General features: G+C 50.8%; 109 protein-coding genes, 2 pseudogenes and 1 riboswitch (1 of these 112 running past the window's edge). Of the genes and pseudogenes, 56 read left to right on the top strand and 55 right to left on the bottom strand.

What is annotated here, in order from left to right:
• A protein-coding gene (locus C1752_RS18900) for a pyridoxal phosphate-dependent decarboxylase family protein (RefSeq protein WP_110987618.1) crosses the window boundary here: on the bottom strand, positions 1-768 show its 5' portion. It extends 447 nt beyond the left edge of the window; the window shows 768 of its 1,215 coding nt (coding positions 1-768); the start codon lies at positions 766-768; the stop codon falls past the left edge of the window.
• Between the two features lie 171 nt (positions 769-939).
• On the opposite strand from C1752_RS18900, the gene ndk reads away from it, so the two are divergent.
• A complete protein-coding gene (gene ndk / locus C1752_RS18895; RefSeq protein WP_110987617.1) occupies positions 940-1,389 on the top strand; it encodes a nucleoside-diphosphate kinase in 450 nt (149 codons plus the stop codon).
• A gap of 11 nt (positions 1,390-1,400) precedes the next feature.
• On the opposite strand, the gene C1752_RS18890 is transcribed toward ndk, so the two are convergent.
• Positions 1,401-2,195, bottom strand: a complete 795-nt coding sequence (locus C1752_RS18890) for a MeeY/MeeF family manganese export membrane protein (RefSeq protein WP_110987616.1) — start codon at positions 2,193-2,195, stop codon at positions 1,401-1,403.
• 281 nt (positions 2,196-2,476) lie between these two features.
• Here C1752_RS18890 and psaM point away from each other — a divergent pair, with 281 nt between their 5' ends.
• The 4 genes from psaM to C1752_RS18870 all read left to right on the top strand — a co-directional run bounded on the left by psaM (position 2,477) and on the right by C1752_RS18870 (position 6,672).
• Positions 2,477-2,572 (top strand): photosystem I reaction center subunit XII, encoded by a 96-nt coding sequence (psaM, locus tag C1752_RS18885; RefSeq protein WP_110987615.1) that lies wholly within the window; start codon positions 2,477-2,479, stop codon positions 2,570-2,572.
• Between the two features lie 420 nt (positions 2,573-2,992).
• Positions 2,993-3,358 carry a slr1601 family putative cell division protein gene (locus C1752_RS18880; protein ID WP_110987614.1) on the top strand — a complete coding sequence of 122 codons (366 nt, stop codon included), beginning with the start codon at positions 2,993-2,995 and terminating at the stop codon, positions 3,356-3,358.
• Between the two features lie 203 nt (positions 3,359-3,561).
• On the top strand, positions 3,562-5,013 hold the full coding sequence (locus C1752_RS18875) for a sensor domain-containing diguanylate cyclase (RefSeq protein ID WP_110987613.1): 1,452 nt from the start codon (positions 3,562-3,564) through the stop codon (positions 5,011-5,013).
• A gap of 141 nt (positions 5,014-5,154) precedes the next feature.
• Positions 5,155-6,672 carry a TolC family protein gene (locus tag C1752_RS18870; RefSeq protein WP_233501720.1) on the top strand — a complete coding sequence of 506 codons (1,518 nt, stop codon included), beginning with the start codon at positions 5,155-5,157 and terminating at the stop codon, positions 6,670-6,672.
• On the opposite strand, the gene C1752_RS18865 is transcribed toward C1752_RS18870, so the two are convergent.
• The 4 genes from C1752_RS18865 to C1752_RS18850 form a co-directional block, all read right to left on the bottom strand.
• Positions 6,669-7,115 (bottom strand): hypothetical protein, encoded by a 447-nt coding sequence (locus C1752_RS18865; RefSeq protein ID WP_110987611.1) that lies wholly within the window; start codon positions 7,113-7,115, stop codon positions 6,669-6,671. The genes C1752_RS18870 and C1752_RS18865 overlap by 4 nt on opposite strands.
• 84 nt (positions 7,116-7,199) lie before the next feature.
• Positions 7,200-8,342 (bottom strand): anhydro-N-acetylmuramic acid kinase, encoded by a 1,143-nt coding sequence (locus tag C1752_RS18860; RefSeq protein ID WP_110987610.1) that lies wholly within the window; start codon positions 8,340-8,342, stop codon positions 7,200-7,202.
• Between the two features lie 4 nt (positions 8,343-8,346).
• Complete coding sequence (locus C1752_RS18855) at positions 8,347-8,823, bottom strand: pentapeptide repeat-containing protein (RefSeq protein ID WP_233501719.1); 477 nt, start codon at positions 8,821-8,823, stop codon at positions 8,347-8,349.
• 38 nt (positions 8,824-8,861) lie between these two features.
• The gene (locus C1752_RS18850; RefSeq protein WP_110987609.1) at positions 8,862-9,188 is read right to left on the bottom strand and encodes a YbjQ family protein; all 327 of its coding nucleotides are present in this window, start codon (positions 9,186-9,188) and stop codon (positions 8,862-8,864) included.
• 240 nt (positions 9,189-9,428) lie between these two features.
• Between C1752_RS18850 and C1752_RS18845 the strand changes: the two genes are divergently transcribed.
• The 7 genes from C1752_RS18845 to C1752_RS18815 all read left to right on the top strand — a co-directional run bounded on the left by C1752_RS18845 (position 9,429) and on the right by C1752_RS18815 (position 17,860).
• Positions 9,429-10,655 carry a response regulator gene (locus tag C1752_RS18845; protein WP_110987608.1) on the top strand — a complete coding sequence of 409 codons (1,227 nt, stop codon included), beginning with the start codon at positions 9,429-9,431 and terminating at the stop codon, positions 10,653-10,655.
• 103 nt (positions 10,656-10,758) lie between these two features.
• Positions 10,759-11,121, top strand: coding sequence for a response regulator transcription factor (locus C1752_RS18840; protein WP_110987607.1), 363 nt, complete (start codon positions 10,759-10,761; stop codon positions 11,119-11,121).
• A gap of 4 nt (positions 11,122-11,125) precedes the next feature.
• The gene (locus tag C1752_RS18835; protein WP_110987606.1) at positions 11,126-11,626 is read left to right on the top strand and encodes a chemotaxis protein CheW; all 501 of its coding nucleotides are present in this window, start codon (positions 11,126-11,128) and stop codon (positions 11,624-11,626) included.
• 47 nt (positions 11,627-11,673) lie between these two features.
• Positions 11,674-13,812 carry a methyl-accepting chemotaxis protein gene (locus tag C1752_RS18830; protein WP_110987605.1) on the top strand — a complete coding sequence of 713 codons (2,139 nt, stop codon included), beginning with the start codon at positions 11,674-11,676 and terminating at the stop codon, positions 13,810-13,812.
• Between the two features lie 48 nt (positions 13,813-13,860).
• Positions 13,861-14,178: a 2Fe-2S iron-sulfur cluster-binding protein gene (locus tag C1752_RS18825; protein WP_110987604.1), complete on the top strand. Its 318-nt coding sequence runs from the start codon at positions 13,861-13,863 to the stop codon at positions 14,176-14,178.
• A 71-nt stretch (positions 14,179-14,249) separates the two neighbouring features.
• The gene (locus tag C1752_RS18820) at positions 14,250-17,321 is read left to right on the top strand and encodes a hybrid sensor histidine kinase/response regulator (protein ID WP_110987603.1); all 3,072 of its coding nucleotides are present in this window, start codon (positions 14,250-14,252) and stop codon (positions 17,319-17,321) included.
• 41 nt (positions 17,322-17,362) lie between these two features.
• Positions 17,363-17,860 (top strand): chemotaxis protein CheW, encoded by a 498-nt coding sequence (locus C1752_RS18815; protein ID WP_110987602.1) that lies wholly within the window; start codon positions 17,363-17,365, stop codon positions 17,858-17,860.
• 12 nt (positions 17,861-17,872) lie between these two features.
• On the opposite strand, the gene C1752_RS18810 is transcribed toward C1752_RS18815, so the two are convergent.
• The 4 genes from C1752_RS18810 to murD all read right to left on the bottom strand — a co-directional run bounded on the left by C1752_RS18810 (position 17,873) and on the right by murD (position 21,693).
• Positions 17,873-18,328, bottom strand: a complete 456-nt coding sequence (locus C1752_RS18810; RefSeq protein ID WP_110987601.1) for a DUF2996 domain-containing protein — start codon at positions 18,326-18,328, stop codon at positions 17,873-17,875.
• A gap of 17 nt (positions 18,329-18,345) precedes the next feature.
• The gene (locus C1752_RS18805) at positions 18,346-18,621 is read right to left on the bottom strand and encodes a MoaD/ThiS family protein (RefSeq protein ID WP_110987600.1); all 276 of its coding nucleotides are present in this window, start codon (positions 18,619-18,621) and stop codon (positions 18,346-18,348) included.
• 161 nt (positions 18,622-18,782) lie between these two features.
• Positions 18,783-20,081, bottom strand: a complete 1,299-nt coding sequence (thrC, locus tag C1752_RS18800; RefSeq protein WP_110987599.1) for a threonine synthase — start codon at positions 20,079-20,081, stop codon at positions 18,783-18,785.
• Between the two features lie 226 nt (positions 20,082-20,307).
• The gene (murD, locus tag C1752_RS18795) at positions 20,308-21,693 is read right to left on the bottom strand and encodes a UDP-N-acetylmuramoyl-L-alanine--D-glutamate ligase (protein ID WP_110987598.1); all 1,386 of its coding nucleotides are present in this window, start codon (positions 21,691-21,693) and stop codon (positions 20,308-20,310) included.
• 464 nt (positions 21,694-22,157) lie between these two features.
• Here murD and C1752_RS18790 point away from each other — a divergent pair, with 464 nt between their 5' ends.
• From C1752_RS18790 to C1752_RS18780, 3 genes are all read left to right on the top strand, one after another.
• A complete protein-coding gene (locus C1752_RS18790; RefSeq protein WP_110987597.1) occupies positions 22,158-22,943 on the top strand; it encodes a PspA/IM30 family protein in 786 nt (261 codons plus the stop codon).
• Between the two features lie 75 nt (positions 22,944-23,018).
• Complete coding sequence (locus C1752_RS18785) at positions 23,019-24,188, top strand: LL-diaminopimelate aminotransferase (RefSeq protein ID WP_110987596.1); 1,170 nt, start codon at positions 23,019-23,021, stop codon at positions 24,186-24,188.
• 63 nt (positions 24,189-24,251) lie between these two features.
• Positions 24,252-24,797 carry an alpha/beta hydrolase gene (locus C1752_RS18780; protein ID WP_110987595.1) on the top strand — a complete coding sequence of 182 codons (546 nt, stop codon included), beginning with the start codon at positions 24,252-24,254 and terminating at the stop codon, positions 24,795-24,797.
• A 63-nt stretch (positions 24,798-24,860) separates the two neighbouring features.
• On the opposite strand, the gene C1752_RS18775 is transcribed toward C1752_RS18780, so the two are convergent.
• Positions 24,861-25,658, bottom strand: coding sequence for a class I SAM-dependent methyltransferase (locus C1752_RS18775; RefSeq protein ID WP_110987594.1), 798 nt, complete (start codon positions 25,656-25,658; stop codon positions 24,861-24,863).
• Positions 25,659-25,804: 146 nt separating this feature from the next.
• On the opposite strand from C1752_RS18775, the gene C1752_RS18770 reads away from it, so the two are divergent.
• From C1752_RS18770 to C1752_RS18750, 5 genes are all read left to right on the top strand, one after another.
• A complete protein-coding gene (locus C1752_RS18770; protein ID WP_110987593.1) occupies positions 25,805-26,533 on the top strand; it encodes a TrmH family RNA methyltransferase in 729 nt (242 codons plus the stop codon).
• Positions 26,534-26,757: 224 nt separating this feature from the next.
• A riboswitch (cobalamin riboswitch) is annotated at positions 26,758-26,900 on the top strand.
• A gap of 239 nt (positions 26,901-27,139) precedes the next feature.
• Positions 27,140-27,490, top strand: a complete 351-nt coding sequence (locus C1752_RS29030) for a hypothetical protein (protein WP_199464448.1) — start codon at positions 27,140-27,142, stop codon at positions 27,488-27,490.
• Positions 27,491-27,718: 228 nt separating this feature from the next.
• Entirely contained in the window at positions 27,719-28,186 is a 468-nt protein-coding gene (locus C1752_RS18760; RefSeq protein ID WP_110987592.1) for a hypothetical protein, read from the top strand.
• Between the two features lie 58 nt (positions 28,187-28,244).
• On the top strand, positions 28,245-29,078 hold the full coding sequence (locus C1752_RS18755; RefSeq protein WP_110987591.1) for an acyl-CoA desaturase: 834 nt from the start codon (positions 28,245-28,247) through the stop codon (positions 29,076-29,078).
• Positions 29,079-29,192: 114 nt separating this feature from the next.
• Positions 29,193-29,702, top strand: a complete 510-nt coding sequence (locus C1752_RS18750; RefSeq protein ID WP_110987590.1) for a hypothetical protein — start codon at positions 29,193-29,195, stop codon at positions 29,700-29,702.
• 39 nt (positions 29,703-29,741) lie between these two features.
• Here C1752_RS18750 and C1752_RS18745 read toward each other — a convergent pair whose 3' ends face one another.
• Positions 29,742-32,930: a sll1366 family intein-prone helicase gene (locus C1752_RS18745; protein ID WP_110987589.1), complete on the bottom strand. Its 3,189-nt coding sequence runs from the start codon at positions 32,928-32,930 to the stop codon at positions 29,742-29,744.
• Positions 32,931-33,396: 466 nt separating this feature from the next.
• Here C1752_RS18745 and C1752_RS18740 point away from each other — a divergent pair, with 466 nt between their 5' ends.
• Positions 33,397-35,541, top strand: coding sequence for a polyribonucleotide nucleotidyltransferase (locus C1752_RS18740; RefSeq protein ID WP_110987588.1), 2,145 nt, complete (start codon positions 33,397-33,399; stop codon positions 35,539-35,541).
• 114 nt (positions 35,542-35,655) lie between these two features.
• Here C1752_RS18740 and C1752_RS18735 read toward each other — a convergent pair whose 3' ends face one another.
• Entirely contained in the window at positions 35,656-36,030 is a 375-nt protein-coding gene (locus tag C1752_RS18735; RefSeq protein ID WP_110987587.1) for a hypothetical protein, read from the bottom strand.
• A 498-nt stretch (positions 36,031-36,528) separates the two neighbouring features.
• Here C1752_RS18735 and C1752_RS18730 point away from each other — a divergent pair, with 498 nt between their 5' ends.
• From C1752_RS18730 to C1752_RS18720, 3 genes are all read left to right on the top strand, one after another.
• On the top strand, positions 36,529-36,894 hold the full coding sequence (locus C1752_RS18730; protein WP_110987586.1) for a hypothetical protein: 366 nt from the start codon (positions 36,529-36,531) through the stop codon (positions 36,892-36,894).
• A gap of 56 nt (positions 36,895-36,950) precedes the next feature.
• Positions 36,951-39,071 carry a caspase family protein gene (locus tag C1752_RS18725; protein ID WP_110987585.1) on the top strand — a complete coding sequence of 707 codons (2,121 nt, stop codon included), beginning with the start codon at positions 36,951-36,953 and terminating at the stop codon, positions 39,069-39,071.
• Between the two features lie 266 nt (positions 39,072-39,337).
• The gene (locus C1752_RS18720; protein ID WP_110987584.1) at positions 39,338-39,673 is read left to right on the top strand and encodes a hypothetical protein; all 336 of its coding nucleotides are present in this window, start codon (positions 39,338-39,340) and stop codon (positions 39,671-39,673) included.
• A 198-nt stretch (positions 39,674-39,871) separates the two neighbouring features.
• On the opposite strand, the gene C1752_RS18715 is transcribed toward C1752_RS18720, so the two are convergent.
• The gene (locus C1752_RS18715; RefSeq protein ID WP_110987583.1) at positions 39,872-41,365 is read right to left on the bottom strand and encodes a PrsW family glutamic-type intramembrane protease; all 1,494 of its coding nucleotides are present in this window, start codon (positions 41,363-41,365) and stop codon (positions 39,872-39,874) included.
• Positions 41,366-41,510: 145 nt separating this feature from the next.
• On the bottom strand, positions 41,511-42,143 hold the full coding sequence (locus C1752_RS18710; protein WP_110987582.1) for a DUF938 domain-containing protein: 633 nt from the start codon (positions 42,141-42,143) through the stop codon (positions 41,511-41,513).
• Positions 42,144-42,250: 107 nt separating this feature from the next.
• Here C1752_RS18710 and C1752_RS18705 point away from each other — a divergent pair, with 107 nt between their 5' ends.
• Complete coding sequence (locus C1752_RS18705) at positions 42,251-42,817, top strand: Uma2 family endonuclease (protein WP_110987581.1); 567 nt, start codon at positions 42,251-42,253, stop codon at positions 42,815-42,817.
• 32 nt (positions 42,818-42,849) lie between these two features.
• On the opposite strand, the gene C1752_RS18700 is transcribed toward C1752_RS18705, so the two are convergent.
• A complete protein-coding gene (locus C1752_RS18700; protein WP_110987580.1) occupies positions 42,850-43,401 on the bottom strand; it encodes a Uma2 family endonuclease in 552 nt (183 codons plus the stop codon).
• Between the two features lie 231 nt (positions 43,402-43,632).
• Here C1752_RS18700 and C1752_RS18695 point away from each other — a divergent pair, with 231 nt between their 5' ends.
• The 9 genes from C1752_RS18695 to C1752_RS18655 all read left to right on the top strand — a co-directional run bounded on the left by C1752_RS18695 (position 43,633) and on the right by C1752_RS18655 (position 53,908).
• Entirely contained in the window at positions 43,633-44,760 is a 1,128-nt protein-coding gene (locus C1752_RS18695; protein WP_110987579.1) for an aminotransferase class V-fold PLP-dependent enzyme, read from the top strand.
• A gap of 112 nt (positions 44,761-44,872) precedes the next feature.
• Entirely contained in the window at positions 44,873-45,784 is a 912-nt protein-coding gene (locus C1752_RS18690) for a hypothetical protein (protein ID WP_110987578.1), read from the top strand.
• Positions 45,785-45,830: 46 nt separating this feature from the next.
• A complete protein-coding gene (locus C1752_RS18685) occupies positions 45,831-46,400 on the top strand; it encodes a Uma2 family endonuclease (protein ID WP_110987651.1) in 570 nt (189 codons plus the stop codon).
• A 9-nt stretch (positions 46,401-46,409) separates the two neighbouring features.
• On the top strand, positions 46,410-46,913 hold the full coding sequence (locus C1752_RS18680; RefSeq protein ID WP_110987577.1) for a DUF4112 domain-containing protein: 504 nt from the start codon (positions 46,410-46,412) through the stop codon (positions 46,911-46,913).
• 237 nt (positions 46,914-47,150) lie between these two features.
• Entirely contained in the window at positions 47,151-49,706 is a 2,556-nt protein-coding gene (locus tag C1752_RS18675; RefSeq protein WP_110987576.1) for a glycogen/starch/alpha-glucan phosphorylase, read from the top strand.
• Positions 49,693-50,796, top strand: a complete 1,104-nt coding sequence (locus C1752_RS18670) for an ATP-grasp domain-containing protein (protein ID WP_110987575.1) — start codon at positions 49,693-49,695, stop codon at positions 50,794-50,796. The genes C1752_RS18675 and C1752_RS18670 overlap by 14 nt, the downstream gene beginning before the upstream one ends.
• A 202-nt stretch (positions 50,797-50,998) precedes the next feature.
• A complete protein-coding gene (locus tag C1752_RS18665; protein WP_199464447.1) occupies positions 50,999-51,523 on the top strand; it encodes an FHA domain-containing protein in 525 nt (174 codons plus the stop codon).
• Positions 51,524-51,534: 11 nt separating this feature from the next.
• Positions 51,535-53,466 carry an FHA domain-containing protein gene (locus tag C1752_RS18660; protein WP_110987573.1) on the top strand — a complete coding sequence of 644 codons (1,932 nt, stop codon included), beginning with the start codon at positions 51,535-51,537 and terminating at the stop codon, positions 53,464-53,466.
• A gap of 10 nt (positions 53,467-53,476) precedes the next feature.
• Entirely contained in the window at positions 53,477-53,908 is a 432-nt protein-coding gene (locus C1752_RS18655; protein WP_110987572.1) for a hypothetical protein, read from the top strand.
• 17 nt (positions 53,909-53,925) lie between these two features.
• Here the strand turns inward: C1752_RS18655 and C1752_RS29370 are convergent, their stop codons facing one another.
• A complete protein-coding gene (locus tag C1752_RS29370) occupies positions 53,926-54,225 on the bottom strand; it encodes a glutaredoxin family protein (protein WP_274704528.1) in 300 nt (99 codons plus the stop codon).
• 153 nt (positions 54,226-54,378) lie between these two features.
• On the opposite strand from C1752_RS29370, the pseudogene C1752_RS18645 reads away from it, so the two are divergent.
• A pseudogene (locus tag C1752_RS18645) lies at positions 54,379-55,152 on the top strand (ISAs1 family transposase).
• 17 nt (positions 55,153-55,169) lie between these two features.
• Here C1752_RS18645 and C1752_RS18640 read toward each other — a convergent pair.
• The 5 genes from C1752_RS18640 to pdxH form a co-directional block, all read right to left on the bottom strand.
• Positions 55,170-56,225, bottom strand: coding sequence for a radical SAM protein (locus C1752_RS18640; RefSeq protein ID WP_110987571.1), 1,056 nt, complete (start codon positions 56,223-56,225; stop codon positions 55,170-55,172).
• A 372-nt stretch (positions 56,226-56,597) separates the two neighbouring features.
• Positions 56,598-59,213: an FHA domain-containing protein gene (locus tag C1752_RS18635; protein ID WP_110987570.1), complete on the bottom strand. Its 2,616-nt coding sequence runs from the start codon at positions 59,211-59,213 to the stop codon at positions 56,598-56,600.
• A gap of 71 nt (positions 59,214-59,284) precedes the next feature.
• On the bottom strand, positions 59,285-60,472 hold the full coding sequence (locus tag C1752_RS18630; RefSeq protein WP_110987569.1) for a serine/threonine-protein kinase: 1,188 nt from the start codon (positions 60,470-60,472) through the stop codon (positions 59,285-59,287).
• A gap of 289 nt (positions 60,473-60,761) precedes the next feature.
• The gene (tsaA, locus tag C1752_RS18625; protein ID WP_274704527.1) at positions 60,762-61,469 is read right to left on the bottom strand and encodes a tRNA (N6-threonylcarbamoyladenosine(37)-N6)-methyltransferase TrmO; all 708 of its coding nucleotides are present in this window, start codon (positions 61,467-61,469) and stop codon (positions 60,762-60,764) included.
• Between the two features lie 301 nt (positions 61,470-61,770).
• Positions 61,771-62,412, bottom strand: coding sequence for a pyridoxamine 5'-phosphate oxidase (gene pdxH / locus C1752_RS18620; RefSeq protein WP_110987567.1), 642 nt, complete (start codon positions 62,410-62,412; stop codon positions 61,771-61,773).
• A gap of 19 nt (positions 62,413-62,431) precedes the next feature.
• Here pdxH and C1752_RS18615 point away from each other — a divergent pair, with 19 nt between their 5' ends.
• The 5 genes from C1752_RS18615 to C1752_RS18595 are packed head-to-tail and all read left to right on the top strand — an operon-like array spanning position 62,432 to position 65,339.
• A complete protein-coding gene (locus C1752_RS18615; RefSeq protein ID WP_146242377.1) occupies positions 62,432-62,680 on the top strand; it encodes a hypothetical protein in 249 nt (82 codons plus the stop codon).
• Between the two features lie 55 nt (positions 62,681-62,735).
• The gene (gene hisH, locus C1752_RS18610) at positions 62,736-63,374 is read left to right on the top strand and encodes an imidazole glycerol phosphate synthase subunit HisH (protein ID WP_110987565.1); all 639 of its coding nucleotides are present in this window, start codon (positions 62,736-62,738) and stop codon (positions 63,372-63,374) included.
• A gap of 45 nt (positions 63,375-63,419) precedes the next feature.
• Positions 63,420-63,938, top strand: coding sequence for a hypothetical protein (locus tag C1752_RS18605; protein WP_110987564.1), 519 nt, complete (start codon positions 63,420-63,422; stop codon positions 63,936-63,938).
• 12 nt (positions 63,939-63,950) lie between these two features.
• Entirely contained in the window at positions 63,951-64,484 is a 534-nt protein-coding gene (gene rsmD, locus C1752_RS18600) for a 16S rRNA (guanine(966)-N(2))-methyltransferase RsmD (RefSeq protein ID WP_110987563.1), read from the top strand.
• A 42-nt stretch (positions 64,485-64,526) separates the two neighbouring features.
• Positions 64,527-65,339, top strand: a complete 813-nt coding sequence (locus tag C1752_RS18595) for a DUF4344 domain-containing metallopeptidase (protein ID WP_110987562.1) — start codon at positions 64,527-64,529, stop codon at positions 65,337-65,339.
• A gap of 6 nt (positions 65,340-65,345) precedes the next feature.
• On the opposite strand, the gene petG is transcribed toward C1752_RS18595, so the two are convergent.
• A complete protein-coding gene (petG, locus tag C1752_RS18590; RefSeq protein ID WP_110987561.1) occupies positions 65,346-65,459 on the bottom strand; it encodes a cytochrome b6-f complex subunit V in 114 nt (37 codons plus the stop codon).
• A 69-nt stretch (positions 65,460-65,528) separates the two neighbouring features.
• Between petG and C1752_RS18585 the strand changes: the two genes are divergently transcribed.
• Positions 65,529-65,975, top strand: a complete 447-nt coding sequence (locus C1752_RS18585; protein ID WP_110987560.1) for a hypothetical protein — start codon at positions 65,529-65,531, stop codon at positions 65,973-65,975.
• Between the two features lie 85 nt (positions 65,976-66,060).
• Positions 66,061-67,293, top strand: a complete 1,233-nt coding sequence (locus tag C1752_RS18580; protein WP_110987559.1) for a molybdopterin molybdotransferase MoeA — start codon at positions 66,061-66,063, stop codon at positions 67,291-67,293.
• Positions 67,294-67,328: 35 nt separating this feature from the next.
• Here the strand turns inward: C1752_RS18580 and C1752_RS18575 are convergent, their stop codons facing one another.
• The 5 genes from C1752_RS18575 to C1752_RS18555 form a co-directional block, all read right to left on the bottom strand.
• Positions 67,329-68,372, bottom strand: a complete 1,044-nt coding sequence (locus tag C1752_RS18575) for a prepilin-type N-terminal cleavage/methylation domain-containing protein (protein ID WP_110987558.1) — start codon at positions 68,370-68,372, stop codon at positions 67,329-67,331.
• Positions 68,369-69,289, bottom strand: a complete 921-nt coding sequence (locus C1752_RS18570) for a pilus assembly FimT family protein (RefSeq protein ID WP_110987557.1) — start codon at positions 69,287-69,289, stop codon at positions 68,369-68,371. The genes C1752_RS18575 and C1752_RS18570 overlap by 4 nt, the downstream gene beginning before the upstream one ends.
• A gap of 34 nt (positions 69,290-69,323) precedes the next feature.
• Complete coding sequence (locus tag C1752_RS18565; RefSeq protein WP_110987556.1) at positions 69,324-69,878, bottom strand: PulJ/GspJ family protein; 555 nt, start codon at positions 69,876-69,878, stop codon at positions 69,324-69,326.
• 572 nt (positions 69,879-70,450) lie between these two features.
• Positions 70,451-71,656, bottom strand: coding sequence for a cyclic di-GMP-binding domain-containing protein, MshE-related (locus C1752_RS18560; RefSeq protein WP_146242376.1), 1,206 nt, complete (start codon positions 71,654-71,656; stop codon positions 70,451-70,453).
• A 47-nt stretch (positions 71,657-71,703) separates the two neighbouring features.
• On the bottom strand, positions 71,704-73,596 hold the full coding sequence (locus C1752_RS18555; protein WP_110987554.1) for an ABC transporter ATP-binding protein: 1,893 nt from the start codon (positions 73,594-73,596) through the stop codon (positions 71,704-71,706).
• A gap of 254 nt (positions 73,597-73,850) precedes the next feature.
• Here C1752_RS18555 and C1752_RS18550 point away from each other — a divergent pair, with 254 nt between their 5' ends.
• Positions 73,851-74,168: a thioredoxin domain-containing protein gene (locus tag C1752_RS18550; protein WP_233501713.1), complete on the top strand. Its 318-nt coding sequence runs from the start codon at positions 73,851-73,853 to the stop codon at positions 74,166-74,168.
• 100 nt (positions 74,169-74,268) lie between these two features.
• On the opposite strand, the gene gap is transcribed toward C1752_RS18550, so the two are convergent.
• The 12 genes from gap to C1752_RS18490 form a co-directional block, all read right to left on the bottom strand.
• A complete protein-coding gene (gene gap / locus C1752_RS18545; protein WP_110987552.1) occupies positions 74,269-75,273 on the bottom strand; it encodes a type I glyceraldehyde-3-phosphate dehydrogenase in 1,005 nt (334 codons plus the stop codon).
• A 124-nt stretch (positions 75,274-75,397) separates the two neighbouring features.
• Positions 75,398-76,129, bottom strand: a complete 732-nt coding sequence (gene radC / locus C1752_RS18540; protein WP_110987551.1) for a RadC family protein — start codon at positions 76,127-76,129, stop codon at positions 75,398-75,400.
• A gap of 71 nt (positions 76,130-76,200) precedes the next feature.
• Complete coding sequence (locus C1752_RS18535; protein WP_110987550.1) at positions 76,201-76,767, bottom strand: hypothetical protein; 567 nt, start codon at positions 76,765-76,767, stop codon at positions 76,201-76,203.
• Positions 76,767-77,504, bottom strand: coding sequence for an orotidine-5'-phosphate decarboxylase (gene pyrF / locus C1752_RS18530; protein ID WP_110987650.1), 738 nt, complete (start codon positions 77,502-77,504; stop codon positions 76,767-76,769). Before pyrF ends, C1752_RS18535 begins: the two co-directional genes overlap by 1 nt.
• Positions 77,505-77,737: 233 nt before the next feature.
• Positions 77,738-78,505 (bottom strand): cysteine hydrolase family protein, encoded by a 768-nt coding sequence (locus C1752_RS18525; protein WP_110987549.1) that lies wholly within the window; start codon positions 78,503-78,505, stop codon positions 77,738-77,740.
• A gap of 15 nt (positions 78,506-78,520) precedes the next feature.
• Positions 78,521-79,135: a transcriptional repressor LexA gene (gene lexA / locus C1752_RS18520; RefSeq protein WP_110987548.1), complete on the bottom strand. Its 615-nt coding sequence runs from the start codon at positions 79,133-79,135 to the stop codon at positions 78,521-78,523.
• A 394-nt stretch (positions 79,136-79,529) separates the two neighbouring features.
• Entirely contained in the window at positions 79,530-79,889 is a 360-nt protein-coding gene (locus tag C1752_RS18515; protein WP_110987547.1) for a late competence development ComFB family protein, read from the bottom strand.
• 121 nt (positions 79,890-80,010) lie between these two features.
• Positions 80,011-80,511, bottom strand: coding sequence for a hypothetical protein (locus C1752_RS18510; protein ID WP_110987546.1), 501 nt, complete (start codon positions 80,509-80,511; stop codon positions 80,011-80,013).
• 15 nt (positions 80,512-80,526) lie between these two features.
• Positions 80,527-80,691: a CAB/ELIP/HLIP family chlorophyll-binding protein gene (locus tag C1752_RS18505; RefSeq protein ID WP_110987545.1), complete on the bottom strand. Its 165-nt coding sequence runs from the start codon at positions 80,689-80,691 to the stop codon at positions 80,527-80,529.
• A gap of 36 nt (positions 80,692-80,727) precedes the next feature.
• Entirely contained in the window at positions 80,728-81,597 is an 870-nt protein-coding gene (folP, locus tag C1752_RS18500; protein WP_110987544.1) for a dihydropteroate synthase, read from the bottom strand.
• Between the two features lie 14 nt (positions 81,598-81,611).
• Complete coding sequence (locus C1752_RS18495; RefSeq protein WP_110987543.1) at positions 81,612-82,079, bottom strand: tetratricopeptide repeat protein; 468 nt, start codon at positions 82,077-82,079, stop codon at positions 81,612-81,614.
• Positions 82,080-82,129: 50 nt separating this feature from the next.
• Positions 82,130-82,837, bottom strand: a complete 708-nt coding sequence (locus C1752_RS18490; protein WP_110987542.1) for a rhomboid family intramembrane serine protease — start codon at positions 82,835-82,837, stop codon at positions 82,130-82,132.
• 99 nt (positions 82,838-82,936) lie between these two features.
• On the opposite strand from C1752_RS18490, the gene C1752_RS18485 reads away from it, so the two are divergent.
• A complete protein-coding gene (locus tag C1752_RS18485; protein ID WP_110987541.1) occupies positions 82,937-84,724 on the top strand; it encodes a DUF3685 domain-containing protein in 1,788 nt (595 codons plus the stop codon).
• A gap of 16 nt (positions 84,725-84,740) precedes the next feature.
• On the opposite strand, the gene ybiA is transcribed toward C1752_RS18485, so the two are convergent.
• From ybiA to C1752_RS18470, 3 genes are all read right to left on the bottom strand, one after another.
• On the bottom strand, positions 84,741-85,193 hold the full coding sequence (gene ybiA, locus C1752_RS18480; protein ID WP_110987649.1) for a riboflavin biosynthesis intermediates N-glycosidase: 453 nt from the start codon (positions 85,191-85,193) through the stop codon (positions 84,741-84,743).
• 281 nt (positions 85,194-85,474) lie between these two features.
• Complete coding sequence (locus C1752_RS18475; protein WP_110987540.1) at positions 85,475-87,058, bottom strand: diguanylate cyclase; 1,584 nt, start codon at positions 87,056-87,058, stop codon at positions 85,475-85,477.
• A 178-nt stretch (positions 87,059-87,236) separates the two neighbouring features.
• Positions 87,237-89,729, bottom strand: a complete 2,493-nt coding sequence (locus C1752_RS18470; RefSeq protein WP_110987539.1) for a tetratricopeptide repeat protein — start codon at positions 89,727-89,729, stop codon at positions 87,237-87,239.
• Between the two features lie 239 nt (positions 89,730-89,968).
• Here C1752_RS18470 and C1752_RS18465 point away from each other — a divergent pair, with 239 nt between their 5' ends.
• Positions 89,969-91,714, top strand: coding sequence for a fatty acyl-AMP ligase (locus tag C1752_RS18465; protein ID WP_110987538.1), 1,746 nt, complete (start codon positions 89,969-89,971; stop codon positions 91,712-91,714).
• A 94-nt stretch (positions 91,715-91,808) separates the two neighbouring features.
• On the opposite strand, the gene C1752_RS18460 is transcribed toward C1752_RS18465, so the two are convergent.
• Positions 91,809-92,771, bottom strand: coding sequence for a hypothetical protein (locus C1752_RS18460; protein ID WP_110987537.1), 963 nt, complete (start codon positions 92,769-92,771; stop codon positions 91,809-91,811).
• 320 nt (positions 92,772-93,091) lie between these two features.
• Here C1752_RS18460 and C1752_RS18455 point away from each other — a divergent pair, with 320 nt between their 5' ends.
• Entirely contained in the window at positions 93,092-95,620 is a 2,529-nt protein-coding gene (locus C1752_RS18455) for an HWE histidine kinase domain-containing protein (protein ID WP_110987536.1), read from the top strand.
• Positions 95,621-95,727: 107 nt separating this feature from the next.
• On the opposite strand, the gene C1752_RS18450 is transcribed toward C1752_RS18455, so the two are convergent.
• Positions 95,728-96,579: a 2OG-Fe(II) oxygenase family protein gene (locus C1752_RS18450; RefSeq protein WP_110987535.1), complete on the bottom strand. Its 852-nt coding sequence runs from the start codon at positions 96,577-96,579 to the stop codon at positions 95,728-95,730.
• Positions 96,563-97,813 carry a glycosyltransferase gene (locus C1752_RS18445; protein WP_110987534.1) on the bottom strand — a complete coding sequence of 417 codons (1,251 nt, stop codon included), beginning with the start codon at positions 97,811-97,813 and terminating at the stop codon, positions 96,563-96,565. Before C1752_RS18445 ends, C1752_RS18450 begins: the two co-directional genes overlap by 17 nt.
• Before the next feature lie 106 nt (positions 97,814-97,919).
• On the opposite strand from C1752_RS18445, the gene C1752_RS18440 reads away from it, so the two are divergent.
• Entirely contained in the window at positions 97,920-98,498 is a 579-nt protein-coding gene (locus C1752_RS18440) for a Uma2 family endonuclease (RefSeq protein WP_110987533.1), read from the top strand.
• On the opposite strand, the gene C1752_RS18435 is transcribed toward C1752_RS18440, so the two are convergent.
• The 4 genes from C1752_RS18435 to glnT (C1752_RS18420) are packed head-to-tail and all read right to left on the bottom strand — an operon-like array spanning position 98,489 to position 103,075.
• Positions 98,489-99,097, bottom strand: coding sequence for a Uma2 family endonuclease (locus C1752_RS18435; RefSeq protein ID WP_110987532.1), 609 nt, complete (start codon positions 99,095-99,097; stop codon positions 98,489-98,491). The genes C1752_RS18440 and C1752_RS18435 overlap by 10 nt on opposite strands.
• A gap of 52 nt (positions 99,098-99,149) precedes the next feature.
• Positions 99,150-100,550: an aldehyde dehydrogenase family protein gene (locus tag C1752_RS18430; protein ID WP_110987531.1), complete on the bottom strand. Its 1,401-nt coding sequence runs from the start codon at positions 100,548-100,550 to the stop codon at positions 99,150-99,152.
• An 8-nt stretch (positions 100,551-100,558) separates the two neighbouring features.
• Positions 100,559-101,740, bottom strand: a complete 1,182-nt coding sequence (locus C1752_RS18425; RefSeq protein WP_110987530.1) for an iron-containing alcohol dehydrogenase — start codon at positions 101,738-101,740, stop codon at positions 100,559-100,561.
• 9 nt (positions 101,741-101,749) lie between these two features.
• The gene (glnT, locus tag C1752_RS18420) at positions 101,750-103,075 is read right to left on the bottom strand and encodes a type III glutamate--ammonia ligase (RefSeq protein ID WP_110987529.1); all 1,326 of its coding nucleotides are present in this window, start codon (positions 103,073-103,075) and stop codon (positions 101,750-101,752) included.
• Between the two features lie 164 nt (positions 103,076-103,239).
• Between glnT (C1752_RS18420) and C1752_RS18415 the strand changes: the two genes are divergently transcribed.
• Positions 103,240-104,109 carry a sugar phosphate isomerase/epimerase family protein gene (locus C1752_RS18415; RefSeq protein WP_110987528.1) on the top strand — a complete coding sequence of 290 codons (870 nt, stop codon included), beginning with the start codon at positions 103,240-103,242 and terminating at the stop codon, positions 104,107-104,109.
• A 26-nt stretch (positions 104,110-104,135) separates the two neighbouring features.
• On the opposite strand, the gene C1752_RS18410 is transcribed toward C1752_RS18415, so the two are convergent.
• The gene (locus tag C1752_RS18410) at positions 104,136-104,504 is read right to left on the bottom strand and encodes a DUF2834 domain-containing protein (RefSeq protein ID WP_158535137.1); all 369 of its coding nucleotides are present in this window, start codon (positions 104,502-104,504) and stop codon (positions 104,136-104,138) included.
• 127 nt (positions 104,505-104,631) lie between these two features.
• On the opposite strand from C1752_RS18410, the gene C1752_RS18405 reads away from it, so the two are divergent.
• The 7 genes from C1752_RS18405 to glnT (C1752_RS18375) all read left to right on the top strand — a co-directional run bounded on the left by C1752_RS18405 (position 104,632) and on the right by glnT (C1752_RS18375) (position 111,549).
• Entirely contained in the window at positions 104,632-105,438 is an 807-nt protein-coding gene (locus C1752_RS18405) for a helix-turn-helix domain-containing protein (protein ID WP_110987526.1), read from the top strand.
• A gap of 267 nt (positions 105,439-105,705) precedes the next feature.
• Complete coding sequence (locus tag C1752_RS18400) at positions 105,706-106,563, top strand: ABC transporter ATP-binding protein (RefSeq protein WP_233501711.1); 858 nt, start codon at positions 105,706-105,708, stop codon at positions 106,561-106,563.
• Entirely contained in the window at positions 106,547-107,365 is an 819-nt protein-coding gene (locus C1752_RS18395) for an ABC transporter permease (RefSeq protein WP_110987525.1), read from the top strand. Before C1752_RS18400 ends, C1752_RS18395 begins: the two co-directional genes overlap by 17 nt.
• A 52-nt stretch (positions 107,366-107,417) precedes the next feature.
• Positions 107,418-108,461 (top strand): ABC transporter substrate-binding protein, encoded by a 1,044-nt coding sequence (locus tag C1752_RS18390; RefSeq protein ID WP_110987524.1) that lies wholly within the window; start codon positions 107,418-107,420, stop codon positions 108,459-108,461.
• Between the two features lie 78 nt (positions 108,462-108,539).
• Positions 108,540-109,394, top strand: coding sequence for a phycobilisome rod-core linker polypeptide (locus C1752_RS18385; protein WP_110987523.1), 855 nt, complete (start codon positions 108,540-108,542; stop codon positions 109,392-109,394).
• A gap of 52 nt (positions 109,395-109,446) precedes the next feature.
• A complete protein-coding gene (locus tag C1752_RS18380; RefSeq protein WP_110987522.1) occupies positions 109,447-110,157 on the top strand; it encodes a type 1 glutamine amidotransferase in 711 nt (236 codons plus the stop codon).
• 27 nt (positions 110,158-110,184) lie between these two features.
• Positions 110,185-111,549 (top strand): type III glutamate--ammonia ligase, encoded by a 1,365-nt coding sequence (gene glnT / locus C1752_RS18375; RefSeq protein ID WP_110987521.1) that lies wholly within the window; start codon positions 110,185-110,187, stop codon positions 111,547-111,549.
• Positions 111,550-111,602: 53 nt separating this feature from the next.
• Here glnT (C1752_RS18375) and C1752_RS28525 read toward each other — a convergent pair whose 3' ends face one another.
• The 3 genes from C1752_RS28525 to hppD all read right to left on the bottom strand — a co-directional run bounded on the left by C1752_RS28525 (position 111,603) and on the right by hppD (position 113,948).
• A complete protein-coding gene (locus C1752_RS28525; protein WP_158535136.1) occupies positions 111,603-111,752 on the bottom strand; it encodes a hypothetical protein in 150 nt (49 codons plus the stop codon).
• A 599-nt stretch (positions 111,753-112,351) separates the two neighbouring features.
• A complete protein-coding gene (locus C1752_RS18370; protein WP_110987520.1) occupies positions 112,352-112,690 on the bottom strand; it encodes a hypothetical protein in 339 nt (112 codons plus the stop codon).
• A 229-nt stretch (positions 112,691-112,919) separates the two neighbouring features.
• Positions 112,920-113,948 (bottom strand): 4-hydroxyphenylpyruvate dioxygenase, encoded by a 1,029-nt coding sequence (gene hppD, locus C1752_RS18365; protein ID WP_110987519.1) that lies wholly within the window; start codon positions 113,946-113,948, stop codon positions 112,920-112,922.
• Positions 113,949-114,075: 127 nt separating this feature from the next.
• Between hppD and C1752_RS18360 the strand changes: the two genes are divergently transcribed.
• Complete coding sequence (locus C1752_RS18360; RefSeq protein WP_110987518.1) at positions 114,076-115,122, top strand: zinc-dependent alcohol dehydrogenase; 1,047 nt, start codon at positions 114,076-114,078, stop codon at positions 115,120-115,122.
• A 103-nt stretch (positions 115,123-115,225) separates the two neighbouring features.
• Here C1752_RS18360 and C1752_RS18355 read toward each other — a convergent pair.
• A pseudogene (locus C1752_RS18355) lies at positions 115,226-115,343 on the bottom strand (IS1 family transposase); the annotation flags it as partial.

Below are 115,343 nucleotides of genomic sequence, written 5' to 3'. Positions count from 1 at the left end.
TTTCGGTTGAAAAAGCCACTTATGAGCAGAGATTGTCACTGAGTCGGCTGCTTCGATTCCATTAAGTAAGTGGGAATACGTTGGACTCAAACGAAGTGGTCCGCCCCAAGCTGCATCAATATGGGTCCAAGCGGCACGACCCGCAAGCTCTAATGGATCAATCATCCCGGTGGTGGTTGTCCCGGCTGTGAGAACTAAGCAAGCATCTGTCAGATTGCCTAGGTGCTTGGGGTCAAGTTGCTGATGCTTATTGGTTGCAATTTCTTCATAGGGTAAGCCCAAGATTAAGGCCGCTTTGCGAATGCTCAAGTGTGCAGATTTAGAGGCAATGACTCGACGAACCCTTCCTGCATCTCTTGCTGCCCACAGTGCCGTCAAGTTGGAAATTGTAGATCCAGAGCACATGTGACCCCCACCCATTCCAAAAAACGGAGTCAGCCAACGGATCACTCGCTGCTCAGCTTCAGTCGCAAATGGTGCTGTTTCTTGATGGAGAAGATTCTGATTGAGCCGGGCATTCCAGAGGGCCATTGCCCAGGTAATCCAAGGCGTTGGTGGATCCATATGGGCAAATGCATCTGATGCATCTAGTTTTGCTGCACCGCCCAAGACGTGAGGAGCGAGCAAATCAAGCGTCCTGTTCTCGCCTACCCCCATCTCTGGAAGAGTCTCTGGCAGATCATCTGGGTCTGGTGGGATCTGACGTAGTAAAGCAACGGCTCGGTCTAAGTCCGTACTGGATCTAAAGCTGTGATCATACCCATTCATATGTAAACCCTTGATGTTGTAATTCTAGCGATTTGGCTTAGTTTAGTCGGGACTTCCGGGGCCTGCTTTGAGCCTTAGTTGCCAGGGTGACTACCCAAAATCATTCTTTACAAAAGGGCCATCTTTCCAGAGCATAGGAAAGGACACAAACCCCTGTTGGAGAAGCAATCCGTGGAAAGAACATTTTTAGCTGTCAAACCTGATGGCGTACAGCGAAGCTTGGTAGGCGAAATTATCAGCCGCTACGAAGCGAAGGGGTTTACCCTAGTGGGGCTGAAACTGATGCAGGTGAGCCGAGAACTGGCAGAACAGCATTACGGAGAGCATAAGGAAAGGCCCTTTTTCCCTGGACTGGTAGACTTCATTACCTCTGGTCCAGTGGTGGCAATGGTTTGGGAAGGTAAAGGGGTCGTCGCTGCTGCTCGTAAGGTGATTGGATCTACGAATCCTCTTGAGTCGGATCCAGGAACTATTCGCGGCGATTTTGGTGTGGATATTGGCCGCAATATTATCCACGGATCTGATGCGGTGGAAACGGCCCAGCGTGAGATTGACCTATGGTTCAAGTCTGAGGAGTTGGCAGCTTGGGAACCTACTTTGACCCAGTGGATTTACGAGTAGATTTCTAAGCTTTACTCGTTGACGGCCTGAGGTTCTTCTCGCGTTCGCTCACTTAGTTCAGAGATTAGGGTGGGTAGCTCGGAAGCCTCAGGTTCTTCGTCTGGTGCTGATGTAGATAAAGGATCGGAGTCATCGGGTTCACGTTTGGAAAATCCCCAGGCGAAGATGGTTGCGATCGCAACGACCATGACCCACTGCGGCGGCACCAAACTATCATTGAAGACCTTTACTAATAATCTGAGGCCCACTAGGGCGACCGTGACATAACCCGCATCCTGTAGGCGAGGATAAATTTCGAGCCAGCGAATGAACAGCTCTGCCATGAAACGCAGCGTGATAATGCCAATTACGCCCCCAGCGACCACTAACCAGCGATTGTCAGAAAGCGCAATTGCTGTCGTAACGCTATCTAAAGAAAAAGCAAGGTCCGTAACTGCAATCATTGGAATGGCCTGCCACAGGGACTCAAACCGAGGACCATGATGTGAATCATCTTCGCCATCATTTGAGCGGAAGTAGTCAATCGCAAGCCAGAGAAGATAGCCTGCCCCTAACAGCTCAAACTGCCAGAACTTAATGACCCAGGTGGCTGTGAAAATGAGCGCCATCCGCATACCGAAGGCTGCGATCAGACCCAAGTTGAGCGCGCGACGCTGCAGATCGGGTCCCTCCAGTCCCTTCACAAGTGCAGCCAGTGCAATTGCATTGTCCGCCGATAGCACCGCCTCAAGAGCAATCAGGATTACGATGACTAAAATCGCGTCAAACCCAGCCTGAGGGGAAATTTCTATAACCTGATCAACCATGGAGACCTGATAAGCGCAGCAAAAAAATAAAAATATAGACAGCAAGCGTCTACTCTTATCTTCAACCTAACCTTAAATGCTAGTTCTCTGCATAGCAGATTTTTACGGCTTAACTAAAGAATGCGGCTTGAGAGTCGTTCACTTAGATCTCCTGATGGCGTTGAAGCCCGTGCCAGCAGACCGCCTTGAGAATGTTTCATCATGTAACAAACCATTCCCCTTTGCCCCGATTTGACCGACATTATGAACTAGTTAGACTCAGAAAAAAGGAGTTTTTTAGTATGCCTTTATCAGATGTGCAAATCATTGCGGCTTTATTGGTTGCTCTAGTGCCTGCTGTTTTAGCAATTAATCTTGGCTCTGCACTTTCAAAATAGTCTATTCACAATATTTGAGTCTATCTAGACATTCCTTGTCGCTGAGGTGCTCCTGGCCTCCGTTTTTTAGTAGGTAGGCTCAATCTTGACGCTAAGCGGCTCAGTTCCTTGATTCAGCAAGAGCAAGAATCATAAATCGATATGAGCCAGCTTTGTCTCATCAATTGCTTGCGTTTAGAGAATGAGTTCGCTAGACTGGCGGCACGTTAGGGGGCTCGCTTAAAGGACGTCGCTAACCGCTCTTAGCCGTTTTTTAGTTGTTCAAAGCCTATAGCTGACGGGCTGCTTTTTGATATGCATTCAAAGCTTATTCTAGCGTGAGTCAAGGCTCATTACGCCCTTGATCCTTTCTCTCAAGCTTTAATCTACGTCTAATATCCGTAATGTTTTGATAGTCACCTAGCCCGTGACTCAGTAATTATGAGTGCCCTCCCCAAATCTATTGCGCAAGCTCCTCCTGCAGCTTCTCTCAGGCAGATTCATTCGTCCAAAGGCCGTCCTCAGCAGAAGACGCAGGCCCTAGAGGCTGTTTTCATATTGGGGCTAAATAGTCTGTTGGCTGGCGTTGGGATTTATACACTCTGGAATTTGGTACCGCACCAGCTGGCGCAACATCAAAAGCTACAGGCGCTGCAGTCTGAAACTGCGCAAACCACCCGTCGTGTTGAGCAACTCAAGGGCGATTATCAGAGAAGCTTTTCTGTCCATGAGCAGAAACGAATTGCTCGGGATCAAGGATATTTAACGGGCGAGAAGAAGCTTAAGGTTAATTGGCAGAAGCCATAGGAAAAGCTTATTTCTATGGGATGCAGCTTGCGTGGAAGCTCTGATGGTGCCAGTAAGAAGGGCGCAGGCTAATGTGCTCGCTAGGCTCTTTGTATGGGCCATTGCTGGGTGCGTTCTGGCGTTTGAAAAACGACCCCACACGGTGGGCATTATGCTCCGGTGAGAGATAAGATGGTGGCTCTCTTATTTCTAAATCATTACCCGTGAGCAGCGCTCAGAATAATGAGGTCAGTTCTCCTTATCCTCAGGCAGACTTTTTGAAACAACCAGAACCGGTTGTTTTTTTCTGTTGTCAAGGCCAGGGGGACTATGGATTGATCTCAATTAGCCCCAACGTTGAATGTCAGTGGGGCTATACAGCGCAGGAGTGCTTAAATAATGCCAGTCTTTGGCTAGAGCAAATTCATCCTGAAGATCTAACCATCTTTAGGAAAAAATTATGCTGCTTAAAACTGGAGGAGCCACAGGCTTTTGAATATCGACTTCAGCATCAAGATGGTTCTTATTGCTGGCTCCACACCCACCTGATCTTGACTGCAGAATCTGACGGGAGTGCCTTAGCTATTCGGGGGTATAGCCAAGATGTTACGAGCCAAAGGCAGCTTCAGCTAGAGAATCAGCTCCTGAAGAGTGTGGTGAAGTCGAGTTCGCATGTGCTGGTTCAGTCCCACTATCGGACCGGCATGACCAAGGCTCTGGCCGTTGTGGGGGCTGTGATGGGGGTTGACCGAGCCTATATCTGCGAGTGCCATCCTTCTCCAGATGTAGATCAAGAGTCGGTGACGATGAGCTTCGCTTGGTTCCGTGAGGGATGGTCTATCTCTTTGGAACAGATGCCCTGGCGGCATCAATCATTTACTGAACTTCAGCAGATGTCGGGTTATCAAGACTTGGTGACGAAAGGATACTTCGTCGGCATCACCCGATCTTTACCGGACTGCGAACAGCCTTTGTTCTCACGAGCTAGTATTTGCTCAACCCTATGGTTGCCGATCGAGTTAGATCACCATTTTTGGGGATTTATTGGGTTAGATCACTGCCAAGCCGAGCGTCAATGGATTCCGGAGTCTATTAGCCTGCTGCGGACTTGGGCCGCGATTATCGGCGGTGCGCTTCGGCATCATCAGAGTGAGGAACAGCTTGTTCATGATGTCTTCCATGATTCACTCACGGGGTTGCCAAACCGAGCCTTGTTCCTCAACCGGTTAGAGCAGTCTCTGCGACGATCACAGCGTCATCCCCACCGCATATTCGCGGTGCTGTTTCTTGATCTCGATGGGTTTAAGGCGATTAATGACACCTTGGGACATCAGGTAGGAGATCAGCTTTTAGTTGCGATCGCAAAACGTTTAGCAAGCTGTTTGCGTCCTGGCGACACCGTTTCAAGGCTCGGCGGCGACGAATTTGTGGTTTTACTGAACGACCTCCAGGGTATGGGGGACGCCACTATTACTGCCCAGCGTCTTCGCTATCAAGTCTCCCGTGCATTTCAGCTTGGAGAACACGAGGTCTTTACCGATATCAGCGTCGGCATTACGCTGAGCAGCTATGGCTACACCACAGCAGCGAAGATCTTAGAAGATGCCGACCGCGCCATGTATGAGGCGAAAACAGCAGGCAAAGGACGCTATCGTCTCTTCAGTCAAGAGTCCTGAATATTTTGAAGCTGGCTCTATCCATTCTTGAACTTAAATTTGCACTCTGAAAAAATCTGCCTGATGTATCTGTAGAGAGCCTCACAGCGCGACGGAGATTTGATAGAGTACTAATCGAAGGTTATAGCCAGAGGCAGGAACGTGCGCGCAAAATATCAGAAGCGGATGGCCGGACTCGTCGCCAGCGGACTCAGCGCAGTGGCCTTGTTGCACAGCCCTGCAAGCTGGGGACAAGATCCCTTCCCAGAGATTGAAACGCCATCAGAGACCGAATCGCAGCTGCCGACAGCGCCCGCATCTGCCGCCGATCTGATCCCCCTTAATCCTGACCCAAAGCTCCTGGATGTTCCAACAACGGAAGAGCAGGTCACTATCGACTTAGATCAGCCCATCACCTTAGAGCAGGCTTTAGAACTTGCTCAACGCAACAATCGAGATGTGCAGGTTGCTGAACTGCAGCTGCAGCAGAGCCAATCCGAACTCCGAGAGGCTGAGGCGGCTCTGCTGCCAACCGCTTCAGCACAGGCTGGGTTTACGCGTAATGAGATACTTATCAGTCCTGATACTCCTGATATTCCTTCCCCTATTCCTGGTGGTCCTGTCACTCCTGGGGTCTCTACCACAGGCGTCACTGACACCCTCAGTACGAGCGTACAGCTTAGTTATGATGTATTTACCTCAGGGCAGCGATCGGCCAGTATCCGCGCTGCTGAAGCGGCTATCCGTGCTGCCGAAGATACGCTAGACACTGAACTACAGGATCTGCGACTGGATGTCTCCAATGACTACTACGACATGCAGCAGACCAACGAACTAGTGCGGATTGCCCAAGCCTCCGTTGACAACGCCCAAAGGAGTCTACAGGATACCCAAGCCCTAGAGCGGGCCGGGCTGGGAACGAAGTTTGACGTTTTGCAGGCTGAAGTTCAGCTTTCAGACCTGCAGCAACAGCTTACAGAGGCCATCGGTCAGGAGGAAATTACCCGCCGCCAACTGAGCGAGACCCTCAGCATCAGGGAAACTGCTACCCTCTCAGCCGCTGATCCTGTTGAGACCGCAGGGACTTGGCCGCTCTCGCTAGAAAAGAGCATTGCCCTTGCCCTCCAAAATCGCTCAGAGCTTGCAGAAATTTTGGAGCAGCGCCAGATTGCTCAGCAGAACCGGCGATTGATTCGGGGCAGCTTTGGGCCTCAGGCCAGCGTCTCCGCTAGCGCTTCCTTTGCAGAAGACATTGGTGATGATCTCTCAGGCCAGTTGGGCTACACTGCGGGTGGACAGGTGACCAAGCTGATCTTTGATGGCGGTGCGACCAGGGCCAATGCTAAACAGCAGGAATTGAGCGTTGCCATTGCCGAGACCCAGTTTGCCAACTTTAAGAATCTAGTCCGCTTTCAGGTTGAGCAAAACTACTTTACCCTCAAGTCCAGTTTTGACAATATCCAAACCAATGAGCGGGCTGTTGAGCAGGCAGAAGAAAGTCTCCGGTTGGCCCGTCTGAGATTCCAGGCCGGAATCGGTACCCAGCTTGAGGTCAGTAACTCTGAAACGGACCTAACGCGAGCACAGAGTAACCTGCTTTCAGCCACAATTGACTATAACCGGGCGCTCATCTCCCTCCAGCGCTTTGTGGGCCGCCGAAACATTGCTGATGCATCCTAAGTTTGACGGTTGAGCGTGGCCTCTAACGTACTGAGTAGGGAATGTCCGGCCATAATGCTGCTGGACAGCAGGTAGTGATTGTCATTGACATAATGAATCGTTTCAAAGCCGCCCCGCCGCTGGCGATCTTCTAATGACCAAAATCTCTGAACGATAGAGGTTGGCGCAATCCATCCTTCTCCTTCCACAGGGCCTAGCTGGCTGTGCTGCAGCACAAAGGTATAGTGGCGGGCTTCGCTATCTAGCCGCCCTTTATATTTCATAATCAGGTCTGAACCCGGCGATGGCCCTAGAAACAAGAGCTTGCTGATCATGGTAAACCAGTTGTCTTGGCTCCAAGCTACTAATATTTTCCCTTCAATGGGCTGTGGAGCCTGATCGCGTTCAAGCCAGTGCCCTTTGAAAGTCCAGCGACCTGCATCCATCAAAAACGTATGTTTCATAATGGCAGTCCTCTTGCAGTACCTGAGGAGGCGAAGGATCGCGTCGTTCTTCGTGCCCGATTGAGTTGGCTATCTTCTATAGGGTTAAGGTTCATGGCATGTTCCCAACAGTGTCGATCGTTTGGCTCCAGTTACAGCCGGGAGGTTGCCAGGAATCTGGTGGTGATGCCAATAGGCTAAAACCGCAAATGCGATCGCTTCCTTCGCATCAGCATTTAGCCCCACTTCATCGGTGGTTAGTACTGGAATGCCTCCCAGCCTCAGCGTTAGGCGCTGCCGCAGGTAGTGATTGAGGCTGCCGCCCCCCGCCAACAAAACTTGGTCGGGCAGCTGCGGCAAAAACTGGGTGTAGTTTAGAGCAATGGAGGCGGCTGTCAACTCCGTTAGCGTGGCTATAATATCGGCTTCACTGAGCTGATGGGCCTGTGCTTCCTGTAGGCGGCTCTGCAAATACTGGGGGCTAAACAACTCGCGCCCGGTGGATTTAGGGGGTGGCTCGGCAAAGAAAGGATGGGTCAACCACTGATCGACTAAGGCTTGACAGGGGGTTCCGCTAGCGGCCCAGGCTCCGTCCCGGTCATAGGTCTGCTGGCCATCAGAAAACTGCTGTACGGCTAAGTCGATCAATACGTTACCGGGGCCAGTATCCCATCCCTGTACGCCAACGCCCAACTGTTCTGGGGTTTTCAAGGGGGGTAAAAAGGTGACGTTTCCCATGCCGCCAATATTTTGAACACAGCGAGACTGTTGAGCATCGCTGAGCAGGCATAGGTCAACTTTAGGAACCAAGGGTGCTCCCTGGCCGCCAATGGCTAAGTCAGCAGCCCGAAAGTTGCTGATAGTGGCAATGTTTGTTCGTTGGGCGATCAGCTCTCCTCGACCGAGCTGCAGGCTATATCCCAGGATATCCGGCATCGGGGGGCGATGGAAAACGGTTTGTCCATGGGAGCCGATTAAGGTTGCCGGTGAATGGCCCTGCTGAATGTTGAGAGCCGCTTGGGTAAATGCAGTTGCGATCGCATCATCTAATTTAGCCAACTGCTCAACCGTCAACCTCTCCCCGGCGCAGACCGCCAAGATTTGCTCCCGCAGATCTGCAGGATAGGAATAGGTCTCGAAGGCCAGCAGATTTACCTCTAAATCAATCTCTTGACCACAAATGTTAACCAAAGCCGCATCAATCCCATCGACTGAGGTACCACTCATCAACCCCACAACGCGAGTCATAGAACTATTCGACCGCATTCTCAGCCCGCAGGCGCTCTAGACAAGCCTCATCGGGATCAACCTCCAGTTCAGCATCCCGGAAGTCAGCCCCAGAGAAGTCAGCCTCACACAGCGTTGCCCCCTGTAGTTGTGTATCCCTGAGCGTTGCCTGGGTTAGATTAGCGCCCTTGAGAGCCGCACCCTGCAAATCAGCGCCGTAGAGATAAGCAGCCGTTAGATTGGTATCCTCCAAATTGGCATCAGCCAAATCACTCAGCATCAGATAGGTATTTTGCAAATTGGCACCCTGCAAATTGGCACCCTGCAAATTTGCATTGATTAGCACCAGACCGCTCAGGTCAGCACCGCTCAGATCGCAACCTTGGCAAGCATTAACCTCTAAAAGCTGAGCAACATGGTCAATATCTTCAGCCATCGTTGACGGCATCCATACTGCCATTCCAGAAACACAGGCAAAAGTGAACAGAATAGATTTAATCATTGGAGTCATGGGAATTTTGCACAAACGATTAGGTGATCTTAGCCAAGTTTCACAGCAGTTCCGGTCCCGGTAATCAACAACAGCACTCCCGTATCGTCCAGGTTAATTGTATCCGTGTCGATACTCACGCCGATCACCGCATCCGCCCCCAGCTTCTGAGCACGCTTTTCCAGCTCGGCAATGGCATCCTTCTGCCCTCGTTCGAATACCCGTTCGTAGCTACCAGTCCGCCCTCCCACAATATCTCGAATCCCTGCGAAGAAATCTCGAATAGCGTTACTGCCATACACCACTTCAGCCGTCACAATCCCCAGATAGCTCGTCACATTAGCGCCCTGCAGAATATCCGTTGTTGTCACAATCATCTCAATACTCCCCAATAAACTTTCTTCATCATGCAGGACAGGGATAAATAAACCTCATCATGCAGAGAAATGTAACAGGTCCAGATCCGTAGAAAAACGGAGATTTCTCCTGCATGATCACTGGACATAAGCCTTGGGAATACTCAATAACAGCAGCATTGATTTGATTTAAGGATTCCAGACCTGTAACAGCAGCATCTAGGAATCATATTGTGTGATTAGTCTTTGAAGGACCTCCCGATGAAACGAGCAGTGAGTGGCGAAATTTCAACAAGAAATGACGCAGTTAATATCCTCAAACAGCTATCAGAGCAGAAGAAAGACGGTTGTTTAGAAGTTTCATTTAACTCCGTCACCTGGTACCTTTACTTTGAACAAGGCCAGCTTATTTATGCCACCTATTCCATCGAACCTATTGACTTGCTAGATAATCATCTTCGCAAGTTGAGCCGTGACGTTCAAGGAATTACTAGTGACATCCGCACCCAAGTTCGCATTAACTTTGCAGCGGAGACCGCTTCAGAGACAAAACTTCGCCCCGACTACCAAGCTATTTCCTGGCTCGTCCTCACCAAGAATCTTTCTGCATCAGATGCTGCAACCTTAATTTCTACCGTTGCTGTAGAGGTTCTGGAATCGTACCTACGCCTTAACAAAGCACGTTATACTCTCAAACCAAAAACGAGCGAACTGCCCATTTACTGTCGTCTTGACCTCTCGGCAGTACTCACGAAAGCCAATGAGCGTAATCAAGCATGGCAAGCGTTGTCTCCAGCCATCACCTCTCCCTATCAATGCCCTAAGTTAGCCCCTCAAAGTGGCGCTCATCAAAAGTATGCGGCAGCCCAAATTCAAAAGCTCCAGAAAATTCTTAGGGGCTTTAGCTTTCGACATCTGGGCGTTCTTCTCAACCTTGATGAGCTGAAATTGGCTCAAAACCTACATCCACTGATTCAGGACAAGGTTGTTGTCTTGAGCGACCCGGCAGCCCCCTTCAATCAGCTCCCTAAGTTTGATGGGCAGGCCACTAACCCAGCCGCAGTGAGACAGCCTCAGCCAAACTCACAGCTCAATAATTTAGAAAAAATTTCCGTCGCTCAGAAGCAACATACGATTGCCTGTATCGACGATAGCCCCTCTATCTTGAATACGATTAATCGTTACCTACAGGGACAAGACGTATCTGTGGTCATGATTGATGATCCCGTAAAAGCCCTTGTTCAAATCATTCGGGCCAAGCCCGACTTGATCTTGCTGGACGTTGGTATGCCTTGGGTTGATGGCTATGAATTGTGCCGTTTAATTCGCAAGAACTCTCGATTCAAGAACACACCAGTGGTGATGGTAACCGGCAATACAGGTTTAATCGATCGGGCAAAAGCAAAAGTTTCAGGTGCCACTGACTATATGACAAAACCCTTTACCCAGCCCGATCTTTTAAACATGGTTTTTAGACACTTGACTTAATTGGATTTCAAGATTTATTACACCGATGAATGGGTACCCTAAATTAGTAGGAAATGTATCTGAATTCATCACTTTTTCTAAGTGAACCTTAAGGACTCTAGCTATGCGAACCGTATTAGTGGTAGACGACGATCTATCCATCCTAGAATTAATCATGGGCTACCTTCGAGCTGAAGGTTACTCTGTGATCAGTGCAACAGATGCAAAAGAAGCGCTCAATAAGGCAATTTCTCAAAAGCCTGATGTGGTTGTTACCGATGTTGTAATGCCAGGAATGAGTGGCTTTGAACTATGCCGAAGCATCAAGAAGAACGAAGAAACTCGATCGTTGCCCGTCGTTATTTGTACTTCAAAAAATCAAGAGTTAGATCGACTTTGGGGCATGAAGCAGGGCGCTGATGTCTTTATTACTAAGCCCTTCGGCCGCGAAGACTTACTAAAAGCTGTTCGGTCTGTGGTGGCTTAAGACAATGAACAGCATCGACATTTCCCCTCAGCCAACTTCTCTCAAAGAGGCACTGGGTGAACCGTATCTGCAGCTGCAGCTAACGCAGAATGTTTTGGCAACTCTGCCCATGGAGCACGCCCAAGAAGCATTGGTGGTTGCAGCGGATACCTTGACCCCTATCCCTAATATGCCTGCTGCTGTTCTGGGTTTGCTCAATCGTCGCAGCCGTGTTTTTTGGGTTGTTGATTTATCACAGGTTCTGGGATTGTCGGCCTATCGTACCAATGTGCAGCAGTACAACATCATATTGGTTCGTGTTGGTAATCGCCCTCTAGGGCTTGTCGTCCCTGAAGTGGAAGGCGTTAGACGTTTTTCAGCCGCAGCAGTGCGGTCACCTGTCGGTGCTGTTGCTCCGGCAATGGTTCCTTTCCTGCGGGGATGTATTCCTCAGCAGCAAGACATCTTATTAGTTCTCGATCCTGAGGCCATTATCAAGGCGGCAGTGTCTACTCCCAATTTTTAATATTCTTTCGAATTTTGTCCGCATTGCATTTTTTGAGGTAGTTTCCCATGCATGACCAGCTCAATCCCCCTTCTGTCTCTGAAGAGACAAATCAGCAAGATACTCTGCTCGAATCAAGCCAGTCTCCTGATAGTTTCTCCACTGATGTTGATGGCCAAGAGACGTTGATTTCGGTTTCAGAGCTTGAAGCCTTCTCTGACAAAAATGAGGCAGAGGAAGTAGAAATCTCTGATACAAGTGCAGAACGGGAAATTAACTCAGACAAGCAGAAATCTGCTGCGATAACCAGCGGCCTAACCTATCGTGGCGGTTCATCTGGCGACTCTGCAACCTCTTACAGTCAAAGATTTTTTCAGCTACCTATTAAGCGTAAGCAACTGTTCGCGACGGGTGCTTCGATCGTCTCTCTCGGTATCTTAATCGTAGCGGGCGGAAGTGTTTTCAACAGTACACTGCAAACGAAGCAAATCGAGCAGACTGAAACTGAATCAAGCACCATCCTTTCTCTTGTTGAAGGAGACAACGCCAAAAATGATCTACCTGCGATTGCTACAACCCTTAACGCATTTCCCGACGGTTTCAGCGCAATCTTGAAGCAACAGGGTGATGGTAGTTTTAGAGTTATATCCGCAGCACTCGAAGGACAACCCCTAGAGCCTGAAATGAAGAAACAGCTTGAAAAGTCCAGCATTTCTTTAATTCAAAAAGCTGTAGCCGTTTCAGGAGAAGTTGCAACAGCTAAGATTTCGCTAGATGGTCAATCCTACAACGTTGGCGCGGTTAGAATGGCTGGGCAAGGCGTGGTTAGAGTGCCTGGGCAAAATACTGTGGTTCTTAGAGGATTATCCCAGGCCAGCATTAGCAATGTATTGCAGCGAAGCTTAACTCTTCAGCTACCTCTGGGACTTTTATTAATGGCCCTCAACGTTGGCCTTGCCCTTTTGATTGCTCGCTCTCTGCTAGAACCAATTACTGATCTACAGCAGGTTACGCGAAAGTTTTCAGAAGGAGATCGTAATGCTCGAGCCAAGATTTTCTCTACTGATGAAGTGGGCGAGCTCGCTAGCAGCTTTAACCTTTTAGTCGAGGATATTTCAAGGTCAGAAAAAGCATTAGCCGAAGAAGCCAAGAAATTTGCTCTCGCTAGTCAACAAGCTGAAGCAGTAGTCGAAGAACAAAAACAACAAAATACAACACTTCAGTACGACTTATTCCAGCTTCTGTCAGAAGTAGAAGAAGCCTCTGATGGCAACTTAACGGTTCGTGCTGACACCACTGAAGGACAAGTTGGGGTTGTTGCTGACTTCTTCAACTCTATTGTGGAGAGCATGCGCGACGTTGTAACCCAGGTGAAAGACTCAACTACCCAGGTTAACTCAGCTTTGGTCGAAGATGAGGAAGCGATGGGTGAACTGGCTGAACAATCCCGCAAACAGGCGCAAAAAATTCAGCGAATGCTCACCTTTGTTGAGCAAATGGCCCAATCTATTCAAGAAGTATCCGTTAACGCTCAACAAACAGCTGACGTTGTTCGCTCTGCCTCTTCTAACGCAGAAGCGGGTGGAGAAGCGATGGACCTCACCGTACAAACCATTGTGGAACTGCGAGAAACCGTTGCCGGAACAGCCAAGAAGGTGAAGCGCTTGGGTGAATCCTCACAGCAGATTTCTAAAGCAGTCTCGCTCATTAACCAAATTGCACTACAGACCAACTTGCTCGCCATCAACGCTAGTATTGAGGCCGCTCGTGCCGGTGAAGAAGGTCGGGGCTTCGCAGTGGTTGCGGAAGAAGTCGGTGCTTTGGCGGCCCAGTCTGCTGCTGCGACCAAAGAGATTGAGCAAATTGTAGACACGATTCAAATGGAAACCAGTGAAGTGGTCAATGCCATGGAAGTGGGTACAGCCCAGGTGGTCGCCGGTACAGGTCAAGTTGAAGCTGCGAAGCAAAGTCTAGGGCAGATTATTGAAGTGTCTCGACAGATTGATCACTTGGTACAGGCCATCTCAGACTCCACAGCATCCCAGACTCAAACCTCTGAGATGGTGACGAATTTGATGAAAGAGGTGGCTAAAGTCTCTGCAAATACCTCAACTGCATCTACCAAAGTTGCAAGTTCTCTAGAGGGAACAGTGAGCGTTGCAAAACAGCTTAAGGCTTCTGTAGACAGCTTTAAAGTTGAAGCCTAAGATTCAATCCACTGAAAATCACACATTAAGGAAGAAAAGGAAGCATCCATGTCAGGCAACGGCGAGATTTATAGCATCACTTTAGTGAACGAAACGGAGGGTTTAAATACCACCATTCAAGTTCGCGAGGATGAATATATCTATGATGCAGCCGTGGCTCAGAACGTCGATATCCCTGTCTCTTGCTGCGCAGGTGTATGTGTCACCTGCGCAGGCAAGATCCTTGAGGGCGATGTTGATCAAGAGCATAACTTCCTGAAGCCGGATGAACTAGAAGCAGGCTTCGTTTTGACTTGTCGCGCTTACCCACAGTCTAACTGTGTTATTCAAACGCACCAGGAAGACAGTCTGCTGGCGCTCTACTGAGTCACTGGCAAGATGCCGCTGCGGAACACCCGTATATATCAAAGATCAAGATTGGGACCCAGAGATTAACCATGCCCCAGGATAGCGAACAAGAAGTACGCCTCCAGTTTTTAGAGGAAGCGCGAGAACATCTAAACACCATTGAGACCGGCATTATGGGTCTCGGAACCGATGGTGTCAACCGTCAAACCTTCGACGGCATTCTCCGTGCAGCTCACTCCATCAAAGGTGGAGCAGCGATGATGGGGTTTACCACCCTCAGCCACATTGCTCACCGCATGGAAGACTTTTTCAAAGTCTTAAAGGTGGGTAAAGCTGAACTCACGGATGGCGAGCTGGAACAGTTACTCCTGAAGAGTATTGACTTGCTCAACCAGATTATTGCCATTAATCGTCAAGGGCAATCCATTGAAGAAGAATGGCTAACGGCCCATGTTTCACCGACCTTTGATCAGCTGCATGAGCGACTCGGCGACCCGCAACCTGAAGATGAAGCTAGCTTGCTAGCTGAAGATGAAGGTGGGCAAGATATGGCTGTCATGCTGTTTGAAAGTGAGGTCGGGGCAACACTTGAGCGGCTGGAAGAGCTGTTGAATCAAGAAAATCCCGCCTGTCTGGCAGAAGAATTTGATATCGCAGCTCAGGAACTCGGTGGCCTGGGAGAGATGCTGGACATGCAGGCTTTTGTTGATCTCTGCCAATCGGTTGTTGATCATCTAGAAGCCGCTGAGGGTAACGCTCAAGTCGAGGTTGCTCACGCCGCTCTTCAGGAATGGAAGCGATCGCAAGCCATGGTCCTGATTGGGCAAAAATCAGCTATCCCTTCTGCTCTTGATCTCGGCTTATCCCCCACCGTCGTCCCAGCTGATCAGCAAGAAGCCGATGCGCCTATCCCTGCTCCAGCTCATGATCTTGACACTGCCGACCTGGGCTTATTCTCTTCAGAGAGCTTGTTCCCAGATGCAGCAGATCTAGAATCGTTTATTCCTGAAGCCACAGAACCAGTACAGCTCAATGCTGAGACTGAATGGGACAACTTACTTCCTGAGCCATCGGAAGATGAAGCCGTAGAAGCATTCTCTGAACTTGAGGACTTTGTCCTCACAACTTCAGAAGCAGAAGAAGATATCAGTATACCCACGGCTGAGCCAGCTGTAGAGCCAATTGCAGCAGTCCAACAACAGAAAAAGCGCGATTCTGCAAAAGCCTTTGAGCCAGCTCAAGAACAGGCGGCCCCTGAGCGAACCATCCGAGTTCCTGTTAGCCAATTGAGCCAGTTGAGTGAACTCTTTGGTGAACTGATTATCGAACGTAATGGTCTGAAACTACAGCTGCATAAGATCCGTGAGCTGATGGGGCTGATGGGGCAGAGAGTTCAGGCTTTAGATCAGGCTAATTTCCGACTTAGATCAACCTACGACCACGCTTCAACTCAAAGTGCACCCAAACTGGTAGCCGCAGCTTCTGGAGCCAGTAGCCCAAACTCTGACCTTGCTCTCACCAGCTTGGCGGATTTCGACCTCTTAGAAATGGATCGATATAGCGGCCTCCACCTGCTCTCTCAAGAGTTGATGGAAACTGCGGTTCAGATTCGAGAGGTCACAAATGATATCAACACCAACCTCAACGAAGCGGATCAGACCGCAAGAGCTCTGACCGTCACATCCAAAGAACTGCAGACCAGCGTGACTCAGGTTCGCATGCGTCCACTGTCTGATATCTTGGGTCGCTTTCCTCGCATGTTGCGGGATCTTTCTCTTCAGCATGGCAAGGATGTCACCTTAGAGGTGATCGGTGGTTCAACACTGGTTGATCGCTCCATTCTAGAAGCTCTAAACGATCCGTTAATGCACCTGATTCGCAACTCCTTTGACCATGGGATCGAAGATTCAGAAACCCGCATTGCCCAAGGTAAAGATCCTCAGGGTGTGATCAAGGTTCAGGCGACCTATCGAGGCAACCAAACCCTAATCACAATTAGCGACAATGGCGCAGGCATTAACCTCGATAAGGTTCAGGCACGAGCCATGCAGCTTGGTATTGACCAAGAGACCCTCGATGCTGCCTCTAAAAGTGATCTGTTAGATCTCATTTTCGAGCCAGGCTTCAGCACCGCAGGACAGGTCACAGACCTTTCTGGTCGAGGCGTGGGTATGGATGTGGTGCGAACCAATCTGCAAAATGTTAGAGGTGCGATTTCGGTGAACACAGAGGCTGGTATTGGCACCACCTTTACTCTCTCTGTGCCCTACACATTATCCGTTGTCCGGGTTTTGCTAGTGGAAAGTGCCAATATGTTGCTGGCTTTCCCCACTGATTCCGTTGAAGAAATTACCCTCCTCGACCCCAAGCAAGTTCTTGCCCACATCGACCAGGGCGCAATTCGGTGGAATGACACGGTCATCCCGATGATGAAACTAGAACAGTGGCTTAGCTTTCCTACCCCGCCCAGACAGCCGGATACGGAAGAGGCTCCTCTCATCAATGCGCCGATGGTGCTGATGCTCAATAAAGGAGACGACCTCGTCGCTATGACAGTTGACCGGTATTGGGGTGAGCAGGAAGTGACGGTCCGACAGGTGGAGGGTGAAATTCCATTGCCTACTGGATTTGCTGGCTGTACGATTTTAGGTGATGGCCGCATCGTCCCGCTCATGGATGCTGTGGGACTGCTCACTTGGATTGAGGACCAGCAGGCCAGTGGCTCTGCCATGCCTACCATTTCTAGAGATAACCTTTCTCCTGAAGCACCTGAGTTCAGCAACACTCAGCCCCAGATTATGATCGTGGATGATTCCATCAACGTTCGGCGGTTCTTGGCACTCACCCTTGAGAAGGCCGGCTTCCGCGTCGAACAAGCGAAGGATGGTCAGCATGCCCTGGAAAAACTGCAGGCAGGTCTCCGAGTTCAAGCCGTCGTCTCTGATGTTGAAATGCCTCGGCTAGACGGCTTTGGTTTTCTGGCCCATGTCAAGTCACAGCCGGATCTCAAGCAGATTCCGGTAGTGATGCTCACGTCTCGTAGTGGCGATAAGCACCGGAACTTGGCAATGACCCTCGGTGCAACGGACTATTTCTCCAAGCCGTTCCGGGAGCAAGAACTGCTGGAAACGCTTCATCGCCTGGTTCAGACGGGTGCGTAATTTCTCTTTCTCTTCATTACAGTTTCATGGATAGGTGACCTATGGCTATTTTGTCTTCTGCGCGGTCGCGGCGAGGCCGCAAGGCCGAAGTAACTGAACAGTTCATTGCTTTTCGACTGCGCCAAGAATGGTTTGGGCTACCCATTGAGTCGGTTTATCGTGTGGTCACGATGGGCAAAGTGTTTGGCGATCCAGACGAAACAGGCGTTGGACTAACTCGCTATCAAGATCAAGATCTCTTGGTCATTGATGTGAGTCACCGAATCTTTTCGGAGGCCTCAACTCTTCCAGCAACGGTTCCAAAGCAGAATAATGATCAGAGATCTCTGATCATTATTAAAAACTCTAAGGGTGAGTTGGTCGGACTCCCGATTGATTCCCAACCCGAAGTAAAACGGTTCTCTCGCTCCCAGTTTGTACCGTTACCGGCCACCTATGCAGCTCGCAGCAAGATCCGCTGTCTCAGCTCAATGATGGCAAAAACAGCAGAAGATACGGCTCTTTTTCTACTCGATCCTGATCAGGTCGGCGCTATTTAAGCCACGGCTGCTCTAATTGTTGCCCAACCACTTTTGAGCGTTGAGCCTCTGCATCACCCCAAAGACCAATAGGTCAAGGGTAATCTTGCGCTCGTCAATCAAGAAAGGTTCAATAATGCCAGATTTTCCCGCACGGGTGGACCAGGAGAAGGCACGCTGCTTCTTAATGTTCTCCTGTGGAAAGTAAACCGTAAACTGGCGCTGGCCCTCTTGCCAGCTTCCAGTCACCTGGTTGTCGATGAAGTCTAGCTTTATGTCGTCAACAGACTGCTCAGCAAAAGCGCTCTCTAAGGCCGGTAAATAATCTTGCTGGATAAAATCAGCAAAGGGTTTATCTTCAACGGCTGGAGGTTTCTCTTTCTTTGCTTTGGCCGTACTTTTCGGTGCGGCTTCTGCTGCAGCCTTTGTGGGCGAGCCAGATTTCTCAGCAGGTGCTTCAGATTTAGGAGTTTTTTCGTCGTCTGCCATACCAGTTCAGAGTAAGTTCAACCACCTGCGATCGCTGGGATAATACTAACCTCATCGCCATCGGCAAGGGAAGTACTTTGCCCGTCTAGAAAGCGGATATCTTCATTATTGACATAGAAGTTGACGAAGCGGCGGAGTTTGCCTTCGTCATCACAGATCCGCGCTTTGATCCCAGGACAGTTTTGCTCTAAAGATTCAAGGAGTTCAGCGATATTGGCGGCGTCACATTCGACAGTGGCCTGATTTTGGGTCAGCTTCTGTAAAGGGGTGGGAATTAAGACTTTGACGGTCATGGATTATGAGAAATGGAATATTAATTGAAGACAAAGAGACATTGAACAGTCTGCATGAATAGCTGCTGTCACGATGCTGGCCCTCAAATCCCCCATTCTGAAGGACTCTAAGATGTTGCTCTCCAAAACTAGAGGATTGCTTGAGGCAGGGCCGCGATAGTCTATACCAAGACGGGCTGCCAGTCTAAGCGCTCAAGGGTCCGGGATCGCTCTAACGCTCGCTCAAAGCTATCGAGCTTCGGCTCAATGGTTAGGGGTTCGCCAACGTATCCCTGAACGGCTTCTTGGGTTTTGAGGCCGTTGCCGGTGATGTAGACGACGGTTTTCTCGTCTGGGTCAATCTTGCCTGCTTCCACAAGCTTTTTCAAGACCGCGACTGTTGTGCCACCTGCCGTTTCAGTGAAGATACCTTCGGTCTCGGCCAACAGCTTGATGCCGTCGATGATTTCAGCATCTGTGACCGACTCAATATTGCCGTTGGTTTTGCGGGCGATATCTAGGGCATAGACGCCGTCAGCCGGATTACCAATGGCGATAGATTTGGCGATAGTGTTGGGCTTGATCGGATCAATAAAGTCACGTCCTTCGCGGAAGGCCTGGGCAATAGGAGAGCAGCCCTCGGCTTGAGCGCCACTGAAGCGAACGTCTTTTTGATCCACAAGGCCGACCTGAACGAATTCTTGAAAGCCTTTATAAATCTTGGTAAACAGGGAGCCTGAGGCCAGGGGGGCAACGATGTGATCGGGCAGTTCCCAGCCTAGCTGCTCAGCAACTTCGTACCCAAGGGTTTTAGACCCTTCAGAATAGTAGGGGCGCAGGTTGATATTGACGAATCCCCAGCCTTGAGTGTTGGCGACTTCGCTGCAGAGGCGGTTGACCTGGTCGTAGTTGCCTTCAACTGACATAACGGTGGGGCCATAGATCAAGGTGCCCATGACTTTGCCCGCTTCTAAATCAGAAGGGATAAAGACGCAGCAGTCAAGTCCAGCACGGGTTGCGATCGCAGCTGTAGAGTTCGCCAAATTCCCGGTGCTGGCGCAGGATACGGTCGTAAACCCTAGTTCTCTAGCTCGCGTAAGAGCGACAGAAACCACCCGATCTTTGAAGCTGAGCGTGGGCATATTCACCGCATCATTCTTAATGTAGAGATGCTTGAGACCTAGGCGACGGGCCAACCGATTGGATTTGACGAGGGGCGTCATCCCCGTGCCGACGTCGATGGGATCGTCTGAGGTAACGGGTAAGAAGGATCGATATCGCCAAATTGAGTTGGGGCCTGATTCGATCTGCTCTCGAGTAATGGTGCGACTGAGCTCAGAAAAATCGTAGCTAACCTCTAGAGGGCCAAAGCAAAATTCACAGACGTGCAGTGCTTGGGGTTCATATTCGGCACCGCACTCTTTACACTTGAGCCCTTTAAAGGAAGCAGTGGCGGTCCGGGAAGCAGTGGCTTGGGTCATAGGGTTTTAAATCCTAACGAGTCTGAAAATAAGGCTTGAACTCAGTCAAGTGAACTGATGGTAGCACGGGCGATCATGGGCGTCAATTATACCCGACTTTTTTGGTCGGGAATCTGTTTTTCGTAGCTAAGATAAGGCTTTGAGCGTTTTGGTAGGGCCCAAGGCTGTAATGATGATCGAAAAAATATGCTCCAGAATGGTAATTCGTTAAAGTCGAGCGAGCGAATTAGGCATTGGTGGGACAGAGCTGGCGAAAGTGATCGCCGCGACGTTCAAAGTTTTGATATTGGTCGAAGCTGGCGCAGGCAGGAGAAAGTAATACCGTTCGTGCCTGCAGTTCTCGGGCAAGCTTGATGGCTCGCGGGAGGGCGTTCTCCATTGTGTCTACGATCTCGTAGTCGATGTAGCCAAGGGTTTCTAAACGTTGAGCAAAGTTGGGGGCTGCGCGACCGATGAGCAGGACGGTGGCTGCTTTGGACTGAATGGTTCTGAGCCAGTCGGTGTCGTCTCCATCTTTGGCCTCGCCGCCTGCGATTAAAATTGCGGGACCCTCGACGGCAGCCAAACCTGTTTGGGCCGCCTCATAGTTTGTCGCTTTGCTGTCGTTTATGAAGTCGATGCCCTGCCAGGTGCAGATATGCTCCAGTCGGTGAGGAACGCCAGGGAAGTTTTGGATGGCAGTTGCGATCGCATCCCTCTCAATCCCTGCCAAATGGGCCACCGCCACCGCCATCAACAGATTCTGCTGATTGTGTGTTCCCCGCATCCGCAGCGCCTTAGTGGGCAACATCTGCTGCCCCTCCACCATTACCCATCCTGACTCTAGGTAAGCCATTGGTATGGGGGACTGCTGTGGCTTCCCCTGCGCGACCACAGCCTGGCTGCCTTGAGTACTGGTCCAAGAAGCATTCGGCCACCGAGCCATCAAACCATTGCGGAGATAATCGTCATCTCCATTCAAGACTCGCTGCTGGGAGCGATGTAATAAGAGCGCTTTAATTTCTCCGTAACGTTCAAGCGTGCCGTGCCGTTCTAAATGATCTGGGGACAACGTTGTCCAGACCCCAATGTTAGGAGCCAGGGTCGAAGAAGACTCAGACTGATAGCTACTCACCTCTGCAATCACCCAATCCGGCGTTTTGCCACTGAGAGCCAATTCACTCGCGCTGTTGCCAATATTGCCGCAGGCCGGAGCCTGTAAACCCGCCGCCTGGAAGATAGCTGCCGTAATTGCCGTCGTTGTTGTCTTGCCGTTGGTCCCTGTAATGCCCACCCAGGGACGATGCTTCAGATACCGCCAAGCCAGCTCCATCTCTCCCATCGCCTCAATTCCTTGCTCGCGAGCCGCTACCAGACTGGGCAACTGCCACGATACGCCAGGGCTTACAACGATGCGATCGGGGCGACTCATGCCTGCCGCTGCCAGCACTTCAAGGTCAAACCTAGCGCCTAAAGCAACGGTGATTCCCTCAGACTCCAGCTTTTGTTTCAGATCAGATAGCTTCTCAGACTGCCCCGCATCGCTCACTGAAACCTGCCACTTATCTTTATTCAACAATCGCGCAGCCGTGATGCCAGAGCGTCCAAGGCCAATGATATGAGCAGTGGGCATGGGTCAAGATTCAATAGGTCAATGAGCATTTCGCACCCCCTATCGTACCGTCTTGAGTTCCAGTCTCAGCGGCGACTGAAAAGCACTAACACAGATAGAAACCCGTATCCTGCTTGAGGATTGCATAAATCTCACCCAAAATCGATCTGCAATCACCTCGAAAACATTGATGGGGAAAGGCTTTCTGCCCAGCGATCGCGTAGCCCTCTGGGTTCGGCAACATGTCTTAAATTTGTATTGCAGCTTTCAACTTTCAGCGTTCGCTATGTTCAGATGGCTGAAGGTGCCTAACTATGCTGGACGAGGTGGGGATACCGTCCCTTTCGCCTTATTGAGAAGCCAAGTAACATAGAAGATATAGGGTTGTAAAACTTACTTGAGCTGAGCAGTCAGCCTCTGGTTTTGCTCACCCAGCAATATAAGGGTATTTCAGAAGTCTATTTTGTTAAGGGAAGAACGGAGTCATGGGATTATTTGACCGCGTTAGCCGAGTTGTCAGATCAAACCTCAATGCAATGGTCAGCTCTGCCGAAGATCCAGAGAAGATTCTGGAGCAAACCGTTGAGGATATGAAAGAAGATTTGGTGCAGCTGCGTCAGGCTGTTGCCCAGTCAATCGCGTCTCAAAAGCGGTTAGAGCAGCAGTACAATCAGGCTGAAACTCAGTCATCGAAGTGGTACAACAACGCTCAGCTTGCGCTTAAGAAAGGAGACGAGGGTCTAGCGCGCGAAGCCCTTTCCCGGAAAAAGACTTTCTCGGATACAGCCGCCAGCCTTAAGACTCAATTGGATCAGTCCTCGACGCAGGTTGCGAAACTGAAGCAGGGCATGACGGCCTTAGAGGGCAAGATTGCTGAAGCGAAGACCAAGAAAGATATGCTCAAGGCCCGCGCTAGAGCAGCCAAAGCCACTGAACAGATCAATCAAGCCATGGGTGGCATGGACCCAGCTAGCGCCATCAGTGCCTTTGAACGTATGGAAGATAAGGTGCTGAGTATGGAGGCTCAGTCTGAAGCGGTCGCGGAACTGGCCGGCGACACACTAGACTCTAAGTTTGCTGCGCTAGAGGCTGGAGGCGATGTTGATTTCGAGCTGCAGGCCATGATTGAAGAAATGAATGGGGGTGCTCTCCCTCCTGGTGAAGAAAGTAAAGGGGCATTACCTCCCGGAGAAGAGGCAACTCCGAATCTGGAGCAGACTGCAACGGATGCTGAACTCGCAGAGTTGCGTTCCAAACTGGACGAGGCATAAGCAGGGTTAATGATAAAGTGAGGCGATCATCTGCAGGGCCAGCAGATTCCTTTACCGAAACTAACCTGTTAGACCATGCACTTTGCCCATCGCTTACAGTCCCTTCAGGTCAATGTCTTCGCTGACATGGATCAGGCTAAGAGCTTAGCCGTTGCGGCCGGTCAGTCTCTTATCGATCTGTCTTTGGGGTCTTCTGATTTACCCGTAGAAGATGCTGTTCTAGAGGTGATTGCTCAGTCTCTTCAAGATTCTAGTACCCACGGTTATTTGCTCTTTCACGGTACCCGCAGGTTTCGGGAAGCGGCAGCTCAATGGTATGAGCAGCGTTTTGGCTTGGCAGTGGATCTAGAAACGGAGGTGCTGCCTCTAATTGGCTCTCAGGAAGGGACGGCTCATTTACCCCTAGCAATCCTCAATCCAGGGGATATCGCGCTCCTGCAGGATCCGGGCTACCCCTCTCATGTCGGTGGGGTGGCTTTGGCAGGGGGCGAAATGTACCGGATGCCGCTGTTGGCTGAGCATGAGTTTCTGCCAATTTTTGAGAATATTCCGGCAGAGGTTTGTGCCCGCGCTCGGATGATGGTGTTGAGCTATCCCCACAATCCGACAACTGCGATCGCAACTCTCCCTTTCTTCAAATCCGCCTTAGAATTCTGTGATCAGCACGATCTGGCCCTCGTCCACGACTTTCCCTACGTCGATATTGCCTTTTGCGGACATACACCACCGTCGGTTTTGCAAGCCGATCGAGAGCGTAAACGGTCCATCGAATTTTTCACGATGTCAAAGTCTTACAGTATGGGTGGCTTTCGGGTCGGTTACGCCATCGGCAATGCCCAACTGATCAAAGCCCTACGGCAAATCAAAGCCGTAGTAGACTTCAACCAATACCTCGGTATCCTCAACGGTGCCAGCAAAGCCCTTACCAGTTCTCAAGAAAGCGTTGCCCGGCTCGTCGGCATTTTCAAAGAACGCCGAGATGTTTTCATAGAAGCGCTCAAGGACATCGGATGGTCCGTCACAACACCTGCAGCTACCATGTACGTCTGGGCACCCCTACCGGAACCTTGGCAGCAAAATTCAGTCGAATTCTGTAAGCAGTTGGTGGCCCAAACCGGAGTCGCAGCTTCTCCGGGAGCGGGCTTTGGTCAATCGGGAGAAGGCTATGTTCGCTTTGCCCTAGTTCACGACCCCGACACCCTTAAAATCGCCGTTGATCGAATGGCAACCTTCCTGCATACTTGAGCAACGATTAGCCCCATTTAGCGTTCAATTTACCGTTTCCTCAATCAACAAGGATAAGACTTCATGCTGCACTCTTTCCGTCATACTGTCTCGGGACTGGCTGGTTTTCTGACGATTGTAGGCTGCAGTTTAATGAGCGCCCCAAGTCAGGCGGCTGAGCAGGTCACCATCAAATTTGGTCCCTTTGGCCGCACGGTTTCTGTGGCCGATTTACGAGCATATGCAGAAACTGCAAAGGCTTCTCCTCAGTTAGCTTCTGTCTTAAGCGTTGTCAAATCTGAGCAGCGAGAGTCACTGCAAAAAGGTCTCAACGTCAAGCTTCCCTTTGAAGCGGTTCAGGTGGATAGGCTTTTGCGCTCTGGGCCAGGTGCCCAGCTACTGCCTCAGGTGGCTCAAGTCACAGTCTTGCCCGGAGATGCGGAAGAGTTAGCCATGCGCAGTGGGTTGGTTCTAGCCGCTGGGTCTGAAGAGGGATTGGGCGTTTTAAGCTTTTTAGAGGCCTATCCGGTCCCGACACTGACGCTGGATGCTCGAGCGATGCAAAAACTGCTGAAGTCAAATTCCGAGCTCGGTTCTCTGCTCGGCGGATTTGGTGGTGCAGGTCAGTAACGCTCCATTCATATAGCTTGTCAACGACCCGGAATTGATACAACCAGCTTTGTAGGACAATTCTTATGAGGCTTTAGTCTTTTGTGCCTCTACTTCTAGACGCATCATGGCAACATGCGTCAACCCACCAGTTCTGATCGGATGCTCTTGTAAATATTGCTCCACAACCTCTGTCACGAAGACCTCTGCTCTTTCCTTCGGAACGCATTGAATGTAGGGGAACCAAGTGGTGCGAATCCATCCGGCTAACGCTTCGGAATTAGAGTGCGTCATATCTTTAGGAATCAACTCCACTCGCAGAGGAGCAAAGCCTGTGGTCGGGAGCCAGTTTTGATAATCGACAGGACTGTTAAAAAAGTAAGGGAACGTAAAATCTTCGAAATATTTGTGCCATTGAGACTGTCGCATTACGGTCTCGAAAGCCTGAATAATGCCTAAGGCATTCCCTTGCCCGCCCATCTGTAACAAGATCCGGCCCTGAGAGCGTAGTCCTGCAGCAAGCCCATTCAGGACAGAAACGTGATGATCAACCCAGTGCAAAGTGGCATTAGAGAACGCAACATCAAATTCATTCTGAAAAGTGAGCTGACGGGCATCCATTTGCTGAAAGCTCAGGTTCGCAGACTGAGCTTTTGGATAACGGGCTTGGGCCAAATTAATCATGGCTTCTGACTGATCAACACCGAGCACTAAACCGCCCGGTACGCAACGGGCCAACTCCGCCGTAACTTTGCCGTCTCCGCAGCCCAGATCAAGGATATGTTCATGGCCTTTCAAGTTCAGCTTGGCAATCAGTTCCTGTGCCCATTTTTGCTGGGCAGATGAATTTTTTTCGTAGTCCTGGGCATTCCAATCTGACATTTTTGTCGCGATCGAGCGTGTATTCACGACCCATCATAGATGGCATAATGTCTCCACAGGAGCTGTTGCCGTCATTCTTCAGACTAGAGGGTTACGCCGCAAGTCTCAGAGATAATGGCAAGGAAAGACCTTTTGAATATCTTGGAATGGTTGACCTGCAAAAAATTTCGTTCGTTCTCGTTGACCCCGAAAACGATAGCAACATCGGAGCTGCAGCCCGAGCGATGAACACAATGGGGTATTCTGATTTACGGTTGGTGCGCCCCAAGGCCGATCCGCTAAGCGGTAAAGCAAAAGCCCTCGCCCATGGATCCGAGCAGATCCTAGAAACAGCCAAAATCTATGATGATTTAGCTTCAGCTCTGGAGGGGACTGATTTTTCCTGCGCCACCACCACCCGGCATCGGCTGCAAAAGTACACCTATCTCTCTGTTCGAGAACTACCTCAGCACCTCAATGGGAAAGCTGATAGCGTAAAGAGCGTTGCCTTGGTCTTCGGCGGGGAAACATCTGGTCTCAGTCGTGGTGATCTTGAGCATTGTGATCTACTCACTACAATTCCTCAATACAGGCCGCAGCCATCGCTCAATCTTGCCCAAGCTGTGATGGTTTACTGCTTCGCGCTTTCGGAAGTACAGACTCTTATTCAGACTGAAGACTACCGAATCAACAGCCAAGAGATGCCGCTCTTAGAGTATGCCAATCTCAAATCTTCCTCCTTGCGATTGATGGAGCGAATCGGCTTGTCAAAGCGCAATCAAGACTACGTGATTAAGGGGCTAGCCCGCCTCGGATATGAAGATCTCTATTTGCTTCATAATATCCGTTCTAGTATCGATCGGCTGCTGGATAAGCTTGAAGTGAAATCAGGTTAGATTGGGTTCGATTAGTAGTGGTTGTAATCTAGAGAGTCTGCCTGATAATCAGGTACCCTACGGAACTATTTAAGTGGCATCACTTCTAAGCCAAGATCATTTTTTTCGATATGCAATGTTATTGCCGCTATTTGTTAAGCTATCGGAACTTAGAAGGAGTTGCCCCAGAGATATTCGGCTTTCTGCTCAAATGCTCTGTCGGTCAATATTGTGATACTATTCAGTAACAATTTCATAGATTTGGTTCTAACGGGGTCCAGCCGTTAGAGGAAACGGGGAAAGTTCGGTGCAAGTCCGTCACTGTCCCGCAACTGTAATGAGGCTTTGGCCTCTAAGTCAGAATGCCCGCCGATCATTTCATACTCACTTTTATCTGCGAGGTACAGATAATGTCTAATCGCTTTTTTCGCGTTCAATTGGGAAACGAGGTACCAAGCCGTCACCACAAGCAGACTGTGGCAATATGGCTTACTTGCTGCCGGTAGCGCCAGCAGCCTTGCCTACCCTCATGCCCCTTTTGTCAGTTTTGCCACGCTGGCGGGAGTCACCCTCGACCGCAGGCAAGCCATTGTCTCTGTTGGACTGATTTGGTTCATCAACCAATTTTTGGGTTTCACCCTTCGGCAATATCCTCTCAGTGCGATCTCACTTCTGTGGGGTGTGTCTATGGGGCTGGGAACGATTGCAGTTGCTTTGATTGCTTCCATACAGCCGCAATTTAGCCGCCGTAGCTGGATAGGGCAAAGTCTGTGGCTAGGCATTTCATTGTTGCTCGGTTTTTGTCTTTATCAAAGCGGCACTCTGCTGGTCAATCAATGGGTGGGGATGCACGGTCTTACGGCTGATGTGTTACTGCGAATGCTGTGGCGAGAGGTGCTTTGGGCGATCGCACTGTTTGCTGCTCACACAGCCTTTGTCTTGAGCTATCAACGCACTCTGCAGCGGACTTTGCGCTAAATCATTCTGTTTGATTGAAGACTAATTTCATTCTGTCTCTGTTCAACTGGGGTTGCCTTTGCGATCTCGTTGAATTACTTGTCGCTAAAACATCTGAATTACGCTTTATCTTCATGAATTTACTTTTTGTCTGGGGACTGTTTTGTGCAGTCCTGACGACTGGGAGCATTACGCTCTGTTTCCTAATGAACCATCGCTATCAATTCTTCGCGTTGCGGAAGGCGGTCTATGCGAATACAAAATAGCGCTTGGCAGGGCACCTTTGGTTACTGGCAGAGCCTGTTTATTCATCAGCATCTTTTGATGATCGGCCACACGGCCTGGAATGGTTATCTCAAGGCAGGGCGGGGGCTAGTCGTTTGCGAGATTGCCGACGTCATTTCACCTTCTATTGATTGGAGCGTGGAGACGGTGGCTTTCGATCAGGCCTTTATTCCCCAAGCAGAGATCAAACAATATCTACAGGCATTTGAACTAGAGACAGAGGCCGTCACCGCGCTGCTGGCTGCGGTCTCAACTTATAACCCGGCTGAGACTGTTGCGATCTCAATTCTCGGTAATGGCGCTGTCCACATCAACCTGCTGCAACGGCTAAAAATTTCCCCGAGAGACTGTCACAGCCAGGTGCAGCGACGTTGGGCAGAATTTCACCCTCCCGCAGCACCACTCAATTATGAAAAAGCACGCAAAAACTAATGCAACTTAAAAAAAAGGGATGCACTCATGCAGTTCTGTCTCGCGTGGAGAAATCTGCATGATTAATCGTTCTTTAACCCCACCCCGTCCCCGCTGGAACGTGATTATCTCCACACTGATGCTTCATCTCGGCTTACTATTGGCATTTCTTCCCGCTAATTTCAGCTGGCAAGCCGTTGGCGTGGCGCTCTTCCTGCACTGCCTCACGGTGGGTCTAGGTATTTCTTTAGGGTTTCATCGGTTAGCAACCCATCGCAGCTTCAAAGTCCCTAAATGGTTAGAGTATTTCTTCATCTTGTGTGGCACTTTAGCTTTTCAGGGCGGTGTCAAAGGCTGGGTGGGCTACCACCGAATGCACCATCTCTACGCCGATTGCCTTGGTGATCCCCATGATTCAACTCAGGGGTTTTGGTGGAGCCATGTGAGCTGGCTGATGCATGAGGTGCCGACTCAAACAGAACTCTCTCGGTTTACCCAAGATATTACAGGCGACCCATTCTATGAATTTTGCCATCGGCACTATATTGCGCTCCAGGCTGCGCTGGCGGTCCTTCTCTATGGGCTGGGGGGAATGCCTTTTATCGTATGGGGTCTCTTCGTTCGTTTACTAATTGGTTTTCACGGCACTTGCTTTGTCAACAGCGCCTGTCATAAGTTTGGCTACCGGCACTATGAGGTGGGTGATCGCTCTACAAACTGTTGGTGGGTTGCGCTGTTAACCTTTGGTGAAGGGTGGCACAACAATCATCATGCGGATCAGTCCTCGGCACAGTTCGGGTGCCGATGGTGGGAAGTGGATCTTGTTTGGCTGACTATTCGGCTACTAAAAAAATTGGGGCTGGCTACAAAAGTTAAGGGTACAAGGCTGGCAGAATCAAGTTGGGAAAGTTGAATCAACGGCAAGAAATGAGATGGGTTTCAGTTTTAGTAACAGGGGAGTAGCCCCTAGCAGATGACTCTACGATAGCGATCAAATTAAAGGCTATCGTCAGGAAATAACTTGATTATGAATCGCTCGATTATCTCAGCATCTCTAACGGTGATATTCGCTCTGATGGCAACAACACCGGTTGCGATCGCTCAAACAGTTTCCGAAAAAGGCGATCCGCGTGTCAAGCAAGCTCTCGATGAAGCTGGAATGCCCTATGTAATTCTTGGTGATAGCGGTCAATTCAAGGTTTCGGTGACGCTGCAAAATAAGCGCAAACAGCATGTCTTTATCAACTCCGAAACCCAGAAGTTTGGTGACCTAGAAATTCGTAGAATCCACTCTGCCGCCTATCGCTCACCGGGTGCTTTCCCCGAGGCGATTGCCAATCGATTATTAATGGACAGCAACAAGAAAAAGATCGGGAATTGGCAAACGGTCCTGGATAGCAAGAAAACCCACTACGGCGTTTTTACGATGAAGGTCGATGCCGATTTGCCAGCGTCTCAGCTTTTAAAACTAATGATGGCGACGCTGGCGATCGCTGACAAAATGGAAGCAGAACTGACGGGCAAAGATATCTTCTAGATGCGGAATATTGGCTAGTTGGCGACAGCTACCCGTTGCCTAAGCTTCTTCATCAATCACGGCGCTGCGATCAAGCAATAGTAAGTTCCTAAGCTGATCGGTATCGAGTTCTGTTAGCCAATTTTCGCCAGCGCCAACAACCTGCTCGGCAAGAGCTTTCTTGCTCTCAATCTGCTCATGAATGCGCTCCTCTAGTGTGCCATTGCAGACAAACTTATGGACCTGAACATTCCGGGTTTGCCCGATCCGAAAAACGCGGTCGGTCGCCTGATTTTCCACGGCAGGATTCCACCAGCGATCAAAGTGAAAAACGTGGTTGGCCCGCGTCAGATTGAGACCGACGCCTCCTGCTTTGAGGGACAGAATAAATAGCCGTGGCCCCTGTGGATCATGCTGGAAACGGTCAATCATTTCCTCTCGTTTTTTCTTGCTGGTGCCGCCATACAGCAGTAATGTCTCTTTCCCGGTTTTGCGCTGTAGGTGCTGCTGCAGGAGTTTACCCCACTCGGCAAACTGCGTGAAGATCAGGGCGCGATCGCCTTCATCTAATACCTCTTCTAGCATCTCGTCTAACCGATGGAGTTTGCCAGAGCGATGGTCTTCAAGGCTGTCGTCCTTCAAAAACTGGGCCGGATGGTTGCAGATCTGCTTCAGCTTTACCAACGTACTCAAAATGAGGCCGTGCCGCTGAATGCCTTCGGCAGCTTCCACTGCATCTAAAGAATCCTGAACGACTTTTTCATAAAGGTCCGCTTGTCCAGGAGAGAGACTGCAGAAGACGATCATTTCCTGCTTGTCTGGCAGGTCTTGAATGATGTCGCGATCGCTCTTGGTCCGCCGCAAAATAAAGGGCTGCACTAGGGAACGCAACGTTTGGAGCGAAGCCGTGTCACCGTACTTTTCAATTGGGGTGGCAAACCGACGTTTAAAGAAGGGTTTGGGGCCAAGATAACCAGGATTAAGAAAGTCGAGAATAGACCACAGTTCCGTCAGGCGATTTTCCACCGGAGTCCCGGTCAGCGCAATCCGGCAGTGGGCCTGCAGCTCTCGCACTGCTTTGGACTGTCGGGCTTCGGAGTTTTTGATGTTTTGTGCTTCATCTAGCACAATGCCCCACCAGTCCACTTTCTTGAGACTTTTCTCATCGCGGTACACCAGCGGATAGCTGGTAACCACGAGGTCGTGTTTTTTCACGGTTCGGGCAAAGGTAGTTCCTTGATCGCGATCGGTCCCGTGGTGAACCATCACCTTTATAGAAGGGCCAAATTTTTTCACTTCCCGTTCCCAGTTGCCCAGTACGGAAGTGGGGCAAATTAAGAGAGCTGGACCGTTGAGGCGATCTTTTTCTTTGAGAGCCAGCATGAAGGCAATGAACTGGATGGTTTTCCCCAGTCCCATGTCGTCTGCGAGGCAGGCACCTAAACCCCACTGCTCTAGAAACTCTAGCCAGCCGACGCCTCGGGCCTGGTAGGGACGCAGTTCGCCTTTAAATTTCTCAGGAGTTTCGGCTGCTTCTAGGGTTTGATTGCCGCTCAGGGTGTTGAGCAGTGCCTGCAGCGGTCCTGATGATTCAAAATTAACGACGGGTAGCTTATCTAGGGTGAGGGTGTCTCCAGTGCTGATGCGGAGGGCATCCTGGAGCGAGAGGCCGGTTTGGTCTTGGCGAGATTCAAAGAAGGCTTGGGCAGCTCGGATATCTTGCGATCGCAACTCCACCCATTCCCCGTTGATCTCTACTAGGGGGGAGTCCTGAGCCACCAGCCGATCAAACTCAGCTTTCGAGAGGGTCTGCCCCCCAATCGCCAGCTCCCAGCCAAACTTCAACAGACTTTCCAGACCAATGGGACCACCCCGACTCGGATCTTGTGCCTGTGCCTTCACCTGCAGTCCGAGGCGGTTTGCTAGCCCTTCACGATTGGCGAGACTGGGGGGCAAAATGACGCCGAAGCCGCTATCTTCTAGCCGCCAAACCGCAGCCTTAATAAATTCATAGGCCTGTGCCGGGGTTAAAGACGTTCCAGTGGGTCGAGCACTCTCAAGACTCTCTTCCAAAATCGGGTAAACCCGCGAGGCGAGACCCAGCCCAACTAAGAGCGTTTCTTGAGGGCGGTCGATAGTTCGTCCCAGATAGTCGAGCTGCTCGGTGGGGGTACTCCAGACAACCTCGGCACTAATTAAGAACGAGGCGTCATCAATGGCCTGTAGCCAGTACTCTAGTTTCCAGTCATTGCGGCCTGAGCTAGGGGTCTGCAAATGAAAGCAGGGACGGAAATCCTGCTGCAGGCTTTGCTGCAGCGGAGCGGTCCATTCCCGAAGAGCAACCTCTAAACGATCGCCGCCTTTATTCAGAGGCGTCACCTCGGGGCCCAGCGACTTGATCCACTCCTGCAGAAGCGGATCTAATCCAGCTTTATCTAGGGTTTTTTCCAATTCAGGGTCAATGGTGCCGCGCACCTGATACCCCACCACCTGCTGCAGAAAATGAGTCAGAATTTGGTCTGGCTCTGGTGGCAGATCGATTTGAGCGTCCGACGATGGCTCCTGATAGAACCGGCAGGCCGACGGCATCCGGGCGGCAAACTGACGATGCCTTGCTTGGTCGGCAGCGCTATCAAACAGGGGCCGCCAGTGAGCGACATAGGTTTTCCCTTTAACCGGAGAAAGGGCGGGTAAGAATTTACCCCGTGCCAGTAAATCAAGTCCCCATCGGAGCGTATGGGTCCAGTAGATCAGGTCATCGCCCAGGGACTGTTCCGTGACGCGCCCGGGATTCAACGGCAGGGCATTGAGAAAGGCAATCGCCTCGGGCAGGCTGAGATGGAGGCCCGTGATTTGGACCGGCTGTAGGGCTAGATCGACACTCTCTGTGATCGGTACCGTGGAGTGGCAGACGGTGGGATTGTTTTCCTCCCACTGTGCTAGTAGAGATACGGTCTGATTGCCCCAGTAAACCGGCCCAGGCTTTTTGGTTTTGCGGGGTTTCTTCGGAGGATTTGCGATCGCATCTTTCACCGCCTGCGCTAGTTTCCATTCCTCTAACTGTTCAACCAGATGGGCAGCCAATTCCACCGCCGTCATTGCTAGGGCATGGGGTGTCACCTGCGACGGTTTCTCTATAGGCGTTGCCCTACGCCAGGTTTCGCCCCATAAAAAAAGCGATCCGGTCTCAGCAACCGAGTCGTACCCCTGCTGCGCAGCAGGAAGCCAATTGCCATGCAAAATTGCCATGTTTAACTCAGTGCTAGATCGGATAAAAACACGATTCGAACAACTTGTTGACCATCAGCTTAGAGCCAAGATCACCAGTTGCCCAGCAACACCCGCGCTAAGAAATCTCTTAGGACGAGGTTGTTCCTGTTCCCATGCTACAGGGTGGACTCTCAACAATCTACGCTTGTCTCTGTTTAGTCAGTGAACGGTCTCACGGTTCAAAAGTATTTCGCAATCAGCAAAAACTAGCGACATAAATGACGAAGATGGCCAACGCGCTCGGCCAACCCAACCAAACTCTGCTTTTATAGACGTCAATATTCTGCACTGACAGGCATCAATGTCTAAACGCCAGTGTCCTAACTTCATTGCTATCTGTGACGCTACAGTTAAGGATTGAAACCCAGTCAGACAGTATCAGTGCTAGGATCGCCTAAGTACAAAAAAGAAGTGAAAAAGTACACCGAGAAGGACAGAAAACTGAATGTCAGAAATTGTTAAGTCAATATCCGTAGACGGACGGGATATTCGACTCACGATAGGCCGTTTCGCGCCACAGGCCGGTGGGGCAGTCTTAGTAGAATCAGGGGATACATCGGTTCTGGTCACCGCCACGCGCTCCAGCGGTCGAGAAGGTATCGACTTTTTACCCCTGCTGATTGATTATGAAGAGCGTCTCTATGCCGCCGGTCGTATTCCCGGTGGTTTTCTACGCCGAGAAGGACGCCCCCCCGAGAAAGCAACGCTCACCTGCCGCCTGATTGACCGCCCTATGCGTCCTCTGTTTCCTAACTGGTTACGAGACGATATCCAGATTGTGGCCTCCACGCTTTCCATGGATGAGCAGGTGCCGCCGGATATGCTGGCGATTACAGGTGCCTCTGTGGCCACGCTGTTGGCAAAAATTCCATTTAAAGGCCCCCTCGGTGCGGTTCGTGTCGGCTTGCTCGGGGATGACTTTGTTATCAATCCCACCTATGCCGAGATTGCAGAAGGCGATCTAGATCTTGTGGTCGCGGGTTCACCCGATGGCGTGATCATGATCGAAGCTGGTGCCAGTGAAGTCCCTGAAGAAGACATCATTGAAGCCATTGATTTTGGCTATGAGGCCGTGGGCGATCTAATCAAGGCCCAGCAGGAACTGATGGCTGAGTTGGGCATTGAACTGGTGGAAGAAAATCCCCCAGAGACTGACTCCACGCTGGAGAATTTTATTCGGGAGCAGTCCTCTGAACCGATCAAGAAGGTTCTAGCGCGGTTTGATAAAGATAAGAACGTTCGAGATGCGTCTTTAGATGAAGTCAAGGACGCGGTTAAAGTTGCGATCGCAGACAAGCCCGAGGACGATCCCGTTCAGGTTGCCGCCGCAGCAAACCCCAAATCAGTGGGCAAAGTCTTCAAGAGCATCACCAAAGAACTGATGCGGAACCAGGTGATCAATGACAACGTGCGCGTCGATGGTCGTAAGCTCGACGAAGTGCGTCCGATTTCCTGCAAAGTCGGTGTGTTGCCCCAGCGCGTCCATGGCAGCGGACTGTTTAACAGAGGCCTCACTCAGGTGATGTCAGTGGTCACTCTCGGCAGCCCCGGCGACGCTCAGAAGATGGACGATCTCCATCCAGACGAGGACAAGCGCTACATGCACCACTACAATTTTCCTCCTTACTCTGTGGGTGAGACGCGGCCCATGCGCTCCCCCGGTCGTCGGGAAATTGGTCACGGTGCCCTAGCCGAACGCGCTTTACTTCCCGTACTGCCAGATCAAGAGTCATTCCCCTACGTATTGCGCGTGGTTTCAGAAGTGCTGTCCTCCAACGGCTCCACCTCAATGGGTTCAGTTTGTGGATCGACCCTATCGCTCATGGATGCTGGAGTACCGCTAGCTAAGCCCGTCAGCGGAGCCGCAATGGGCCTAATCAAGGAAGGGGACGAAGTCCGAGTCTTGACAGATATTCAAGGTCTTGAAGACTTCTTGGGCGACATGGACTTCAAAGTTGCTGGGACCGATCACGGGATTACGGCGCTTCAAATGGACATGAAGATCACCGGCCTACCGATGGAGGTCATTTCTAAGGCCATTCATCAGGCTAAACCGGCCCGTCTTCACATCCTGGAGAAAATGCTAGAGGTGATCGACAAGCCTCGCGATAACACCTCCCCATTCGCCCCTCGGATGCTGACGATCAAGATTGATCCTGACCAGATCGGCATGATCATTGGGCCGGGCGGTAAAACCATCAAAGGGATTACCGAGCAGACTGGGGCCAAAATCGACATTGAAGATGACGGTCGCGTCACCATCTCTGCCATTGCCGAAGACGGTGCCGAGAAGGCGCGCCAAATCATTGCTGGCATGACCCGGAAGCTGGCTGCCGGTGACGTGTTCTTGGGCAAAGTCACTCGCATCATTCCCATCGGTGCTTTTGTGTCCCTTGTCCCTGGCAAGGAAGGCATGATTCATATCTCACAGCTTGCCGATTATCGGGTAGGTAAAGTCGAAGATGAAGTCTCCATGGGCGACGAAGTGGTCGTTAAGATTCGGGAAGTGGATAATCGCGGTCGCATTAATCTGACGCGGCTGGGTATTCATCCTGACGAAGCAGCAGCAGCTAGGGCTGCAAGCTCTTAGAGATAGGCTGAAGATAGCCCGCCTCTGAAGATCAAATAAGGTCCAACACATCCCGGTCGTACCATTGCTCGATCGGGATGTGTTTTTGGCATCTAGCTTGTGGATAATGCCTCGCTACCAAGGGCGACTGGGTGTTGCCTGTAGCTGCGTGGGCAAACAGCCTAGCTGTGGATTGAGCGGGTGGGTTGCCTGCTTCCAACCGGGAGCACAGCCCTGCGGTGGCTGCTGCTGCGGGCGCTTCTGGGTAAGGGTCGGCTGAAAAACTGAAGTTTTTTGACGCTTCAGAATTTGTTGAGTGGGTTCAGAACTAGGCTTAGCCTGAATTTGTCCTGGCAAGCAGCCCAGCTGAGGGTTTACAGGATGAACCGCAGGCACCCATCCGGGTGGGCACTGCCCAGGGTTTTGTGGGATAGATTGTGCGTGGGCCGGTAGGCCCGCGGCCGTCGTCAGTAGCGTTCCTAAAGCAAGGGCGTGAATAAGATGTTTCATGATTGACTCCAAATCTCCATGTGGTTGATGTGCTTATCATCCTCAATCAGGCCAGGAGCAGCAGTGATAATCGTGGGCACAATGCGGTGATTTTGGCGTCACTCTACCTGTGATCCAGCGTAGATGCTCACTGCGACTCTAGATGCGCCCGAAGCCAGCCCCGACAAGGGCTTCAAGGACAGTGCGAGGGCTGTCTGTCGATGCTTCTGGAGTTTGGTTTCTACTTAGTTCTATCTTTTTCTACTTCCTTGAAAAGACAATCACAAAGATTTCTACTTGCTTAGCGCAGGTATGGGACTGACAGGTAACGGATAGACCTCTAGGCTATGACTATCGGTCTATGCAGCTATTAGCTGTCGTTAACTTTGGCCTTGATAGGCTAAACAAACCCACTATTCTCCGCATCTTAGTTAGTGGCGTTTAGAGCCTTGCGTTGTGGGCAAGGCATTTGTTCTAAAGTCCGTGCGTTGCCTATGCCGCGCCCCCTGGAGAATTACTATGACTTCCTCTCAAGGACAGCACCTCACCAGACGTTTAAGCTCAAGAGCTGCCTCTTGCCTAAGACTCAGCGGTACTAGCGCTTTATTTTTTGCACTGGGCTTCAGCCTATTCTCTGGTCAGGGAAACGCATTCAAGCAGCAGGTTGCGACCCAGAATTTGCGTATTGCTTTTCAGCAGCGGAGCGACGTCCACCCCATTGAGCAGCTTGCTCAGCTCCAGTCTAGACATTTTGTGACCTGTGGTTTGGTTCACCAACGGAGCAAACCCATGATGACTCTCCTTGACGATGAAGGAACATGTGCAGCCCCGAACCGCCCCCAGCAGATGCCAGAACACCGAGTCCGAATTGTCCGAATTGCCTAGGCAAGCTTACGACTGTTCCGTTAGCATACTTAGAGTTCTATTGCTGAGAGATTGCGATGGCATTACAGGTTGAACAGCTTGTCTACACCAGCTTTTTGGAGACGGGATTTAAAGGGTTAGCAGGTCCGCAAATTCCAGCCCATGTTCAGCAAAGCTTTGTCGAGGCCGTTGTTCATCAACATTGGAATGCTTACACTCCCCCCTCTGTGGGCTATCGTGCTGCTTATCTTCATCAGCTCTCTTTGCAGGAATGTTTATTTGGCTGGCTCTATAATGATGGGCTAGATGAGATAGGGCGAGATGGTGTGCCCTACTTCCTTTGCTATTACCTAGTTCAAGAACTTGAAGACTGGCACTTAAATCTTATTTTTGACTGTCTAGAGCGGGGGCCCCTCACGATTATTGATCGACAGCAAATCCCGTCTGCTTTGGATGCTGTAACTATTCCTGACCCCTGTGACTATGTGCCGACTCGGTCGGGAGTGGTGGTGCCATCTGCTACCCGAGGACGCTGCCGTCTGCAGCTAGACAAACAACAGTGTTTAGACTTCTGTCTTCCACTGGAGCCACAGGCTGGAGCGGTTGCCGCACAGCTTGAGGTCTCTGAGCCGTTGACGGTCGAAGAGGCGGAGCTATTGTCACCGCTTCCGGCCATCCCGATGGCCCTGCACGATCCCATGCCGCGCCAGACAATGCACAAGGCTGCTCTACTGATTGGGGTGAGTGAGTATGGTGAAGGGTTGCAGGCACTGCCCGGAACGCTTGAGAATGTGGAAGCCATGCGTGGGGTGCTGGAGCATCAGGAGCAAGGAGGGTTTGATGACGTTAAGACCCTTGTTGACCCTGACCCACAGGCGATGGCGGAAGCCATTGAGGCCCTCTTTTTAGATCGGCAGCCAGAGGATTTGGTCCTCCTTTATTTCTCGGGCTACGTCAGTGTGTTAGAGCCTCACGAAAAGATTGGGTTAACCACTTGCCTCAGCCGCCGAGGTGCCAACGATAATGTCGTCCGGTCGACGGTGGTTACGGCTGATTTCATTAATGATGTGATGGGTGATAGCCAGTCAGAACATCAGACCTTGGTTCTAGATTGGTGTATAGACGAGGGCCGCCCCCCACTAGATACAGCGCAACGAGCCGTGAAGTTTGCCCCTCAGCTTCAGGGCAAAAGACGCACGGTGCTGATGTCGGCAGCTTCGACTCAAACGGCAGTGGTTCCCCCACCGTCAGAGGGGTCTGCCTACACGTTCTTTTTAGTGGAGGGTCTCAAGACTGGCGCGGCGGATCTTAACTGTGATGGCAGTATTTCTTTAGGGGAGTGGCATACCTATGCTCAGCAGAGGCTGAGGCAGGTCTCACCGGCGATCGATCCACAAATATCGGGTGTGCAGACTGTGGCTAAAACTACGGTTGCCGTCTCTCCTACTCATGAACCTAGATTTAAGTACCGGAAGCAGGTCGAAGAATGTAGCCAACAGGGGCGAATTTCGGTTGAAAATCGCGTGGTGCTTGATACGTTGTATAAAATTTTGGAATTAAGTCTGGATGAGGCGACCACTATTGAAGCAGAGGTTCTAAAGCCTCGCCAAGAGTACTATCAGAAGCGACAGGATTATGCGATCGCATTTACTGAAGCCATTCAGAAAGGTTACCCTCTGACACCTGATCTGCAGGCCCAATTCAAGCAGTTTCAGCGGCAGCTTGGCCTAACCGATGCAGATATTGTGCCGGTTGAGTCAGAGTTAATCCGTCGCCTTGATGTCCTTAAGAACCCTGGGTTGATTGGAGCGTCATCCTTAAGCAGTCAGCCTGAAGGTCGGCCAACTGCACGGCAACGGATGGTTCGAGCCTTTGATTATGGGCGCCAGGCTATCAAGCCATTCTCTGAGCGGATGGTAACGGCTTACGGTTTACCTTTAGTGATCTCCGCTCGTCATTTGTTCGCTCGCTGTCGTCAAGGCTTGGCTCAACGTCCCTCTGTGGGAAGACTCTCGTCCGTAAAGCTGCGCCGTCTTAACCCTCTGCATTTGACCTACTTATGTATCGGTGTTGGGGTCAGTACCGTACTCTTGGTGGTTGTTATTAATCAACAACAGATGGCCAACCGTAAGCAGCGTGTGAACTCTGGTGTACCTGATCTAGAGCGTTCTTCTGCAATCGCAGAATCGCGTGATTAGTAAGCCTATACCGCTTTCTTTCTGCCAGCTCTGCGCGAGTTGTCTTGGTCCTCAGAGTCTGATGGTACAGGCCAAACGGAATAAGAAACTTTCGTCAGCGTCTGTTAGAAGTATTCTGTTGCCAGGAGATTGGGGAACTCTGCAGGTCGTAATGGAACTCACCGTTACGCTCTCAATCAATCACCTGGATTGCGTGAGGCTACTCACTGCCCAGCTTGGATAAAACCGCAATAGTGAACGTATTCACTACTCAAAGGTCTTTATTCATGAAACTGCAGCAAATGGTATTGATTAGTCTCTTGGGTCTATCGGCACTGCCCACTTTAGCCAGCGCACCGGCCCATGCCTGTACGCCAGCACCCGACAACCCCAACGGCTGTGATGGCCTCAACGGCAACCCGCGATTCGACCCGCGCGTTTTTGAACTGCGGCAGAAGATCAAATTTCCGGTGGGTCCTGTTTGCCTGAGCTGTCCACCCTATTCTGCGAAGTTGAAGGAACAGACTTTGCCGGTGCAGCCGGTGCTCCGCCAAGAGAACGTCTTGCTCAACCAAGATCGGTTTGGACAAAAGCTTCAGCAGCCTCAATCGTTCGGCCAATGATTATAGCGGTACGCGTATTGATTAGGACATCAAAATGGTTGAACACTATGTCCGTTAAAGAAGAGCTGTCCTAACTCAGTCGCGTATTGCTATATCTGCTGAGGGTTTATGAGGTATCGGGAAAGATCGTGAACTTAGGGCTGCATTTTGCAGCCCTTTTTCATGTGTCTTCGTTGTATTTAAGCGGCAATCCTATTGCTAGAGGGGCGGTGCCATCTGGGTCGCAAAGTTTTTTGCTCGATTGGGTGAGAGCTGTCGGGCCTTGAGAATTGCCCCTGTTAAAAACACGTAGGCTGCAATTCCCACCAACATCTGCAGTACATTTCCCACAAGTCCTCCAAAGGCGATCGCAAGGCTGGGGGTTGCATTCCAGACTGCGTGGAGGAGAGAGGCAGTCAAGTATCCAGTGGCCAGAATTTGCGGGCGTTTATTCGATTTCAAAATGCTCAGGCCAATAAAGTAGCCAAAATATCCGCTGTAGGCCATGTGACCGGCAACCGACCCCAGGATGCGCGGAATCAGAAGCTGGATCGCGTAGATATAACCGGCGTCAGTCCCGAATTCTTGAGCGGCCTGCTGCATGATTGTCGGTACGTATTGTCCTACGGTTTCTACCAGGGTAAATCCAAGGGCGGATGCAGCGCCTAAAACAATGCCGTCAAGTGGTTCCCAGACACCAATGCGCTCACGATTAGGAGGGCGCAGCAATCGGCCTATTGCAAATAAAGCAAAAACAGGGAGGGCTTTGAGCAGCTCCTCCATGAGGCCCGCGCCGAAGAAGTGGCTGATCAATTGATTCAAAAATCCTGTGGTTGGATCTTTGAGGTTTTGGGCAACGTAGTCCCCAGAGGCGAGAACCCAAAGACCTATAACTACGAGGCTGCCACCGGAAAGCCCCCAGCCAGCGGCGTGGCTAATCTTTCCTTTAAAGAGCTTGATGAACGCGATAGTAAGCAGAGCAAAACCGAGTGGAATCAAAAGAAGTCCGATATACCCTTCTCGGAAAAAGAAGGCAAAGATGTCCAGAATTGGGGTTATAAGGACAATCATCGTGAACAATGTTGAGAACACAATCACGAATAGTGGCTTGCGCTGGCCACAGAGTCGATAGATAAAGAAGAAGGCACCACAGCCCAAATATAGGGCCAGGAGATAGTTGAAAATGTTGGGGTTGCCCACCGTGGCGAATAGCGAGACGACCATCAGCACGGTAAATATGCCTGGAATCAAGAAGCCCTTTTTGAGTAAGTCCCGACGAACGGACATAGCGGGTAGCAGTTGACTGACGGATAGATCTTCTAGATTGTCACGGCCGGAGGAGGCCGACGGGGGTGTCGGTGCAGGAACTGCGCGTCGCTGTTCAAATGTGAATTGCGGTCCATTTTGGCCTAAGGCGATCCGGTCTCCCGGCGTGAGAGTGTACCATCCCTGAAGGGGCTGACCGTTGACGAAAGTGCCGTTGGCGCTGCCAAGGTCACAGATCTGCCAGAGGGTTTCGCCTTGTGCTGTTGAGTGACTGCTGGACCGGAGACTCGCGTGGCGTCGGGAAACGCCGCCGTACTCTTTAGAGTCCAGCAGGATCTGGCAGTCGGGGGACCGCCCAATCACGGTTTCTTGGAGGCTTGAGAGAGAATAGCAGGGTTGATCTGCAGATGAAATGAGTCTTAGTAAGCTACTGGGATGAGGCTCCATTACCCTTTTGTGATGTGAATGGCAGACGGGAGAAGAAAGAGGTTGAGCAAAGGCATCAAGCTGCAGTCCTTTTATAGAGGATTACACGGAATAGACCCTGACTCATCGTCGAGATAAAGAAATGTCTGGGTCGCTAGAGCGTATCTCAATTTCGCTGGAGAATAACGGAGAGGTTGTTGGCAGGCATCGAGACTGTTTTGAGTAGTTTGAGCTGCTGAATTTGAGCGGCTTCAATCACGTCTTCTAGATTGCGGATGCCCCAGGCCGGGTTTTGCGATCGCAACCCCTGATCAAACACGGCATTACTCTCTGCCGTATGCGCTCCATTTTGTTTATAGGGGCCATAGATGTATAAAATTCCCCCCGGAGGCAGGATTCGACCCGCCCCCGCCAGTAAGCCGAGACAGGCTGACCACGGTGAGATGTGAATCATGTTTATATTTGCGATCGCAACAATCGGCTCAACCAATCTGTATACTCCTTCCTGCTCCACTAACCAGCTCGAATCTTCAGCATTGAGATGAATCGGTGCCAGCAAATATTCTGTAGGGTGGTGGTCCCTCCACGCCGCAATACTGGCCTGCGCTACCGGATTAAGATCAGAGGGGAGCCAATATCGGGGCTGCAGTCGCGGAGCAAAATAGACGGCGTGCTCACCGGTCCCGCTTGAGACTTCTAAGACTGTTCCTTGAGTGGGTAAGACCTGATGCAGAATACTTAAAATTACATCTCGGTTCCGCTGGGTCGCAGGGGCATATTGGCGAGCATCAATAGCCATCGTCGTTAATGTCCTAGCAATTTCGGCTACCCCATTGTCCCCCATGATCGAAAGAACAGCGGCCTACAGCTAAAATATAGACACAAGCGCGATCGCGGATCCTTGCCATGACTGCCATTACCCTCAACTTAGAGCCATTGACTCAACTGACTCATGAACAGTTTTATGAGCTATGCATGGCGAATAAAGATGTGGCAATGGAGCGCAGTCCTGCAGGAGAGTTGATTATCATGCCTCCAGTCGGTGGTGGAAGTGGTTACCGTGAAGCCAGATTGATATCAAAACTATTTAACTGGCATGAACAGACAGGTTTAGGAATTGTTTTCAGCTCCTCCACCGTCTTTAAGCTTCCGGGCGGAGGCGATCGTTCCCCTGATGCGGCCTGGGTCAAGCAAGAGCGCTGGGATGCTCTTACCCCTGAAGAACAAGAAAGCTTCCCGCCCATCTGTCCTGATTTTGTGATTGAGTTGCGATCTAAGAGCGACAGATTGAGGCCATTACGGGCAAAAATGCAGGAATATCTAGAAAGTGGTCTGAGGCTAGGGTGGCTGATTAATCCCCAAGACCAAACCGTAGAAATCTACCGCCCTGAGAAAGAGATTGAAGTACAGCAAATGCCGGTTACTTTGCTAGGGGAAGATGTGTTGCCCGGATTTATCCTAGACGTGAGGTAGGGGATTGCGTGTTGAAATTCGACTGATTAAAATTATGGATTCATCAGGCGATACACCTGAATTTTTACGTCTTGAAACGCCATCGGCGAGATCGTACCGTCTTCCAGCACCTCCTCGGTGGTGTACTGCCCATTGTGCAAGTTTTTGAAGGTGTAAAGTTGCTTATCTCTTAAGTTAACGACCCAATACTCCTGAATGCCGGATTCAGCGTAGGTTATCTTTTTGGTTGTTAGGTCTTTGGTTAAGGTCGCGTTAGAAAATTCGATCAGCCAATGAATCTCGCTAGGGTAAGGGTGATGCTCTAGGTACACCGCGCCCAGGGGACGCACGATTGCCAGATCAGAGATTGGCTCTGAATCGTTGGTGAGGGTAATGGGATGGGCTTCGCGAATCTTGGCTTGGCTACCGAGCAGACTCCGCAGATAGTCACCCACTTCGCTGTTGTAGTAGGCGTGGGGTTCACCTTCGGGCGATATAACAACTAGCTCTCCGCGCAGTAGTTCGAGGGGCTGATCGTCAAAGATACCCGCTTTGATGGCTTGATGGTAGTGGTCAACAGTCCATTTATAAGTGGTGAGGGTCATGGCAACCTAGCCTCAACAATGCCTAGATAGCTTATTTCTTAATGGTTCGAGTATAGCGAACGGGCAATGCTCTTCGGATGTCCTGCCTCTAGGGGAGAAGCGATGCTAACGGCTTTCAATACTCGTGCCAGAATTGTAGGCTTATTCTCCTTCTCTAGCTGCCTTTCTCAACTAGAGTGAAGTATTGAAAATGCTATTCTGAGCTGAAGGCGTCTTTTGCAGAGCTTAAATATGTCCGGCTTACTTCCCACGATTGATCCAGATGGACTGCTTGAATACTCGGTTGTCTATACCGACCGTGCACTCAATCATATGTCGCAATCTTTCCAGGGGGTGATGAAGGATATTTCAGCCTCGCTCAAGCAGGTCTACAACGCTCAATCAGTCGTGATTGTGCCGGGAAGCGGCACCTTCGCAATGGAAGCGGTGGCTCGCCAATTTGCTGCTGATCAAAACTGTTTAGTGATTCGCAATGGCTGGTTTAGTTTCCGCTGGACCCAAATTTTCGAGATGGGTAAAATTCCGGCGAAATCTACGGTAATGAAGGCCCGACCTGTTACGAACGGTCCTCAAGCGGCCTTTGCGCCAGCCCCCATTGCAGAAGTTGTTGCAACGATCCAGGCCGAAAAACCAGCGGTGGTGTTTGCGCCCCATGTTGAGACCTCTGCAGGTATGGTCTTGCCCAATGACTATCTCAAAGCCGTGGCAGATGCCGTGCATAGCGTCGGTGGCCTGTTTGTTCTAGACTGCATTGCCTCGGGCACCATCTGGGTTGATATGAAAGCCTGCGGCGTGGATGTACTGATCAGTGCGCCGCAAAAAGGATGGAGCAGTTCCCCCTGTAGTGGTTTGGTGATGCTCAGCGCCCTGGGCCGCGAACGGATTGAAGGCACCCGCAGCAGCAGCTTTGCCTGTGATTTGCTCAAGTGGCTGCAAATCATGGAGACTTACGAAAAAGGTGGACATGCCTATCATGCGACGATGCCAACGGATGCTTTGACGGTGTTCCGTGATGTGATCAATGAAACCGAAGTTTATGGCTTGGAGCGCGTTTGTCAGCAGCAGCAGGAATTGGGCGATCGCATCCGAGCATTGCTGGTAAATAAAGGTATTAAGAGCGTGGCGGCAGAGGGGTTTCAGGCCCCTAGCGTGATTGTTAGCTATACCAGCGATCCAGAGATGCAGTCTGGGAAAAAGTTCAAGGAGTTGGGAATGCAGATTGCGGCTGGGGTGCCCCTGCGATGCGATGAGCCAGAGGATTTCCAGACCTTTCGGATTGGTTTGTTTGGATTAGATAAATTGCAGAGTTGCGATCGCACTGTGGCTAAATTTGAAGCCGTTTTAAATCAGATTGTGTAAGAGCAGTGATGTCGTTGATGGCTGTCTGTACAACAACAAATCGGCTATAGTATACATAGTACAAACGTACTTTGCGTTTCTATTGTCCTCCCTGCCGAATGGGTGATGTATTATGCACAACCAAGAACGACCGACTGCCTTTGAGCAAACGCCTCAGCTCGAAGCCCTGATTACCGAACAACGATCGCTTCTTCAGGCTCTTGGTCAAGAGTTGCGATCGCTCCAGCAGCAGGTCTGCACGCTGCAAACGGAAGTTCGGCAGCAGCCTACTCTGGGCTTCAGTAACGGGAGGGATTACATCATTATCGAGCGGGATAAAAACATCCTCTGGCATCGATTCGATAATGACGAGCCATTGCCCATTAAATCTAAAATTCTTAAGGGTTATATTAGGCGAGTTGCCTTTGTTGATAAGGAATACCCTAAACTCCATGTGTTTATTGAAGGCGATCGCGAGTATGTCCTCGTCACTGGTTTTGAAACCTACTTTGCACGGGAGCTACTGGCGGCGATTGGCACCCTGAAGTCTGAAGATTTGGCCCATCCGGTGATCATTAAGCCCGATACCGGCAGTGACGACAGCAAGAGTAAGCACAAGCCCGTGTTTTGCAACGTGATTCATCGTGGGCGAACCATCAAGCCAGGAACCCTGCGAGACCAGGATATCCATCAGTTGCTGAAGCGAGCGGAAGCTGTTCTCAAAGGGGACATAGCGACTGTTAAACAGGGGCACCCTGCTACTTCTCAAGGAAATGTGACTCAGTTTCCAGCATCGCAGCCATCCGCAGTCTTGCCCAAGCTACCGCAGATGCCCTCTAAAGCTGTGAAGCCTGCACAGCCTGCGGCAACGCAAGCCCAAAATCCGGTGGATTGGATCAAGGTCTGTCGAGATTTGAATATCAGTAAGCAGCAATTAATGGCGGTGGCGCGCAGCCTCAAACTTCCGCACGGGAAACTTGATCGTGCTCAATCGGCTCGACTCTATCAAGCCGTTTATGAGCAGTATGGAGAAGCAGCGGGGTGAGTCGTCTGCGCCTAGAATATGGATGGGAATTCAATCTGAAAAAGCGATGACTGCCATCTGCCTGAATATGCAGCCTTTAATTGAGCTAACCCATGAGCAGTTCTATGAGCTGTGCATGGCGAATAAAGACGTGGCAATGGAGCGCAGCCCAGTAGGAGAGCTGATTATTATGCCCCCAGTCGGTGGTGAGAGTGGAGAAAGAGAAGCGAACTATATCACCGATCTCAATAATTGGAATCGACAAGAAAAGCTAGGTAAAGTTTTCAGCTCCTCTACCGTTTTTAAGCTGGCCAGCGGAGGAGATCGCTCTCCTGATGCAGCCTGGGTTGCCTTAGAACGCTGGAATGCACTAACGCCCGACCAGCGTAAGCGATTCCCGCCCCTATGCCCTGATTTTGTGATTGAGCTGCGATCCGAGAGCGACAGATTGAGACCCCTGCAGGCAAAAATGCAGGAATATCTAGAGAGTGGCTTGCGGCTAGGGTGGCTAATTAATCCCCAAGATCAAGCGGTAGAGATTTATCGAGCTGAGAAAGCGGTGGAGGTGTTGTCAATGCCAGTTACTTTGCTAGGAGAAGAAGTGCTGCCTGGGCTTGTTCTGGGCGTGGAAGGATGAAGTTGTTTAATGTCTCAGCTTAAGCCAGTAGAAACAATCTCTTCGTCAGCATCTGATAGAGTTCAAAACTTGCGGCGTCTCGCATTCTTACTAGATAACTCCATTCCTGTCCCCGGCACTAAATTCAGGTTTGGCCTTGATCCGATTCTGGGGCTGCTCGGAATTGCCGCTGGCAGTGGTGATGTCGTGGGCGGTGCAGTGGGCGCTTATATCGTCTCCCAGGCTGCACGAATGGGGGTACCCAGTGACGTGATCTGGCAAATGGTAGGGAATATCCTTTTGGACTCTCTCGCAGGTCTTGTCCCTGGCCTAGGGGATCTGCTGGACTTCGCGTGGAAGGCAAATACGAGAAATATGGCTCTGCTTGATCAGCATTTGCCAACCGCTTCAACCCTTGAGAAGGGCAATCCTTTCTTTGTCTTTGGCATCACCTTGCTCACCGTTCTAATTGTGGTTGGGTGTGCATTCTTGACCTTATTTTTTATTAAAGCTGTGCTGCAGCTTTTGGCTTGATCATAAGCCCTATACGTATTTGCTTCGATCCTAAAAAGGTTGAATATTCGCTTAAGAAAATATAAGACCGTGACGGTTGTTACCATATTGCCTGACATGTCTTGAGAGAATCGCAAAGAACTCTGCCCTGGTTTTATCTCACACCTCTGTCGTGCCTTGTATGAATCAACGCGACCAACGATCTGAGGGGTTGAGGGATGCTGTAAAGCGCAGATGATGCATATCTCAGGATCTAATATGGACCGTTCAGTACAACTGCCTCAAGCACTACAGCCGACTGATGCCGGTGTTTCTAAGAGCAGTCATCGTACCGGAATGACGGTGGAGGACCTCAAGCAGGCATTCCTCGATAACTTGTTTTATGACCAAGGAAAGTTCCCGGCCCTGGCAACGCAGCACGACTACTATATGGCGCTGGCCTATGCGGTGCGTGATCGCCTCCTGCAGCGCTGGAACCAAACCGCAGCGACCTACACGGCTGAGGGGTCTAGAACCGTTGCCTATTTCTCAGCTGAGTTTTTGATGGGGCCGCAGTTGGGCAAAAACCTGACGAGTCTGGGGATTTATGACCGCGTGAGAGATGCGATCGCATCTCTCGATCTCGACCTTGATGCCCTTCTCGACGAAGAACCAGAGCCGGGTTTGGGCAACGGTGGCTTAGGTCGCTTAGCTGCCTGCTATCTTGACTCCCTGGCTACCTTAGAGATTCCCGCCTTGGGCTACGGCATCCGCTACGAATTCGGTATCTTTCAGCAAGACCTGCAGGATGGTTGGCAGGTCGAGAAAACTGACAAGTGGCTGCGCCTTGGTAATCCCTGGGAAATCAAGCGGCCTGAGTGGGGCGTAGAAGTTAAGTTTGGCGGCCACACCGACAGCTATCTCGATCAAGACGGTTGCTACCGCGTCCGCTGGGTGCCGGAACAAACCGTGATGGGCATCCCCTACGACACGCCCTTGCTGGGCTATCAAACTGCCACCGCCAATACCCTGCGACTGTGGACTGCAGAAGCACCAGAGTCCTTTAACTTTGAGTCCTTTAACTCAGGAGACTACCTGGGAGCCGTCTACGAAAAGATGATTTCCGAGAACATCTCCAAGGTTCTTTATCCCAATGATGACTCTGCTCAAGGGAAGCGGCTGCGCCTTACCCAGCAGTACTTCTTCGTTTCTTGCTCCCTCCGTGACATGCTGCGGATTTTGATTGGACAAGAGCTACCGCTAGAGAAATTCCATGAGAAATTTGCGGTGCAGCTCAACGACACCCATCCGGCCATTGCCGTTGCGGAACTGATGCGGCTGCTTCTTGATGAACATCATCTCAACTGGGAATCTGCCTGGTCGATTACCCAGCGCACCTTTGCTTACACCAACCATACGCTCTTACCCGAAGCCCTAGAGCGTTGGCCCATTGACCTGTTCGGACAGCTTTTACCTCGACACCTAGACGTTATTTACGAAATTAATCACCGTTTTATTGATGAGGTTCGCATCAAGTTCCCCGGTGATGAGGCACGGTTGGCGCGTTTATCTCTGATTGATGAAAGTGGCGAACGATATATTCGCATGGCCCATCTCGCCTGCGTCGGTAGCCACACGATCAACGGCGTCGCGGCCCTCCATACTGAACTGCTGAAGCAAGATGTCCTCCAGGATTTCTATGCCATGTACCCCCATAAGTTTCAGAATAAGACCAATGGGGTGACGCCGCGTCGGTTTATGGTGTTGAGCAATGCCAAGCTCACCAACCTAATCACTGAAAAGATTGGCGATCAGTGGGTGAAACACCTCGATCAGCTGCAGCAGCTCGAAGCCTTTGCCGACGATCCTGACTTTCAGAACACCTGGCGCGAAATCAAGCTGAGCTGCAAGCGCGACTTAGCCGTCTTCATCCAGCAGCAAACCGGAATTGTCGTCGATCCTCACTCGATGTTCGACATCCTGATCAAGCGCTTTCATGAATACAAGCGTCAGCATCTAGACGTGCTGCACATCATTACGCTCTACAATCGGATCAAGGCCAATCCTGATATTGATATTACGCCTCGCACCTTCATCTTCGGGGGTAAAGCGGCCCCCGGCTACTGGATGGCGAAGCTGATTATCAAGCTAATTAACTCAGTGGCTGACGTGGTCAATCGTGACCCTGACGTCCGAGGGCGGCTGAAGGTGGTGTTCATGAAAAACTTCAACGTCAAGCTGGCCCAGCGCCTATACCCCGCCGCCGATTTATCGGAACAGATTTCCACGGCGGGCAAGGAAGCTTCCGGTACCGGAAACATGAAGTTTGCCCTCAACGGTGCCCTTACCATCGGGACTTTAGACGGAGCCAACGTCGAGATTCGAGAACAGGTCGGCGCTGAAAACTTCTTTCTGTTTGGCCTAACAACGGAGCAGGTCTATAAGATGCGGGCCGAAGGCTACTGCCCGCAAGACTATTACCAAGCCAACCCAGAATTGAGGCTAGCCCTAGATCGCATTGCCTCCGGCTTTTTCTCCCACGGTGACACAGAGGTTTTCAAGCCCCTCCTTGACGGACTCATGAACCACGACCCCTATTTTCTGCTGGCGGACTATCAGTCCTATATTGACTGCCAGAAAGAGGTGGGTCTGGCCTTTAAAGATACGGCTCGCTGGACGCGGATGTCGATTTTGAATACGGCCCGCACCGGTACTTTCTCTTCGGATCGCGCCATTCAGGAATACTGCGACGACATTTGGAATATTCAGCCGGTCAAGGTGGCCCAGCCTGACGACGTTCCTACTGCTGTGGAGTTACTACATGAAAATCTATAACCACGACATCATGACCTGTACCCACGAGGCGGTGGATGGTAATCATCTTTACTCGGGTCGAGTGTTGGGCATGACCGCTCCTGAGGATCTGATTCAGCTTCACCCTGATCTACAGCCTGAGTGGTCTGCGATTATCGAGCACTACCGTCGGGTGGGGCTTAGCCCTAGCGCCAACGTCATCTGGGATGTGTCTCTCAAGCGGATGGAAGAGTACCCTGATCATGTTCCGTCTGTCTTTTATTTTGGGGACGCGCTGCATCAAGAGAGTTGCGATCGCAACTACTTCCACCAGCTCGACCAGGACTGGCACAGCGTCGTGGAGTTCATCAACTCCAAAAATAACTTCATGCAGCTAGCCGAAGAGCTAGGGGTGACCGTTCCCCAGACCCAGTGCTACCAAGAGACGGCGGAGGTAACGGGCGAGATTCCCTACCCCTGTTACCTAAAGCCTGCGGTCTCCGTCGACGGCGTCGGCATTGTTCGATGTCAAACTGAAGCGGAGCTGGATCAAGCGCTTAAGGAGATGCCCGCACACAATTCCTTTCAAATTCAGGAAGAGATCGTGGCCTCGGCGTTCTTGAACCTGCAGTACCAAGCCACCGAGGAATCTGTTAAACCTCTGGCAGCCTCCGAGCAGATTCTGGACGGGTGTGCCCACGGCGGCAATCGCTATCCGACCGCCCATCAACCCTGGGATCTGGTCACCCCCATGGCTCAGTGGATGGCCCAGAAAGGCATGAAGGATGTCTTTGCCTTCGACGTGGCGGTCGATGAGCGGGGGACCAAACCTCGGTATTTAGCCATTGAATGCAATCCAAGGTTCAATGGTGCCTCCTACCCGACGGGCGTTGCCCATAAGTTAGGGATCGAAAGCTGGTCCTGTGAAACTTTTAGAACAGATTACCGCTCTCTAGAACAGATTGATATAAAGGATATTGAATTCAATCCTGAGACCGGCACAGGGATTATCATCGTCAACTGGGGGCCAATTCAGGTGGGCAAGCTGGTGATTTTGTTGGCAGGCTCTCAGGAGGAGCAGCAGACCTTAAAAATGGCTTTGCGTGCAAAGCTGGGTTCACCGCAGAAATAGAAAGTCCAGATCGCGGACGGCACTTGTCGCTATATTTGTGCGCTTATTTATGGCCATTGAGGCTCACGACTGAGGGCGAGCTTGTTTGTCTCGTGCCATTAAATAGGTCTCTAAAAGCTGATGTTCTTGTGACTTCTCTTAGGGGAACCCTACGGCTAAGATAGGGAATGGTTAACCCTAATTTGCGTCAGGGCGCACAACCATGCAACTGAGGGGGAATGACAAGTCGTTGATGAATGAATTGACGCTGCAGTGGCGAGAACAAGATCGGTTCAAAACTCAAGCTATCGGTGATCAGCATCCGAGTCGAGAACCGGGAGTGGTGCGATTGGGACGTGACCCGGCCCGCTGCGATATTGTTCTCCATGATCGGTCTGTGTCGGGTCTCCATGTTGAGCTGTTTTGGCAGCAGAGTCAGTTTTATCTTCGCAATTTGCGAGCTAGTAATCCTCCCGTCATTGATCAAACGCCTCTACCTGATGGAGAGTGCTCTCTACGCCAGGGCAGCAAAATCTGTTTGGGCCGGATGGAGCTGACGGTGACGGCAATCTCTGTCCCGGCCGTGCCGTCTCGTCCGGAGCGAGCATTAGAGTCCTACGGCATCAAATGTCCTAACGCTGACTGTGGTCAGGTGCTGCCCTATACCTCTGCTTCTCTCCAGCAGGGATGTCCGCATTGTGGCTCTTCGCTGGCGGCAGGGGTCACGGTTGTGGGCAATCCGAGCTAAGGTCAGTCATCATGACGCTGCACGTTCAGCTAGCTTGGCAAGACCCGCAGACCGGTGAGCACCAATCGGTCTCTGCAGCGCAATCGATTGCGTTCGGACGCGACTGGAATCAGCTGCCTGAACAGCATCAAGGTCAGAACGTTACCCGCATTTTATTGACGGGCAGCAAGGTCTCTCGATTTCATGCTCTCATTGAGGTGGTTCAGGATCAGGCTCAGATCTTGGATCAAAACAGCAGCAATGGTGTTCAGGTCAACACGGTCCCCCAGTCTGTCTGTCTGCTCAAGACGGGCGATCGCATCCAGATCGGCTCTTATCAGATTACGGTTACGCTGACATCTGCTCGCCCCTCGCGGCAAGATTCCGTCATTCAGATCCCGGATCCTGTTGTGTCGGATCTCGTCGGCTCAGGAGAGAGCGTCAATTCTTTCCCACCCCCTTGCTTTCAAGCCCGTCAGGTCGATATCCAGGCTCTCTATGCAACGCGCCTGCCGATTGAAGAGATAGAGTATGTGGCGGTGGGGGCCGGACTGGGTAGCTTTGTCTGGGTTGACTGTTTGCGGCTCAGTGGCGCTCAGACCCATCAGATTCGGGCTTTGGGCCTAGAACCTCAGCCCTATGCGCGCTATCAGCGGCTGTGTCTTAACTCGCAGATCCCTCCCCATGAGCGCCTCCGATCTAATTCAGATTCTTGCCCGGATAATATTTGGGGCTGGCCTAGCTATGCGCTTAGAGAAGCTTGGAGGAGTCTAAAAAAGGGACATTTTGGAGAAGGGAGTAAACGGCTGTGGCAGGTGTTTGCGGAGCCTGCATTTGCCGAAACCTATACGCCTAAGGCAGGCAACGTATTTGCCTCCATCGATCGAGAAGCAGCTCGGATCGGCTGGCCGGAGATCTATCGCTTTGGACGGGTGCGGTCGATTCGGCAGACGCAAGATGGACGATATGCGATCGCATATTCCCAAGGCCGGGGCCAGCATGCGTTTCTGGTGGCGCGGTACGTTCATCTCGCTACGGGATACCCGGTGATTCAGTTCTTGCCGGATCTCAAGCAGTACCGTAGCCAGCACGGCGACTTTAAATCGGTGGTCAATGCCTACGAAGAACATCGCCACGTCTATCAATTTTTAGAGGAACAGGGCGGTACCGTTGTCCTGCGGGGGCGGGGAATCGTGGCCTCACGAATTATTCAGCGCCTGTTTGAGGCCCGCCAGCGGAATCCGAATATTTCTATATTGCACCTGATGCGGACGCCCAAGCCGAAGGGCAATTCCTATGGGAAGTCGCAGCGAGGTGTGAAAAACCACTTTGAGTTTCAGCCCTTTAATTGGCCCAAGGCCTGTTGGGGTGGCACGCTAAGGACGCTGCTGGAAAAAATGGAGCCAGAGATGCGATCGCAACTCTTAGACCAGTGGGGCGGAACCACCACCGCCGATCGTGCCGATTGGCAGCAAATTGTTCAGCAGGGCATCGACGAAGGCTGGTATCAAATTACCTTTGGAAAAGTGACCCGTGTTGAACCGAACGATCAGGGAAAACCGGTCACCTACATCCAGGGCAGTCAGCTTCAGGGTGAAATGAAGCTAGAGGCCAACTTCATCATTGACGCCACCGGCCTAGACGGCACCGTTAAATCTGATCCACTCCTGGCAGACTTGGTTGATCACTACAGTTTGCCCCTCAATCCGAAGCGGCGGCTCACGGTTGCCAATGACTTTGAGCTGCTAGAGCTGCGAAATCATCAGGGACGGATCCATGCCGCCGGTGCAATTACCTTTGGTGGTCCCTACGCCGCAGTAGACAGCTTTTTGGGGCTACAGTACTCCGCCTTAAGAGCCGTGGATGGCCTCGTCACCGCGCGGGCACCCGGTGTAAAACGGCTGGATGGCCTCCATTCCCTCAGCCAATGGCTCCGCTGGATCAACAACCAAACACCCTCGTGAATCAAAGACCATGACCCCCACTCTTTTTGGACGTTGGCAAACCCGAATCTTGCTACTAGAAACCGTAGGACTGACGGTTACGCTATTTTTTTGTGTCGGCATCCTTGGACCCGGCTTTGGTCTCGCGCCCTTCTTTTATCTGCAATATATTTTACTGTTTGGGATTGCCTGGGATGCCCTCTACCACGCGCTGCAGCAGTGGCGCTGGGACCATGACTGGCCTGCCGCTCTGCAGTGGTTTGCTGCGCTATGGGAGTGGTTTTTCTTCGTTCTTCTTTTTGAAATTTTTCAAGCTAGGCTACCGGGAATCGAAGACTTTAACCTGGGGTGGTTTAGCCTCCATTATGGCTTGGTTTGGCTGAGCGTTTTTATGGTCTCCCAGAGCTTGATGCGCCTGATCTTTCCTCGCTGGCGGTTTCGAGGCGGGCAGTGGCTACCCTAGTCAACGACCTGGCAGGTCTAAGCCAGAGCGCAAGAGAATAGCCGCACAAGAGACCCTAGCGAGCATGTACCCGAGTAGATCTGGGCACCCAGATGATCGGCGCCGCCAACATACTGACCGTTCAGCCAAATTTGCGGCACCGTGATCGGTGTTTTATGACCCAGTATTGGCATTACTCTGGCGAGCATTTCGTAGAGGCTGCGTAGTTCTCGAATGACATCGTGATGAGTGTACTGAATGCCTGCCTCAGCCATGTATTGCTTCGCACGCTGACAGTGGGGACAGCTTTCTTTTCCAAATAAATGATTGCCCTTGATCTCTGATCGGCGGGCATAGGCATCGACAACAGCTTGCGTTAGCAGACCGCGATTGAGGGCGCTACCTTAACTGATAACCTTGTCTTCTACCAGGGTTCTTGAAGTGACAGTAGAAAAACATGAATCACTCCAACCTTGATTGTGGAATGATTCATGTCGAGCCTGATTGCAGAACTCAAGCAAATTCTAGACTTTCGCAAAGCTCGTGGTAAGTCCTATCCCTTATGGGTTCTGTTGCTATTGATCATTATGGGGATACTCGCTGGGTATCATGGCTACCGTCCCCTCCAGACCTTTGTCGAAGAGCATCATCGGTCATTGTGCCAACTATTGGGCTTTAAGGAACTCGCAGCTCCTTCCTACTCAACCTTTTGGCGTGTGATGCTGGGCCTTGACTTTCTCGCTCTGAGCCACCAATTTGAGCATTGGATGGGGTCTCAAGGCGCAATTGATAGCCCTGACAATCGTGTTGCTTCCATTGACGACAAGCGCATTCGGCAACGTCTCACGAATGCCGCTGGCAAAGAGCGGTTTGTGGGACTAGTGAGTCTGTTTGCCGTCGAAGTGGGCGTCACCTTGAAGCTAGAGGCACTGACCCAATAAGGCAGTAGCGAGATTAAAGTGCTGCAGACACCGCTCGAAACGCTACAGATAGATGGCTTGCTCATTTCAGCATTAGCTTGTGCCCACCAGTGGCTATCGCCGGTGAGGGGGCATTGGGGCATTAAAAATCGGCTCCATTGGCTCAAGGATGTTGTCTTTGGAGAAGATGATTATCGCCTTGAAGATGAACAGGTCTTGCTCAATTGGTTACTTTTTAGAACCCTTGCTATTAACATTCTGAGATTGAAGGGCTACCAGTCGCTCAAAACCGCGCTCACTAAGCTCGCTAACCGAGTAGACTCTATTTTTTCGCTGCTAACTTAAAACAGCCCTGCATCTTCTCAAGAAACGTCTGTATAACAATGCTGACAATAGCTTGGTAAATCGTGCTTGATGTGACGGACTCGAAAATCTTGGTACTTTTCTGAATTCCAAATATCTTTAAAGTCTTCTTCAAACACATTTCCCATTTTTACTGTATCAGAGTCGGCAAGCATGCAGCAGGGAACAACATCTCCGTTGGAGCATATATACGAGGATTTCCACGGCCATGAGCAGATATTTGACTCTGTATAAAAGTCTCCATCAAAGACCCTTAAATCAACATCTTCTTTTGCGGCAGTTTCTTTCACTTGAGAAAGGACTTGATTGAGCTGCTTTGAGAAACTTTCATCAGAAACAAGACTTATACTGTCAGCATATTCAGACAGATCGTCTTTACCCCAGTCATTTATAAATATTTGAAGCGTTAACGACTTAAGACCTAGCTCTTTGACAAGCTTTACCACATCATCTGCTTCATGAAAGTTCCGTTTAGTCAAGACCATCCAAGCATTGATATTCGACTTGTTTTTATGATCGACTAAATTCATGAATTCTTTTATGTTTTTGCAAACAACATCGAATTTGCCCCCCACCCTTATCTGCTCAAATGTTTGAGCAGATGCTCCATCAATACTGACGTTAATGGAAGTGTTTGTTAGATCCGCCAGCGAATGAGCTGCTTTGCCACTCAACAGAGAGCCATTTGTCGTAAGGCTCATTTTGATGTTTTTAGACTCCCCCAACTCAAGCATGGGAATTAGCTCTCTATTGAGCAAAGGTTCTCCCATGCCTTGAAGCTTGACCCAAATTAGCTTCGGCAATTGCTTGAGAATTGCCTCAAATCTATCAATCTTGAGTTTGAGAGCTTCCTTGTCCCAATGGGTAACCTGGCAGTGAGGACAACGAAAATTACAGCTATTTATGGGTTCAACTTCTAAGCTTGATGGCAAAAAAGGTAAATGTTTGAGTTTTAGTAAATATCCAACACGCATCCCAAGATCATTAATTATTTTGTCGGGATGACGGACTTGCTTTAGTAATGTATTAAACTTCTCGCCTGAGATTCTAAACATACTTAGCTCTCTTTAATGGCTTAGTCTATTTTTACGGAGGAATAAAAATATCCTACCGTTCTAGCTTCGAGCTTGTCAATAATTGAGCCAGACCGCAGAAGTGGCAAGGTAAATATTATAGAAGAGAGTGATAGATCGCTTGGGGATCGTGTCAGGATAAGCGTAAGAAAAAAGTGTCGATTGTGTACATTTCTTAAATCAAGTTCAGCCTCAGTCCGAAACCACGGATTCCAGCACGCCACTATTCTTGACGAGTTCATATTATTGAAAAAATAGCGCACCTACTCTCAACAAGAGATGCCTTATTGCTTCTTGTGCCTACCCTGGGGAGCATGTCACTTCTTTGATAAGAATTAGAAGTTGTTCTGCAATCTATAGGACATCTTTGATTTTCTGTACCGCTAAAATGAGTCCCAGAATGCTCATCAGAAAACTGCTAAAGATAATCAGGTGTTGACGGACATTAACGTCAAAAGTCTGACTAAACTTCTTGGCAATGCCGTCTACCTTACCTTCTGCCGTGCTAATGGCTCCCTCACGCTCCAGCGTCCATTCCGTGAAGTCTTCTTGGTACTGATCGAGATCTGCCTCATACTGGTCCTGGACAGAAGCCGAGCGGGCATCTGTGCCCGTTGGTTTCGTTGGCTCAGTGGGTTCGGGGTCATCGACAACCGGCTTATAGGAGGTACGAATGCCGGGGAACTCACAGTCCTTGAAAATACTCTCGCCCATGCAGGGACAGTCTTGCTTGGCCTGATCGTCAAAATCAGCAAGTTTTTTTTCTTCGTTGATGACCTGAATCCAGCAGGGGTCTTTGGCAATATCTTGCCCCATATCAGAGAGAGTCACCAAGACTTCAAAGGGCCATTTTGTTAATGCGAATTGATTGAACACTTGCCCTGAGGGACCAAAGGTATCTAAAGGAAAAACGCCACCGCCAAAGATAATCTGCGGCAGCAAAAAGATGAGAACTAGCAGTGGTGCAACCCCCGGATTAGGAGCTATTGCTGAGCCGAATAGCCCCATGAGCATTCCACCAATGAAGGCCAGCACTAGCGTCACGTACATCCCAAGCAAAATATTGGGAGCTGTCGGAAAGTCAGAGACGGCAATTACCTTGAATAGCAAAAAGACACCGGCCTGGTAAAGCGCCAAAACAACGCTCAGCCAAACTTTAGAAAGGACGTAGGGGATAATCTGCAGCCCAATAATGCGCTCTCGTTTATAGATATCAATTTCTTTGACAATTTCGCGCATAGCAGGCAAGCTCCCGACCATGACGGCGAACAACACGGTGGTAAACAGCATCGTTACCGTCAGGCTGGGGGTACCGTCTGCGGTACTGAATAAGGGCTTGCGCCAGGTCATCAAATCTAAGAGACCGATCAGTGGGGCCACCGCCAGCATCAGCATCAGATTGATGCGATCGCGTCCTAAAATCGCTAGATTCCGCTGAGACAAGATTAGGAACTGTCTCCAAGCCGAAACCCGCTTAACATTTGCGCCAGGTGCCTGCTGTCGTAGTCGCCTGCCCTGGGGTTTGCTCCTCTGTTCTAGGTTCTGCTGGCGCTCGACCACATATCGCTGGTGCTGCGGTGAGTTTTGAAAGGTCTGATGCCAGTCTTCTGGAGAGCGCTCATGTTCAACCCGCCGATAAATTTGGTTAAACCGCTCCACTTCAAAGTGCTGGGTGGCTTCCTGGGGGGGGCCAAAGTAAGCAAGATTACCCCCTCGCGCCATAAAAACAACCTGATCACAAAGCGTGACGTTTTCAGTAGCGTGGGTAATCAGCAAAATAGTGCGGCCCTGATCGGCCAGCTTACGCAAAAGCTGCATCAGCTCTGTTTCAGTGCCTGGGTCTAAACCCGACGTTGCCTCGTCTAAGAAGAATAAACTGGGCTTGGTCAGCAGCTCTACGCCGATGGAGACGCGCTTTAGCTGTCCGCCACTCAGAGATTTAATCGGTACCGATCGGCGCGCGCTCAAGTTTAGGTCAACGAGCACTTCATCAACGCGCTGCTTGCGTTCGGCCCGGGTGGTGTCGGCAGGCATCCTTAGTTTGCCTGCGAAATCAAGGGCCTGCTCCACTGTCAACTCCATATGAACAATGTCCCGCTGGGGCACGTAGCCGATTTCGTTTCGGTAGGCGTTGAAGTTTTTATAGAGGTCAGTCCCGTTGACGAGTACATAGCCACTGGTGGCGGGGCGAAATCCGTTGAGGGCGTCGAGCAGCGTTGATTTACCGCCGCCGCTCACCCCTGCGATCGCAACAAATTCGCGGGCCTGAATCGAAAGGGAAATATTGTTTAGTAAATTGAGTCCTTTGCTGATTTTTTTATTGAGGTCGATGGCGTCTAAGCGCAGATTTCCAGCCTCATTTACCTTGAAGAGAGTCTCATCAACATTGAATGTTAGATGAGTCGGACCGATGCGGATCACATCTCCCACCTTTAAAACGCGCCGCTCTGAGAGGGGTTTGCCGTTTACGAAAGTTCCGTTCGTAGAGCTCAGATCTTCGAGTAGATAGTCTCCCTTCGCTTTTTGAATCTGGGCATGGAAGCGAGAGGAAGCGGGATGATCAATGATCATGTCGTTGAGCGGGTCGCGCCCCAGACTTAGAGTCTGACGACCTTTGAGGTTGAGGGTTTGGTTGGGGGCTGCTTGCTTTGGCCCGACGGCGGATTCTTGAAAGACCAGCTCAAAGGTGCCGATGGAGATGCGATCGCAATTCACCAACGCTTGAGGTTGATGGGGGACAAGCTTGACATCGTTAACAGAGGTGCCGACCGAACTCGACAGATCGGTCAGAACATAGTGATCGGTAGACCAAACAACTTGAGCGTGACGGCGGGAAACCGTGAGATCATCATTGAGTGGCACCGTGTTGTCCGGCGCTCGCCCCAGCGTTACAGATCCCTGACTGAGGTGAATCGTTTGAACTAAAACGCTCCCCTGATAGACTTCCAGTCTTGCAGCTATGTTCGACATTGTCCCGGTGCGATCGCAATCATCAATGTTTTAGGCTACAGCGATTGCATCCGTTCCGGCGACCTTCAGCCTTATTTAACGGTCCGTTTAAAGTTGTCAGCGTCTTGGTGCTTATTGATGTGGCGAGAGAGAACCTCGATAAAATCTCTTTCAGAGGCGGTAGGATCGGTCGCCAGCGCTTGCTGACATACGATTGCCGCAATCGGCCCTATAAACTCAGCGAGTTCTTTCTGGCATCGCTCTACAAATTGTTCATCTAGCTTTCTAGGAGTCTGGATCTGCCGCGAAGGTGGGATTGCAGCATCTTCATCAACCTTCTCCTCAGCAAAAGCCGCCGGGGCATCTGCCAGAGGAACCGTCGGTATAGAAGAGGAGCTCGTTTGTAATTGTTGAAGCTGCTGCAGGATTTCCGCCGTCGTTGTCGGGCGCTGATTCACCGCTGGCATCATCAAATAGTCAAGAAAGTCTGTAAACTCTGGTGTTAGGTCAGTTGCAGCTTGGTGCCATTTGAGAGTATCGGTCGTGCTGTCATACAGCTTGCCCAGCTCCGTCGCCGTCACCAGATAAACAAAGGTACGCCCGAGGGCGAAAAAATCTGACTGAGCAACAGCCTGACCATACATCTGCTCCGACGGAGTATAAAACGATGACACGACGCGGGTACCCGCCTGACCACTGGGATCACCGCTGATATTGGTGACGGAACGAGCCGTGCCAAAATCAACCAGCGCCAAGCTCCCTTCTGCCTTGAGCATAATGTTAGAAGGCTTGATATCGCGGTGCAGAACATGCTTCTGATGCAAAACTTGCAAGATTTCTACAACCTGTATCAGCCACTGCAGTGCTAATCTCTGCTCAATCGGTTGTCCACGTTGCCTAAGATAGTCCTGTAGATCCAAGCCCACAACATGCTCCATGATGATGCAGTGCAGGGGTTCGGAGCGGTTTTTAGCGTAATAGGTAAAATAAGCCCCATCTTCAACGGCTGGAATGCCGGGATGATGAAGCTGACTTAACAGGAACGCTTCGCGTTGGAATAATTCCACATGCTTGGGCAAATTATCCGTCAGCACCTTTAGAATCTTAGTCTCGGCCTGACGCAAGCGCACTTCATAGGTAGAACCAAAGCCGCCTTTGCCGCGCTGCTTGGTCACCCGATAGCGTCCCTCCAGCAGCAGTTCAGAGCCACAGCCCTGACAGAACAGATGAGCATCGATGTTATGAGGATTGGGACAGTTAGGATTGATACAAAGAGTCATCTGCTCTCGCAGTGGAAAACTACTTTCAGTATGAGGCTACTTGCCTGTACCTGCTGTTTAAATATCTGCGAATCTTAAGATCATTATGACAACCCGCATCATTTCGAACAGGATGCCGGAGTTGCACTGCTCTGATTCCTTTTGAAGTCAAGCCTTCAGAGATATCAAAGCTGCATATTGCCAGCCAGCGACACAATTGCCGATAGCATAGCCCGCACTCAAACGGAAGTCGCCGGAGGTCTCGTATTTCGACCCAGGCTTTCGACCCAGCATTCCTTATTCACTTAATTCATGATAATTGGGTGAGGTGAGTGACCGTGGCAACGCCCGCTTCAACTTGCCAGAACACATCGAACCCTTTAACGCGCATATTCCACTGCTGGCCGGGGCGACCGTCCTTGCCACGCTCATGGGCTGGGCGTGGATCTTGAGCGATAGTTTCAGCAATGAGAGTTCGAACCTGTTCGACATGAACCCCTTGACTGGCTTCTAATGCGGACTGTGCCGCTGCACTCCAAAGCACCAAGAGCGGCGGTGGCTCTGCGATTGCCCAGGCGCTGTCTGCTTCGGGTATCGCATCAGCATAGGGAATGTAAGGTTTAATATCCAACACCGGTGTGCCATCGAGAAAATCGCCCCCACGGATATGAATCAGAATTTTGTCCGATTGATAGTCCACTCGGTCGAGGGAGACCGCACTCAATCCTATCGGGTTCGGTCGATTGGGACTACGTGTGGCATAGACCCCCATTGTTTTCTTGCCGCCTAGCCGAGGCGGCTGTACCAGCGGTTTAGTCTTGGCATATCCCTGATGAAAAAGAAACACTACCCAAATATGGGAGAAACGCTCAAGCCCCCGTAACGAGAGCTTGTGATTTTCTGACTTAGAAAAGACAATAGCGGCTGTTGCAGAGGGCACCAGGCCAGCCTGTCTTGGGATGCCAAACCGCTCAGGGTAGCACGATTGCACGTGGGCAATGGGAGTTAGCGTGATCAAGTTTGAAGATATGGAAGTTAACGAATCGAGAGGGCAATACCTGGATTTCTCACCAGTCCTAGCTTAGGGAGCCTGCAACTTAGTATCCACAAAGATTACAGGTAATTCGGTCAAATAACACTCTGTATTTTGATTGAGCTTCGGTCTTTCTGGAATCCAACACACCTCGCATTTCTCATAAGTTGGGGTCTGGTTCGCGGGAAACACTACTCAACAGAGATTCTAGAAAATCAAGAAAATTACAGTCTGTTGTTTCCGCCAATCTGCGGGAATCCCGTAGGAGGATAGTTCACAGTGACAGCTAGGGCTGTAATAGAAATTTTGACCATTTCCCACGGCTAAATATATACAACGTTCGGATGTGTAAACGATTTTTTTGAAACTCGAGGAATTCTATTTTTTCAGGCTTCACACAGTAACCTCCCCAAGTATGAGGGCGTGGGATTTGATGTCCCTCATAGCGTTTCTTGATGACGCGCAGGCTCTCCTCAAGTTCAGCTTGTGATGATAGTGGAGTGCTTTGTTGTGAGGCTAAGGTTGTCAGTTGGGCATCTCGGCGTCTTTCATGAAAGTAGTACTCGGCATCTGCATCAGAAATCTGTGATGCCTGACCTCTGATGCGAACTTGACGCTCGATATGATCCCACCAAAATGTAAGGGCGACATTGGAATGGGTGGCAATCGAAAGAGCTTTGGGTGATTCGAGTGATGAACAAAAAACGAATCCTTCATCAGACACCTTCTTGAGCGCAACAAAGCGGGCTTCAGGAATAGCATCTTCATTTACAGTGGACAAGCACATAGCTTTTGGATGTTGTAATGGACTATCTTTCAAGGCGAGTGCAAACCAATCACGGAATACGTCTATAGCATTTGGTTTCATAACGACCCTTGAAGTAGAAGGTGTATAACTATGGTCATACGGTAGACAGTCGCAGAACATATCTTCTTGATGATATTAGATGCCACCTATCGCACAACACACTAATTTCTACCCCCATTGCGACAAATCACTGATCCAAGAGATGCCGATGGCTTGGCTGCAGGCCGTGTATCGCGCGGCAACAATGCTGGATAGTGGTTGCATTGATAGGCTTTTAGCGCAGGTTCCTGCAGAACAAAAGCTGCAGCAGGCGCAGCTTCAACAGATTGCTGATAGCTCTGATTTTGATCGGCTGGCAACCATCGTGGGCGAAGCGACAGCAGAATAATATCGATCCTTTAAGCTAAGGTTCTATAGTGAGATAGGCACTGCAGGAGGACGGTATGACAACCATTGCTGTGATTGATTACGATATGGGCAATCTCCATTCTGCCTGTAAGGGATTGGAGAAAGCGGGTGCTGAAACCGTTATTAGCGATCGCTACCAGGATCTTGAGCAGGCAGACGCCCTGGTTCTGCCCGGCGTCGGTGCATTTGATCCGGCTATGCAGCATTTGAGATCGCGCGATCTCATCTCACCTATCAAGGACATCATCGCCAGTGGCAAGCCCTTCTTTGGCATTTGTCTGGGCCTCCAGATTCTCTTTGATGGGAGTGATGAGGGAGAGGAGCCTGGCTTAGGCGTCATTCCGGGCACTGTGAAGCAGTTTCAGCCAGAACCCGACATTACCATTCCCCACATGGGCTGGAATCAACTGGATTATACGCAGCAGCTACCGGTTTGGGAGCGACTGCCATCACAGCCCTGGGTCTATTTCGATCATTCCTACTACGTCGATCCGGTGGATGCTAAGGTCTGTGCCGCTACCGTGACCCACGGTAGTCAAACCGTCACAGCTGCAATTGCCCGAAACAACATAGTCGCTGTTCAATTCCACCCTGAAAAGTCCTCTACTCATGGTCTCCAGCTCTTAGCGAACTTCATTCATCAGGTTCATGCGACTGTCCAGGTTCCGGCCTAGTAGCAAAGCGATGAGAATTCCAGCGCCCACCATCATTCAGTTTCTATGAGTTCAAACTATCTGATTGCCGTCCTTCCCGATCGCATGGAAGCGGAGGCCGCTTACACTGCTCTAGAATCAGCTCATGTGCCGTTAGAACAGGTGTCGCTCCTAGGGCGAGGGTATAAAAGCGCTGATGAGTTTGGCTTCATCAACCCCAGTGAACCGGCCCAAAAGCAGGCTTTGGGGATGATTTATGTGCTGGTGCCCTTTGGATGTATTTTAGGGTCTACCTTCCATTTGATGACCGGAGCTGAGATGTTCCCTTGGGCCTACCCCACCGTCAGCCATATTCTGGGGGGGCTTGTTGGAGCCTTATTTGGAGCCTCAGGCGGCTTTTTTGTCGGCGGCGGTGTCGGCTTGCTGGTGGGCGGCGGAGACGCTTTGCGCTACCGAAATCGTCTGGATGCGGGCAAATATCTGATCGTGGTCAAGGGTGCAGAAACATTGACGTATAAAGCCACCGATATTTTGCGACAGTTTGAGTTAGAAAATATACAAGGTTACGTGGAGCCTGAGAGTTAGGGGTAACCAGCGGTGCGAATCTACGGCAATCGTCAGATCAAAACCCTGTCGGGACGGCTCACTCGCCCAACGACATCGAGGGTGAGAGAGGCGGTGTTTGAGATCTGGCGTGGGCAGATTGCAGGCTGTTGCTGGCTTGATCTCTGCTGCGGTAGTGGTTCGATGGGAGCTGAGGCACTCTGTCGGGGGGCAGGTCTGGCGATCGGGATTGAACAATCGGGTCGAGCCTGCTCTGTGATTCGGGAGAATTGGCAGCTCGTGGCCAAGCCAGAACAAAGCTGGCAGGTGATTCGGGGCGATGTGGCGCGACGGCTTCCGAAACTGAAGCAAACGTTTGATCGGATTTATTTTGACCCGCCCTATGATTCTGGGATTTATGAAGTAGTTTTAGATGCGATCGCAACTCAAACCCTCCTAGCCCCCAACGGAGAACTCTGCGTAGAACACACCCCAGCCTACGCACTTCCGCTCGAATTGAAAGGCATCATCGCCCAACGCACCAAAACCTACGGCAACAGCGCCGTCACGTTTTATGTTCGACGATAGGATCGAGGTTTCAAAACCGTCGCGTTCTCAAGGGAGAGAGTAATGCGAAATCAACAGCTGCTTAAATATATTGCGGGTCTAGCCCTGATAGGGGTGACAGCCTGTAGCCCTTCCCCTCCTCCATTCACGCTGGAAGCGAAACCTGTGGGTGATGAGAGCAAAATTGTGATTGAGCATGTCCCTCCCCAGAGTCAGGTTTATCAACCCATTCATCATGCAATTCAGCAGTCTGGAGAATGGGATGCGATCGCATCCGATCTCAATAATAAATTTTCTCTGCCCCAAACCCTGACCGTTTATTTTCAAGAATGCGGAGAAAACGCCTCCAACGGTTCAGCACAAAACAAAATTGAGCTTTGCTATGAGTTCCTGCAGCAGCATGTCAATATCCTCGGTGCAGATGCGCAGACGGCTGCTGCCGCAAACTCTGCTGCTGTTGACGTGGCTCTGTTAACGCTCTTCCATGAACTCGGCCACACATTTATCCAGCAATATCAGCTTCCTATTACCGGTAGCGAAGAAAATGCCGCCGATGCGTTTGCGGCCCTAATGCTATCAGACCTCAAAGAAGAAGAGGCCGTGCTCACCAGCATGGAGCTGTTCGACGTGGATGGAGCTGAACAAGCAGCACTAGAACAACTATCCTTCTGGAATGCCCATGGCTTCAATGCTCAGCGCTACGCAAACATTGGCTGCATGATTGACAGCAATTTAGAAGAATCTGCGAGTGGCTCCAATCAACAAGCACCGTCGCTGGATCAACAGCAACGGTGCCAAAAAGACTTTCAAGATCATCGCAAAAACTGGGATGCGATGCTGTCTCCCTATCGCAGGCAAACCTCAGGGCAAGGTTAGAAACGCCTACAGTCCTAACTCATCTCCGCGCTTATATTGCTGCCAAGCTGCAACAAACAACCCCGCGAGGGTGATCGGAATTAGACCCAGTACAATACCGGACAGTAGAGGCTCAACCACAGAGATACTCCTTAGGCGCGTTAGTAACGTTCGTTCGTATTCCACTATAAATCTTTTTGGGTAGACAGTATGGGGCTATCAAGCGGTCGTCTATTAAAAGTCATCCGCCTTCTGATCTGTCTTACGCTGACGCTAAGCCTATTTGTGCCTTGGAGCTACAATTCCGGCTTTTACGGCTTTGGCGGAGAGATGATTGGTTACGTAACGCTGGGATTCATGGTGTTTATTGATCCAAAAATACTTTGTCTTCCGGTGTACTTCTTTATCAACCTCTGGTTTGGACGAGACTATCTATGGCTGGTGAACTGCCGACTTTTATCGGCTGGAGTTAGTTTTTACTTACTCATGCATCACATAAATCATATCTGGGCCTCTGGACTATTCTCTTACTATGTGAGATGGGGGTACAGGCTAGTGCTGCTAACAATGGGTATAGCCGTCGCTGTAGAGCTGTATCAACTTTCACTTTTCATAAAAGATGAGTTGAGCCAGCGCAAACGCAAGAACTACTTTTGACCCATTGAAAATCCGCGCTCTATCTTTTGCCATTGAAAACCGTCGTATTATCTTGAGTTAGCTTAGTCTGTTGTCTGGTCACTCTATGTTGTCTGTTGCTGAAGCTGAATCACTCATTCTCAATCTGACGCATCCTCTCTCAGATCGAGAGACCGTTGACTTGCTGACGGCTTCGCGGCGAGTATTGGCGACCGAAGTGAGATGCGATCGCAACTTCCCCTACTGGGACAACTCCGCGATGGATGGCTATGCCGTGCGCTTTGCGGATCTGCAAAACTGCAGCCCTGAGACACCGACCGTACTAGAAGTCGTCACCGAAATCCCTGCCGGAACCGCACCGCAGCAGACCATCCAGGCGGGGCAGGCCGCCCGTTTATTTACCGGCTCCATGATGCCCCCCGGTGCCGACACCGTCGTCATGCAGGAGCATACCCAGCGTCAGGGCCATCAGGTACAAATCCTGCAGCAGCCCAAGCCCCAAGCCTTTGTACGTCACCAAGGCGATTACTATCAAGCCGGTAGCCCTCTCTTAACTCAAGGAACGATTCTCAACGCCCCTGAAATTGCCGTATTAGCCACCGCCCAGTGCACTCAGATTCCTGTCTATCGACGCCCCATCGTGGCGATTCTCTCCACCGGTAGTGAACTGATTGCTCCTGACCAGCCGCTCCAGCCTGGACAGATTATTGATTCCAACCGCTATGCGCTGGCGGCACTGGTGCAGCAAACGGGGGCGGAGGTGCGGCTGATTGACACCGTTGGCGATCGGCCTGCAGACGTGCGAGCCGCCATTCAAGACGCTCTTCACGCCGATTTAGTGATTTCTTCAGGGGGCGTATCGGTGGGGGACTACGATTTTGTCGATCAAACCCTAGCCGAACTAGGAGCAGAGATTCACATTCGAGCGGTGGCGGTAAAGCCCGGTAAACCCTTGACCGTTGCCACAGTCCCAACCTCTGACGGTGCTACTGCTCTCTACTTTGGCCTGCCAGGGAATCCGGTCTCAGCACTCGTGAGCTTCTGGCGGTTCGTCCAACCCGCCATCCGTAAGCTATCTGGACAGTCTCAGGGATGGGCTCCTACCTTTGTACAGGCGAAATCACTGCAGGAACTCCAGATCAGCGGTCAGCGAGAGACCTATCTGTGGGGGCAGCTTCGCTTGGTCAACGGTGTCTATGAGTTTTCCCTCGCGGGCGGTAGCCACAGCTCCGGGAATCTGATGAACTTGATCCACACCAGTGGCTTGGCTATGCTAACGACCCAGTCCCCCACTGTTCAGCCTGGAGAGCGAGTGCGGGTTTTGCAGGTTCGTCGTTGATGGCAAAGGGATCACTGCGGCATGAAGAGAACAACCTACTTGATTTCACACAGTGGGTCGCTCTCTAAACTGGCTAGGCTCCCGAAGGTCGCAATTACTGTGTAACAATGATTCTCCCCAATATTGCCTGTTAGAGGCACTGAAGCAGCCTGATTTGTCTCACTGGCAACTTCAGTTTGGGTCTCGTTGACGGCTTGAAAGACTCGGTAGGTGACGCCTGCGCTAGCCCCGGTCCAGGTCCAGGAGAGGTCCAGAGTATCGCCTGTTCGCCCGTCGCGCTTCAACACTGGAATCGCAATATTATTGCTCACCCGAGAGGCCGCTTTGCTGCTAAGACGGTGAACCTCTAAATTCGTCACGTCACTTTTGAAATTGAGATCGACTTCAGCCCCATTGACGCAGGCATAGAAACCCGAAGCTCCCGATAGCTGACCGGGGCGCGCTGATGTACCGCACTCAGGGGGAGTGGCTTGATTTGCGATCGCATCCACCAACGTATCGCTAGAGACAGGTCTGCTACAGGGGTCGATACTGCCATCCAGCCTAGGAATCCGGCCATGTCGATGAACTGCACGCGGCGGTAGCCAGCCGTTAGTGCTGGGTCGAACATCATAGACAATCCGATCAACTTGCGCACGAGCAGCACCTGCATTGGGGCTACCCGCTGGACAAATTGCTGGCCCCGGCTCACTGATCGGAATCTCTAGATAAAGAACAATGGCGTCGGGATTTCCCAGCTCTGCCATCGTTAAACCAGAACTAGTCACCACATCTTCTAAGGTTACTGAGCCCCCCAGAGCCGTTGTCGCTGTTTGATTAATGCGGTTCGCCATCCGAATCTCATTACTGATAAAATCAAAAGCCCGGCTGAGATCAATGCGCCGCCTAGTTCTAGCTTCAGCAAGGCGATTGCCGTTAATGGCCGTGAGCACACCAATAAAAACAACTGTTAAAACAATGGTCGTGATGGCTGAGGCAACCAGCAATTCTATTAACGTGAATCCCTGCTGCTCAGACCGGCTGAGCTGAGCGGCAACTCTCCGGAGCAGAAGCCATCTGAAGCGGGCGTTCTGGCTCATTGTGTTGTCCAGCTTGTGGCAGTACAAGCCCCCTCATCTGTAATCTTAGAAGGCTCTAGATCACCACGGTAGGAACCAATTCGCGTGAGACCTAAGGTATTAGAAATAGCGATACACTTCCTTTCCGCACTCTCATTGTTGGCCAAAGAGAAAACAATTTTACCGGTCGGATCTGCCGGTATCGATAGCTCGCTAACCACCGCAAAATTAGGCGTTCCCAAAGCCCCATACTGAATGGGAATGGGTGTAACAGATACCCCTGGCGGGGGACTGCTAGGTGAAGGCGACGGTGAAGGGTTAGATTGCCCTTGTTGGGCCTTATTTGACTTATTCCCGCAGTTGTTGCTGCTTTGTTGCCCAGCGGTCTGAGAACAGGCAGGAGCTTGACTAATGATTTGAATGGTCATGGATGCTTTTGGTGCAACCGGTCCTGTCGCAACAGCCACTTTTGTGGGGCGATCGCGATACAGGCCCAGTCCAGTGTCAACATCAGTCACCGTGGATGCAATCTCAGTTGCGGGAGGGAGCGTTTCAGCCGTGCCGCTGGGTAGGCCGACATCTAGGTTACTGACCATATTCGTGGCTAGACTAATTCTCTCTGGAAGATCACGATTTCCAGCCTGTAAACAGTTTCCTGTCACCTTAGATTCAACTAAATTAAGCGTAACCATGCAGCTTTTATTGCCTCGAATGGCCTCTCGCTGGGTCTCGTCAAGGGCACTTCTCACCTCTTTGGTCGCCTGATCAAGCTTGACCCGATCCAGCATCTTTGAAAGGTTAGGAGCCGTCACTGCCCCTAAGATTCCTACCACTGCGACAACGATCATTTTCTCAATCAGCGTGAATCCTGAGTGTTGAGTCGACCACCGCCCTCTGAAGTATTGAAGAAATCGAAATAGACCCATTTTCTTAGCCATAGCTTAAGTATTGACAACCCCTACCAACATTCAATCAAGGACACCGCAAAACAGCATAGGGAATCACCTCAGTACGGACGTTGGCAACGGGCACCCCTCCAGCCGTTGGTGTCACGGTGTACAGTAGTTCAATTAGCCTGAACGGGTCTGAAGTGCTTGCAAACTCAGCGACCCGATTAAGGGTATAGGACTTCCCTCCTAAATCTCTCGGTCCCAGCGTTGCTGTTTGCCCCCCCAAACCATTATTAATAAAGCTGGCTGCCATCCCATTGGCTGCCGTAGTGGCATTACAGGTACTCGAAAAAGGGAGAACGCTGTTTTCATACTGACTGGCTTGACTGACGACAGCTTCAAGATCTTCCTGAATCCAGCTCACGGCTTCATCGTACTGAGACGCCTTACTTCGAAAAGCGGCTGCCGTGACCAGAGCCTGCATCGTCAACGATGTAAAAACGGCTGATATCATCAGGGCCACAAGGACCTCAACTAAGGTAAAGCCAGCCGTCCACCGGCCCGAGTCAGTGGCTATCTTTCTATCAATGTGAAAAGCAGTCCCTTTTGCTATGGCTCTTAGCAGAAAATTTGGCATCCTGTTACAGTCTCAACCTCTGCCAGTTTAGAATTCCTCCAAATTGATACTGCAGTGGTATATTGATATCCTTCATTGCAAATCGCTCAGAAACTAATGCCTTTCAGCGTTTATCTTTCAAGCCCAGTATCTATAAAAAATGCCCAATGATCGCAGCATTAAAACGGGCCTAATTGGCCGCCTTTCAGAGTATGCCTTACATCGCTGGGGCACTGCTTTTGCTTGAGTCGCACTATTCCTTCTATTTTGACCGGCGAAATGTCTTTATTCATCGTGAAATTTACGGAACTCAACGTTCTGATTCAAGATAAGTAGCGAGGCAGAATCAAGTTAAAGATCAGATATTAGCAAATGCTCTACATGGCCCTCACCCCCAGCCCCCCTCTCCCAACATTGGGAGAGGGGGGCTGGGGGTGAGGGCCAATGCAACGATATTGAATTTAATCAGGAATCTTCAAGTCAATTAAGCCTATCTACTTAGTTCTCGAGAGAGGAACAGTGATGGATTGATCAGAATATCAACGGGTTGCCCCACCGTGAAGGAGATGCTGAAAGTCGCTTGTATCAGGCATCTAAACAAGCTCAGAATCATCCCAAGAATTTGAATCTTCTAGATCAAGGTCATAGGTCACTAAAGTCTCACGGTTGTGTAAGGCGACTGCAGCTTGAGCCGGTAAATCGATAAAGTCAGGAATCTGACGGGTAATAAGTGTCTCTCGATTGTGGAGAGCATCCGCAGTAGGGGGTGGCTTTGGGTGTGAAGAAAGAGGCTCTTCTGATTTCGTGACAACTGGTTTTGAACGGCTATGAACGCTGACTCGCGTAGACTGCGACGGTGTGGATATCGGGATCTTGCGGGCGACACGTCTCCGAATTTTCTGAGTTGCTAGCCCTGCTTCTCGCCTAGCCGCGGCTCGCTGGGGAAGAATCACATTTTTCATTAGAAACTCAATGGTTTCTTCTTTTAGCCAACCTCTCTTGACTAAAATCTCGCCAAATCGCATTCCCGTCGCTTGCTGATCGCAGAGAACAACTTCGGTTTGAGCCGTCGTCAGCAATGCAGCTTCTACAAGGTAGCTGCCAATTTTTTTGCTATGGGATATGGGAAGCGGCTCGAGCTGTTCTGGGGGATTTGATGCAGAGACCGCCGTCGAGCGGGCCGATGAGGTCTTTTGCGCCTTGGCAGGCACGGGCTGAGAAGCACCTTTCTGTAGCCAGATAATTCGATCAAGGGGGTAGAGCTTCAGAGTGTCTTTGAGAGTATGGATTAACAAAGTTCCCTGCTGACAGGTGAGATCTTGTATGGCATACCAGTGACCTCTATGGAGAATCAACATTGCCATGATCGGCCGCATTTTGACTGGATTTTTGTAGCTCCACCAGGCTTGTAAGATATCTAAGGCATCGGTGAATCGGACCTGATATCCAGCCGGGACTGCAATACTTTGATAATCGTAGAATCCAGCCATGCGTGACTTACCGGTGGGTAAGAAACCGGCTTCGGCCATGGCCGTATGCACCGTATTCCAGTGAGAAGATTGGTGTCTGACAGCAACTTGAGCGACTCCATTCAACGCTTGTGAAGCGGCAACCAACCCTCCTGAGGCGGCGACTAATTGCAGAGCATCGCTAACTGGCTCAATCCTCAGCTCTGAATTGTATAAAAAGGCAGGCTGTTGATTAACAATTTGTTGAATAAAGGTACAAATTAGGGTGACGTTGTCCATGAATAGGCGGACAGCACAGAGTAGCTGCGGTGGCGGGGCACCCACTATCATAGTGGCTGTGACTAGCTAGTCGCAAAGTGGAGCCCCCCAAAATAGCTTTAAGCAGAGAGGGCTTCTGGCGGAATTCCAGTGGGGATAGAGGCAATCAGCTGCTTGGTATATTCCTTCTCAGGAGCCTGATAGACCGCTTCGGCAGGGCCAATTTCTTCGATCTTTCCGCGATTCATAACCATGATGCGATCGCTCATAAATTTAACAACGCTCAGATCATGGGAAATAAAAATATACGTTAACGAAAATTCTTTCTGCAGCTCTTTGAGTAGATTGAGCACCTGGGCCTGGACTGAAACATCTAGGGCCGAGACCGATTCATCGCAGATGATAAATCTGGGGTTGAGGGCTAGGGCACGGGCGATACAGACGCGCTGCCGCTGGCCCCCAGAGAATTCGTGGGGATAGCGATTCATGGCGTCTGGGTTGAGATCAACCCGTTCGAGTAAGTAGGCGATGCGATCGCGCATTTCTTTACGATTTTTTGACCAGCCGTTATCAGTAGGTACCCCACCGGCAATTTTCATCGGTTCCATAATTGCGGCCCCAATACTCATGCGGGGGTCGAGGGAGCTGTTGGGGTCTTGAAAAATGATCTGCAGATTTTGCCGCAGGGTTCGCAGCGGTTTCCCGCGCAGCGCGGTGATGTTGTTCCCCTCAAAATTGATGTAGCCGCTGGTGGGTTCGATCAAGCGCACCAATGTGCGACCTAGCGTTGTTTTGCCGCAGCCAGACTCTCCAACTAAGCCCAGTGTTTCACCCGGATAGACGTTGAAGGTGACGCCGTTGACAGCGGTAACGTAGCGGGCGGTCTGCCCAAACATTCCCCTGACCGGGAAAAAAACCTGGAGGTCTCGGACCATCATTAAAGGTTCGTGCTTTTTCAAGTCCGTGAGCCGCTGCTGGATGGCTGACTCAGGAATTTCTGCGATGGTCAGAGGGGACGCGGCGGAGCGATTGAAATCTTTCTCTGCTGTTTCTGCCTGTTCGGCGGCAGCCATGAAGGCACTGATAGTCGGCAGATACTCAAGACGTTTGTGGGGCTGGGGGCGACAGGCCAGAAGACCTTGGGTGTAAGGGTGCTGAGGTTCAGAAAAAATTTGCTGAACAGAGCCAACTTCGACAATTTTGCCCCGGAACATGACGGCGACACTATCGGCGATTTCAGCAATGATGCCCAAGTCGTGGGTGACGAAGATAATTGACATGCCTCTGCTGTCTCGCAGTTCGCGCAGCAGGTCTAAAATTGTGGCCTGTACCGTCACGTCCAGTGCCGTCGTGGGTTCATCGGCGATCAAAATTGCGGGGTCACAGGAGATGGCCATCGCAATCATCACCCGTTGAATCTGTCCGCCAGACAGTTCATGGGGATAGCGGTCTAAAAACGAGCGTTTCTGCTGATTAATTTGCTGCTGAATCTCGGCTTCATTGATGTCTGTGCTGCTTGACTGTATTGCTAGCTGCTTCAGTTCTGCATCGCTGGGGATCAGCTTTACTTCTTGCAGGAGGGCAACGGCACTGCGACGGGCTTCTACTTTAGAAATATCTTTATGAAGAAGGATGGCTTCAATGAGCTGAAATCCACAGGTATAGACGGGATTGAGGGAACTCATGGGTTCCTGAAAGATCATTGAGATCTGGGAGCCGCGATATTTTTGCATATCCCGAAGTGGGAGCTGCAGCAGGTTGATGGGAGCCTCGTCATTCTTTGTGCGACCGTGAAACCAGATGTCACCGTTGACAATTTCACCGGGTGGGCTGGGCACCAAACGCATGAGCGATAAAGACGTTACTGATTTGCCTGAGCCAGATTCCCCCACAATTCCTAGGGTTTGGCCCCGATGAAGCACAAAGGAGACATCGTCTACTGCTTTGACAGTCTGGGTCTCAGCTTTGAACTGTACTTGTAGGTTGCTAACCTCCAGAATGGGGTCGGGCATAGCAAAAGGTTTAACGGCTTTTCTATCTTACTATCGCTGATTGTAAAGCAACGGTTGGGTGCTGGCGGTGATTCTTGACCGGAATATCCGTCCTATTGAAAGTGGTTTTGTTACAATTCTCTCTGGGCTTCTGGAGAAAATTGATGCATAAGTTGTTGAAAAGTATTCTGTTGCTTGGGATATTGATAACCTGTTGCTGGACTGCTCAACCAGCGAGTGCAACAAGTCTATCGGGGCTCAAGGTGATGAAGGAGATGGCTCAAGATGCTGTGCCCTATGAGGTTGCGATCGCATCTCAAAAACCCACCATTCTAGAATTCTATGCTGACTGGTGTTCCGTCTGTCAGTCTATGGCTCCCACAATGCAAACCCTAGAGCAGCAATATGGTGAAGATATCAACTTCGTCATGCTCAACGTGGACGAAGCGCAGTGGCTCCCCCAGATGGATCAATACGACGTGACGGGCGTCCCACAATTTACACTACTCAATGAACAACAATCTTTAGTAAAAAGCCTCGTAGGTCGGATTCCTCAGATCATTTTGGCCGATGAATTTGAGCAGCTATCGTAAACTCACCCCAAATTTCAAATAAAAGAAACCCTCGCCTGACTCAGGCGAGGGTTTCTTGCTAATTTCTGATCAAGCGAGCAGAGCGCTCAAATAGCAGAAACTACCACTTAGCAGCAACGTACTCAGCAAGGTCAAGAACGCGCTGGCTGTAGCCCCACTCATTGTCATACCAGCAGATCACCTTAATCATGCTGCCGCCCATGGTCATGGTCAACGCCGCATCAACAATTGAAGATGAATCATGTCCTTTGAAGTCACCTGAGACTAAAGGCTCGTCACAGACTGTGATGATCCCCTTCATGCCGTTATTCGAGGCATTTTTGAGCACTTCATTGACTTCTTCTGCAATCGCAGATTTCTCAATTTGAGCGACGAAATCGCAAACTGATACGTTAGGCGTTGGAACTCGCAGAGCAATTCCATTTAATTTGCCCTGCAGTGCCGGAATCACGCTACCCACAGCCGCCGCCGCTCCAGTGGAAGTCGGTACGATATTAACCGCGGCAGCTCGCGCCCGTCTTAGGTCGCGGTGACTGGCATCCAAAATTCGTTGGTCACCGGTATAACTGTGGGTTGTTGTAATCAAGCCCTGCACAATACCAAAGTTTTCATGCAGAACTTTTGCAACAGGTGCTAAGCAGTTAGTGGTACAGCTTGCGTTGCTGAGAATTGCATCATTGGGGTCATAGTCTTCATGGTTGACGCCAACCACATACATGCCCACGCCACCCTTGCCGGGAGCCGTAATCAGAACTTTCTTTGCACCCGCATCAATGTGCTTGCCAGCACCTTCCTTAGTGACGAAAACACCTGTAGATTCCACGACCATGTCAATGTCCCAAGCACCCCAGGGTAAGTTGGCGGGGTTGCGGTCAGAGGTACACTTCACGACGTGACCATTGGCAATGATGGTATCGCCATCAGGACGAATATCGGCATCAAGCCGTCCGAGCATAGAGTCGTAGCGTAGCAGGTGCGAATTTGTCTTGGGATCAGAGGTGTCGTTGATAGCAACAACCTCAATGTTGCTGTTCTCCCGCAGCAACCAGCACCGCATAAAATTTCGTCCAATCCGCCCGAACCCGTTGATCGCTACTCTAATCACTGCGTCTATCCTCTACGTAATTCCTACTGTCAAAAAATCCAACCGATCATGACCGTAATTATCATATCGTAGAAGGCTCCCCAATCCTAAGGGTGATTCGAGACTGCCTCAACGATACAAAAGACTAATCACCTTGGGGACACTCATCCCATAGTAAAGTCGTCTGCCTGAGACTACTGTATTCTCCGTTGCCAAGAATTAAATGATCTAAAAGCGGAATGCCCAGCAGTTGAGCTGCGGCTAGCAACTGGCGCGTCAGCTCTACGTCTTCGTGGCTGGGGTCAATACTACCTGAGGGATGGTTGTGGGCCACAATCACGCGCGTTGCGCCCTGTCGGATGACTTCGCGGAAGATATCTCGGGGGTGAGCAATGGTTTCGGTGGCGGTGCCGATACTGATCACATGGGTGCCCAGCAGCCTGTGTTTAATATCTAAGAGAACCACGGCAAAGCGCTCTTGGGTTTGCCACATCAGCTCCCCAGCCAGAGCGGCGGCGGCTACTGCCGGATCATCAACAATCGTTAGCTCTGCGGGGCGAGTTTGAAACACGCGTTTCCCCAGTTCAATGGCGGCTAAGATGGTTGTGGCTTTGGCGGGGCCAATCCCTTCGATCTGCATGAGCTCAGCTGCGTTGATGTTGCGCAAAATGGCAAGCGGTTCATGTTGGTGTTCGCCTAGCTCATGGAGAATGAGTTGACCGAGGCCCACGGCCGAGAGCTTTCCTGCTCCTTGTCCGGTCCCCAGCAATATTGCCAGTAGTTCGGCGGAGGTGAGAAATTGTGAACCCTGGGTCATCAGACGTTCTCGAGGGCGATCGCAACTGGGCAAATCTCGAACTCTAGGGCTGTAGGTCATGGTGGAGAGAGCAATAGGGATAGAGAGTCTCATCTCTCTCAACGTGCCCTAATCCACAAAACAGAACGACATCAGCGCGTTAAGCGACAGTCTCGGAGCCAGTCCCGAATTGCAGCTGCAACGGCCCCTTCACTGCTGTTTCGAGGTGGAGAAGGTGGATTTGTTTGGGGATACTGTCCGGCAATGGAGTACAGCATAGAAAATCGCCAGCCCGTATCGCTGCGGGTGAGAAAGAGCCAGTGATATTCCTGCAACTCTTCGACCTTTTGGTTCCGATACCGTCGAGTCCGGGTTGTGAAAAAGACCTGCTGCGGCTCTGATTCCGCGGGATCTTGCGGCTCCGACCGAGACTGGAGAGGCAGGGCTTCGAAGTTGGGGGCACTGGCTATGATCATGTATTGCCGCTCTAGGTTCGACCGGGTATAGATGCGGTTGGTAATGCTAGGTAAGGCGGGCAGCATCTGCTGAACTAACCCTTGAAAATCGGGGGCACAGGTTTGAGGACGGGGATTGAGATTCAAGGCGGGTTGTGACTCTGCCCGCCGCCCTGTCGACAGCAGCAGTGAACTCGCTAACATCATCCCAATCCACGCTCTGCGGCAGCCAGCAGGCGCGGGCCAAACTTGGTTGCAGTGCATCAAATTCCTTCTAACTCCTGGCAAATAGTTTGAAAGGCTTGAGCCGGATCTGGGGCTGTGGTGATCGGACGACCAATGACAAGGTAGTTTGCTCCTGCTTGGATAGCTTGGGTGGGGGTTTGCGATCGCATCTGGTCTCCCTTCGCCGCTCCCTGCGGGCGCACACCCGGACACACCAGCAGAAAATCATCACCGCACACCTGCCGCAGTTGCTCTGCCTCCTGGGGTGAGCATACTGCTCCGGCTAAGCCTGATTCCTGGGCCAGCAGTGCCATCTGTAGCGCATACTCCGGCAGCTCCACCGGAATTTTGAGATCAAAGGCTAAATCGCGCGCCGATAGGCTGGTGAGCAAGGTAATGGCAATCACTTTCGGCGGTTCGACTTTAGAGTCTGCCGCACCTTCCTGAGCTGCTGTCACGGCAGCTTTGAGGGCCGTTCGCCCTGCCGTTGCATGTACGGTCAAAAGATCAGCGCCATAGCGCCCCGCTGCCCGACAGGCTCCGGCCACGGTATTAGAGATGTCGTGGAACTTGAGATCTAGGAAGATGCGCTTTTGTTGTTCTTTGAGACGTTCCAGAATAGAAGGACCGCAGCTTACGAATAGCTCTAGGCCCACTTTCCAGAATTGAACTTCGGGGAGTTTGTTTAGGGTTGCGATCGCATCTTCTTCAGACGCCACATCCAGTGGCACAATAATTTTCTGAGCAGCCGACGTATAAAGAGAAGAGTGAGCCACCAAAAACCTCGACAATATATACAATAGGCGCAGGGAAAAATTTTGCGCCCAGCTATATTCTCTACTTTATGCTGGCTTTTAGACTCTTGACATGAACGATTCACCTAAAGCAACAACAGAAATCGCAACATCGGAATGCGGCTTATCTTAGGGAGCTAACTGTAGACAGGCAATATGACGGATCTTTGCAGTGAACAAAAGAGGAGCTAAGCGATCACCCACGCTCGGGCGAGTTACACTTCTGAGAGCGATCGCAACAGCTCTCCAGAATCACTCACAAACCCAAAACACTGGTTGACGTTATACACCGTTGCCTGCCAGCAATAGTCCGGTGAAGTCGTTGCCGTACAGTCGGCCAGCAAAATACAGTCGTAACCCAAAAAGTTGGCATCTTGGAGCGTGGCCATCACACACTGATCGGCATTGACGCCACTAAAGAAAAGCGTTGTTAGCCCTAGATTGCGCAAGATACTGTCTAAAGGCGTATCCCAAAAACCGCTCATGCGAAATTTATCAACCTGAACATCCTCCGGCTGTGGCTGTAGCTCATCTACCACGGCTGCTGCCCAGCTCCCTTTCTGCAATACCGGGGCCTGATTCTTCGGCAGCGGATCTCCAAGGCCCACGCCAGTCCCCGAAGGATTGTAAACGTGGCGTAGACCGGCACTAATGTTGAGCAAATCGGGGCGATTGCCCCAGTTCACCCACAGAATTGGCATCGAAACTGCACGAAGCTGAGGTAAAAGGCTTTGCAGTGGCTGAATCGGCTGACGGGCAGGGGTGACATCAACGCCAATGTGAGCCAGCCAACCGTCGGGATGGCAGAAGTCATTTTGCATATCAATTACGACTAGTGCTGACTTTGTGAGGTCCAGCCGCAACTGCTTCGTTTGAGTGGTCAAAGAAACCGGACGTGGCGTTAAGGGAGAGCGGGTAATATCGACACTTTGTTCATCGACAAGCCAAGAGTTAGCAGGCAATCCTAACGAATGTTTCGGCATAGCTTTCTATTCGAGTTAGATATAGTCTCGCCAAACACCCACTAGCGATCCCTGTACGCTAACGCGATGGGCAGGGACTTTGATCGGCTCATAGGCGGTATTGGCAGCTTCTAGCGTGATCTGCTGGCCTTTGAGATAAAAGCGCTTCAGCGTTGTGCCTTCGCCCTCCACTTGAGCTGCCACAATCGTGCCGTTTTTGAGATTTCTCGGTTCGTTAACGGGCTGCATGACCACCAGATCGCCGTCGGCGATGTGGGCATCGATCATGCTGTCGCCGTTGACGCGTAAGGCATAGCAGTTTGTTGCAAAAAGGCTTTGGCTGAGATCGAGGTGTTCGTCAGCTTCAGTGAAGGCTTCGATCAGTCCCCCGGCTGCAATCGCACCTAAAACCGGCACCGACTCTGACGAGACAAAATCAGGATGAACAATCCGCAGCGTCCTCGCCTGTCCGTCTTCCCAGTCAACGTAGCCCTTTTTTCGCAGATGGTCGAGGCGACTTTGGACGGGGGCCGGAGACTTGAGGCGCATAGCCTCCATCATCTGACGAATGGAGGGCGAGTGTTGATGTTGGCTAATGTACTCCACCAGCCAATCAAACAATTCCCGCTGCACTGTTGTAAGAGAGGCCATGATGAATGCTAGAACCTAGACTAAATATAAATACCAGGATGCCCAGCTACAGCGCGGCTCAGCGCTTAGAGGCTCTGGAACACCTGTACTATATTATCACATTCTATTGCGATGCCCGGTCAGAAGTGTTGCCTGGTTAGGCTGCGTTCACTGAGATGAAGCTAGAGATAGCAGAATTCCCGGCGGCTAGCGCTGGTTGGCAACGTTGTTTGTTGATGCCGTCAGGGATCTAGAGCATGGGCCTGTTTCAAGACGATGGCTGCTGACATAGGGAGCGGACGGCTATCGGACTCCGCTCTCTTCTCGGAGGTTGGACCCGAGATGGTCGCATCTTTTGCACCAAGCTGTGGTTCAAAAGATGCTGTCCCGGCAGTCTTGAGCAAGCAATCTGACTCTAGACACTCAAAGCATCCAGTGCCAGCTTGGCAATTTCCTCCTCAGCCGCAATCTCCTCTAGCGGACGTAGGGGGGTTGTCAAACGCGTTGGCTGATCGTTTACAACCTTGAGTGCTTGGGCAACCACTGCCTGTATTTGTGGTCCTATTTTCTGCTCAACAAGCTGCTTGAGTCGATAGAACCCTTCTTGACTGGTGGCATATCTGGACGGTAATCGATTGAGTGCGTAGGCAATCACCTCATGAATGCTCATGTGTTCAGCCCAATCCGCATTGAAATTTGCCGTTTGTTTCTGAACCTCTGCTTTCACCAATATTTCCGTGACATTGGTGTAGGTTTGAGGTTGATAAAATGACACTCTGGCGCTCCCTGTTCTTCGACGCTGGTACTGCAAATTTTGTCTAAATACCAGTATCGTCTAGAGATAGGGGAGCGACCTCCGTAATTTTACGGTTCACAGAATTAAGTTCCTGTGGCGTTTATTTTTCCTCTGCAGGAATGTCTGCAGAAGTGTCATCCGTAATTTTTGGGAAAAACTCTCGCTGGTCGTTTGACTTGGGCTCGCGTTCACGGGTCAACCATTGAACGAGGGTGATCCTGACCCGCCCCCCGAAATTGAGGTCGGTTTTAAACGTGGCTTCCCCGTTCCCTGGGATCACGGACGGCTGCACCAAGAGCGACCCGCCCGCTACAATCTGCTCGGTATCTTCTGCGTACACTTCGTAATACACCAGTGGGTTCAACACAGGCTCATCGGATCGATTCTTCAAGCTGCCTGACAACGTGTAATACTGCGTTCCGGCAATGTCTTCTTCTGTGACTTCAGCCTCGATTACCACGACGTCAGCAGGTTTTTTCTTCTTTTTGGCAAGCTGCAAGGGCTGCTCTTGCCTGAGCAAAGCTGTTGAAGCTTCTGCCGCTGGCTGGCTGGGTGCCCACGTCAATAACAGCGCTGCCCCCAATGTCAGACTCTTCAGCATGGTTGATTGTCCCTTCTAGCGCAGTCCCAGCCAGGTTAGCACGCCCTGTCCGGTTACGATTTCTAGCACGATAGCACCGATAAAGGCCATCATGGCAACCCGAGAATTGAGACGTTCAACGAATCGATTGAAGCCAAAGCGAGATTGGGACACTTTGGGGATGCGGCTGGGTTCAGTCATAGCTGATGAAAGTAGGGTTTGATTAAAAAACTTTAACTATTGTAACAAAGACTCTTCCGGTGACGTTCGCCAAATTGCATCTGCGACGCGACAGACATCTGCTATCTCGGCACCGTCATGGATGCGCAGAATGTCAGCTCGGCCGGCAATGGCACTGCAGCAGGCGGCGGCGGTGCCCCACACTCGCTCTTGGGGACTATCTTTGTCGAGGATATGGCCAATAAAGCTTTTACGAGAAGGGCCAACCAGTATGGGACATCCGAGGCGTTGAAAATCTTGGAGACGCCGAAGAATCTCTATGTTTTGAGGGCCAGTTTTGGCAAAGCCGATGCCGGGATCCAATGCGATAGCTGAGCGATCAACGCCTGCTTCAACCGCAGCGGCAATCTGCTGTTCTAGGGCCTTGCTGATATCGCTGAGCAGATCGTTGTAGTCGGTAAGCTGCTGCATGGTTTGGGAGGTGCCCCGCAAATGCATCAGGATGATGGGCACTTTGAGCTGAGCTGCAGTGGCAAACATTTGCGAGTCGTAGGTGCCCCCAGAGACATCGTTGATCAGGTCGGCCCCGGATGCGATCGCAACCCTAGCCACCTCCGCTCGAGTCGTATCAATAGAAATCGGAATCGTTAGCTCTTTGCGAACCGCCTCGACTACGGGAATGACGCGTTCTAATTCTGTCTTTAGATCAATCTCAACCGCCTGAGGGCGAGTGGACTGGCCGCCGATATCAATAATATCGACAACCGCTGCAAGATCCTTTGCCTGCTTTAGAGCCGCTTCAACGGAATTAAACTGGCCGCCATCGCTAAAGCTATCAGGCGTGACGTTCAAAATCCCCATCAGGTAGGTTCTTTGGCCCCAAATAAAGTTGCGATCGCGAAGAACCCAGGGCTTTAGTGCAGTCATATCGATAAGGGAAGCTACAGCTTTGTTGAGCACTCTAGCAGCAGCTTTTGATTGATCAAAGCATGCGGCTGAACATCCAGTGCAGCTTTAAAGGCGTGGATTGCTTCTCGATATTTCCCTAAAGATGCGTAGCACAACCCCATGCCATGCAGCGCCCCGAAATGGAACGGCACCAAATTCAGCACGGCTTCACAGTCTTGGCGAGCCTGATCGAAGTTTTTTTGGGTGTAGTGAAGTACCGCTCGTCGATTCCACGCTTCGGCAAAGTCTGGCTGGCGCTCTATCAAATCATTCAAAATTGATTTCGCGGCTTCAAGCTTGCCCGCATCTAGCAAGTCCTGACTTCGCTGTAGTCGCTTGAGTCCGCTCAACCCTTTCTGCCAGAACCAGCTTTCCCACAGTTCGTGAGTGGCTTGGTCGCGGACCTGAGGATCTGAATTCTTGAGATTTTCTAACAGGCGACTCGTGGTGGCATTGTCCATTAAGCAATCTCTGCAGGGGTAAAAGCGTCTCATCTAGCAATGAGATTAGGTTAATAAATTTCTTCAGATCGATCTGCGAACAGACCCAGAACCGGGCCTAATACGGCTCCAAAGAGAAAACCTCCGGCATGGGCCCAGTAGGCGATTCCGCCGCCGCCGCTGGTAACATCCATCGGCGCTTCAAGACTCATCAGGCCGCTGAAGGTCTGCTGCACAAACCAAAACCCCAAGAAAAAGACGGCCGGAATCCTCACGGTCCAGGGGAAAATACCCAGGGGAATCAGTGTCGTGATTTCAGCGCGGGGAAACCGCAGAATGTAGGCGCCCATCACCCCTGCAATCGCACCACTGGCACCTAGAGACGGAACAAGAGAATCCATGCTGAAGTACCACTGAGACAAGGCAGCCAAGACTCCGCAGGTCAGGTAAAACAGCACGAACTTAATATGCCCTAGCTTATCTTCAACATTATTGCCGAAGATCCATAGGAACAGCATGTTGCCCCCCAAGTGCAGCAGTCCACCATGGAGGAACTGTGATGTAATTAACGTGAGGGGGGGGGCAACAGGGAGTCCTGTGGGTTCACCGGCAAAGCTGAAGGTTAGTGCGCGGGGAATGACGGCCCAGGTACGAAAAAAAGCCTCAAGATTAGGGCCAAGGCTGGCTTCGTACAGAAAAATTGAGACATTGAGAGCAATAAACACGTAGGTGACATAGGGCACCGTCCGCGTGGGATTGTTATCGTTCAGAGGGACCACGGCAGTATTTTTCTACCCAACTTTCTAAAAGTACACTATCCTCAGCTAAGCATGCTCTATCTGCCGATTGATATGGGCTTAACCCGCTAGCCGATCACCATGGATTCTCTGCCCAATCTCCAATCCAGCTTAGACCAGAGTTTTCAGCTTTTGCTGGTGGACTCTGACCCAGTTTTTCGATTGGGATTTAAAACGGGGTTAGCGTCGTTCCCACAGGTGGAGGTGGTGGCTGAAGCGGCGAGTCCGCGCAGTGTCTTTGAACTTTTGCCACAGCTCATCCTCGATGATTCACTTCGTTGGGATCCATCGAGGATGGATGAACCGATGCTAGGGCGAGTCAATCTCGTGGTCTTAGACCTCAATCTTGAGCAGGATGCAGGCACCTTGCTCTGTGAGCAACTGCGATCTCGTTACCCAACGCTGCCGATCTTAATTTTGACGGCCCAACTGACCGGGCTAAGAGAGGTCCGTCAGCTTGGCATTGAAGGCTATTGGCTGAAGGGAACGCCCTTGGAAAAGCTAGTGGAGGTTATGCAAGCAATTCTGACCGGAGAGACAAGTTGGGAGCCGAGTGCGATCGCTCAGTTGGCGATGGTTTCTGCCCCGACTCCGGCTGAGAAAAAGCGCTGGAGTGCCTTTGCCAGTCTTCGACAGTCTGCTCGCACCTCTGGCTTAAAGCAAATATCGACCCGCCTCACAGATCTTGAAAATCAGCTTCGCAACCCAAATTTGTCTTGGTTAGAGCGCCAGGTTCTGACCGGACGTGAACGGGAAGTGCGGGCGGCTCAGTGGGTGGTTCGTCGCCTTCCGGTGGCTAAGCCGCAGCAGCCTCCGCCGACGGTGAAGTCTCCGGTGTCGCCGAAGAGTGATGCGCCCCTCGCGCGTCGTGATCTTAACGCTTTGCCGAATCCGCAATTCGATACGATCAAGACCCTGCTTCTGGATGGCGTTTTTGCCAAGCTATCTACGAGCCTGGAGAATCAAACCCGAGATCCGTTAGAGATTGATATTCTCAATCGGCCAAAGAAACAAGAGCTGTTTGTGCTGATTTTGAAGCGGTTTGAGGATCTGCTCGATGACCTTAGGTTTTCGCAGGTGTCCCAAGTACAGCTACTAGAGAAGAGATCGCATCTTCTAATCGATCTCTGGCAGGCCACAATTACGGATTACTTTGGCAAGTATTTGACTTTACCTCAGGCCGATGCGGCAGAGGTGGAAATGGTGAGTACCCTACTCGAAGATCGGGAGCTGGTGATCCGCGAGATTTTGGACCCGATTCCTCAGGTGACGGAGCTACTGAACCACCTGCTGTTTCAGATCCCTTTGCTGGTCAATAACGGTCCCTGTGCGGTGGGGTCGCCTGAAGCGATGTTCCAGGCCCAGGCTTTGCTAGAAAATCTGCTGGTGCAGCTTGCCAATGCAGTGATGCAGCCGCTGCTCAATCACTTTGCCACCACTGAGGTGATTAAGCAGCGCTTTTATGATCGACGACTTTTATCGACCCGCGACATTGAGCGGTTCCGCAATGCGCTGTCCTGGAAGTATCGGCTGCGGCGGATGGTGTATGAACCGAAGAATATGTTTGAAAGTCAGTTCCCGCTAATTGTGTTGGGAGAGACGGGGCTAAGAAAAGCGGAAATCTATGCGACCCGTGATGCAGAACTGCAGAAGCTTTCGGGACTGCCGTTTATAGTGACTCTGGCGCTGGAGACGAGAGATGCGATCGCACCTCCTCTGCAGGCCACCTTCACCGTTGTAGGCCGAGGTGTTGTATACGTCTTAACTCAGGTTGTGGGGCGTGGTTTAGGACTGATTGGTCGCGGCATTTTGCAGGGCGTGGGCAGCACTTGGCAAGATTTAGGGCGACGCAGCCAATCTGAAGAATAGTACAGAAGGCAGACCGTTAGGTTGCCGTCTTGGCTCGCAATTCTTGACGGACCTGCATCAAAACTTTCCCCAGTTGATTCTGTCCCGTACCGTCTAAACCACATCCCCAGTAGGCATCTCTGGGTGAATCTTCCACGATCAATTCTTCACCTGTAGCTAACAAAATGGCTCGGATATCGGCATGGGTCGAAAACTTCTCTCGGACTACTTCGTACATGATCTTGGGCTTAATCTTTTCCCAGTCTGGGCGCAGTGGTACCTGGGATCCGCGACCGAGGGCTGCTGCCTCTTCTGGCGTGGGGGTTTGTCTGATGCGATCGCAAAGTGCTTGATCAACATCCCGATACTTTTGCGCCTGATAGAAATGCTCTGATGTGGGCCAATCGTGCCCCTGCAGATGAACGCTGTGCAGCGAGAAATTGGAGAAGCACCCGTAGGGATCAGTGACCTTATAGAAAAAGATGGTCATCCTCTCGCCAGCTAACTTGAGACCATCTTCTATGATGCCAGCATTGGAGTAATCCCCCAAGATTTCTGACTGTAACAATGTCCCCCGCCTTTAGGCATCATTGCCAAAGAGAGACTTTAAGAGAAACCTTGAGGGTTTACTGAACGGTGCCCAGAAGGTCGCAACTTCGCAAAGGTGGGAGCAGCTAGTGCTGCGACCTCCAGAAGCACCTATGTCTAGAGTGCCCGCGCACCACCTGTGATTGCGCATGTCCGCTTGAAATTGATGTGCCCAGAAAAGGGTTAACGCTGTGATTCAGCACTGGATGATGTTTCAACCTTGCCTTGGGCAATCTGGTTGCGGCCCTTTTGCTTGGCTTGGTACATGGCTGCATCAGCGCGGGCGACCAAATATTCCCAGCTTGATGTCTTGATGTTCGTCTGAGTGGCACAGCCAATGCTAACGGTGACCCGCTTCGACACATTTGATGTCTTATGGGGAATCGCTAGGGCTTTAATCTGGTTCTGCAGCTTGTGGGCCACCGTTGTTGTCCCCTGGGCACCAACGTTAGGCAAGAGAATGACGAACTCCTCACCGCCGTAGCGACAGATCATATCTGTGGCCCTAGAAGCTGCGGTTTTCAAAGCTGCAGCAATTCTCTGTAGACACTCATCCCCGGCGCGGTGACCGTAGCTGTCGTTGTAGTGCTTGAAATAGTCAACATCCACCATAATCACTGAGATAGGATGCTCCTGGCGTTTGGCCCGTTCCCATTCTTTGCGAATCGTTTCTGTGAAATAGCGGCGATTTGAGAGGCCCGTGAGGGAGTCCAGACGAGCCAGCTTCTCAAGGTCGATAGAGCGCTTGAGTAGAATTGCGATCGCACCCACCAGCAGCTCCCAAATCAGAAAAATACTGATGCTGAGAATCAGCGGCTGCCGCCTTCCGTAGGTTGAAAGGTAGGCCGGAGTTGCATGGATATAAAGTTCCCATTTCTGCGGCCCGAGGGAAATGACGGCTCGTCGTGAAAGATCCGGCTTGCGGAGGGGGGAAATCTTTGGCTGTGAACGATATAGCTCTAAAGGTTCACTGGCCGCCTCAGGATCGACTAGCCGGTACGCCATGGTCTCTGAGTGGCGGCGGTCGGCCAATAGAGACTCCTGCAGCAGCTCATTAATGCGAAAAATGCCAAGTACAAACCCTTCTAAATTATTCCAACGCTCTGGAAAGGTCTTTGCTTCCTGGGTATAAACCGGGACAAAGGCAAGAAATGCTTTAGAGGGTTCTTTGGGATCCACCGTAATGGGATCTGTAACCGTGAGCTTATCGGAAGCCATCGCTTCAATGAGGGCCGTTCGGCGGTTGGGATTAGAGGCGAGGTCAAACCCGATTGCTGATTCGTTCCCTACTGATGGCTCAATCAAGTAGACCGGGAAGTAAGTTTTGCGCTCTTTTGCCCGGACGAGTTCGCCGTCTTCATTCCGTTCAGTAATCTCATAGGTTTCTAAGTCTGATCGCCGTCGGCCTCGGGCTTCATGACCAAAGCGCTCACCAGCAGATACGCGGGGAATCCACTCTAGGGTGTGGATGGCAGGATTGCGCTGGCGCATGCTGCTGGAAAATTCACTAAACTCCTCTGCAGTGACGCGGTCTGAAGCGTGATAGAGCGCCTGTAGTGCGAAGAGTGCCTTAATGTTGGCTTTGATCTCTGCCTCAAGGACGAAAATGCTTTCCCCGACGTCTTTCTCGAACTGTGCCGAGAGTCTGTTCCGCTCACCGGCTGCTGTGAAGCTGTACGTCGCAATTGCCACGACTGGTCCTAGCAGGACGAGCATGATCAGTAGCGCAATATTGAGGCGACGGTTGCTAAGGCCCTTAATATTCAACGGCAATTCTGATGACCCAGTAATGTAGAGCAGCTACCTATCGCTGCAGGAGGCATTGAACACCATTATCATAGGCTTGATGTTGCAAACGTCAACGGTGAACGCAATGATTTGCTACAGCGTTTGCTATGACCGGCGATGCACTGACCCTATGCGGATGAAATCTGCTCTCTTTTGCTTAGTTCTGGGCGACTAGCTCCCGGAACCATTCGTCACGACGCAGAGTATAGAAGTCAGGGTCGGCAGCGGCCTGCTCCCGAAGGCTGGGGTTCAGTTCGATGGCTCGTTCTAGGGTCTCTAAGCCCCGGTCAACTTCGCCCTGCAAAACATAGCAGATGGCTTTACCGTAATGGGCATCGGCGTAGTCGGGCTGAATCTCTAGGGATTTGTTGAGACTAACAAGGGCGTCGCGGTCTCGCTCTAACTTAATCAGCGCGAGTCCTCGGTGGCTCCAGGCTTTGTATCCGTCATCTTTGAGCTTCACGGCCTGATCAAAGGACTCAAAGGCGTCTTCGTAGCGCTCCAGGGTTTCTAGGGCTAAACCACGATTAAACCAGGCGATCCCATCTTCTTCATTCAGCTTGACGACATGGTCAAAGGATTCAAAGGCGTCTTCGTGGCGCTGGAGCATGCCGAGAGCAAAGCCCCGATTCATCCAAGCGCTGCGGGAGTCGGCTTCTAATTCGACCACTTTGTCGTAGGATTCTACGGCTTCTTCAAGGCGCTGCAGCCGCTCTAGCATCAGACCCCGATTCATCCAGGCCCGAACGTTCTCTGGCTGCATTTTGACGACTTTATTGAAGGCGGCGAGGGCACTTTCTTCCCGGCGTAGTTCGCGCAAAAATAGACCGCGCTGGTACCAAATTTCAGCGTTTTCTGGCTGGCGGTCGAGAACCTGATCGAGAGATGCGATCGCATCTTCAAATTCCTTCAGCTCTCCCAAGGCTAAGGCTTTCTGATACCAAAGATCGGTATTGCTCTCCTGTAGCTCTAGCGCCTGATCGAGATACCGAATCGCTTCTTCGTACTGGCCCTTATCAAATTGAGACTGGGCCTGACTCACATAGTCAGAAGCATCTAAGAACAAATCAGGATGGTTGGCCTGCAGCCGCTCCAAGGGTTCATTGATTTTCTGGATCTGCTCTGAGACTTCCTTGAGAGCATCTCCGGCAATCTGAGCGGGCGTCATCTCCGCTAGCTGCTGCAGAATCTGCTCTTTACGGAGCTTGGCCTCAGCCGTAAGCTGCGAAAGCTGGGTCGTGGTGCCCGATTCTAGCCGTTGAAGGGCCTGCTGTGACTGATCTCGGCTGGCCTGCAGGCTGGTCTGCAGATCCGTCAGCTCTTTGCTGACTTGACCGGTCAGGCTCTTGAGATCGAGCAGGGTTTGGTTTTTGCGGGTTTGGACATCGGCATCTAGATTGGTGAGTGCTGCCGCCGCTTCCTGCTGTAGCGTTCTTACGCTCTCTAGTGTTGTGTTCTTTTCTGTTTCGACACGGGCGCGGGACTCGGTGACGTTCGCTAAAAACTCTGACTCAAGGCGCTGTAGCTCCTGCAGGGTCTGGTCGGCCTGTCCAGAAACCTGAGACTGGGCCGTGGATAGCTCGGTGGTGATCTGGCCGCCCAACTGTTCTAACCGCTGCAGTACCTGATCTTTTTCCTGCATCGCTTTCTGCAGCGCTCGCTGTTCTAAGTCAGAGAGCTGAGGAGAGAAGTCTGCCTCCATCTGCTTCAGGTTTTGCCAAATCAGATCCCACTGCTTGCGGGCTTCCTGCTGGAGATCGGCAAGCTGGCCAATATAGTCGGCCTTCGTGTTTGCGAGGTAACCGATTACCGCATCACGCTCAACCTGGACCTCATTTTGAAGGGCGGAGAGCTGTGGCCCGAAGTTGGTCGACATTTTCTCTAAATCTTGCAGCACAGCATCCCGGCGGCGTTGGGCTGAAGCCTGCAGATCGCCAAGCTGGCTGGTGAAGATTGATTCTGACTGCTGTAGTGCCTGCACAATCGTATCAATGCGGCCCTGGGCGTCGTCCTCTAGGCCAGAGAGACGGGGACCGAATTCGCTGGCTTGCTGCTGTAGGCTCTTGAGTAAATTATCTTGCTGCTGTTTGAGGTTGGCTTCAATTTGACGAGCGGTACTTTCGGTTTCTTCTTCGATGTGAGAAATATTTTCTCGCGCGTCTTCGAGGGTTTGCTCCAGCTCTGTGAGCCGCTGCTGCTGTGATTTGTTGAAGGTCGTGAGCTGCTTAGAGACCTGATCTTTTTTCGTTCTCAGATCTTGCTGAAAGCCTTGGGCATCATGACCTAAATCATTGCTGAGTTCCTCTGACTCTCGCAAGACGTTTTCGACGGATTCGCTGGCGAGGGCAAGCTGTCCCTTCAAGTCCTTGAGTTCTCTTAGGTGAGCCTGTACAACTTCGGTGACCTCTCGAATGACGGCGCGGCGGAGAAGCCATAGACCTGCGATCGCAACGGCTGCAATCAAGGCCAGCACCACCAGCATGATGTTAAAAAACGTCGTGCTGCGATTGAGACTCTTGATCGCGTCCTGTTCTTGAGTGGTTGGGGCCGGAGCCGATGTTTGAGCTTGAACAATGCCGCTAGACAGCACAACCGGAAGAATAATGCTCTGCAAGATTCTGACTTGAATCTGTCGATTGTGGTGCGTCATCAAAATTCCCTTTGTCTGGTTAACCGCCGACCTGCAACTGTCATGATATGGCTCAAGATTAGTTAAATCTAAGGGTTTGCGTCGATTCACTCAACCCTAGCCCGGTTGTGATTACCACACCCTCGTTCTTGCTCGTCACCGATACACCGATATTTTAGCGGTCTCTCGCGGAGGGGCTATCGTCATGCTACTGACGCCTGTGCTTGATAATAGAGTGTCATCCACTCTCCAGTCGTTCTATGCAGCCCTTCGAATCCCCACCTCAGGTTGAGACTCTTGTGGAATTGCTTCGTCACAGGGCCAGCCGTCAGCCAGAGCAGGTGGCCTATACGTTTTTAGTGGATGGCGAGGACGAGAAAATCCAGTGGAGCTATGCGGATTTAGATCGATGGGCAGATGCGATCGCAACCCATCTCCAGCCCCTAACGGAACCTGGCGCTAGAATCCTGCTCCTTTACCCCCCCGGACTCGACTACATTGCGGCTTTTTTTGGCTGTCTCTATGCAGGCATGATCGCGGTTCCGGCCTATCCGCCCCGGCCGAATCGCTCTTTAGAGCGTCTGGAAACCATTGCGGCTAATAGTGGCGCCACCGTTGTTCTCACCCTCGAATCAATCTTAGAAAACCTCAACCGCCGGATTGCAGAAGCCCCGATCCTGGAACGGCTCACTTGGCGAACCACGGATGCCCTGCCGCCGCTGTCTCTCCAGAAAGCGCTTGATTTGACATCGGATAGTCTTGCCTTTCTGCAATATACCTCTGGTTCTACGGCCACCCCGAAGGGCGTCAAAATCAGTCACGGAAATTTGCTCCACAACCTGAAGTCGCTGCATCGCTGCTTTGAAGTAAATGAACAAAGCAAAGGTGTGTTTTGGCTGCCGCTGTATCACGATATGGGTTTGATTGGAGGCGTTCTGCAGCCGCTCTATAGTGGCCGACCCGCCGTCTTAATGCCGCCTTTAATGTTCATTCAAAAGCCAGTACGCTGGTTAGCCGCCATCAGCCGAGAACAGGCCACCATCAGCGGTGGCCCTAATTTTGCCTATGATCTATGTATTAAAAAAATTACCGAAGAGCAGCGAGCCACGCTGGATCTGAGCCATTGGACCTTGGCTTTCAACGGCGCTGAATCTATTAACCCTGACACCCTGGATGCTTTTGCCAAAACCTTTGCCCCCTGTGGATTTCGGAAAGAAGCCTTCTACCCCTGCTACGGCATGGCGGAGGCGACCCTGTTTATCTCTGGTGGGCTCAAGTCACAGCCGCCCGTCTTGAAAACAATTCAGGCTGAGGCACTAACCGAGAGCAAAGTAGTTGAGGCCCAGCCGCAGGATGCGCGCCGTCAGACCTTAGTGAGCTGTGGACGATCGCTCTTTGATCAGACGCTTAAGATTGTAGACCCCGAGACTCAACAGTGCTGCCGTGCCTCAGAGATCGGAGAGATTTGGGTGTCGGGACCCAGCATTGCTCAAGGGTATTGGCAACAGCCGGAGCAGACAGCAGAGACTTTCGCAGCTTACCTCAATGATTCTGGTCCCTTTCTCCGCACGGGAGATTTGGGTTTTTTGGCTAACGGAGATGTCTTTTTTGCCGGACGTCTGAAGGATGTCATTGTCCTCAACGGGAAAAACTATTACCCCCAAGATATCGAGGCAACCCTTGATCGCTGTATGCCTGAGCTTCAGATCAGCGGTGCGGCTGTGTTTACGGTTCCAGTTGAGGGAACTGAGCAGTTGACTGCCCTGATCGAAGTCGATCGTCGGATGGTGTCGCGGTGCCGTCAGCCAGAGGAAAGCGAGGTTCTGTTTACTACCTTCCGCAAGGCAGTTTGGTCCACCCACGAACTTCTCATTTCAGCCTTCTATCTATTGAAGCCCGGTGGATTGCCGCGCACCTCTAGCGGTAAAATCCAGCGATATCTCTGTCGAGAAAGGGTTTTGGCTGGTGGGGGAGATGCGATCGCAACTAGCAACTCCGGTCCTTAAGATATAAGCAGGCCAGAAACGATTGCCCGTCAGAACTGTTTGGGTTAGCCTGTGATGTCGTCAAAGCCCCGGACCTTCTTGGGCTTTTTTCTGTTCACAACTCATTGTCAGTTGAGACTGGAGCTTCCTCATTGATGTTAGGACTCTCTGCCGGTCCCCGCTGAGACAAAAGGTGAGTGAGTCCAACCCATATTCCCGCCACAACCCCGAGTGCCGCCAGCATGGCAATGACCTTGGAGCGCAGTGCCGGTGGATGATTGGATGACAATGCGTGGGCTTCTTGGGACGGATCAACATCCCCTCCGAGAGTTTGGGGAACCTGGTTCTGATAGGCCTTACTCAATTCTGACACCAGCCACAGAATTGGGGCAGAAGTGCCTTCCGCTCTCACAACGGCAGGGCCATTCATGGTGATCAGTGAAACGGAAGACTTGAAGCGACGATAAACAGCGTTGGTGGTCACCAGCTGCTGGGTTAGCGACTGCCACTGTTGTTCGACTTTGGCTAATGTGGCAGGTCCAGCCTTGAGCTGATCACATTTCGTCAATATCAACGCAAAGAAGTAACGGACCCTATTTTGGGTGGCTAGGGAAGAGATCACTTCGATTTGCTTGATCGTTTCCTCCAATCGTGTCAAGTATTTAGGGTCTCGAACCAGAGCCTCTGCATCGATAAACACGCAACATCCATGAGATTTGAGCATCATTGCTTCAAAATCGGAGTTCCCTAGACGGCAGATTTCGCCAGGAATATCTGCCCAACGAAACTCGCACAGCGTTTTGTCTTGACGGAACGAGCGTGAGACGACCCTAAAGGTAAAATCTGTGATTTTCATTGTGGGTGTCGGATAGCGACTCTTCAGCCTCATGTAAGACAGCAGCTTATCTAGCATTTGCTGTGATGGGGCATTTGCTCCCTCAAACCACGTCCCTCGTTGTGATTCGATTTGTTGATTAAACTGCAGCTCAGCGTAGCTGCCTGCTAAGAAAACGGACTTGCCGACTCCCCTGTGGCCAATACTTAACAAATTGAAAGTTGGAGGAGAATTATAAGCCATATCACTTTTTCTAAATAGGATTTGAAGCGTCAGGGAAAACAACGCTTGCCTAGTGAGTCTTTTAGGAATTGTCTTTCTCTAGATTATATTCATCTGAAAAATGCGTAATTCTTTTTGACCCTATGTTGTATTGTCTATTCCAGGCATAACTAGAGAACCAGGTATCTGAGAGATAGAACCCTCGATTATTGTCATCCGTCATTCACCCCAGCTTCTGTGTCACAGTGAGGAAGCCCTGACATTTCTCAATCAGCGATAATGGTGGTATTCCTGCTGCGTGGTAAGTGGCAGCAAGTAGATAGTAAGAGAGTCACTATCTCATGGAAAGAGAAGCCCTTGCGATTTCTAATTGCGATCGCGAACCCATTCATATTCCAGGGATCATTCAGCCCTTTGGCAGCTTAATTGCGGTTGATCGCTCCCTAGAAACGATTACTCATGCCTCAGAAAACCTGCAGACCTTTTTGGGGACTGAGGCTCAGACCATACTAGGACAGTCTTTAGATCAGCTTTTTTCTTCTGAGCTGTGCCACGATCTCATGAACGTGGCCTGTCTACCCGCTGCCCATCGTCAACGTCTCGGCAAACATGAGCTGACCGGCCAGCCCCTTGATATCAGTCTGCACCGCAGCGAAGATCGCTGGATTATTGAGCTGGAACCCTGCGGTGCTGATCCTAACAGCAGCATTAGCGCTGTGACCCGCGTGCAGTCTATCTTGGGACATTTGCAAGGACAAACTGAGTCTACAGCCATGCTGGAGAAGGCTGTGCAAGCGCTGCGCTGGGTGACCGGCTTCGATCGGATTATGGCTTATCAATTCCTGCCGAATGGAGCGGGGGAAGTTGTGGCTGAAGCTTGCTCTAGTCGCTGTGAACCTTACTTAGGATTGCGCTACCCGGCCTCTGATATTCCTCCGCGCGTTCGTGAAATGGCGCTGAAGATGCCCGTACGTGCGATCGCAAATATCACCGCCGAGCCAGTCTCCATTTTGAGCGATGAAGCGGAGGCTCCCCTCGATCTTTCGCTGACCTACTTACGGGGTACCTCCCCCATCCATGTAGAATACTTGACCAACATGGGCGTCGGAGCCAGCATGAACCTTGCCATTGTGGTTCAAGGAGAGCTGTGGGGCTTATTTGCCTGCCATCACGCGGGTCCGAAACTGCTCTCCCCAGACCTGCGCTCTACCTGCGAACTCTTCAGTCAGCTTTTTTCTCTAAAGCTGCAGCAAGCCTTTGCAGAAGAACGGCTCCAAAATCGCAGACGGCTCACCTCTGCGACCCATAATCTGTTGGAGACGTCGAAAGAAACGCTCAGATTCTCCCAGGCCGCGTCTTGGTTAAGTGAAAAATTATGTCCGCTCATGGATGCAGATGGAATAGCCGTCGTTGAGCATGAGCATGTTGAGACCAATGGAGATACTCCGACGGTCTCAACTGTCTTAGACCTGATTCATCACTGTCAGTCCACAACCGACATTGTCCCTATTGAACAACTGCGGCAAACTCCGCTCTCTCCCGAAGCAGATCTTGGCAAGACTGCAGGCGCTTTAGTCTTAGTCATTTCTAGTACAGAACATCTCTATGTGGTCTTCTTCCGCAATGAAATTTCTTACCAGATTCGTTGGGGAGGCAATCCTCAAAAAGAAATTGTCGAAGGTAAATTTGGTCCTCGCCTGCAGCCCAGAGCTTCTTTTGCAGAATATATTGAATCTGTTTCTGGACACTGCCAACCCTGGTCTTTAGCTGATATGGATGCAGCCCTAGAACTGCGCACAGGGCTACTGCATTTAGCCGTGAATCAAGTCGATCTCATTGAACAGGAAGCTCAGCAGCAGCAGCGGCAGCAGGATTTGTTAATCGCTGAGTTGAACCACCGCGTCAAAAATATCCTGGCCTTGATTCGCTCCATCACCCGTCAGACAAGAGAGTCAGCCACCTCTGTTGAAGAATATGCATCAATGCTCGAGAGCCGCATTGCGGCGTTGGCTTCAGCTCATGATTTGGTCGCAGGGCCTGGACTGACTTGGCCTCAACTGGATGCACTACTCAAAATTGAGTTTCGCCCGTACCTGGCCGAGTCAGAACATCGGGTGCGATTGACGGGGCCAGCGGTTGGTTTGAAAGCTAACTTCGTTCCCACGTTGGTTTTGGTGCTTCATGAGCTGACCACTAACGCGGCTAAGTATGGGGCGCTTTCGGTGCCTGAAGGACAAGTTGAGGTTCAATGGTATCAAGAAGATGGAGGGCTGGCTTTATCTTGGCGAGAGCGCCAAGGGCCATCTGTCTCTGCGCCGACAAGACGGGGATTTGGACGAAATTTGATTGAGCGCTCCATTGCCTACGAATTTGAGGGCGAATCACGGCTGCGGTTTGTACCGACCGGAGTTGAAGCTGAATTGTGGGTTCCCAAAGAATATGTGTTGTGGCAAGCCAATGCCGCGAGCTTGTCCGAATCGCTTTCTCCACAAGTTGAATCGGTACAACCCTCTAAACGCGGACAGGTTTTAATCGTCGAAGACAATATGCTGATTGCAATGGAGCTAGAATCGACGCTTCAGTCCTTAGGCTTTCAACAGATTGATACCGCTCCGCGCGTTAGTGCAGCCCTCAAGCTGCTGAAAACTGAGCAATACACGCTAGGGCTACTTGATATCAATCTCAAAGATGAAGTTAGCTTTGAAATTGCCGAGGCCCTGCAGGAGCGGCAGATTCCGTTTTTGTTTACCACGGGCTATGACTCTAGATATGAGGTGCCCGAACATTTGGCTACGGCCCCCCGTCTCAAGAAACCGATCGATATTGAGAAATTGACTCTGACTCTCAAGCAGCTATTGCAGGAAGAGTAAATCTCGCGTTTTTCAAGTGGCTGTGTCCTCAATGTTGAGCATCTAATGAGAGTGGCATTTCTCTTTGTCAGGGACTCGCAGGCTGATCTTTTAGGGGGACAGATTGATTAGCTCAATGGCTTTCTCCCATCAGCAAGTAAACCAATTTCTGCTAGGCGTTCTAGAAGATATGCCCTTGCCGTCGTCGTGCCTGCCAACACTACTTCCCGACGAGGATGTAGAAAGAGCGGCATTGAAAACCTTGATGTTGCGCTCATGGGGCCTTCCGGATTGATGACGCGATGGGTTGCCGACCGATAATATCCGCCGCTTGCCATCTGCAGCATATCGCCGCCGTTGATCACAATATCCCCAGGACTACAGGGAACGCTAACCCAGTTTTCTTGAGGATCTAGAAGCTCTAAACCCATTGCTGTGGCGGCTGGCAACAGCGTAATCAAATTAATGTCTTCATGAGCAGCAGCTCGAATGGCCCCCGGTGGGATAGCCTCCGCTAGGGGTGGATAGTGAATCAAACGCAATAGGGTTTCTTGGCTACCATCGATCATGCGCCCCAGCGGTTCTGTGAAGGAGACGGTCTCGGGTGCAAACTGCTCTACCCAGACCAGCAACTCGGAGGCAAGCTGATTGAGTTGCTGGAAAAGCTGGTGTGTATTGTCCCCTATGCCTGCCGGTAAATCTGTCCAGGGATACAGGTGAAAAAATTCCTTCAGGTCAGGTACGGTATGCCCCTTGGCTTGCTCAAGCTGAAACGGGAAGTAGCCAGACTGCTGTTCGGGTTCAAATGTATGGTTGTGTTTCTGTTCTGAGGTAAAGAAAGTCGCCCAGTCTTGATAGACGGCCTGCACGAGTTGCTCGGCAATGGGAGGATGTCCTAAAACCGCAAATCCCGTCTCATGAAGACAGCGGGCTAGGGCTTCTGGGGTCTGTGGATCTCGGTATTCAAGGGGATGGAGCATCGGCCAATGATCGCCAAATGGGCAGTAAATCTTCTACCAGTACATCCTGCCATGACGGCCAAGCTGTTTTGATATGATCCTGAGCGGCTGCGGAGATTTGCGATCGCATCCCCTCATCCTCATAAAGCTGAGCAATCGCCTGCGCCCACTGTTCCGGCTCCTCTGTATCCATCATCAATCCATCTTTTCCTGGTTCCCGCAGCGTTTGATAGGCACCTCCCTGACTGGAGATCAGAACCGGCAGTCCGGCTGCTTTAGCCTCTAAAATCACGTTGCCCACAGTTTCGGTCGGGGACGGAAACACAAAGACATCTGCGCTGGCAAAAATAGTCCCTAACTTTTCTTGTTCAATGACGCCAGGGAGGGTGACCTGCTCGCCCAACAGTGCCTGAATATCCTGGGAACGGTGACCGCGACCCACTGCTAAGGCATGGATCGGTAGACCCTGATCAAGCAGAATCTTCGCGCTCTGGGCAAAGATCATTACGCGCTTGGGGTCGTCCAAGCGGCCTACGTACAGCAGCAGAAATTTGTCAGTGGGGATGCCGTAGGTTTTTTGGAGATGGTTGCGATCGCATCTTTCTGGATTAAATCGTTCCGTATCAATCCCTCGCCGTAGGTAAGAGACCTGATGCGCGGGTATGACTGTTTGCACCTCAGGATCATCAGGCTGCGAAATAAATACGTGATCGCAAGTTTGCCAGTAGTCCTGTTGCTGAGCCACCATCCTGCGGCGATAGCGCAGCGGAAGCTGCCACCGATCAAGGAGCCACTGATTCACGAAGCCATGACCGAACATTCCTTGCAAGCGCTGCTCTAGATAAATCTGCGTGTACTGAGGCGTATCGGTATGCACAGAAGCCACTAAGGGCTTCTTGTTTTGCTGGCAAAATGCCTGAGCTGTCTTGCCAAAGGTAAATAGAGGATGCGTCGTATGGGCCACGTCCATCGCTTCCAGGTAGGGCAGCAGCGCTGGGTTCCGGGACATCAAATCAGTATGGTCAGGGACATCCTGTAGAAAAGGCAGGCGCTCTGTGCTAAAGCGCGGTCGGTGCAGTATGTAACGAACCGTCTCCGACAGGGGTAGAACCTCAGCCGTATCCCCCAAGAAGTGTAGCGATAGATCGAGATCAGGTTGCGTGACGGCAGCCTGGGCAAATTTCTCCCAGCATTTCACATGCCCCCCTGCAGAGCGCTGCCACTTGAGATCAATAAAAACGCCAACAGAGATCATGAATCAAGAGTTGAGAGTGAAAGCTGATTTAGCGCTAGAGACAAGGACCGGGCCTACTCTCTAACTGCGACCAGTAGAATAGACGTATCGCAAACAATTCTAAGCCATGACTGCTGTTCAAACCCGCCGATTCACGGTTCAGGAATACTACCGCATGACGGAGCAGGGGATTCTATCACCCACTGAGCGGACCGAACTCATCAATGGAGAAATCGTCAAAATGGCGGCCAAGGGAACAGCTCACACCTCCGCAGTCTTGCTAGTTCAAGATGTTTTTAAGGAAAGTTTGGGGCGTCAGGTATTTGTCAAATCTCAAGATCCGATTCAACTCTTTAATGACTCGGAGCCGGAGCCAGATGTAGCCGTGGTCAAACGTGATCCTCTGGCGTATAGCACTCACCACCCGATTCCAGAAGAGATTTTATTGGTGATAGAGGTTGCAGATTCTAGCCTTAAATATGACTTAGAGACTATGGCTGTTCTCTACGCCCGAGCAGAAATTGCTGAGTATTGGGTTTTAGATGTTCTAACGCGGCAGCTTCACATCTTTCGCCAGCCCCATCAAGACCGTTATCAATCCCAAATGATTTTGGCGGAAACATTGGACGTTACGCCCATCGCATTTACAGACTGCACCATTGCCATCCGTGATTTACTGCCGCCTATCGCTCCAGATCAGAGTTGAGTGGTGTCCTGATTGGCTGCGCTATCAACTTTAGGAAAAACAACATCTTCATAGAGTGATGCTAAAGACCCTTTGTAACCAATACTGGGAAGTTGAAAGGCTGGGTCTGTAGGCCCAAAAAACTGTACGGACCATAGGCCATTCTCTGCGCGGCGATAGCATTCAACCCGCTGCACGTGAGTATTGATTAGGACGTACTCTTGCAAACTTTCGAGGCGCTGATAGTCAAAGAATTTATCGCCCCGGTCAAATGCAGCCGTAGATTCCGATAGCACCTCAACAATCAACTTTGGGAAGCGCTTATAGGTCGGCGTTTCCTGATCACGTTGATCACAAGTCACCATGACATCTGGGTAGAAGAAGCGATTCAACGATTCAATGCGAGCTTTCATATCAGAGATATATGCTCGACAGCCTTTACCCCGCAGATAGCTTCGCAGTTCAGCAAACAAATTTCCAGCAATGGTAACGTGGGCGTCGCTGGCTCCAGCCATTGCATAGGCGTCGCCATCTATATATTCATGTTTGATCGCGCTGGCCTTCTCAAGCTGCAGATATTCTTCGGGTGTGAGATAAGTCTGCTCAACAGAAGCAACCATGATGGGTGTGCCTTACGTGCGATTGGTTTCGATTGTAGCGCTCGCTGTTGTCTTAGTGGCTCTTTAGATGCCAAGCCCGAGGCTGCAAAAAAGCATAGATTCCCGCCACCGAGAGGGTAGATCCGATGCCTGAATGCCCTCGCCCCGTCCAGGGAAGTCTGGGGCTGACGCGATCGCAACAGTTCCAATAAGAACTCCCGCTGTTCACTTGGCTCAAAATGCCTACGGCCCGTTTTCGGCTGGCACTATACACCGATGCTGTGAGTCCATACTTGGTGTCGTTCATGAGTGCGATCGCACTTTCATCATCCTCAACGCACTGAATACCAATCACAGGACCAAAGGACTCTTCTTGCATGATCAGCATGTCGTGCGTCACCTTTGTGAGTACCGTTGGCTCAAAGTACCAACCCGGACCTGCAAGGGAATGTCCACCACAGCGTAATTGAGCACCTTTATCTAAAGCATCTTTGACCTGCTGCCTTAAGGCGATCAGTTGGGGCTGACGGCTGAGGGGACCAAGATAGGTTTGAGGCTCGGTGGGAGCGCCCCCTTTGAAACTTTGTACAGTGTGTAAGAATTTTTCGATGAATGGCTTATATACGTCTTTATGTACATAGATGCGTTCTATTCCGCAGCAGCTTTGGCCGTTGTTGTAGAAGGCTCCGTCCGCAAGACCTGCCGCCGCTGTCGCCACATCAGCATCGTCGCAGACGTAGGCCGGATCTTTACCTCCAAGCTCTAGCTGTGTCTTGATCAGCTTTGGAGCAGCTGCGATCGCAATTTTCTGCCCTGTCCCGTAAGAGCCTGTGAAAAATATACCGTCGATGGCCTGCTCTAGCAGGGCCGCTCCTGTTTCTCCTGCGCCAATGATGGGAATAAACACATCTTGGGGGATGCCTGCTTCGTGGAGAAGGGATGCGATTGCAAGCCCTGTCATCGTCGCTACTTCAGACGGTTTATACACAACAGCATTGCCGGTCAGCAACGCTGGGACAAAAACATTCGTTCCAACAAAATATGGGTAGTTCCAGGCAGAGATATTGGCAATAACCCCCAGCGGATCATAGGAAATGACTTCTTCTAGCTGGCCTGTGCCTGGCAGCGCCTGCCATGGTTCCTGATAAACGCGCTGCGGCGTCAACACTTGCGCAATATGTTCACAAAAGAAGTCAATGCGCTGGGGCGTTGCGAGAATTTCACTCTTCGACTGAGAAATCGGCTTTCCAGTTTCTGCCGTCATCGTTGCAGCTAGTGTTTCAACCTGCTGGATTAGTAAGTCTCTGAACTTTTCCAAAGCTCCAATCCGTTCAGGAAGCGGCAGCGAAGCCCAGGCTGGCTGGGCACTCCGAGCATGTTGTACCTTTTGCGCCACCGCTGCGCTATCGTCAACGGGAATCTCTTTGATTAGCTCCTCTGTTGCAGGGTTAAAGACAGAAATGAAGTCGGTCATAGAGGGTCCTAGGCAGCTAGCGCATCCTGGTAAATCGCGGCAAAATCGTCTCGGTTCACTGGCTTCGGATTCAGGGGATGGCAGCCATCATCAATCGCCACGTTGATAAGTTGCTCCACCTGTTCGCTCGACACGCCCAATTCACTAAGCGTCGGAGGTATGCCAATCCCGCTGGATAGCTCAACAATCCAGTCAATGAAATCTGTGCCGCTAGTTGCGGCTGGATTCACAATTCTAGCCATCCGTAAGAACTTTTCTGGTGCTGCCGATTGATTAAACCGCATGGTAGCGGGCAGCATCACCCCGTTGGCGAGGCCGTGGTGGGTATCGCATACCGTTGAGAGGGCATGGGCACAGGAATGGGTAACGCCTAAACCTTTTTGAAACGCGATCGCACCCATCATCGAAGCATTTAACATCCCCGCTCGCGATCTCAAATGATCGGCTTCATCAACGGATTCCCCTGAGGCCAACTGCTGGGCAAACAGAACGCTATCTTTTAGGTGCTGCGACACCAGATAAATTCCCTCCAGAGCAATGCCGTCACACAGTGGATTGCTGCCCTTAGCCAAGAACGCCTCAATCAAATGAGTCAAGGCATCCATACCTGTTGCTGCCGTGATTTTGGCCGGAAGTCCCAATAACAGTTCTGGATCAGCCAGCACCACCTGAGGCAGTAGCCGCGGATCAAAAACAATCTTCTTCGCGTGGGTTTCATCGTCAGAGATCACGGCGCTGCGACCCACTTCACTACCGGTCCCTGCCGTTGTTGGAATCGCCAGAATGGGTGGAATGGGCTGATCAATCGGTCGAGTGCTGGCTCCGTCTTCATAGTCAAACAGATGCCCTGGATGGTGAGCCATAAGTGCGATCGCCTTGGCGACATCCATCGGAGCGCCACCGCCCACGGCGATAATGCCATCAGCTCCATGAGATTGATAAGCTGACTGTCCTGCCACGACTTGAGAAACAACTGGGTTGCCCCAAAAGCTGCTAAAGGTACCGACCTTTAAAACAGAGAGAGAATCTTCAATGGCCGAGAACCAGGAAAGTGCAGCCACATCTTTATCGGTGACCAGCAGGGGCCGCTGGATGCCCAGAGCCGTAAGTTCTGACAGCAGCTCCGTCCTGACGCCTGCACCAAAGCGAATCTTGGTCGGAAAGTTATAGGTTGAGGTTTCAGAAGCCATAGACTCCCCTTAAATATCGATGTAATGGTTCATTTCCCAGTCCGTCACCTGATCGCAGAACGCGTTCCACTCCTTCTCTTTGAACTCAAAGAAGGTTTTTGCACCTAGATCGCCGAGCGTTTCCATGAGCAGCTCATTTTGCTTCAGTGCCTTGAGTGCCTCATACAGATTGGCTGGCAGCGTCGGCAAATCTGGGAACTCCGAGCCGCGTGCGTACAGATTTTCATCAATGCGCTCTCCAGGGGACGTTTGTTTTTTGATGCCGTCTATCCCTGCTGCCAGCAACCCTGCTAAAGCTAGGTACATATTGGCGGCCCCATCAATCAAGCGACACTCAAAGCGTCCGGCTTCAGGAATGCGCAGCATGTGGGACCGATTGTTGCCGCCATAGGAAATGTAGCGCGGTGACCAGGTGCTGCCTGAGGTGGTGGAACTAGCTCCCAAACGGCGATAGGAATTCACGGTGGGGGCAAACAAGGCCGTCAGCCCCTTGGCGTGTTCTAATACGCCCCCCAAGAAGTGATAGCCGACGGGCGAGAGTCCGCCCTTGTCTGCGCCCTCGGCAAAGCTGTTGGTCTCGCCCTGCCAGAGGCTATTGTGAACGTGACCGCCGCTGCCGGTAATGTGGCTGAAGGGCTTGGGCATGAAGGTGGCGGTGAAGCCGCGCTTCTCAGCCAAGGTTTTAACCATGTATTTAAAGAAGACATGGCGATCGCAAGCCACCTTGGCCTCGCTGAAGCTCCAGTTCAGCTCAAACTGACCGTTGGCATCTTCGTGATCACATTGGTAAGGCTCCCATCCCAGCGCTTCCATGTACCCCACCACTTCAGAAATCAGATCAAACTGGCGCATTAGGTTGAGCTGGTCATAGCAGGGACGCTCTGCTGTATCGCGGTCGTCGGCTACGACATAGCCCACATCTGTCTTTTTGAGTAGAAAGAACTCGGCTTCGATTCCAGCTTTATAGGTATATCCCAACTCAATACATTCATCTAAAACCTGATTGAGAATCGTGCGTGGCGCAGCGGGGAAGGGCTTGCCTTCAAAGTAAACGTCACTGGCAACCCAGCCGACTGTCGGCTCCCAAGGAAGCTGAATCAGTGAGCTTGGATCTGGAATCGCAGCAATTTCAGCAGCATCCGGTCCTAAGCCTAAATTAGAAGCAAAGGAAGAGAAGAAAGCTCCGTTCTTTTCAACAGATGCAATTTTAGCGGCGGGGACGAGCTTGGCTCTGGTCCCGCCCAGTAGGTCGGTGTAAGACACCAGAAAAAACTTGATACCGAGAGCTTGGGCCTGTTCAAACAGCGTCGTAGTCTGCGTGAGCGTTCCTACCATTGTGAGGGTCTCCGAGCGTATAGCTTTAGTCAAACAGCCTTATCTGAAAGCGTTTGTAGCCGCAGTTACGATCTCAAGAGAAGTCACGCTCGTTTTTCTACTATCGAGACAATATTCTGAGGTGAAGCGATAAGATTCCTGCATAATCAGCCAGAGAGGATGCCGTGGATTTATTGATGTTGCGATCGCAATGGACTGGTCCAGCCTCCCTAGAAAACCTAGTTACCCAAACTGTCACAGATGGCTTCGACGGCATCGAAGGCCCCATCCCCCAAAGTGTGGCAGAGCAACAACGCTACAAAAAACTCCTTGCCGATCATGAACTTTTTTTTATTGCCGAATCAACAACCGGCGGAGATTTTGGCAGCCCCTCCGACTGGTGGATACCTCGCCCAGACAAAACCATTGCTGATCACCTATCAGACTTGAGATGGACTGTTGAACATGCTGCAGAGATGGGAGCACTTTTCGTTTCGACAATGTGTGGGTACGATGCCTGGTCCTGGTCACAAAACGTCGATTTCTTCGGTCAAGCCTTAGAGCTAGAGAGCAGCTCTGGAATCACAATTAGCTTTGAAACTCATCGAGGGCGATCTCTTTTCAATCCTTGGATTACGCGAGATCTCCTCAACGAATTTCCGCAGATGAAATTGACCTGCGACTTTAGCCATTGGTGTGTCGTCTGTGAGCGGCTAATTGATTCAGAATGGTCAATTCTTGAGCTTTGTGCTGAACGAGCAATGCATGTTCAGTGTCGGGTGGGCTACCCTCAACATGCTCAAGTGTCTGATCCACGCGCACCAGAATATACAGAAGCACTAACGGCCCACGAACGCTGGTGGGATCTCATTTGGAAGCTGCAAGCCAAGCGAGGCATGCTACAGACCACGATGATGCCTGAATTTCTTTGGGATGGCTACATGCAAACATTGCCCTACAGTGCAATGCCTGTCGCTGATGTTTGGGACATAACCTGCTGGATGGCTCAGCGGCAACGTAAGCGATTCATGGAAAAGAGTACCGTGGAAATCTGAGATATCCGAATATACCCGCTCGTGAATTACTGGGGCTGGGAGTGCTTGAACCACGTTTCTCTTTGATAGAGAAATAGAGAGAGACCGAAGCAAATACCAACAGAAAACGTACCGAGAATATAAATTACAAGTAGGTTAGAGGGCATCTGAAATCGCTTCAGTTCGACGTAAGCAAAAATGAAAAAGATGAACGCAGAGATAGCAATATCGCTGGAGAGGAGCCTTGAAACCGGAGTCGCTAAAGCCTGTTCGAAGAAAAGGGAAACTGAAGCCTCACCTGAAAGCAAAAACTGCAAAAAAATTCCCCACGATATCACCAGACTGAGAATGATAAAGATGAGATAAATCTTGCTTAGACCCTGAGATTGGGAGCGCTGCTGAGTCGAGATATTCATCATGATGCATCCTTTGGGCGTGAGTATGGTTTGATTTCACAGTCCAATTGTGACTAGAAGAAGTAGTCAATTCAATTACGCTCGAGGTAATAGTAAAGAGGTACCCCCTGCTAAAAGCTTTTAAATAATGTCGTCAGAGAGCAGCTTAGATAAGGCCTTCGGTCAATTTTTGAGATACTGGCGATCGCAACGCAATTTCAGTCAGCTCGACCTGTCAATAGCGAGCGGCGTGTCGCAACGGCATATCAGCTTTGTTGAATCCGGACGCGCCCGTCCGAGTCGCGACATGGTCCTTAAGCTGGCGACTGTTCTTGACATTCCGTTGCGTCAGCAGAATAAAATGCTCACCGCAGCCGGTTTTGCCCCCATTTATTCAGAATTTGATCTGAGTGCTCCAGAGCTGGACCCTATTCGCCGTGCCTTAGACTTTGCGCTGCATCAGCAAGAACCCTACCCTGCACTGGTCATGGATCGCTACTGGAATCAGTTGAAAACCAACCAGGGAACCGCTCAGTTAATGGACTGGTTACTGTCAGGGCAAACTGTCTCTGATGAAATTGGGCCGAATCTGATGAAACTGATGCTGCACCCCAATGGAATTAAAGATCATGTTTCGAATTGGGATGCGATCGCACCTCACCTGATCCATCGAGTGCACCGGGAAGCATTGGCCGTTGGACAAGATGAACAATCGCAAGCCCTGCTTGAAAGTCTGTTGACCTATCCAGATGTTCTTGAACTATGGCAGGCTCCCGCAAAGGAGAACTGGCAGCTCCCACTGCTCACCGTCAACTTTTCTAAAGCTGGACAGCAGCTCAGCTTTTTTACGATGATTTCCACGTTAGGGACGCCGCAAGATATTACGCTGCAGGAGCTTCGCTTGGAATGCTTTTTCCCTGCTGATGAGATAACACAGCAACAATTTCAAAGATAGGTGTCTTCTCGTATTCATCACCCACCTAATGCAGCTAGTAGAAATTGGCTAAGCCCTGATGTTCGTATCCAGTTAGACAGTTTTATTCTTTAACTCAACGAATAATAGGGAATCGCTAAAACGGCCTTAAGCTCTTGAATGCAGGGGTTTTCAATGCACCATCTCGTTTGTTAAAGGTGCTAGAAACCTTTTCTCCTGCTTTTTGATCGCGGTTAAACAGTGGATTCTCGAATCGTACTGCTCGCCCTATAGAAAGGAGGTTCTCTTTTGGCAAGTCCATCACCCACTGCGCTTCAGAAACCTCATCTTCAAAGGACTGAACCTGCTAACCCGGTTGCGGAAAAACTCAGTGTTGATAAGGCCTGCAAAATCTTTCAACTAAAAGGACGCAAGCAGCTTTGCGCCGTTGACTCCGTCTCTTTTAACGTTCAACAGAACGAGATTGGTATTTTGCTCGGCCCCTCAGGGTGCGGTAAGTCTACAATCCTGCGAATGGTGGCCGGTCTAGAGTCCATTTCGGCAGGCAAGATTTTACTATCTGGTCACCCGATTGCGGGGCCAGGACGAGATCGCGGTATGGTCTTTCAAAGCTATACTTCTTTCCCCTGGTTGACCGTTAGAGAGAATGTCGAGTACGGTCTCAAAGTTAACGGTATCCCCCGAGCCGAACGTCGTGATATCGCCAACCATTTTATTGATCGTGTCCGGCTGACGCAATTTAGAGATGCTTATCCCGGTCAGCTCTCAGGGGGAATGCGACAGCGAGTTGCGATCGCACGCGCCCTCGCCAACGGTCCAGAAATCTTACTCATGGATGAACCCTTCGGCGCACTGGACCCCGAAACCCGGTGGCAGATGCAGGAGCTGCTTCTAGATATTGTCCGTACCGAGAACATGACGGTGCTGATGGTCACTCACGACGTTGATGAAGCTCTATTCCTAGCTGACAAAATTGTTTTCCTCTCCAGCCACCCCGGAACGATCAGAGAAATTATCCCAGCTCCGCGACAGGGTGAGGCCAAGCCAATCACCAAGGAAAGCATGTATGAAATCTCTGAATATATCGACCTGCAAAAGAGAATTATGCATTTGATGAGGGAAGTTGCCCATGATCCAGCTCGCTGAGCCTCGGGTTCTTTCTGGCTTTGATATCAAGAAACCTGTTTCTAGGCAATTACAGGTACTGTTGGGGCTTTCGAGCTGGATACTGTTCTTAGTGGGCTGGCATGTTTTAGCTACCAGTGGACAGATCAGCGAGCAGCTATTTCCGCCGCCCCTGACAGTATTTACGGCCCTGTGGATTTTGTTTGCCGAGCAAGATTTTCTAGCTGATGTGCTGCAGAGCGTCTTTCGGATTTTGATTAGTTACGGGATTGCGATCACAATTGCTCTCCCCTTAGGTCTCTTGATGGGTACCTTTCCCATCGTGGCAGCCTTTTTCAATCCCCTTGTTTCTCCCTTTCGTTATTTACCAGCCCCATCGTTCATTCCGCTCCTGCTCATGTGGCTGGGCACCGGAGATGAACAGAAAATTGTGCTCCTGGTACTGGGCGTTGTCTGGTTTCTAATCACGCTAATTATGGACAACACCCAGGCTGTTCGCATGGAGCTAGTGGAAACCGCAAAAACGCTAGGGGCGAGTAAACGCAGCATTTTGGGAACCGTCATTTTTCGAGCGGCCCTACCTAACATTGTCGATACCCTCCGGCAAATGCTGGCGGTGAGCTGGACCTATTTGGTGATTGCTGAAATCGTGGCGGCCACCAACGGTATCGGAGCCGTAATGATGCGGGCCAAGCGATTTGTCCACGTCGATGAAATTATGGCTGGCATTTTGGTGATTGGTGTCTTGGGCCTGCTGTTTGATACCGCTTTGCGACTGCTGCACTGGCAACTTTTCCCCTATCTACATCAAGCAAAAAACTAACTGTGTGGAGTGCCTCATGAAAAGAAGAAGACTGTTCGGATTCGTTTGCCTAATGGCTGTCACTTTCACAGTGGTCGCCTGTAGCTCACAGACCTCCGGTAACTCTGGAGCATCAGGAGGTGTTGAGAAGAAAGAGACCGTTAAAGTCTCACTGTTCTCTTGGCCGGGGTATGGCTTCTGGTTCATTGCTAAAGAGAAGAACCTTGTTCCTGAGCTAGATCTCGATATCAGCATTATTGAAGATCCTTACGAAAGCTTCAACCTCATGAGTTCGGGCCAGCTCGATGCCACCTCTAGCACAGTGGAGTATGGCCCCATCGCTGTAGATAAAGACGTTCCTGTAAAACTGGTGAGCTATACAAACCCCTCCTATGGAACCGATCGCATCATCCTCAGCCCTCAAATTAAAGATCCTTCAGAGTTGAAGGGGAAAAAGGTCGCGGTGCTCGAAGGGGGACTCACTCAGATTTATATGGGCATTTGGCTAGAGGAGAATGGCGTCAACTTCAAAGATGTCGAATTTACCAATGTGATTATGGATGATGCCGTCGCCGCGATGCTCTCTGGCGAAGTGGCCGCAGGAGAGTTCTGGGAGCCATTCGGCACCCAAGTCCTAGAAGGCTTAGAGGGCGCACGGGCCGTAACAAGTTCTAGCGAGGATTTCTGGATTAAAACGGCTTTATTGGGGGATGGCATGTATATGAGCGAATCGCTGTTGAACGATCGTCCTGAAGCCGCGAAGCTGCTTATGAAAGCCTACTTCGAGGCAGTTACGTTCTGGAAAGAGAACCCGGAAGAGGGCAACAAGATTATTGCCGAAGGCTTAAAGTTTGACGTCAAAGATGTAGAGAACGTGATTGGTGCCGACGGCGAAATCTATAAAGGCGGCATTGCGGTCTTTGATTTAGAAGAAGCCTCGAAGTTCATGGGGTTAGCCGAGGGAGAGCCACCTCTGGGCATGAAGAATGGACAAATTAGAGACCACTGGGATCTCACCAGTGAATGGTGGATGAAGTTCGGGCTAGTAGAGGAAAAAGCAGAGCCTGAAGCTGGCATTGCCTTTGAACCGATGAAAAGTCTCCTTGCAGAACAGTAAAATATGCCAATGATGAATCGAATCAGTTAACTCTAGAATGGTTTATGGAAATCACGTCTAGCTTGAAAGGCTTTCCATATGGCACTACCTTTGCTGAAGTATCCTCCTGCATCTCAGAACAATCGCGTTGCAAGCTTTGAGCTTCCTAGCGATGAGCAGGCAAGAGTCTATTCAATTCAGTACGTACTCTCAGCAAGTGAAATGGATAGCTTGATCGAAGCGGCTTATCTGCAGGTCTATCATGAACAGCAGAACCTCTCTGCCTGCCGACAACCTTTTCTAGAGTCACAGCTTAGAATTGGCCAAATCACAGTAAAAGAGTTTATTCGAGGCTTAGCGACATCCGAAGCCTTTCGGCGGCTCAATTATGAGGTCAACAATAACTATCGATTTACTGAACTCTGCATTCAACGGCTCTTAGGCCGCCCCGTCTATAACGAGCGGGAGAAGTTGGCTTGGTCCATTGTTCTGGCTACAAAAGGTCTGAGGGGCTTCATTGCTGAGCTGCTTGATAGTGAAGAATATATGGACTCCTTTGGCGACTATACCGTTCCCTACCAAAGGCGTCGGATTTTATCTCAACGTTCTGTGGGTGCATTGACCTTTGCCCACACAGCGCGTTATGGAACTGACTATCGAGATAAGCTGCCGTCCCCGAGCCGCTATACGCTTTACCGCGCATCCGAACTCAGTGGACAGAAGTTTCGCATTGATATGGGGCCTGAAGAGAAGCGTTTGCTATTCCTAGCAGCTTTGACGTTTATAGCTGCAGCTTTGTGGTTGGTGCTAGAACTGCCACTATCAGATAGCCCGATGATTGCTTTGCTATATTCTGGGCTTGATTTTCTAGATTCTCAGGAGTCTCTAGGCTTTCTAGATCCTCTGCTTGATTTTCTGGATACAGTTTTAAGCTTTATCGTCAGGCATATTTAGAGGGCAGTATGAAACTGCTTATTGGTCTAAATAAGATTCAGATGCGATCGCAATGAATATCCTTGTAATCCAAAGTGGTGCTTTAGATCCTATTGGCGTCTTAGGTGACGCCCTAATTCAGCAAGGGGCCAACCTGTCCATCTGGTTGTCAGCAGAGGAAGAAGCACCACCTGAAGGGGACTATGCAGGTTTGATTCTTCTGGGCGGTTCAATGAATGCCCATGAAGATGAAAAATTTCCACATCTGCATCAATGCGTAGAACTCATTCATCAATTTCACGCAGAGGGAAAACCCATCATGGGTGTGTGTTTAGGAGCGCAGTTAATTGCTCGCGCCTTCGGTCGTCAGGTCTATCCACACACGGTGCCTGAAATTGGTTTTGTGCCTATTACGGTGGCTGACCCCACGGCGGAGGAACCCTGGCTGCAGGGCTGCCCTGATGATTTACACCTGATGCAGTGGCACTTTGATACCTTTGATTTACCCAATCAGGCCACCCTGCTGATGACCAATGACATCTGTAAACATCAGGCGTATCGCATCGGCCGCAATATTTATGGCTTTCAATTTCATCTAGAGGTCACGCCTGAGATCGTCAGGAAATGGCTGGCGACAAAAAATGAGTGGGTTGAGAAAAACTATCCTGATCTCGATCAGCAGGTGGCTGAACAGCTCGCGCACTATGCTCATCAGTCAGCCCGCTTTGCCGAACAGGTGGCAAACTTCTGGATTAATCTTGTTCCTGTTTCTCTCTCTGTCTAGATTCACGCTCAACTCGCATATAGCCCTATGTCTTTCCCCAACTTCCAATCTCTTTCTCCTGAACTCCAGGCACTGCAGTCAACACTCCAGGAGCAAGGGGTGAAATATGCAATGGCGAGCTTTGTCGATATTCACGGCATGTGCAAGGGCAAAGTTGTCCCCATGAGTCATTTTGACCGAATGATGCAGGGTTCTGAGTTATTCACAGGTGCTGCCCTTGATGGCGTTCCTCAGGAGATTAACGATGATGAAGTGGGTACAATGCCTGACCCCGACAGCGTTACTGTTCTACCCTGGAACTCTGAGATCGCCTGGTTTGCCAGCGATTTGCATCTGGTGGGCGAACCCTTTGAAGCCTGCAGCCGCACCATCCTCAAGCGGGTTCTGAAGCAGGCTGCAGACATGGGCTATCGCTTTAATTTAGGAATCGAAACGGAGTTCTTTATTTTCAAGGAAACTGAAAGCGGATTTAGTCCGGTCAGCGATCGCGACACCCTACCCAAGGCGGCCTATGCGCTGCCAACGGTGCTGGATAACTACAAAATCATCGATCGCATTGTCAGTGCCATGAATGACCTGGGCTGGGATGTCTATTCCTTTGACCACGAAGATGCTCAGGGCCAGTTTGAGACTGATTTCACTTACTGCGATGGCCTCAAGATGGCCGACCGGCTGACGTTCTTTCGCTTCATGGTTAAGGAACTGGCGAGAGAAGAAGGCTACTTTGCTAGCTTTATGCCTAAGCCTTTTGCCAATCAGACCGGCAGCGGTGCCCACTACAATATGTCCCTGGCGGATCCTGAAACGGGTAAAAATCTCTTTGAAGACCCGCTTGATACCTGTGGCCTCTCGAAGCTGGGCTATCAGTTTATTGCTGGGGTATTGAAGCACGCTAAAGCCATTGTTTCAGTCACCTGTCCGACGGTGAACAGCTACAAGCGGCTGGTCCGCAAGGGCAGCATGTCTGGATTTACCTGGGCACCTGTTTATGTCTGCTATGGCAACAATAACCGTACCAATATGCTCCGTATTCCTCTCGGAGGTGGACGAGTGGAATGCCGTGCTGCCGATATTTCGACTAATCTTTATTTAGGTGCAGCGATGATTTTAGCGGCTGGGCTAGAGGGCATCCGAGAAGGGTTAGACCCTGGGGCACCTCATACTGAGAATATGTATGACTATTCCCTTGAAGAACTCAAGGAGATGGGGGTTGAGACGCTGCCGAAGACTTTGGGGGATGCGATCGCAAGTTTCGCCGCCGACCCGCTCAGCAAAGAGGTGATGGGCCCTCTCATGTACCAGACCTACATTGACTTCAAAACCCAAGAATGGGAAGAGTATCACTGTCACATCTCTGATTGGGAAATTCAGCGCTATCTCAAATTTTTCTAATAGCGCCAGTAGCATGAGTCTAGTCGATTCATGCTACAAAGCCGATGGAAAGGCTACTCTACCTCACTTGTTAAGCGAGCCGTCCACATCTCTGGTGGGTCTGAGTAGTAATCAATTTCTAGAACTTTGTAGGTTGTGAGAACATCGGAATCTTGAATCTGAATCAAATCATTCTCTTTAACGCCAAAGTGGTGAGCAGTCATGTAGTGTTCACCAGAATGCTCGGTACTTTCCTCAATAAAAAAATTGACGTCTTGATTGAATGATTGGTAGTAGTGAACCCTAGATTTTCTTTGCCAGTCTTGCAGAAGCCTAGAGAATCTAGACCTTATTCTTCTCTGAGCATGCACTCTACTGGAATGCTCAACCTCTACAGATGTAATCACAAATGACCCCCATTAACTGCATAGTATTGCTCTGTTAGTCAAGTTACTACTTAGCTTTCCCAAAAACTTCCGTAAATGTACTGACGTGAAATGATTTTAATTACTTTAGTTGAATAAAAATATCTTAATTCTGTCATTCATGCATTGCAGAGTTTATGAGGCAAAGAAGCGCAACGTAGTACGATTGATGACCGCTAGACAATGTAAGTAGCGAGGCAGAATCAAGTTAAAGATCAGATATTTGCAAATGCTCTACATGGCCCTCACCCCCAGCCCCTCTCCCAACATTGGGCGAGGGGGGCTGGGGGGGTGAGGGCCAATGCAACGATATTGAATTTAATCAGGAATCTTCAATTCAATTAAGCCTATCTACTTACTACGTTGACTTCGGCTTTACTGGGTAGCTGCCCTTCTTTTTAGTCATTCACAAGGCGGTAACCACCATGAGAGCCACGTTGCTCTAGTTTAGGAAATCCCTTGTATTCTCCACTAGAGCCACCGACCCCTTCTTCGGTCACAATCTTCTGAGCACCGTGGTGGCCTCTGACAAAAATCGTAGAGCGTCGAGTCTCAGTTTGACGGGCTAACTGGGCTGCAGGCGCTTCAGACTTTCGAGTCTTCACAATTTGACCCGCTCCATCCTGGGAATGCTCAAGCTCAAAAGCATGAGCAGGTGTGGTCAGATTCAATACGCTGCCGAGGGCTAAAGCACCAGGGATAACAGCAAGGGCACCTAAAATTACTTTGTTAGCCATACCATTTTTCTCCTTGTGAGGGGTGATGCAGTTAACATCTATTTTTGTATTACTGCTTACAGTTTTTAGAGTGACAGGCCAACCTGAACGACATCTAAACCCTATATAGAAGATGACTGAATTGAGTCTGAGAAGACACTCAGGCACCCGGAAGTTCCCCAACGGTTCTTAAACGCTTGTCCTGAGGAGGGTAAAAGCTAGAGGTAGGCATGTGAACCCTTCTAGGGTTTTAAACAAGCGTCCCTCGCTTCAGTTGTTCTCGCTCAATGGCCTCAAATAGTGCTGTAAAATTTCGTTCCCCAAAGCCCCGTGCTCGAAGTCGACGCTCGATCACTTCAAAGAAAAAGGTGGGTTGCGCAAAGATGGGTTGAGTAAAGGTTTGTAGCAGCGCTTGAGAGGGTTGCTGTAGTTCTACTAATATTCGCTGTTCTTCGATAGCCTCTAGCTCTAGCATTGATGACGCCTGCTGCCGCAGTTGTGCATAGTAGCTCGGTGGAATTTCTAAAAAGCTGAGGCCCCGCTGACGCAGCTGCCTAACGGTTTGGGTAATGTTGACGGTGCTTAAAGCAATATGTTGAATTCCAGGTCCGTGGTTGCAGTCCAGGAATTCTTGGATTTGCGATCGCATCGAGGCCGGTTCGTTAATCGGAAACTGGGCTGTGCCCTCAGGATGCACTAACACCTGACTACAGAGTGCCGACCGCTCCGTCTGAATATTAAAATAGTCTCGGGCTTCAAATCCCAGCACCGCCTGATACCAACCAATAGCATCCTGGAGCTGATCGCGCTCGACATTTAGTACTGCGTGATCAATCTTGAGCAAGGTGGGGCCATTGTCGACCGGTGAATCAATGGCTTCTGAAGTCGTTGAAGCAGACGATGCCTTTGCTTGAGACTGAACGAGCGTATGCCGGAGATTTCCCCAGCCTTGAATGGTGACCTGATGCCGATCTGAGGGTGATGATGAAAGTAGAGAGACTCGGTGACGCTTCACCCGCTCCAGCAATGCCTCAAGATCTGTCACTCGAAAGGCTAGATCTGCGACGCCGGGGGGATGCTGTTTTAAATAAGCTGCCACAGGGCTTGATGACGTTCGGGGAGACGACACTCGAATCGTGACTGCTCCCGTTTGTAAAATTTCAGTCTGTGTCTTTAAATCCTGCTGTTGCCCGATTGCCCTGAATCCCATTGTGCGTACAAACCAATCGCGGGAGCGCTCAGCGTCATGCACGTAGAAGTGAGCGTGATCAATGTCCATATATCAATGATTAGACGGGCAAAAGCATAGGGTCGGAGCATTTTCACTATAAAACGTTTCTTTTAACATCGGCTGAGCCGTCGGATAGAAAGCCGCTACTATTATGGGACAGATAAGAGGATAAAAAGTGCTAGCTGCAGTTCTCCACGGCCAGGAAGATTTACGGTTAGAAACCTGCACCGATCCAACGCCTGATTCTGGCGAAGTGATTCTTCAAATCGATGTTGCCACCACCTGCGGTACAGATCTCAAGGTATGGCGGCGGGGTGGCCATGCCAAAATGCTGCGGCCTCCGACGCTCTTTGGCCACGAAGCTGCCGGTCACATCGTGGCCGTTGGTGAAGGCGTCTCGGCTTGGAAGGTGGGCGATCGCGTGATTGCGAATAACTCTGCTCCTTGCATGGCGTGTTGGTATTGCCAGCGTCAGGAATATTCGCTGTGTACTGATTTGACCTTCAATAACGGCACGTTTGCCCAGTATCAAAAAATCCCGGCTCCGATTGTGCAGCATAATTTACTCTTGATTCCAGACGGAATGCCCGATGCGCTGGCGTCACTTACAGAACCTCTGGCCTGTGTTCTACACGGCGCGGCCCGCTCGGGTCTGCGACCCCGCTCAGAGTGGATCACGCCGCCACAGATTGCGGTGATTGGCGATGGGGCCATCGGTTTGATGTTTGTGGGTGTTTTGGCGCATCAAGGGGCTGAGGTGCTGTTGTTTGGTGGATCAGATCAGCGCCTAGAGTTAGGGAAAAAGTTGGGAGCAGCTCAGATTTTCAATCATCATCAAGTCTCAAGCTTGCCGGAGCAGGTGCGAGACTTAACGGCAGGACGAGGGGCCGATATCGTGGTCGAGGCGACGGGGGTGCCTGCCGTCTGGGAGGATGCGATCGCATCTGCCCGACCGGGAGCCACGGTCAACCTGTTCGGCGGCTGTCCCAAAGCCACAAAAATCTCTGTCGATACGGGGCTACTCCACTACAGCGAGCTAACGCTTAAAGGGGTGTTTCACAATACGCCTCACTTTGTCCGAGAGTCGTTGGCGCTGTTGGCGAGTCAGAAGCTTCCGTTTGACCAGTTAATTACCGATCAGCAGCCGCTGAAAAACCTAGAACAGGCGTTTTTTGATATGCGCGATCGCAAAACAATCAAAGCTGCAATTTTGCCCCACTGAAGGTTCTGGAGTACAGATGCTGATTTGAAGCAGCATGACTCCTGCACTGCAGTACCGTGAATTAAAGATACAGACTGTCTTACCAATCAATATCTGGGTAGTCCTAAATAGGTAAGGATTGATTGTAATGGTGAATAAAGTACCAAATAGCACCGATATGATTCTCTAGCTTTTTGGAGAATGACAGTGTCTTGCGCACCAATCTTGAGACGCGTTGGCGT

Source organism: Acaryochloris thomasi RCC1774, from assembly GCF_003231495.1.
Taxonomy (GTDB): domain Bacteria; phylum Cyanobacteriota; class Cyanobacteriia; order Thermosynechococcales; family Thermosynechococcaceae; genus RCC1774.
The sequence above is the reverse complement of the archived record's forward strand: the minus strand, read 5'-3'. Positions and strand labels throughout refer to the sequence as shown.

Excerpts from the sequence above, each read along its gene's own strand:
- C1752_RS18465 (WP_110987538.1), top strand. The coding sequence starts at position 89,969 with ATGCAGCCCTTCGAATCCCCACCTCAGGTTGAGACTCTTGTGGAATTG.
- C1752_RS18775 (WP_110987594.1), bottom strand. The coding sequence starts at position 25,658 with ATGTCAGATTGGAATGCCCAGGACTACGAAAAAAATTCATCTGCCCAG.
- C1752_RS18825 (WP_110987604.1), top strand. The coding sequence starts at position 13,861 with ATGTCAGGCAACGGCGAGATTTATAGCATCACTTTAGTGAACGAAACG.
- C1752_RS18615 (WP_146242377.1), top strand. The coding sequence starts at position 62,432 with ATGCCACCTATCGCACAACACACTAATTTCTACCCCCATTGCGACAAA.
- C1752_RS28525 (WP_158535136.1), bottom strand. The coding sequence starts at position 111,752 with ATGACTGCTCACCACTTTGGCGTTAAAGAGAATGATTTGATTCAGATT.
- lexA (WP_110987548.1), bottom strand. The coding sequence starts at position 79,135 with ATGGCCTCTCTTACAACAGTGCAGCGGGAATTGTTTGATTGGCTGGTG.
- C1752_RS18745 (WP_110987589.1), bottom strand. The coding sequence starts at position 32,930 with ATGGCAATTTTGCATGGCAATTGGCTTCCTGCTGCGCAGCAGGGGTAC.
- C1752_RS18730 (WP_110987586.1), top strand. The coding sequence starts at position 36,529 with ATGACTTCCTCTCAAGGACAGCACCTCACCAGACGTTTAAGCTCAAGA.
- C1752_RS18740 (WP_110987588.1), top strand. The coding sequence starts at position 33,397 with ATGTCAGAAATTGTTAAGTCAATATCCGTAGACGGACGGGATATTCGA.
- C1752_RS18570 (WP_110987557.1), bottom strand. The coding sequence starts at position 69,289 with ATGGCTAAGAAAATGGGTCTATTTCGATTTCTTCAATACTTCAGAGGG.
- C1752_RS18505 (WP_110987545.1), bottom strand. The coding sequence starts at position 80,691 with ATGACTGAACCCAGCCGCATCCCCAAAGTGTCCCAATCTCGCTTTGGC.
- C1752_RS18630 (WP_110987569.1), bottom strand. The coding sequence starts at position 60,472 with ATGACTCTTTGTATCAATCCTAACTGTCCCAATCCTCATAACATCGAT.
- C1752_RS18780 (WP_110987595.1), top strand. The coding sequence starts at position 24,252 with ATGCTGCACTCTTTCCGTCATACTGTCTCGGGACTGGCTGGTTTTCTG.
- C1752_RS18860 (WP_110987610.1), bottom strand. The coding sequence starts at position 8,342 with ATGACTCGCGTTGTGGGGTTGATGAGTGGTACCTCAGTCGATGGGATT.
- C1752_RS18700 (WP_110987580.1), bottom strand. The coding sequence starts at position 43,401 with ATGACCCTCACCACTTATAAATGGACTGTTGACCACTACCATCAAGCC.
- C1752_RS18725 (WP_110987585.1), top strand. The coding sequence starts at position 36,951 with ATGGCATTACAGGTTGAACAGCTTGTCTACACCAGCTTTTTGGAGACG.
- C1752_RS18410 (WP_158535137.1), bottom strand. The coding sequence starts at position 104,504 with ATGAATATCTCGACTCAGCAGCGCTCCCAATCTCAGGGTCTAAGCAAG.
- C1752_RS18380 (WP_110987522.1), top strand. The coding sequence starts at position 109,447 with ATGAATATCCTTGTAATCCAAAGTGGTGCTTTAGATCCTATTGGCGTC.
- C1752_RS18845 (WP_110987608.1), top strand. The coding sequence starts at position 9,429 with ATGAAACGAGCAGTGAGTGGCGAAATTTCAACAAGAAATGACGCAGTT.
- C1752_RS18810 (WP_110987601.1), bottom strand. The coding sequence starts at position 18,328 with ATGGCAGACGACGAAAAAACTCCTAAATCTGAAGCACCTGCTGAGAAA.
- C1752_RS18525 (WP_110987549.1), bottom strand. The coding sequence starts at position 78,505 with ATGCCGAAACATTCGTTAGGATTGCCTGCTAACTCTTGGCTTGTCGAT.
- C1752_RS18710 (WP_110987582.1), bottom strand. The coding sequence starts at position 42,143 with ATGGCTATTGATGCTCGCCAATATGCCCCTGCGACCCAGCGGAACCGA.
- C1752_RS18790 (WP_110987597.1), top strand. The coding sequence starts at position 22,158 with ATGGGATTATTTGACCGCGTTAGCCGAGTTGTCAGATCAAACCTCAAT.
- C1752_RS18760 (WP_110987592.1), top strand. The coding sequence starts at position 27,719 with ATGCGAATACAAAATAGCGCTTGGCAGGGCACCTTTGGTTACTGGCAG.
- C1752_RS18445 (WP_110987534.1), bottom strand. The coding sequence starts at position 97,813 with ATGATCTCTGTTGGCGTTTTTATTGATCTCAAGTGGCAGCGCTCTGCA.
- thrC (WP_110987599.1), bottom strand. The coding sequence starts at position 20,081 with ATGACCCAAGCCACTGCTTCCCGGACCGCCACTGCTTCCTTTAAAGGG.
- hisH (WP_110987565.1), top strand. The coding sequence starts at position 62,736 with ATGACAACCATTGCTGTGATTGATTACGATATGGGCAATCTCCATTCT.
- C1752_RS18595 (WP_110987562.1), top strand. The coding sequence starts at position 64,527 with ATGCGAAATCAACAGCTGCTTAAATATATTGCGGGTCTAGCCCTGATA.
- C1752_RS18565 (WP_110987556.1), bottom strand. The coding sequence starts at position 69,878 with ATGCCAAATTTTCTGCTAAGAGCCATAGCAAAAGGGACTGCTTTTCAC.
- C1752_RS18640 (WP_110987571.1), bottom strand. The coding sequence starts at position 56,225 with ATGTTTAGAATCTCAGGCGAGAAGTTTAATACATTACTAAAGCAAGTC.
- C1752_RS18855 (WP_233501719.1), bottom strand. The coding sequence starts at position 8,823 with ATGATTAAATCTATTCTGTTCACTTTTGCCTGTGTTTCTGGAATGGCA.
- C1752_RS18655 (WP_110987572.1), top strand. The coding sequence starts at position 53,477 with ATGACCCCCACTCTTTTTGGACGTTGGCAAACCCGAATCTTGCTACTA.
- C1752_RS18390 (WP_110987524.1), top strand. The coding sequence starts at position 107,418 with ATGGCTGTCACTTTCACAGTGGTCGCCTGTAGCTCACAGACCTCCGGT.
- C1752_RS18675 (WP_110987576.1), top strand. The coding sequence starts at position 47,151 with ATGGACCGTTCAGTACAACTGCCTCAAGCACTACAGCCGACTGATGCC.
- radC (WP_110987551.1), bottom strand. The coding sequence starts at position 76,129 with ATGACCTACAGCCCTAGAGTTCGAGATTTGCCCAGTTGCGATCGCCCT.
- pdxH (WP_110987567.1), bottom strand. The coding sequence starts at position 62,412 with ATGTTCTGCGACTGTCTACCGTATGACCATAGTTATACACCTTCTACT.
- C1752_RS18755 (WP_110987591.1), top strand. The coding sequence starts at position 28,245 with ATGATTAATCGTTCTTTAACCCCACCCCGTCCCCGCTGGAACGTGATT.
- C1752_RS18805 (WP_110987600.1), bottom strand. The coding sequence starts at position 18,621 with ATGACCGTCAAAGTCTTAATTCCCACCCCTTTACAGAAGCTGACCCAA.
- murD (WP_110987598.1), bottom strand. The coding sequence starts at position 21,693 with ATGCCCACTGCTCATATCATTGGCCTTGGACGCTCTGGCATCACGGCT.
- C1752_RS18385 (WP_110987523.1), top strand. The coding sequence starts at position 108,540 with ATGGCACTACCTTTGCTGAAGTATCCTCCTGCATCTCAGAACAATCGC.
- C1752_RS18560 (WP_146242376.1), bottom strand. The coding sequence starts at position 71,656 with ATGATAGTGGGTGCCCCGCCACCGCAGCTACTCTGTGCTGTCCGCCTA.
- C1752_RS18835 (WP_110987606.1), top strand. The coding sequence starts at position 11,126 with ATGAACAGCATCGACATTTCCCCTCAGCCAACTTCTCTCAAAGAGGCA.
- C1752_RS18635 (WP_110987570.1), bottom strand. The coding sequence starts at position 59,213 with ATGTCGAACATAGCTGCAAGACTGGAAGTCTATCAGGGGAGCGTTTTA.
- C1752_RS18510 (WP_110987546.1), bottom strand. The coding sequence starts at position 80,511 with ATGCTGAAGAGTCTGACATTGGGGGCAGCGCTGTTATTGACGTGGGCA.
- C1752_RS18430 (WP_110987531.1), bottom strand. The coding sequence starts at position 100,550 with ATGACCGACTTCATTTCTGTCTTTAACCCTGCAACAGAGGAGCTAATC.
- C1752_RS18685 (WP_110987651.1), top strand. The coding sequence starts at position 45,831 with ATGACTGCCATCTGCCTGAATATGCAGCCTTTAATTGAGCTAACCCAT.
- C1752_RS18580 (WP_110987559.1), top strand. The coding sequence starts at position 66,061 with ATGTTGTCTGTTGCTGAAGCTGAATCACTCATTCTCAATCTGACGCAT.
- C1752_RS18455 (WP_110987536.1), top strand. The coding sequence starts at position 93,092 with ATGGAAAGAGAAGCCCTTGCGATTTCTAATTGCGATCGCGAACCCATT.
- C1752_RS18680 (WP_110987577.1), top strand. The coding sequence starts at position 46,410 with ATGTCTCAGCTTAAGCCAGTAGAAACAATCTCTTCGTCAGCATCTGAT.
- C1752_RS18865 (WP_110987611.1), bottom strand. The coding sequence starts at position 7,115 with ATGAAACATACGTTTTTGATGGATGCAGGTCGCTGGACTTTCAAAGGG.
- ybiA (WP_110987649.1), bottom strand. The coding sequence starts at position 85,193 with ATGACCATCTTTTTCTATAAGGTCACTGATCCCTACGGGTGCTTCTCC.
- C1752_RS18660 (WP_110987573.1), top strand. The coding sequence starts at position 51,535 with ATGACGCTGCACGTTCAGCTAGCTTGGCAAGACCCGCAGACCGGTGAG.
- C1752_RS18440 (WP_110987533.1), top strand. The coding sequence starts at position 97,920 with ATGACTGCTGTTCAAACCCGCCGATTCACGGTTCAGGAATACTACCGC.
- C1752_RS18575 (WP_110987558.1), bottom strand. The coding sequence starts at position 68,372 with ATGAGCCAGAACGCCCGCTTCAGATGGCTTCTGCTCCGGAGAGTTGCC.
- C1752_RS18820 (WP_110987603.1), top strand. The coding sequence starts at position 14,250 with ATGCCCCAGGATAGCGAACAAGAAGTACGCCTCCAGTTTTTAGAGGAA.
- C1752_RS18880 (WP_110987614.1), top strand. The coding sequence starts at position 2,993 with ATGAGTGCCCTCCCCAAATCTATTGCGCAAGCTCCTCCTGCAGCTTCT.
- C1752_RS18585 (WP_110987560.1), top strand. The coding sequence starts at position 65,529 with ATGGGGCTATCAAGCGGTCGTCTATTAAAAGTCATCCGCCTTCTGATC.
- glnT (WP_110987529.1), bottom strand. The coding sequence starts at position 103,075 with ATGGTAGGAACGCTCACGCAGACTACGACGCTGTTTGAACAGGCCCAA.
- psaM (WP_110987615.1), top strand. The coding sequence starts at position 2,477 with ATGCCTTTATCAGATGTGCAAATCATTGCGGCTTTATTGGTTGCTCTA.
- C1752_RS18830 (WP_110987605.1), top strand. The coding sequence starts at position 11,674 with ATGCATGACCAGCTCAATCCCCCTTCTGTCTCTGAAGAGACAAATCAG.
- C1752_RS18720 (WP_110987584.1), top strand. The coding sequence starts at position 39,338 with ATGAAACTGCAGCAAATGGTATTGATTAGTCTCTTGGGTCTATCGGCA.
- C1752_RS18485 (WP_110987541.1), top strand. The coding sequence starts at position 82,937 with ATGGATTCTCTGCCCAATCTCCAATCCAGCTTAGACCAGAGTTTTCAG.
- folP (WP_110987544.1), bottom strand. The coding sequence starts at position 81,597 with ATGACTGCACTAAAGCCCTGGGTTCTTCGCGATCGCAACTTTATTTGG.
- C1752_RS18450 (WP_110987535.1), bottom strand. The coding sequence starts at position 96,579 with ATGCTCCATCCCCTTGAATACCGAGATCCACAGACCCCAGAAGCCCTA.
- C1752_RS18705 (WP_110987581.1), top strand. The coding sequence starts at position 42,251 with ATGACTGCCATTACCCTCAACTTAGAGCCATTGACTCAACTGACTCAT.
- C1752_RS18405 (WP_110987526.1), top strand. The coding sequence starts at position 104,632 with ATGTCGTCAGAGAGCAGCTTAGATAAGGCCTTCGGTCAATTTTTGAGA.
- C1752_RS18815 (WP_110987602.1), top strand. The coding sequence starts at position 17,363 with ATGGCTATTTTGTCTTCTGCGCGGTCGCGGCGAGGCCGCAAGGCCGAA.
- C1752_RS18555 (WP_110987554.1), bottom strand. The coding sequence starts at position 73,596 with ATGCCCGACCCCATTCTGGAGGTTAGCAACCTACAAGTACAGTTCAAA.
- C1752_RS18695 (WP_110987579.1), top strand. The coding sequence starts at position 43,633 with ATGTCCGGCTTACTTCCCACGATTGATCCAGATGGACTGCTTGAATAC.
- C1752_RS18495 (WP_110987543.1), bottom strand. The coding sequence starts at position 82,079 with ATGGACAATGCCACCACGAGTCGCCTGTTAGAAAATCTCAAGAATTCA.
- C1752_RS18840 (WP_110987607.1), top strand. The coding sequence starts at position 10,759 with ATGCGAACCGTATTAGTGGTAGACGACGATCTATCCATCCTAGAATTA.
- C1752_RS18785 (WP_110987596.1), top strand. The coding sequence starts at position 23,019 with ATGCACTTTGCCCATCGCTTACAGTCCCTTCAGGTCAATGTCTTCGCT.
- C1752_RS18550 (WP_233501713.1), top strand. The coding sequence starts at position 73,851 with ATGGCTCAAGATGCTGTGCCCTATGAGGTTGCGATCGCATCTCAAAAA.
- C1752_RS18460 (WP_110987537.1), bottom strand. The coding sequence starts at position 92,771 with ATGGCTTATAATTCTCCTCCAACTTTCAATTTGTTAAGTATTGGCCAC.
- hppD (WP_110987519.1), bottom strand. The coding sequence starts at position 113,948 with ATGGACATTGATCACGCTCACTTCTACGTGCATGACGCTGAGCGCTCC.
- C1752_RS18750 (WP_110987590.1), top strand. The coding sequence starts at position 29,193 with ATGAATCGCTCGATTATCTCAGCATCTCTAACGGTGATATTCGCTCTG.
- C1752_RS18850 (WP_110987609.1), bottom strand. The coding sequence starts at position 9,188 with ATGATTGTGACAACAACGGATATTCTGCAGGGCGCTAATGTGACGAGC.
- C1752_RS18890 (WP_110987616.1), bottom strand. The coding sequence starts at position 2,195 with ATGGTTGATCAGGTTATAGAAATTTCCCCTCAGGCTGGGTTTGACGCG.
- C1752_RS18435 (WP_110987532.1), bottom strand. The coding sequence starts at position 99,097 with ATGGTTGCTTCTGTTGAGCAGACTTATCTCACACCCGAAGAATATCTG.
- C1752_RS18425 (WP_110987530.1), bottom strand. The coding sequence starts at position 101,740 with ATGGCTTCTGAAACCTCAACCTATAACTTTCCGACCAAGATTCGCTTT.
- C1752_RS18665 (WP_199464447.1), top strand. The coding sequence starts at position 50,999 with ATGCAACTGAGGGGGAATGACAAGTCGTTGATGAATGAATTGACGCTG.
- C1752_RS18715 (WP_110987583.1), bottom strand. The coding sequence starts at position 41,365 with ATGGAGCCTCATCCCAGTAGCTTACTAAGACTCATTTCATCTGCAGAT.
- C1752_RS18605 (WP_110987564.1), top strand. The coding sequence starts at position 63,420 with ATGAGTTCAAACTATCTGATTGCCGTCCTTCCCGATCGCATGGAAGCG.
- C1752_RS18470 (WP_110987539.1), bottom strand. The coding sequence starts at position 89,729 with ATGACGCACCACAATCGACAGATTCAAGTCAGAATCTTGCAGAGCATT.
- C1752_RS18395 (WP_110987525.1), top strand. The coding sequence starts at position 106,547 with ATGATCCAGCTCGCTGAGCCTCGGGTTCTTTCTGGCTTTGATATCAAG.
- glnT (WP_110987521.1), top strand. The coding sequence starts at position 110,185 with ATGTCTTTCCCCAACTTCCAATCTCTTTCTCCTGAACTCCAGGCACTG.
- C1752_RS18735 (WP_110987587.1), bottom strand. The coding sequence starts at position 36,030 with ATGAAACATCTTATTCACGCCCTTGCTTTAGGAACGCTACTGACGACG.
- C1752_RS18370 (WP_110987520.1), bottom strand. The coding sequence starts at position 112,690 with ATGGCTAACAAAGTAATTTTAGGTGCCCTTGCTGTTATCCCTGGTGCT.
- C1752_RS18535 (WP_110987550.1), bottom strand. The coding sequence starts at position 76,767 with ATGCACTGCAACCAAGTTTGGCCCGCGCCTGCTGGCTGCCGCAGAGCG.
- C1752_RS18670 (WP_110987575.1), top strand. The coding sequence starts at position 49,693 with ATGAAAATCTATAACCACGACATCATGACCTGTACCCACGAGGCGGTG.
- C1752_RS18690 (WP_110987578.1), top strand. The coding sequence starts at position 44,873 with ATGCACAACCAAGAACGACCGACTGCCTTTGAGCAAACGCCTCAGCTC.
- C1752_RS18770 (WP_110987593.1), top strand. The coding sequence starts at position 25,805 with ATGGTTGACCTGCAAAAAATTTCGTTCGTTCTCGTTGACCCCGAAAAC.